We start from the raw sequence: 111,124 nt of genomic DNA, 5'->3' as shown, positions 1-111,124 counted from the left end.
GGCTGGTGAACGGCGACCTGTCCCGGGGCTGAGGGTAAACCCGCAGGTCGGAGCGCATACGATGGCGATCTGACGAGCAGGAGGACAACTCCATGGCGCCTGATGCCTTCGACCCGTGGTCGGCCGAGTTCGTGGCCCACCCGTACCCGGCGTACGCGGTGCTGCGCGAGCAGTTGCCGGTCGTCCACTACGCGCCGAGCGACCAGTGGCTGATCTCCCGGTACGCGGACGTCAACGCGCTGCTGCGGGACCGGCGGCTGGGCCGCACCTACACGCACCGGTTCAGCCACGAGGAGTTCGGGCAGCCCGCGCCGAACCCGGCGCACGAGCCGTTCCACACCCTCAACGACTACGGCCTGCTCGACCTGGAGGGACCCGACCACACCCGGATCCGGCGGCTGGTGGCCAAGGCGTTCACCCCGCGCATGGTGGAGTCGCTGCGCCCGACCGTGCGGCGGCTGGCCGGCGAACTGGTCGACGGGCTGCTCGCCGACGGCGGCGGCGACCTGATCGCGAAGGTCGCCGAGCCGCTGCCGGTCGCCGTGATCGCCGAGATGCTCGGCGTCCCCGAAGCGGACCGGCACCTGCTGCGGCCCTGGTCCGCCGACATCACCGGCATGTTCGAGCTCAACCCGGACCAGGACACCGCCCGTCGCGCGGTCACCGCCAGCCTCGAATTCTCCGCCTACCTGCGGGAGTTGATCCGCCGCCGGCGCGAGGAACCCGGCACCGATCTGATCAGCGCGCTGGCCCAGGCCGCCGAGGACGGGCAGGTGCTCAGCGAGCAGGAGATGATCTCCACCTGCGTGCTGCTGCTGAACGCCGGCCACGAGGCGACCGTCAACACCACCGGCAACGGCTGGTGGGCGCTGCTGCGCAACCCCGGCGAACTCGCCCGGCTGCGCGGCGCGGTGGACGAACTGCTGCCCACCGCGATCGAAGAGCTGATGCGCTACGACACCCCGCTGCAGATGTTCGAACGCTGGGTGCTGGAGGACATCGAGGTCGGCGGCGTCCGGATCCCGCGCGGCTCCGAGGTGGCGCTGCTGTTCGGCTCCGCCAACCGCGACCCCGAACGCTTCACCGACCCCGACCGGCTCGACCTCGGCCGCACCGACAACCCGCACATCACCTTCGGCGCCGGAATTCACTTCTGTCTCGGTGCGCCGCTTGCCAGACTCGAACTCACCGAGTCCTACGGCGCGCTGCTCCGCAAGGCCCCCGGGCTGACGCTGGTGCGCGAACCCGAGTGGAACCCCGGCTACGTGATCCGCGGACTGAAGGAACTGCTGGTCGAGGTCTGAGAGGGGCATGCCGTGGGGCGGGCGACAGGAACGATGCTGGGGCTGGCGATCGGCGACGCCCTCGGCAGGCGCACCGAATTCCTGAACCTGGACGAGATCGGGCTGCTCAGCCCCGACTGGCGGAATCTCCCGCTGCCGAAGAAGGCCCAGGTCACCGACGACACCCAGATGACACTGGCGCTCGCCCGCGCCCTGCGCACCGGCCTCGCCGAGGGCCCGCTCGTCCCGCTGCGCCTCGAACTGCCGCTGCGCGAGGAGTTCGTGGACTGGTGGCGCTCCCCGGACAACAACCGGGCCCCCGGCATGACCTGCCTGCGGTCCTGCTTCCGGCTGTCCACCGGCCGCCCCTGGCAGGACGCGTCCGACATCGGCTCCAAGGGCTGCGGCGCGAACATGCGGGTCGCCCCGCTCGGCCTGGTCCGGGAGCTGACGGACCGGCAGGTGTCCGGCGCCTCCCAGTTGCAGTCCGGCCTCACCCACGGCCACCCGACCGCGCTGGCCGCCAGTGAGCTCACCGCGTTCACCGTCCGCTGGCTGGCCCAAGGCACCGACCCTTCCGAACTCCCCGCCCGGCTGCGTGCCCACGCCCACCAACAGCGCACCCACTACGACGAGTTCTGGCTCGGCGACCTCGCCTCGCGGGACCACTTCGGCTCGCCCGGGGAGTTCATCGCACGCGGCTGGGACGAGTGCCTCCAGGCCCTCGACCGTCTCGACGCCGCGCTCGCCGCCGGTGAAGTCGACGCAGACCCGTGCGAGCGGACCGGCGAAGGCTGGGTCGCCGAGGAGGCGTTCGCCACCGCCCTGCTCTGCTTCCTGCTGCTCCCCGACGACCCGGTCGCCGCCGTCCGCCGGGCCGCCGTCTCCTCCGGCGACTCCGACTCCCTGGCCTGCCTGGCCGGCGCCTTCGCCGGTGCCCGGCACGGCGCGGGCGGATGGCCGCAGGACTGGGTGGAGCGGATCGAGTACCGCAAGGAACTGCTCGCCTTCGGCGCGCTCTGGGACTGACCCCGGCGCCGTCAGCCCAGCCCCATGGCGGCGAGCCACTCCGGGAAGCCGGTCAGCAGGTGGTCGTACAGGTCGGCGTCGGTGTGGGCGCTCGGGTCCTGGCCGGCGGGGAAGAAGCCGGCGTTGTCGACCGGGCGGCGGGCCGGGACGGGGAGTTCGTCGAGGCGGCGGAGGAAGGCGAACTCCTGGTCGGCGGGGTCGCCGAAGCCCACGAACTGCCAGTAGAGCGGGAGTTCGGCGGCCAGGCAGAGCATGTCCCGGGCCGCCGCGCGCGAGGTCGGGCCGCCGTCGGTCTGGAACACCACCAGCGCGGGGTCGGTGGCGCCGGAGAGCTGGTAGTGGCGGATCACCGCCTTCATCGCCAGGTGGTAGTTGGTCCGGCCCATGTGCCCCAACGAGGAGTGCAGGCGTCCGATCCGGCCCAGGTGGTCGTCGAGCGAGATCTCGGCGACGCCGTCCACCCCGGTGGAGAAGAAGACCACCGGCACCCGCCCGTCGTCGTCCAGGTGCGCCGAGAGCGCCAGCACCTGCTCGGCGAAGTGCTGGACGGCCCCGGAACGGTAGTGCGGACGCATCGAGCCGGAGCGGTCGAGCACCAGGTGGACGGCGGCCCGGGCGTGCTGGAGTCCGCGCTTGGTCAGGCTCACCCGCGCGGACTTGTACAGGTCGACCAGGCCGGGCGCGGTGGCCGACACCTTCTCCGGACTCAGCGCCACCCCGTCACCCGACCGGCAGCGGATAGCGGTCGGCGAGCGCCGCCCGGTCGCCGCGGGCGAGGGCCACCAGGTCGTCGGCCACCTGCAGGAGCACGTCCCGGCCCTCGACGATCGCGCACCAGTCGGCGGGCAGGCCGGACAGGCCGTACAGCGCGCCGACCAGGTTGCCGCAGACCGCGCCCGTGGAGTCGCTGTCGCCGGAGTGGTTGACCGCCAGCACCAGGGCGTCCCGGGCGTTCGTGGTGACCAGCGCCGCGTACACCGCGATCGCCAGGCACTCCTCGGCGATCCAGCCCAGGCCGACCCGCTCCACCGTCTCCGCCGAACCCGGGCCCTCCTCGGCCACCCGCACCGCCCGGTGCAGGGCCTGCGCCGTCTCGGTGTGGGACGGCACCGCCGCCAGCTGCGTCAGCGTCGCGGAGAGCGCCTCCCGCAGCGGCATCCCGGCGACGACGCGCTCGATCAGCGCGGCGAACGCGCCCGCCGCCAGGTAGCCGGTCGGGTGACCGTGGGTCAGTTGCGCGGCCAGCGCGGCCCGTCCGAACGCCTCGTCGGGGCCCATGCCGAGCAGACCGAACGGCGCCGAGCGCATCACCGTCCCGCAGCCCTTCGACTGCGGGTTGACCGGGCCCTCCTGACCGAACGGGACGGCATCCGTGTAGTCCAGCACCACGCCCGACATGCAGGCGTTGCCCGGGGCCCGGGAGGCGTACAGGAGCGGCTGCGAGGCCAGCCAGCCGTCCGGGAGGATCGGCCGGTTCTGCCGCTGGGTCTCCAGCCAACGCCGGTACGCGGCGTGCAGGTCCCGGCGGCGGCCGCCGCGCAGCAGGCCCTCCGCGGTGAACAGCGTCATCTGGGTGTCGTCGGTGAAGTGGCCGTCGCGGTCGCCGTTCGCCAGGTCGGTCAGGCCCGCCTCGCCGAACTGCCGCTGGATGTTCTCCCACCGCAGGAACTCGATCGGCCACCCCAGCGCGTCGCCCAGCGCACCGCCGACCAACGAGCCGCGGACCCGCTCCGAGAACTCCATCCCCATCCCCCCTTTGTCCGCCGACGTTCCGTCAGCGCTCGATCCGTCCCGAACCCCGGTGCAGCGTGGCCCGGTCGGCGGCGGCCCGGCCCTCGACCCAGCCCTCGCCGTCACTCACCCGCACCCGCTGCGACACGAGCTTCGGGAACATCCTGCCCACCGCATCGTCCACGGCCTCCGCCCGGGCCGCCAGTACCGGCAGCAGCCCGCCGTCCGGGGCCGGCACCGGCAGCGTCCCGCCGCCGTCCTCGACACCACCCGGCTCGGCCGGGCGCCCGGCCGCCGCGTCCTCGGTGGCCCGCTCGGTGGCCTCGGCCAGCCGCTCCCGGATCCGCGCCGCGTACGCCACCAGGAACGACTGCCGGAACGCCTTCGTCCGGGCCGCGCCGTCCTTGTGCTTGCGGCTGCCCGCCCGCTGCATCGCCGAGGTCGCCTGCACCAGCAGCGAGGTGTAGAGCAGCTCGACGCAGTCCAGGTCGGCGTCGAAGCCGATCACCGTGCAGAACCCGAACTCCTTCGCCCACACCACCCGGCACCGGTTCGCCGCCGCCACCGCGTCCAGCAGCATCGTCTTCGGGCCCTCGTACGGGTTGTCCACACCGATCCGCAGCGCCGCCGGCTCGTCCGCCGACGGGCCGCCCGCCGACGGGCCGCCCGCCGACAGCAGCGCCTCGTCGATCGAGTGCCGCGCCATCAGCTCCTGGGCCTTCGCGGTCAGCGCCTCCGCCTCGTCCGGGAAACCGGTCGACTCGGCCTTCGCCAGTAGTGCCCGGATCCGCCCCAGCATTCGCGGCTCCCCGCCGCGCGGTGCGCTCACCCGCGGCGCCGACTGCCCCGGCGCCGGGCCCACCGGCTGCACGGGCGGCAGCAGCGCCCACGTCCGCAACAGCTCCAGCACCGCCGTGGCCAGCGCGAACCGGTCCAGCCGGTGCCGGTCCGCGAACGCCTGCAGGTACGCCTCGTCGGACGGCCACCAGGGCTCCGCCTCCAGCTCCCGCAGCTGCTCCCGCCAGCGGCGGTCCAGCGCCGCGGCGGGGTGCCGGCGGCCCTCCGCCGCGATCAGGTCCACCGCCAGGGCGACCTGCACCGGGCCCAGCTCGCGCCGCGCCACCCGCACCAGGTCGGCCGGCCGCCAGCCCGCCGCCCAGCACCGGCCCACCGACCGCTCCGCGAAGCCCAGCAGCGCCCGGCTCACCAGCGGCCACCGGTCCGCGGACGCCGCCAGCACCGAGGCCGCGCCGTCCACCACGAACTCCAGCCCGTCGGCCGGCGCACCCGTCACCCGGCCCACCGCCTCCGCCAGCAGCTCGTCCACGGGCTGATCGGTGCTGGTCACGGCGGTCCTGCTTCCTGGGGTGCGGGGGAGGGGCGCTCCCCATGATGCCGGAGCGTGCTGTCGGAGCGCGCCGCCCGGCGAGTCCGTCAGCCGGCCAGGGCGTCCCAGCCGCGGGCGATCTGCCGCTGTGCCGGGGTGCCGTCCGCGGTGAGCAGCGCCAGCAGCGCGGCCCCGTCGGCGGGACGCTCGGCGAGGTCCTTGGCGAGAGCGCGCTCGACGGCGTCGGCCAGGCCGGGGTCGAGCGCGCGGACGGCGGCGATCCCGGCCGGGGACGGCGCCTCGTTGACGATCCGGTGGTAGACGGCGTACTGGTTGGCGGTGGCGAACGGGCTCTCGCCGTACGCCGCGCAGACCAGGCAGCAGGCCCACGCCCAGACGTCCGCGGCCGGTCCGACCGGGCCCTCGGCCAGCTGCTCGGGGGCCATGAAGACGGGCGTGCCGACCATGCCGCCGGTCCGGGTCAGCCGGGTGTGGTCGGCCATCAGCGAGATGCCGAAGTCCAGCAGCTTGGGGCCGTCACTGGTCATCATGATGTTGGACGGCTTCAGGTCCCGGTGCACCAGCCCGCTGCGGTGCAGGGCGTCCAGCGCGACGGCCAGCGCCACCGCGAGCGCCCGCAGCGCGGCCGGGTCGGCGAGGGTGCCGCGCTCGCGCAGCAGGGCCTGCAGGGGACGGCCGTCGAGCAGCTCCATGGCGATGAACGGGGTGCTGTCGGCGACGCCGGTGTCCAGCACCCGCGCGGTGTGCGCGGCGGGCGCCTGGGCCAGCACCTTCGCCTCGTTCTCGAACCGGCGGTGCAGCTCCTCGTCCTGCCCGGTGTCGGCGTGCAGGGTCTTCAGCGCGACCATGGTGGCGGAGCCCTGACGGCGCGCCAGGTAGACGGTGCCGAACCCGCCGGAGCCGATCAGCCCGAGCAGCCGGTACGCGCCGATCGCGGTGGGCACCCCGTTCGGCAGCGGCTTGGCATCGACGGTCGGCAGCCCGTCCTGCTCGCGCACCGTGCTGCCCAGCACCGTCGGCGTGGCCGTGGCGGCGGGGGCGCCGGTCACCGTGGGCTCGGCCGCGAACCGGGCCGCCGCCTCGGCCTGTTCGGCCTCCCGGGCGGCCCGCAGCGCCTCGGACTCGGCGACCACCGCCCGGGCGATCTCGGCATCCCGGGCGGCGACCTGCGCCTCGGTCTGCGCGGCGGCGGCGCGCGCGGCGGCCTCCCGGGCGCGGCGGGTGCGCTGCGCCTCACGGGTCTCGCGGATCGACTGCAGGCGGGCCGAGGCGGCCGCGCCGAGCGTGTCCACGGTGTCCCGGACCGCCCCCGCGGGTGCCTCGGCGGACGCGGTGACGCCCGTCAGCGGCGGGGCGACGGCGGCCGTCGGCAGCAGGTTCAGACGGCGGGTGGCGAACAGCGAGCACAGCTGCCACGCCACCAGTGCGATCAGCGCGCCGTTCGGCAGCACCAGCGGGATCAGCAGGAACTGGGCGGCGAGCACCGGCACCAGGTAGCGGCGCAGCCGGGAGTGTTCCCAGGTGCCGGACGGCATCCGGGTGCACAGCACCAGGAACCGGGTGCGGGCCCACAGCAGCTGCCACAGCGCGGTCAGCACGAAGCCGGTCAGGGCCGCTCCGAGCCCGCCGTCGCCGCCGAACAGCGCGAGCAGCGCCCGCGCCGCCAGCCACGGCGGGCTGGTGCGCACCGCCTCCTGGTCGAGGGCGTCGTTCGGGTCCTCGAAGTGGTGGTGCGTGCCGATCCACATCAGCACGGTGAGCACGCCGCCGATCAGCACGGGCAGCACCAGCTCCACCGCGGAGGCGATCCACTGCGGCGGGTACGCGGTGGACAGCGCCCGCAGTTCGGACCGGCGGCGGGAGGCGTCCCCGGCGAGCAGGGTGCGGATCTGGGCCCGCCGGGCGCGGCTCAGCAGCCGGGCCCGGTAACCGTGCTGGCTACGGCCGAGGGCGAAGGCGGTGATCAGCCGCAGCACCAGCAGCATGACGAGCACCGGCAGCACGGTTTGCGTCCAGAACGGGCTGTTTGTCCAGCCGTACTGCGTGCTGTGCATGGTGCTCCCTCCCCGTGCGCACGGGTCGGCCCCGGGCGCGCAGCATGATAGCGGCGGGCCCGGGGCCGAGAAGGGGCTGTCAGCGCTCGACCGGTCAGCGCTCGACCGGTCAGTGCTCGACCGGTCAGTGCTCGACCGGTCAGCGCTCGACCGGTCAGTGCTCGACCGGTCAGCGCTCGATCACCCGGGCGAGGATCTCCGGCAGCCGCTTGATCAGACCGCCGGATGCCACCCGGATGCCCAGCAGGACCATCCCCGCGCCGTACAGCACGCCGACCGGCAGGATCGGCCAGGCCGACTGGTGCGAGATCAGCAGGATGCCGAGTGTGATGCCGATCGGCGCGCAGCCCAGCGAGACGCCGATCATCGAACCGAAGGCGTTGAGCATCACCACGCCGTTCTGCCCGGGCGCGGCGCTGCGCATCGGGTTGCCGTCGGCGGGCACCGCGTACGGGGCGTACACGCTGATCACGCTGCCCAGGCCGACGCTGGTGCCGAGGGCGGCGAAGGACACGCCGAGCGCGGGCGCGAGGTCCGCCCAGCCACCGGTGACGGCGGCCAGCACCGGGCCGACCAGCAGCAGCACCAGGACGCCCTGGGCGAGGACGGCGTACACCCGGCCGCGCAGTTCGTCGCGGGCGTCCCGGCGGGTGACCAGGGTCGCGGCGACCATCCAGAACCCGGAGCCGTCCATGCCGAACAGGTTGGCGGACTGCAGGCCGAGCATCAGCCCGCCGATCGCGATCACGTACACCGAGCCCCAGCCCTGGACCACCGACAGCGCCGCGATCACGCAGGTCATGCCGATGCCGGTGAAGATCGCCGCCTTGGCGCGGGGCTCGCGCCAGGTGTAGCGCAGGTGCCGCTGGGCGACGGTGCCGGCCCGGCCGGCGGGCAGCAGCCGCCAGGCGCGGGAGCCCGAACCGGAGTGCACCGAGGAGGTCTCCACCAGGGTGGAGGCGTCACCGGACACCATCAGGGCCTGCAGGCTGCGCAGCCACCAGCGCAGCAGCACCGTCAGCAGGCCGCCGGCGAGCGCGAGTTGCAGCGCCGCGACCAGGTAGGAGCCCTCGCCGGCCGAGCGCACCGCGTCGATCGCGGAGACCGGCGGGATCCAGCGCAGTACCGAGGCGTACGGGTGCAGCACCGACAGGTCGAGGCCCTGCTCGGGGCTCCGGAAGGAGCTCTGCACGCCCAGGTTGCCGAGCTGGATCAGCACCGCGAACAGCAGGCCGCCGAAGATCGCGAAGTCCTTGCCGCGCCGGCTGGACAGCAGCCGGGCGTTGGCGGCGGCCACCGAGCGGCTCAGCGCGATCAGCACCAGCAGGGTGAGCGGCACCGCGAGCACCGCGACGGCGGCGGACGCGGCGCCCTGCCCGGCGGTGAGGGCGGCGCCGATCAGCAGCAGCAGGCCGACCAGCGGGCCGGGTCCGACCAGGCTGCCGATCAGGGTGCCGCGCAGCAGGGCGCGCGGGCGCAGCGGCAGCATGGTGAGCCGGGTCGGGTCGGCGCTCTCGTCGCCGGCGAAGAAGAACAGCGGCATGGCGGCCCAGCTGACGGCCAGTCCGGCGGTGAGCATCACGGCGACGTCGGCGGCGCCCGTGTGCCCGCGCAGCACCACCATTCCGGCGGCCGTGGACACGCCGAACAGCAGCCCGAGGCAGGTGCCGGCCAGGTAACCGGCGGCCCGGCCGGGGCTGCGCCGCAGCCCGTTGCGCAGCAGGCGGACCTTGAGCGAGACCAGCGTGCGGACGACGGCCCGGTCGTCGGCGGCGGGGGAGGCGGTGGGGGAGGCGGCGGGGGAGGCGGTGGGGGAGGTGGTGCTCACCGGTGGCCCCCACCGAGCCAGCCGAGCGCGTGCCCGTCGTCCTCGCGGACGCCGATCAGTCCGAGGAACGCCTGCTGCAGCGTGTTCCCGCCGCGCACCTGGTCGAGCGGCCCGGCGGCGACCACCTGCCCGGCGTTGACCACGGCGACCCAGTCGCACAGCGACTCGACGAGTTCCATGACGTGGCTGGAGAACACCACGGTGGAGCCGGAGGCGGCGTACCGGGTGAGCACGCCGCGGATGGTCTGCGCGGACACCGGGTCGACGCCCTCGAACGGCTCGTCCAGGAACAGCACGTCGGGGTTGTGCAGCAGCGCCGCGGCCAGGCCGATCTTCTTGCGCATGCCGGTGGAGTAGTCGGCGACCAGTTTGTCGGCGGAGCCGGTCAGGTCGAGGACGGCCAGCAGTTCCTCGGCGCGCCGGTCGGTCTCCGGGCCCGGCAGGCCGCGCAACCGCCCGTTGTACTGGAGCAGTTCGCGCCCGCTGAGACGCTCGAACATCCGCAGGCCCTCGGGCAGGATGCCGATCCGGGACTTGACCGCGACCGGGTCCTGCCAGACGTCGGCGCCGTGTATCAGCACGGTGCCCTGGTCGGGCCGCAGCAGGCCGGTGACCATCGACAGCGTGGTGGTCTTGCCGGCGCCGTTGGGGCCGACCAGCCCGATGAACGAGCCGGCCGGAAGGTCGAGGTTGAGTCCGGCGACGGCGGTCTGCGCACCGAAGCGCTTCCACAGGTCGCGGATCGAGACAGCGGGCGGCGTGGTGGTCGCCTCCATGGCGGGTGGTCTCCTTGTCGGGGTCGGTCCCTGGCCGGTCCGTTCGACCCTATGATCATTTCTTTACCTTTCCATCCCCCATGTGGCGGAACCGCCCCTTACGGGAGCGGCAGTTCGCCGGTCACCCGCCGCACCTCGGCAACTACCCGGACCCGCCGTTCGTCCTGCATCCTGAGAAGCGCGCGTGCAGCGCGGGGAACGGGAGGTGGCCGCGATGGCCGGTCAGTGGGGAACACCGGCGCCGTACGGGCAGCAGCCCTGGCACCCGGCGCCGACGCCGCAGTCCGCGATGCGTGCCGCGCACGCCGACCGCGAACGCACCGTGGACGTACTGAAGGCCGCCTACGCCGAGGGCCGGATCACCGCCGACGAGTACGAGCACCGGCTGACCTCCGCTCACCAGGCCGCCACCTACGGCCAGTTGTCCGTGCTGGTGGCCGACCTGCCGACCGGGCCGATGGTCGCCCCGTTCGGTGCCCCCGTCCCGGCGACCTTCATGCCTCCGCCGCTGCTCCCGCCGCCCGCCCCGCCGCGCAACGGCATGGCGACGGCCTCGGCGATCCTCGGCAGCCTGACGCTGTTCACCGGCGGCCTCACCGGCCTGCCCGCCGTGATCACCGGCCACATCGCCCGCTCGCAGATCCGCCGCACCCGCGAGGAGGGCGACGGCCTGGCGATCCTGGGGCTGGTGTTCGGCTGGCTGTCGATCGCCGGCTGGGCGCTGTTCTTCCTGCTGGTGGTCATGGTGGCCGGCAGCGGGCCGCACTGAGACCGAGGTCGTTACCCTGGTCCGGGTGGCGCCCGGTTCGGCGAGCCCCATTTGTTTTGACCGCCGCCTGTGCGCTAGGTACGCTCTGACCTTGTGCCTGGGGTGTGCCCGGGTCCTTGTGCGTGCCAGCAGACCGGTCGCCGCAGCGGAGACTCCACCCGCTCGGCCTGTGCCGTAGCCGCAGCTCAGCTCGGGATTCCGTGATTCTTCCCCCGAAGAAGGCTCAACACGCCCGACCGCGTGGGTCGGAGAGTGTGGGCCATACCGCAGGTTAGTTCCACCAAGCCTTGGCACACAGAAAACGGAGAAACGGTGCCTACGATCCAGCAGCTGGTCCGAAAGGGCCGGCAGGACAAGGTCGAGAAGAACAAGACGCCCGCACTGAAGGGTTCGCCCCAGCGTCGCGGCGTCTGCACGCGTGTGTACACGACCACCCCGAAGAAGCCGAACTCGGCTCTCCGCAAGGTCGCCCGTGTGCGCCTCACCAGCGGGATCGAGGTCACCGCTTACATTCCGGGCGAGGGCCACAACCTGCAGGAGCACTCCATCGTGCTGGTCCGCGGTGGCCGTGTGAAGGACCTTCCTGGTGTCCGCTACAAGATCATCCGCGGCTCGCTTGACACCCAGGGTGTCAAGAACCGCAAGCAGGCCCGCAGCCGCTACGGCGCCAAGAAGGAGAAGTAAGAATGCCTCGTAAGGGCCCCGCCCCGAAGCGCCCGGTCATCATCGACCCGGTCTACGGCTCCCCGCTGGTGACCTCGCTGGTCAACAAGATCCTGCTGCACGGCAAGCGCTCCACCGCCGAGCGGATCGTCTACGGCGCCCTCGAGGGTGTCCGTGAGAAGACCGGCGCCGACCCGGTTGTCGCGCTGAAGCGCGCGCTGGAGAACGTCAAGCCGACCCTCGAGGTCAAGTCCCGCCGCGTCGGTGGCGCCACCTACCAGGTGCCGGTCGAGGTCCGCCCGGGCCGCGCCAACACCCTGGCGCTGCGCTGGCTGGTCGGCTACTCCCGCGCCCGTCGCGAGAAGACCATGACCGAGCGTCTGCTCAACGAGATCCTCGACGCCAGCAACGGCCTGGGCGCTTCCGTGAAGCGTCGCGAGGACACCCACAAGATGGCCGAGTCCAACAAGGCCTTCGCGCACTACCGCTGGTAGTCCGAACCCCGTCACTAGACAGAGAGAGAACGAGCCACCATGGCTGCAACCTCCCTTGACCTCGCCAAGGTCCGCAACATCGGGATCATGGCGCACATCGACGCGGGCAAGACCACCACCACCGAGCGGATCCTGTTCTACACCGGTGTCTCGTACAAGATCGGTGAGGTCCACGATGGCGCTGCCACCATGGACTGGATGGAGCAGGAGCAGGAGCGCGGCATCACCATCACGTCGGCCGCGACGACCTGCCACTGGACCCTCGACGGTGTCGAGAACACGATCAACATCATCGACACCCCGGGCCACGTCGACTTCACCGTCGAGGTGGAGCGCTCGCTGCGCGTCCTCGACGGTGGCGTGACCGTGTTCGACGGCGTTGCCGGTGTCGAGCCCCAGTCCGAGACCGTGTGGCGGCAGGCTGACCGCTACGGTGTCCCGCGCATCTGCTTCATCAACAAGCTGGACCGCACGGGCGCCAACTTCTTCTTCTGCGTGCAGACCATCGTGGACCGCCTCGGCGCCACCCCGCTGGTCATGCAGCTGCCGATCGGTGCCGAGGCCGACTTCACCGGCGTCGTCGACCTGGTGAAGATGAAGGCCCTGGTCTACTCGGCCGACGCGCCCAAGGGCGAGATGTACGACACCGTCGACATCCCGGCCGACCTGGCGGAGCAGGCCGCGGAGTACCGCGAGGCCCTGATCGACACCGTGTCGAACATCAGCGACGAGGTGATGGAGCTCGCCCTGGAGGGCGAGGACATCCCCGAGGAGCTGCTGGTCGCCGCGATCCGCAAGGGCACCCTGGACTCGTCGTTCACCCCGATCTTCTGCGGCTCCGCGTTCAAGAACAAGGGCGTTCAGCCCCTGCTCGACGCGGTCGTGAAGTACCTGCCGTCGCCGCTCGACATCGAGGGCATCGAGGGTACGAAGCCGGGCAACGACGAGGAGAAGATCGTCCGTCAGGCCTCTGACGACGAGCCGCTCGCCGCCCTCGCGTTCAAGATCATGTCCGACCCGCACCTGGGCAAGCTCACCTTCGTCCGCGTGTACTCCGGCCGCCTGGAGTCCGGCACCTCGGTGCTGAACTCCGTCAAGGGCAAGAAGGAGCGCATCGGCAAGATCTACCGCATGCACGCGAACAAGCGTGAGGAGATCGACTCGGTGGGCGCCGGCGACATCATCGCCGTCATGGGCCTGAAGCAGACCACCACCGGTGAGACGCTGTCCGACGAGAAGCAGCCGGTCATCCTGGAGTCCATGGACTTCCCGGCCCCGGTCATCCGCGTCGCGATCGAGCCCAAGTCCAAGGGCGACCAGGAGAAGCTGGGTGTCGCCATCCAGCGTCTGGCCGAGGAGGACCCGTCCTTCCAGGTCAACACCGACGAAGAGACCGGCCAGACCATCATCGCGGGTATGGGCGAGCTGCACCTCGAGGTGCTGGTCGACCGTATGCGCCGTGAGTTCAAGGTCGAGGCCAACGTCGGCAAGCCGCAGGTCGCGTACCGCGAGACGATCCGCAAGGCCGTCGAGCGCATCGACTACACGCACAAGAAGCAGACCGGTGGTTCCGGCCAGTTCGCGAAGATCCAGATCGCGATCGAGCCGCTGGAGTCCGGCGAGGGCTACGAGTTCGTCAACAAGGTCACCGGTGGCCGCGTGCCGAAGGAGTACATCCCCTCGGTCGACGCCGGTTGCCAGGAGGCCATGGAGTTCGGCGTTCTCGCCGGCTACCCGCTCCAGGGCGTTCGCGTGAGCCTGCTCGACGGTGCGTCGCACGACGTCGACTCGTCCGAGCTCGCGTTCAAGATCGCCGGTTCCATGGCGTTCAAGGAAGGTGCCAAGAAGGCGTCGCCGGCTCTGCTCGAGCCGATGATGGCCGTCGAGGTCACCACCCCCGAGGACTACATGGGCGACGTGATCGGCGACATCAACTCCCGCCGTGGCCAGATCCGGGCCATGGAGGAGCGTCACGGTGCCCGCGTCGTCAAGGCGCTGGTGCCGCTCTCCGAGATGTTCGGCTACGTCGGTGACCTGCGCAGCAAGACCTCTGGTCGCGCAAGCTACTCGATGCAGTTCGACTCGTACGCCGAGGTTCCGCGGAACGTGGCGGACGACATCATCGCCAAGGCCAAGGGCGAGTGACGTCCCGGTAATCGGGATGAATCAGACCCTTTAGGCTAGAAGGAGGGCACCCGGACGTTCACCCGTCCGGGTTCCGCCCGGGAGCCCTCCGGCACCCCCACCCGCGGGACGGCATGGGGCGCGACCAGCGCCCCGTTCCAATAACCCGATCCAGACCAACTGACGTCGTACGGCGTACAGAACTGTCCTCAGGAGGACTGCAGTGGCGAAGGCGAAGTTCGAGCGGACGAAGCCCCACGTCAACATCGGCACCATCGGTCACATCGACCACGGTAAGACCACGCTGACCGCGGCCATCACCAAGGTGCTGCACGACGCGTACCCGGAGATCAACCCCTTCACGCCGTTCGACCAGATCGACAAGGCGCCGGAGGAGCGTCAGCGCGGTATCACCATCTCGATCGCGCACGTCGAGTACCAGACCGAGGCGCGTCACTACGCCCACGTCGACTGCCCGGGTCACGCCGACTACATCAAGAACATGATCACCGGTGCGGCCCAGATGGACGGTGCGATCCTCGTCGTCGCCGCCACCGACGGCCCGATGCCGCAGACCAAGGAGCACGTCCTCCTGGCCCGCCAGGTCGGCGTTCCCTACATCGTTGTCGCCCTGAACAAGGCCGACATGGTGGACGACGAGGAGATCCTGGAGCTCGTCGAGCTCGAGGTCCGTGAGCTCCTCTCCGAGTACGAGTTCCCGGGCGACGACCTGCCGGTCGTCCGCGTCTCCGCGCTGAAGGCGCTGGAGGGCGACAAGGAGTGGGGCGAGAAGCTCCTCGGCCTGATGCACGCGGTCGACGAGGCCATCCCGACCCCGGCTCGCCTCACCGACCAGCCGTTCCTGATGCCGATCGAGGACGTCTTCACGATCACCGGTCGTGGCACCGTCGTCACCGGTCGTATCGAGCGCGGTATCCTCAAGGTCAACGAGACCGTCGACATCATCGGCATCAAGACCACCAAGACCACCACCACGGTCACCGGTATCGAGATGTTCCGCAAGCTGCTCGACGAGGGCCAGGCCGGTGAGAACGTCGGTCTGCTGCTCCGCGGCATCAAGCGCGAGGACGTCGAGCGCGGCCAGGTCATCATCAAGCCGGGTTCGGTTACCCCGCACACCGACTTCGAGGCCCAGGCCTACATCCTGTCGAAGGACGAGGGTGGCCGTCACACCCCGTTCTTCAACAACTACCGCCCGCAGTTCTACTTCCGTACCACGGACGTGACCGGCGTTGTGACCCTCCCCGAGGGCACCGAGATGGTCATGCCGGGCGACAACACCGCCATGACCGTCGCGCTGATCCAGCCCGTCGCCATGGAGGAGGGCCTGAAGTTCGCCATCCGTGAGGGTGGCCGCACCGTCGGCGCCGGCCAGGTCACCAAGATCGTCAAGTAATTGCCGATCTGACCTCTGGTCAACTGCAGGGCCCGGTCCGCTCCCGCGAGGGAGGGGGCCGGGCCCTCGGCATGTCCGGGCACCGGGGCGGGCGCACCCGGTGTGACGTGCGCCGCTGCGCGCGGAACCGATTGGCGTATCGCCCGCATTCTGTGGCAGGATGTCTGAGTTGCTCGGTTGAGTACCGATGCTGCGCGCCTCCCGCCGGGAGGACTGGAAGCGAGTCCCATGTACTCGTCGTTCCCGTGAATGGCCGTTCATGTGCCCACGTGCTGTGTGTGGGTGCAGTGGTGTGTAAGCGACACCGCGGCAGCTGCGGGGCGAAAGTACGGGAATCTTCCGGGAAGCGTATGCGGGGTATCGGCCCGGCTCACCTCTTCTCCAGCAGTTCGAAGCCGACGAATCTGTTCGCCGGTTTTTTGCAAGCGCGAGTGCGACACGCCCGAGCGCGGGGGTCGGAGGAGAGTCGCGAGGCAACGTACGACACAAAGGACTACGAAGTAGCCATGGCGGGACAGAAGATCCGCATCCGGCTCAAGGCCTACGACCACGAGGTCATCGACTCCTCGGCGAAGAAGATCGTCGAGACGGTGATCCGCACTGGTGCGCAGGTCGCGGGCCCGGTGCCGCTGCCCACTGAGAAGAACGTTTACTGCGTCATCCGCTCGCCGCACAAGTACAAGGACTCGCGCGAGCACTTCGAGATGCGCACTCACAAGCGTCTGATCGACATCCTCGACCCCACGCCGAAGACGGTTGACTCGCTGATGCGTCTCGACCTGCCGGCGGGCGTCGACATCGAGATCAAGCTCTGAGAGGCGCACCGAAGATGGCTAAGCAGATTAAGGGCATCCTGGGCGAGAAGCTCGGCATGACCCAGGTCTGGGACGAGAACAACCGGGTTGTCCCGGTGACCGTCGTCAAGGCTGGGCCCAATGTCGTGACCCAGGTCCACACCGCCGACAGCCCGGCCGGCTACGACGCCGTGCAGATCGGCTTCGGCGAGATCGACCCCCGCAAGGTGAACAAGCCCCTCCAGGGCCACTTCGCCAAGGCCGGTGTCACCCCCCGCCGCCACCTGGTCGAGCTGCGTACCTCGGACGCGTCCGAGTACACCCTGGGCCAGGAGATCACCGCCGAGCTGTTCGAGGCGGGTGTCAAGGTCGACGTGACCGGCACCTCCAAGGGCAAGGGCTTCGCCGGTGTCATGAAGCGTCACAACTTCAAGGGCCTCGGCGCCGGTCACGGCACCCAGCGCAAGCACCGCTCGCCCGGTTCCATCGGTGGCTGCGCCACCCCGGGCCGTGTGTTCAAGGGCCTGCGCATGGCGGGTCGGATGGGCCACGAGCGCGTGACCACCCAGAACCTGACCGTGCACGCGGTCGACGCGGAGAAGGGTCTGCTGCTCATCAAGGGCGCGATCCCGGGTCCGAACGGCGGCCTCGTCCTCGTCCGCACCGCGGCGAAGGGGCTGTGAAGGATATGAGCACCATTGACATTCTGTCGCCGGCCGGCGACAAGGCCGGCAGCCTCGAGCTGCCCGCCGAGATCTTCGACGCCAAGGTCAGCGTTCCGCTGATGCACCAGGTCGTCGTGGCGCAGCTCGCTGCGGCCCGTCAGGGCACCCACAAGGCCAAGCGTCGTGGCGAGGTCCGTGGTGGCGGCAAGAAGCCGTACCGCCAGAAGGGCACCGGTCGCGCCCGTCAGGGCTCGACCCGCGCGCCGCAGTTCACCGGTGGTGGCGTTGTGCACGGTCCCGTGCCGCGCGACTACTCGCAGCGGACCCCGAAGAAGATGATCGCCGCCGCCCTGCGCAGCGCGCTCACCGACCGGGCCCGCCACGAGCGCATCCACGTCGTCACCGGCGTGACCGCGACCGAGGCTCCGTCGACCAAGGCCGCCAAGGCTCTGTTCGGCAAGATCTCCGAGCGCAAGAACCTCCTCCTGGTGGTCGAGCGCGAGGACGAGCTGGGCATCCTGTCCGCTCGCAACCTGGCGAACGTGCACATCCTGGACGCCGGCCAGCTGAACACCTACGACGTGCTCGTCTCCGACGATGTGGTCTTCACCCAGGCCGCCTTCGAGCGTTTCGTGGCCGGTCCGGCCGCGTCCGCCAAGGCCGTTGCTGCTGAGGGCGAGCTCGAAGGGACTGCCGCCTGATGAGCGAGATCACCTCCAAGACGTACACGGACCCCCGTGACGTCCTGATCAAGCCGGTCATCTCGGAGAAGAGCTACTCGCTCCTCGACGAGAACAAGTACACGTTCGTCGTGGCGCCGGCTGCCAACAAGACCCAGATCAAGCAGGCCGTCGAGGCGGTCTTCTCGGTCAAGGTCGAGGCCGTCAACACGCTGAACCGCCAGGGCAAGCGCAAGCGCTCCCGCACCGGTTTCGGCAAGCGCAAGGACACCAAGCGCGCGATCGTGACGCTGGCCGAGGGCAACCGCATCGACATCTTCGGTGGTCCGGTCTCCTGACGTTCCGTCAGAGGCTGCGATCGTCGTAAAGGACGAGGACAGAAATGGGTATCCGCAAGTACAAGCCGACTACGCCGGGCCGTCGTGGCTCCAGCGTGGCCGACTTCGTCGAAATCACGCGGTCCACGCCGGAGAAGTCGCTGGTTCGCCCGCTGCACAGCAAGGGCGGCCGTAACAACGCCGGTCGTGTCACTGCTCGCCACCAGGGTGGCGGTCACAAGCGCGCCTACCGTCTGATCGACTTCCGTCGTCACGACAAGGACGGCGTGCCGGCCAAGGTCGCGCACATCGAGTACGACCCCAACCGCACCGCGCGCATCGCGCTCCTGCACTACGCGGACGGCGAGAAGCGCTACATCATCGCCCCCCGCGGCGTCGCGCAGGGTGACCGGATCGAGAACGGCGCTGGCGCCGACATCAAGCCGGGCAACAACCTGCCGCTGCGCAACATCCCGGTCGGTACCACCATCCACGCGGTGGAGCTCCGTCCCGGCGGTGGCGCCAAGCTGGCCCGTTCCGCGGGTTCCGGCATTCAGCTGCTCGCCCGTGAGGGTCGCATGGCGCACCTGCGCATGCCCTCCGGTGAGATCCGCCTGGTGGACGCGCGCTGCCGCGCGACCGTCGGTGAGGTCGGCAACGCCGAGCAGTCGAACATCAACTGGGGCAAGGCCGGCCGTATGCGCTGGAAGGGCGTCCGCCCGACCGTGCGTGGTGTCGCCATGAACCCGATCGACCACCCGCACGGTGGTGGTGAGGGTAAGACCTCCGGTGGTCGCCACCCGGTCTCGCCGTGGGGCAAGCCCGAGGGCCGCACCCGTCGCCCGAACAAGGCGTCGGACAAGCTCATCGTGCGCCGCCGCAAGACCAACAAGAAGCGCTAGGAGCAGGTCAGATGCCGCGCAGTCTCAAGAAGGGCCCCTTCATCGACGACCACCTTCAGAAGAAGGTGGACGTGCAGAACGAGGCGGGCACGCAGAACGTCATCAAGACCTGGTCCCGTCGTTCCGTGATCTCCCCGGCCATGCTGGGCCACACGATCGCGGTTCACGATGGCCGCAAGCACGTCCCGGTGTTCGTCACCGAGTCGATGGTCGGCCACAAGCTCGGCGAGTTCGCTCCCACGCGCACCTTCAAGGGGCACGTGAAGGAAGACCGCAAGTCGAAGCGTCGCTAATCGCTTCCGCGAGCTGTAGCGCCAGAACGACAAAGTGACTTACTCCATTAAGGGGACAACCATGGAAGCCAGGGCCCAGGCGCGGTACATCCGCGTCACGCCCATGAAGGCCCGCCGCGTGGTGGACCTCATCCGTGGCCTGCCGGCCACGGAGGCCCAGGCGGTCCTGCGTTTCGCTCCGCAGGCTGCCACCGTGCCGGTCGGCAAGGTGCTGAACAGCGCCATCGCCAACGCCGCGCACAACTACAACCACTCCAACGTGGACGACCTCTACATCTCCGAGGCGTACGTTGACGAGGGTCCGACCCTGAAGCGGTTCCGTCCGCGCGCCCAGGGCCGTGCCTACCGGATCCGCAAGCGGACCAGCCACATCACCGTGGTCGTCAGCAGCAAGGAAGGGACCCGGTAATGGGCCAGAAGGTTAACCCGCACGGGTTCCGCCTCGGCATCAGCACGGACTTCAAGTCCCGCTGGTACGCCGACAAGCTGTACAAGGACTACGTCAAGGAAGACGTCGCGATCCGTCGTCTCATGACGAAGGGCATGGAGCGCGCCGGTATCTCGAAGGTTGAGATCGAGCGCACCCGTGACCGCGTCCGCGTGGACATCCACACCGCCCGTCCGGGCATCGTGATCGGCCGCCGCGGCGCGGAGGCCGACAAGATCCGGGGCAACCTGGAGAAGCTGACCGGCAAGCAGGTCCAGCTGAACATCCTCGAGGTCAAGAACCCCGAGCTGGACGCCCAGCTCGTGGCTCAGGGCGTCGCGGAGCAGCTGTCCTCCCGCGTCTCCTTCCGTCGCGCCATGCGCAAGAGCATGCAGTCGACCATGAAGGCCGGCGCCAAGGGCATCAAGGTCCAGTGCTCCGGTCGTCTCGGCGGCGCCGAGATGAGCCGTTCGGAGTTCTACCGCGAGGGCCGTGTGCCGCTGCACACCCTGCGCGCGAACGTCGACTACGGCTTCTTCGAGGCCAAGACCACCTTCGGCCGCATCGGCGTGAAGGTCTGGATCTACAAGGGCGACGTCAAGAACATCGCCGAGGTCCGCGCTGAGAACGCCGCTGCCCGCTCCGGCAACCGTCCGGCCCGTCCCGAGGGCGGTCGTCCCGCTCGCGGTGGCGAGCGCCGCGGTGGCGAGCGCGGTGGCCGTGGCCGTCGTCCCGCCGCTGCTGCTGCCGAGGCTCAGGCCCCGGCTGCCGCCGCCGAGACTCCGGCTGCTGAGAACACCGGAACGGAGGCCTGACCCTCATGCTGATCCCCCGTCGGGTCAAGCACCGCAAGCAGCACCACCCGAAGCGCTCCGGCGCCTCGAAGGGTGGCACCGAGCTGGCGTTCGGCCAGTTCGGCATCCAGGCCGTGACCCCGGCCTACGTGACGAACCGTCAGATCGAGTCCGCTCGTATCGCGATCACCCGTCACATCCGTCGTGGCGGCAAGGTCTGGATCAACATCTACCCGGACCGCCCGCTCACCAAGAAGCCGGCCGAAACCCGCATGGGTTCCGGTAAGGGTTCGCCGGAGTGGTGGATCGCGAACGTGCACCCGGGTCGGGTCATGTTCGAACTGTCGTACCCGAACGAGAAGATTGCCCGCGAGGCGCTCACGCGTGCCGCGCACAAGCTTCCGATGAAGTGCCGGATCGTTCGGCGCGAGGACGGTGAGAGCTGATGTCGGCCGCTACCAAGGCTGCTGAGCTTCGCGAACTGGACAACGAGGCTCTCGTTGCCAAGCTCCGTGAGGCCAAGGAGGAGCTGTTCAACCTCCGCTTCCAGGCGGCGACCGGGCAGCTCGACAACCACGGACGGCTCCGGCTGGTCCGTAAGGACATCGCGCGGATCTACACCCTGATGCGCGAGCGCGAGCTGGGCATCGAGACGGTGGAGAACGCCTGATGACTGAGAACACCAACGAGACGCGCGGTTTCCGCAAGACCCGTGAGGGTCTCGTCGTCAGCGACAAGATGGACAAGACCGTCGTCGTCGCCGTCGAGGACCGCGTCAAGCACGCGCTGTACGGCAAGGTCATCCGCCGTACGAACAAGCTGAAGGCGCACGACGAGCAGAACGCGTGCGGTGTCGGCGACCGTGTCCTCCTGATGGAGACCCGGCCGCTGTCCGCGACGAAGCGCTGGCGCGTCGTCGAGATCCTCGAGAAGGCCAAGTAACAAGGTTGTTCGCGGTACGGCCGTATGTGCACCAGGCCCGCAAGGGCGCGGGTGTGAGCAGCGGCCGGCCCGTCAACACTTGTTGACGATCAGGAGAAAGCTGTGATCCAGCAGGAGTCGCGACTGCGCGTCGCCGACAACACGGGTGCCAAGGAGATTCTCTGCATCCGCGTTCTCGGTGGCTCCGGTCGCCGCTACGCCGGTATCGGCGACGTCATCGTCGCCACCGTCAAGGACGCGATCCCCGGCGGCTCGGTGAAGAAGGGCGACGTCGTCAAGTGCGTCGTCGTTCGCACCGTCAAGGAGCGTCGCCGTCCGGACGGCTCGTACATCCGTTTCGACGAGAACGCCGCTGTCGTTCTCAAGAACACCGATGGCGACCCCCGCGGTACCCGCATCTTCGGCCCGGTGGGCCGCGAGCTGCGCGACAAGAAGTTCATGAAGATCATCTCGCTGGCGCCGGAGGTGCTCTGACCCATGGCGAACAGCATGAAGATCAAGAAGGGTGACCTGGTCCAGGTCATCACCGGCAAGGACAAGGGCAAGCAGGGCAAGGTCATTCAGGCCATGCCGGCTGACAACAAGGTCCTGGTCGAGGGTGTCAACCGGGTCAAGAAGCACACCAAGCCGGGCCCCGGCACCCAGGGTGGCATCGTGACCGTCGAGGCCCCGGTGCACGTCTCCAACGTCCAGCTGGTCGTGGAGAAGGACGGCAAGAAGGTCGTTACCCGCGTCGGCTACCGCTTCGACGACCAGGGCAACAAGATCCGCGTTGCCAAGCGGACGGGTGAGGACATCTGATGTCTGAGACGACTGTTGAGAAGGTGGCCCCCCGCCTCAAGGAGAAGTACCTCTCCGAGGTCAAGGGCCAGCTGAACGAGCAGTTCTCGTACGAGAACGTCATGCTGATCCCCGGCCTGGTCAAGGTCGTGGTCAACATGGGTGTCGGCGAGGCTGCCCGTGACAGCAAGCTGATCGAGGGTGCCATCAAGGACCTGACCGCGATCACCGGTCAGAAGCCGGCCGTCACCAAGGCCCGCAAGTCCATCGCGCAGTTCAAGCTGCGCGAGGGCCAGCCGATCGGTGCCCACGTCACCCTCCGCGGTGACCGCATGTGGGAGTTCGTGGACCGTCTGGTGTCGCTGGCTCTGCCGCGTATCCGTGACTTCCGCGGCCTCTCGCCGAAGCAGTTCGACGGCCGTGGCAACTACACCTTCGGTCTGACCGAGCAGGTCATGTTCCACGAGATCGACCAGGACAAGGTCGACCGTCAGCGCGGTATGGACATCACCGTCGTGACCACCGCTCAGACCGACGATGAGGGCCGGGCGCTGCTGCGCGCTCTGGGCTTCCCGTTCAAGGAGGCGTGAGCCATGGCGAAGAAGGCCCTGATCGCTAAGTCCGAGCGCAAGCCGAAGTTCGGCGTCCGGGCGTACACCCGGTGCCAGCGCTGCGGCCGTCCGCACTCGGTGTACCGCAAGTTCGGCCTGTGCCGTGTGTGCCTCCGCGAGATGGCGCACCGCGGCGAGCTGCCGGGCGTGACCAAGAGCTCCTGGTAATCCCTTACCAGTAGGTCTTAACCAGCGAAGCAGTGTGCCCGGCCCCACGATTTTTGGGATCTGGAAAGCATCCCGTAAGGTTGTGGGGTCGGGCCCCTGCCGCAGCGCCCTGTCCGGGCAGCCTGCGGCTCTCTGTCGAGGGCTCGCGAACCCAGTCTTACTACGTCGCAGGTCCCCTGCGCTTGTGCCCCTTTCGCACTCTTTCACGAGTGCGCGGAGGGGGACCTGGCGCGGAGAAACCACGGCGAGAGAGGCCTGAGGCCACCATGACCATGACCGACCCGATCGCAGACATGCTCACTCGTCTGCGTAACGCGAACTCGGCGTACCACGACTCGGTCGTGATGCCGTCGAGCAAGATCAAGGCGCACGTCGCCGAGATCCTGCAGCAGGAGGGTTACATCTCCTCCTACAAGGTTGAGGACCCCGCCGAGAACGAGGTTGGCAAGAAGCTGACCATCGAGCTCAAGTTCGGTCCGAACCGTGAGCGCTCCATCGCCGGCATCAAGCGCATCAGCAAGCCGGGTCTGCGTGTTTACGCAAAGTCCACCAACCTGCCGAAGGTGCTCGGCGGCCTGGGCGTGGCGATCATCTCCACGTCTTCCGGCCTCCTGACCGACAAGCAGGCCGCCAAGAAGGGCGTAGGCGGAGAAGTTCTCGCCTACGTCTGGTAATTCGGGAAAGGGAGGTACAGCAATGTCGCGCATTGGACGGCTGCCCATCCAGGTTCCCGCTGGTGTGGACGTCACCATCGACGGCCAGACGGTCTCGGTGAAGGGCCCCAAGGGCACCCTCACCCACGTCGTCGCCGCGCCGATCGAAATCGGCAAGGGCGAGGACGGCACTCTGGTCGTCACCCGCCCGAACGACGAGCGTCAGTCGAAGGCCCTGCACGGCCTTTCGCGCACGCTGGTGGCGAACATGATCACCGGCGTGACCGCGGGCTACCGCAAGTCGCTGGAGATCAGCGGTGTCGGTTACCGAGTCACGGCGAAGGGCTCCAACATGGAGTTCGCGCTGGGCTACAGCCACCCGATTCTGGTCGAGGCGCCGGAGGGCATCACCTTCGTCGTCGAGTCGCCCACCAAGTTCCACGTGGACGGCACCGACAAGCAGAAGGTCGGCGAGATCGCCGCGAAGATCCGCAAGCTGCGCAAGCCCGACCCGTACAAGGCCAAGGGCGTCAAGTACGCGGGCGAGGTCATCCGCCGCAAGGTCGGAAAGAGTGGTAAGTAAGCGATGAGCGTCTCTGTCAAGATCGGCAAGGGCAACGCCTACAAGAACGCCGCCCGCAAGCGCCGCGCCATTCGCGTTCGCAAGCGCGTCGTCGGCACCGAGGTGCGTCCGCGCCTCGTCGTGACGCGTTCGAACCGCCACATGGTCGCCCAGGTCATCGACGACGCCAAGGGTCACACCCTGGCGTCGGCGTCCACCCTCGACGTGTCCATCAAGGGCACCGAGGGCGACAAGACCGAGCTGGCCAAGAAGGTCGGAAGCCTGGTCGCCGAGCGCGCCAAGGCTGCCGGCGTCGAGTCGGTCGTCTTCGACCGCGCGGGCAACCGGTACGCCGGCCGCATCGCCGCTCTGGCGGACGCGGCTCGCGAGGCCGGGCTCGACTTCTAAGCCGCTCGTCGACTCTGTCGGCGGACGTAAACGAGAGAGGTAATTCCAATGGCTGGACCCCAGCGCCGCGAAGGCGGCGCCGGTCGCGGCACGGGTGGCGAGCGGCGCGACCGTAAGCGTGACGAGCGGGGCGGCGCCCCGGTCGCCGAGAAGACTGCTTACGTCGAGCGCGTCGTCGCGATCAACCGTGTCGCCAAGGTTGTCAAGGGTGGTCGTCGTTTCAGCTTCACCGCGCTGGTCGTGGTGGGCGACGGTGACGGCACCGTGGGTGTCGGCTACGGCAAGGCGAAGGAGGTTCCGGCCGCCATCGCCAAGGGCGTTGAGGAGGCCAAGAAGAACTTCTTCAAGGTCCCCCGTATCCAGGGCACCATCCCGCACCCGATCCAGGGCGAGAAGGCCGCCGGCGTCGTGCTGCTGAAGCCGGCGTCCCCCGGTACCGGTGTTATCGCCGGTGGCCCGGTGCGTGCCGTCCTGGAGTGCGCCGGCGTTCACGACATCCTGTCGAAGTCGCTCGGCTCGGACAACGCGATCAACATCGTGCACGCCACCGTGGCCGCTCTGAAGGGCCTCGTGCGCCCCGAGGAGATCGCCGCCCGCCGTGGCCTGCCCCTGGAGGACGTGGCCCCGGCCGCGCTGCTCCGGGCCCGTGCGGCTGGGGTGAGCGCCTGATGGCTCGCCTGAAGGTCACCCAGACCAAGTCGTACATCGGTAGCAAGCAGAACCACCGTGACACCCTCCGTTCGCTCGGCCTGAAGCGGCTGAACGACACCGTGGTGAAGGAGGACCGCCCGGAGATCCGCGGCATGGTCCACACCGTTCGTCACCTCGTCACGGTCGAGGAGGTGGACTGAAATGGCGGACAACTCGCCGATCAAGATCCACAACCTGCGCCCGGCGCCCGGCGCCAAGACCGACAAGATCCGCGTCGGTCGTGGTGAGGGCTCCAAGGGTAAGACCGCAGGTCGTGGTACCAAGGGCACCAAGGCCCGCTACCAGGTTCCGGAGCGCTTCGAGGGTGGCCAGATGCCGCTCCACATGCGCCTCCCGAAGCTGAAGGGCTTCAAGAACCCGGCCCACAAGCAGTTCCAGGTCGTGAACCTGGACCGCCTGGCCGAGCTCTACCCGAACGGTGGCGAGGTCACCGTTGCCGACCTGGTCGCCAAGGGCGCCGTTCGCAAGAACGAGCTCGTCAAGGTTCTCGGCCAGGGCGACATCGCGGTCGCGCTGCAGGTGACGGTCGACGCCGTCTCCGGCTCCGCCGCCGAGAAGATCACCGCTGCGGGCGGCTCGGTCACCGAGCTGCTGTGACGTCGCTGATCTGACGCACGGACAGAAACCGGGCCCCGCACTCCTCTTGAGAAAGAGGGGGCGGGGCCCGGCTTCGTTTCGGCTTGAACAGGTGTGCTGTATTTGTGTGTCAAACCCGGGCAAGCCGTACCCCATGCGTGGGGGAGCGGCAGCGCGCGCTTCTGTCGAGCGCCCGGGCACTGTTAGAGTCCGTGAAGTTCCCTTTCCCCACATCAGGACCGACCCTTCCGCCGACGACGCGCGGGAGGCGCAGGAGGCACCGTGCTCAGTGCGTTCGCGCGGGCGTTCCAGACGCCCGACCTGCGCAAGAAGCTGCTGTTCACGCTGGGCATCATGGTGCTGTTCCGGCTGGGCGCCCACATTCCGATGCCCGGGATCAACTTCGAGGCCGTGCACGCGTGCGTGGCCGGCCAGAAGGAGGGTCTGTTCGGGCTGGTCAACCTGTTCAGTGGCAACGCGCTGCTGCAGCTGACCATTTTTGCGCTCGGCATCATGCCGTACATCACGGCCAGCATCATCCTGCAGTTGCTCACCGTGGTCATTCCGCGGCTGGAGGCCCTGAAGAAGGAGGGGCAGTCCGGCCAGGCGAAGATCACCCAGTACACCCGTTACCTGACCATCGCGCTGGCGGTGCTGCAGGGCACCGGCATTCTCGCGACCGCGTCCAGCGGCGCGCTGTTCTCCGGCTGCCCGCAGGGTCAGAACATCGTGCCGGACCAGTCGATCTTCCGGATCGCCACCATGGTGATCATCATGACCGCCGGCACCACGGTGATCATGTGGCTGGGTGAGCTGATCACCGACCGCGGTATCGGCAACGGCATGTCGATCCTGATCTTCACCTCGATCGCGGCCGGCTTCCCCGGCTCGATGTGGGCCATCAAGGGCTCCGGCAAGCTGCTGGACGGCTGGGGCGAGTTCGCCGCGGTGATCCTGGTCGGCATCGTCGTGGTCTGCCTGGTCATCTTCGTCGAGCAGGCCCAGCGCCGGATCCCGGTGCAGTACGCGAAGCGGATGGTCGGTCGCCGGTCCTTCGGCGGTACTTCGACCTACATCCCGCTGAAGGTCAACCAGGCCGGTGTGATCCCGGTCATCTTCGCCTCCTCGCTGCTGTACATCCCGGCGCTGGTGGTGCAGCTGACCAACTCGCAGGCGGGCTGGGCGATTTGGATCAAGAACCACTTCATCAAGGGTGACCACCCGATCTACATGGCCACCTACTTCGTGCTGATCGTGTTCTTCGCCTTCTTCTACGTCGCCATCTCCTTCAACCCCGAAGAAGTTGCCGACAATATGAAGAAGTATGGTGGGTTCATCCCGGGCATCCGGGCCGGCCGACCGACGGCCGAGTACCTGAACTACGTGCTCACCCGTATCACGTGGCCGGGTTCGCTGTACCTGGGCCTGATCGCGTTGATCCCGATGGTCGCCCTCGTCGCCTTCGGGCAGCAGACCAACTTCCCGTTCGGTGGCACCTCCGTGCTCATCGTCGTCGGCGTCGGACTCGAAACTGTGAAGCAGATCGAGAGCCAGCTCCAGCAGCGCAATTACGAAGGGTTCCTCCGCTGATGCGTATCGTCCTCGTCGGACCCCCCGGGGCCGGGAAGGGTACTCAGGCGCACGTTCTGGCCAAGACCCTGTCCATTCCCCACATCTCCACGGGTGACCTGTTCCGTGCCAACATCAGCCAGGGCACCCCGCTGGGTGTCGAGGCGAAGGCGTACATGGATGCCGGGCGCCTGGTGCCCGACGAGGTCACCATCGGGATGGCCAAGGACCGCATGCTCCAGGAGGACGCCGCCCACGGCTTCCTGCTGGACGGCTTCCCGCGCAACCTCGGCCAGGCGGAGGCGCTGGACGCCTTCCTGACCGAGCACGGCATCGCGCTGGACGGCGTGCTGGACCTTGAGGTCCCCGAGGACGAGGTCGTCAAGCGGATCGCCGGTCGCCGGCTGTGCCGCAAGAACGGCGCCCACGTCTTCCACGTGGCGTACAACCCCCCGAAGACCGAGGGCGTCTGCGACGAGTGCGGCGGCGAGCTGTACCAGCGCTCGGACGACACCGAGGAAGCCGTGCGGGTCCGGCTGGAGGAGTACCACTCCAAGACCGAGCCGATCATCGGCTACTACCAGGAGCAGGGCCTGCTGGTCACCATCTCCGCCCTCGGCAAGGTGGACGAGGTGACCGAGCGCGCGGTCGCCGCCCTGGAGCAGAAGAAGAACGCCTGACCCACGAGGCAGTGAGACGGCCGGGTCGCCCCGAAGCGGGCGGCCCGGCCGTCTCGGCGTCGTACGGTGGAAGGCAGTCCGAAATCAGAACGTGGAAGGCGTTGACCAGATGGTGGAGATCAAGACCCCCGAGCAGATCGCCAAGATGCGGGCGGCCGGGCTGGTCGTCGCCGAGGCCCTGAAGGCGTGCCGCGAGGCGGTCGCCCCCGGGGTGACCACCGGCGAGCTGAACGAGATCGCCGACCAGGTCATCACCAAGCACGGTGCCACGTCCAACTTCCGTGCCGACCACGGCGGCCTGTGGTTCCCGGGTGTGATCTGCGCCTCGGTGAACGAGGAGGTCGTGCACGGCATCCCCGGCGACAAGGTGCTGAAGGCCGGTGACCTGATCTCGATCGACTGCGGCGCGATCCTGGACGGCTGGCACGGCGACGCGGCGATCACCGTCGCGGTGGGCGAGACCGCCTCCGAGAACGTGATGCTGTCGAAGGTCACCGAGGGCTCGATGTGGGCCGGCATCGCCCAGATGAAGAAGGGCAACCGCCTGGTCGACGTGTCCCGGGCGATCGAGGGCTTCATCCGCCGCCAGCCGCTGCCGCCGAAGGGCAAGTGGGGCATCACCGAGGGCTACGGCGGCCACGGCATCGGCACCGCCATGCACATGGAGCCGCACGTGCTGAACTACGTGGCCGGCCGGGGCAAGGGCCCGAAGCTGGTGCCCGGCACGGTGCTGGCGATCGAGCCGATGGTCTCGCTCGGCACCCCGCACACCGCGATCCTGGACGACGACTGGACGGTGGTCACCACCGACGGCACCTGGGCCTCGCACTGGGAGCACTCGGTGGCCATCACCGAGCAGGGCCCGCTGGTGCTGACCGCGTTCGACGGTGGCAAGGCGGAGCTGGCCAAGCTGGGCGTCACCGCGGCCCCGGACCCGCTGGGCTGATCCCGCTGGGCTGATCCCGCCGGGCTGATCCTGCGGCGGCGACACGCGCGGCTGCCGCGAGGTGAGGGACATGTCTCAAAGCGGCAGATCGAGGCCCGGGGGTTTTGACCCCCGGGCCTCTTGTCCTACCTTCGTCAGCTGATACCCGCAGCAGCTACCCCAGGAGAGACAGTGCTCAAGGGCTTCCGCGACTTCATGATGCGCGGCAACGTCATCGACATGGCCGTCGGTGTGGTCATCGGTGCCGCCTTCACCGGCGTCGTGACCGGCTTCGTGACCGCGTTCCTCACCCCGGTGCTGGGCGTGGTGGTGGGCGCGGCCGGCGACTTCAGCGCGTACAAGTTCACGGTGGCGGGCGTGACCTTCCCGTACGGCCAGTTCCTGAACGTGCTGATCGCGTTCTTCCTGACCGCCGCGGTGCTGTACTTCTGCGTGGTGCTGCCGGTCTCCAAGGCCACCGCCCGGTACCTGCCGAAGAAGCCCGCCACCCCCAAGCGTCCCTGCCCCGAGTGCCTGACCGAGATCCCCGAGGCGGCCCGCCGCTGCTCGGCGTGCACCGCCGTGGTGGAGCCGGTGCTGCCCATCCAGGTGACGGTCAAGGGCTGAGATTTCGCGTCGGCGCGGTGCCTGGTTTACGATGGTGCGTCGGCTCACTCGTAGCGTGTTTCGGCACGCCCTCAGCCCAGGAGAGTTCTCCCGGGTGGAGGTGAAGCCTGGTTCGCACGAGCGTTCCGCATACGGTAGCCGGACCCGAAGGGTGGATCTCGCAGTTCATGGCTAAGAAGCAAGGCGCCATTGAGATCGAGGGCACCGTGATCGAGTCTCTTCCGAACGCGATGTTCAAGGTCGAGCTGCAGAACGGTCACAAGGTCCTCGCGCACATCAGCGGCAAGATGCGCATGCACTACATCCGCATCCTCCCGGATGACCGGGTCGTGGTGGAGCTCAGCCCCTACGACCTGACCCGCGGCCGGATCGTCTACCGCTACAAGTAGGAACAACCCCTCGTCCTGCGAGGGGCTTGCCAGATCGAGACCCCGGAGAACCTGGATCATGAAGGTCAAGCCGAGCGTCAAGAAGATCTGCGACAAGTGCAAGGTGATCCGCCGCCACGGCCGGGTCATGGTGATCTGCGACAACCTGCGCCACAAGCAGCGCCAGGGCTGAATCACCCCCCAGCATTTCTCGTAGTACCTTCGCGCGACGCGCACCAACGTCATACGCGGGCCGCCCGATCCGTCCGAACAGGACGGACTGCCACCCCCGGTCAGAGGCCGGGGCTCCCTGTCGAGAGACAGCGAGTAGGCGGCACGTCAGACCTCTGAAGAACCACAGGAGCCATCAATGGCACGCCTCGCCGGCGTTGATCTCCCCCGTGAAAAGCGGATCGAGATCGCCCTCACCTACGTCTACGGCATCGGCCGTACCCGTGCCCAGCAGACGCTGGCCGAGACCGGTGTGAGCCCGGACGTCCGCGTCCGCGACATCACCGAGGAAGACCTCGTCAAGCTGCAGAAGTTCATCGACGCGAACTTCGAGGTCGAGGGTGACCTCCGCCGCGCCGTCGCCGCCGACATCCGCCGCAAGGTCGAGATCGGCTGCTACGAGGGCCTGCGTCACCGCCGTGGCCTGCCGGTCCGCGGTCAGCGCACCCACACCAACGCGCGTACCCGCAAGGGCCCGCGTCGCGCGATCGCCGGTAAGAAGAAGCCGGGCAAGAAGTAGTCCGTCCCGTCAACCGGACATCCCTCCGGCCCGCGGGATAGCGGACCGACCACCTCAGTAGGAGAACAGACTTATGCCCCCCAAGGGTCGTCAGGCTGCCGGCGCGAAGAAGATCCGCCGCAAGGAGAAGAAGAACGTCGCTCACGGGCACGCCCACATCAAGAGCACGTTCAACAACACCATCGTTTCGATCACCGACCCCTCGGGCAACGTGATCTCCTGGGCCTCCGCCGGCCACGTCGGCTTCAAGGGCTCGCGCAAGTCCACCCCGTTCGCCGCGCAGATGGCCGCCGAGGCCGCTGCCCGTCGCGCGCAGGAGCACGGCATGCGCAAGGTTGACGTCTTCGTGAAGGGTCCGGGCTCCGGCCGCGAGACCGCGATCCGTTCGCTCCAGGCCACCGGCCTGGAGGTCGGCTCGATCCAGGACGTCACCCCCACCCCGCACAACGGCTGCCGCCCGCCGAAGCGCCGCCGCGTTTGATCCGTGTCGTCCCTTCGGGGGCGATCCGGGCACGTGGGTAGTGCTTTGAACCTGGTACGGGGTCCCGTTCTCTACGGGACCCCGTACGCTTGACTCCATCGGCATCAAATAGTGGGTGCCGAAGACAACTGGAGGATCCAGAACATGCTTATCGCTCAGCGTCCTTCGCTGACCGAAGAGGTTGTCGACGAGTTCCGCTCGCGGTTCGTGATCGAGCCGCTGGAGCCGGGCTTCGGTTACACCCTCGGCAACTCGCTCCGCCGCACGCTCCTCTCCTCGATCCCGGGTGCCGCTGTCACCAGCATCCGCATCGACGGTGTCTTGCACGAGTTCACCACCGTGCCGGGCGTCAAGGAGGACGTCACCGACCTCATCCTGAACATCAAGCAGCTGGTCGTCTCCTCGGAGCACGACGAGCCGGTCGTGATGTACCTGCGCAAGCAGGGCCCGGGTGTGGTCACCGCCGCCGACATCGCGCCCCCGGCCGGTGTCGAGGTGCACAACCCCGAGCTGGTCCTCGCCACCCTGAACGGCAAGGGCAAGCTGGAGATGGAGCTGACCGTCGAGCGCGGTCGCGGCTACGTCTCCGCCGTGCAGAACAAGGCTTCCGGCCAGGAGATCGGCCGTATCCCGGTCGACTCGATCTACAGCCCCGTGCTGAAGGTCACCTACAAGGTCGAGGCCACCCGTGTCGAGCAGCGCACCGACTTCGACAAGCTGATCGTCGACGTCGAGACCAAGCCCGCCATGCGTCCGCGTGACGCGATGGCGTCGGCCGGCAAGACCCTGGTCGAGCTGTTCGGCCTGGCCCGCGAGCTGAACGTCGACGCCGAGGGCATCGACATGGGTCCGTCCCCGACGGACGCCGCCCTGGCCGCGGACCTGGCGCTGCCGATCGAGGAGCTGGAGCTCACCGTCCGCTCCTACAACTGCCTCAAGCGCGAGGGCATCCACACCGTGGGTGAGCTCGTTGCCCGCTCGGAGGCCGACCTGCTCGACATCCGCAACTTCGGTGCGAAGTCGATCGACGAGGTCAAGGCGAAGCTGGCCGGCATGGGCCTGGCCCTCAAGGACAGCCCGCCCGGATTCGACCCGACCGCTGCCGCCGACGCCTTCGGCGCCGACGACCTGGACGACCAGGGCTACGCGGAGACCGAGCAGTACTGAGTTTTGGCACCGGGGGCGGTTCCCAGTGAACCGCCCCCGGCACCATGAAAGTCGTGCGGACACCGTGTCCGTACGCCCGCTGCGGTACCTGGTACGGCCGCAGTCGGAGATACGAGGAGTCATTCCATGCCCCGTCCCACCAAGGGCGCCCGCCTCGGCGGCGGCCCGCACCACGAGCCGCTCCTGCTGGCCGGCCTGGCCCGCGAGCTGTTCCAGTACGGCCGCATCACCACCACCGAGGCCAAGGCCCGTCGCCTGCGCCCGCTGGCGGAGAAGCTGATCACCAAGGCGAAGAAGGGCGACATCCACAACCGTCGCCTGGTGCGCAAGACCATCACCGACGTGTCGGTCCTGCACACCCTCTTCACCGAGATCGCCCCGCGGTTCGAGAACCGCCCCGGCGGTTACACCCGCATCACCAAGATCGGCACCCGTCGTGGCGACAACGCCCCGATGGCCGTGATCGAGCTGGTCGAGGGCGAGATCGCCACCAAGGCGACCGTCGCCGAGGCCGAGGCCGCTGCCAAGCGCGCCGTCAAGGAGGCCGAGCAGGCCGACGAGGCCGCCGAGACCACCGAGGCCTGAGCCTCCTAGGTCCGTGACCGGGCCCGCTCTCCCGTCCGTCGGGGGAGCGGGCCCGTTCGCATCTCAGCAGCGAGACAGGGGAGTTGGAGTGGTGAACGACTGCGCGGAGCAGCCGCCGGTGAAGGACGGCCCGGCCGACGGGCACACCCGGATCAGGCTGGATCTGGCCTACCACGGCGCGGAGTTCTCCGGCTGGGCCCGGCAGCGCGGACGGCGCACCGTGCAGGGCGAGTTGGAGGACGCGCTGCGGATCGTGCTGCGCAGCGAGGAGAACTTTCCGCTGACGGTGGCCGGCCGTACCGATGCCGGGGTGCACGCGCGCGGGCAGGTGGCGCACGTCGACCTGCCGGACGAGCTGTGGGCCCAGCACGGCGAGAAGCTGCTGCGCAGGCTCGCCGGGCGGCTGCCGGCCGACGTCCGGGTGTACCGGCTGTCCGAGGCGCCGCACGGGTTCGACGCGCGGTTCGCGGCGATCTGGCGGCGGTACGCGTACCGGGTCGCCGACCACCAGGGCGGGGTCGATCCGCTGCTGCGCGGGCACGTGCTGTGGCACGACCGGCCGCTCGACCTGGAGAAGATGAACGCCGCCGCGAAACTGCTGGTCGGCGAGCACGACTTCGCCGCCTACTGCAAGAAGCGCGAGGGCGCGACCACCATCCGCACGCTGCTGGAGGTCCACTGGGACCGGGTGCCGATCGACCCGTACGCGGCCCAGGAAGGCTCGCTGGCGGTGGCGACGGTGCGGGCGGACGCGTTCTGCCACAACATGGTGCGCTCGCTGGTCGGCGCGATGCTGCTGGTCGGCGACGGGCACCGGCCGGTCGAGTTCCCGGGCGAGGTGCTGGCGGGGGGCGTGCGCAACTCGGCGGTCAACGTGATCCGGCCGCACGGGCTGACGCTGGAGGAGGTCGGGTACCCGGCGGACGAGTTGCTGGCGGAGCGGAATCGGGTTTCGCGGCGGCTGCGGACGTTGGGCGGGGTTGCCGCCGAGGGTGCGGATGCGTCTGCGCCGGGCGGATCCGACTGAGGGTGCCGTTCCCCTTCGCGCAGTTCTCCCCCAGCCCTAACGGGCCGGGAGGTACCCCCACGCGCCCCGGTCGGGGCGCGGGGTGAGGGCGGAGGTGCCGGTTCGCTGGGGGTGCTCGGGTGGGTGGGTGGGGCGGTAGGTAATCCGTTTTGTCGCCCGGCGAGGGCTTGGCACAATTCCGTGGCATGGGACACGTCGAAATCTCGCACCTGGAGTACTACCTGCCGGACGGGCGGGTGCTGTTCGACGACGCGTCCTTCCGCGTCGGCGAGGGCGCGGCCGTGGCGCTGGTCGGCGCGAACGGCGCGGGGAAGACCACGCTGCTGCGCATGATCGCGGGGGATGTGCAGCCGCACGGCGGTTCGGTGACGGTGAGCGGTGGACTGGGCGTGATGCGCCAGTTCGTCGGCACCACCGGCCGGGAGGACGCCAAGGACACCCCGGGCGCGCTGGCCGCCGACGCCTCGGTGCGGGACTTGCTGGTCTCGGTCGCGCCGAAGCGGATCGCGGACGCCGCCCGCCGGGTGGACGCCGCGGAGCTGGCGATGATCGCGCAGGACGACGAGAAGTCGCAGATGGCGTACGCGCAGGCGCTCTCCGACTGGGCGGACGCCGGCGGCTACGAGTACGAGGCCGACTGGGACGTCTGCACCATGGCCGCGCTCGGCATGCCGTTCGACCGCGCGCAGTGGCGGGGCCTGAACACGCTGTCCGGCGGTGAGCAGAAGCGGCTGGTGCTGGAGGCGCTGCTGCGCGGCCCGGACGAGGTGCTGCTGCTGGACGAGCCGGACAACTACCTGGACGTGCCGGGCAAGCGCTGGCTGGAGGAGGCCATCCGGGCCACCAACAAGACGGTGCTGTACATCTCGCACGACCGTGAGCTGCTCTCCCGTACCGCCGAGAAGATCGTCGCGGTGGAGTCCGGCGCGGCCGGTTCCAGCGTGTGGGTGCACGGCGGCGGCTTCGACACCTTCCACGAGGCCCGCAAGGCCCGGTTCGAGCGGTTCGAGGAGCTGCGCCGCCGGTGGGACGAGGAGCACGCCAAGCTGAAGAAGCTGGTGGTGACGCTGCGGCAGGCGGCGGCGGTCAGCCACGAGATGGCGTCCCGGTACGCGGCCGCGCAGACCAGGCTGAAGAAGTTCGAGGACGCGGGCCCGCCGGAGGCGCCGCCGCGCGAGCAGAGCATCACCATGCGGCTGAAGGGCGGCCGCACCGGGGTGCGGGCGTTCACCATGCAGGGCCTGGAGCTGACCGGGCTGATGAAGCCGTTCGACCTGGAGGTCTTCTACGGCGAGCGGGTCGCGGTGCTGGGCTCGAACGGCTCCGGCAAGTCGCACTTCCTGCGGCTGCTGGCCGGCGACGAGTCGGTGAAGCACGGCGGCGCCTGGAAGCTCGGTGCCCGGGTGGTGCCGGGCCACTTCCGGCAGACCCATGCGCACCCGGAGCTGCTGGGCCGCACGGTGCGGGCGATCGTCGAGGAGGAGCACGCGCTGTCCCGGGGCGCCGCGATGTCGGCGCTGCGCCGCTACGAGCTGGACCGGCAGGAGGAGCAGAAGTTCGAGTCGCTGTCCGGTGGGCAGCAGGCCCGGCTGATGATCCTCAAGCTGGAGCTGTCCGGCGTGACGGCGCTGCTGCTGGACGAGCCGACCGACAACCTGGACCTGGAGAGCGCGGAGGCGCTGCAGCAGGGCCTGGAGGCGTTCGACGGCACGGTGCTGTGCGTCACCCACGACCGCTGGTTCGCCCGTACCTTCGACCGGTTCCTGGTGTTCGGCTCGGACGGCCGGGTCTACGAGTCGCCGGAGCCGGTCTGGGACGAGGCCCGGGTGGTCCGGGACCGCTGAATCGGCGACGATGCCGGGCCGGTTTGGAGTCCGCGCCTCCGGCCCGGTATTGTTGGCTGCTGTTGTGCGTATTGGCTCGCTCTATCTCACGTGAGAGGTCGGTACGCCGGAGACACCACAGGCCGAACTCCAGCGGCCAACGCCCGAATTGCGTCCGGGACGGTCGGCTGGAGGCCCCAGGCCCTGTGTGCTCCTGTCAGGACCCACTCACTGAAAAGCGAAGGCTACGACCGTGCGTACGTACAGCCCCAAGCCCGGCGACGTCCAGCGTCAGTGGCACGTCATCGACGCGACCGACGTCGTGCTCGGCCGCCTGGCCTCCCAGGCCGCCAACCTCCTGCGGGGCAAGCACAAGGCGATCTACGCGCCGCACGTTGACACTGGTGACTTCGTCATCATCATCAACGCCGACAAGGTGCACCTCTCGGGCAACAAGAAGACCCAGAAGCTCGCCTACCGTCACAGCGGCTTCCCGGGCGGTCTCCGCTCGGTGCGCTACGACGACCTGCTGGCGAACAACCCGGAGAAGGCCGTCGAGAAGGCCATCAAGGGCATGGTTCCGAAGAACAGCCTCGGCCGTCAGATGCTCTCGAAGCTGAAGGTCTACTCGGGCGACCAGCACCCGCACGCTGCGCAGCAGCCGGTGCCGTTCGAGATCTCCCAGGTCGCGCAGTAATTCCGGCCACCACCCCCAACTGACGTAGAAGAGCTGAGGAACACCGTGGCCGAGACTGCCATCGAGAGCACCCTCGAGGTCGAGTTCGACGAGAACGTCGACGAGTACACCACCGAGTCCGAGTACACCACCGAGTCGCTGGCCGGCCGCTTCGGCGAGGCCGTCCCCGGCGCCGGCCTCGGCCGCCGCAAGGAGGCGATCGCCCGCGTGCGCATCGTCCCCGGCACCGGCGTGTGGAAGATCAACGGTCGCACCCTGGAGAACTACTTCCCCAACAAGGTGCACCAGCAGACCGTGAACGAGCCCTTCAAGCTCCTTGAGCTGGACGGCCGTTACGACGTTGTCGCCCGCATCTCGGGTGGCGGCGTCTCCGGTCAGGCCTACGCGCTGCGCCTCGGCGTGGCCCGTGCGCTGAACGAGGCGGACGTGGACAACAACCGCGGCCCGCTGAAGAAGGCCGGCTTCCTGACCCGTGACGCCCGCGCCGTCGAGCGCAAGAAGGCCGGTCTGAAGAAGGCCCGCAAGGCGCCGCAGTACAGCAAGCGCTAATCGCACCCCGCATGCGATCCTCGCCCCGGAGCACTTCGTGCTCCGGGGCGTTGTGCCTCCCGGACTCGTGCGGGGTCCGCGGGGGCTGGTACCAACCGAGCCGCAAGGCGCTGACAGGACGGGACGAACGCGAACATGGCACGACTCTTCGGTACGGACGGGGTGCGCGGGGTGGCCAATGTGGGCCTGACCGCGGAACTGGCGCTCGGCCTGTCAGTGGCCGCCGCCCATGTGCTCGGCGACGCGAACGCGTTCGAGGGGCACCGGCCGGTCGCCGTGGTCGGCCGTGACCCCCGCGCGTCCGGAGAGTTCCTGGAGGCCGCCGTGATCGCCGGCCTGGCCAGCGCCGGCGTGGACGTGCTGCGGGTCGGCGTGCTGCCCACCCCGGCGGTCGCGTACCTGACCGGCGCGCTCGGCGCGGACTTCGGCGTGATGCTCTCCGCCAGCCACAACGCGATGCCCGACAACGGCATCAAGTTCCTCGCCCGCGGCGGCCACAAGCTGGACGACGCGATCGAGGACGCGATCGAGGCGCACTACCGCCGCTACGGCGTCGGCGACGAGACCTGGGAGCGCCCGACCGGCGCCGCGGTCGGCCGGGTCCGCCAGTACAACGAGGGCTTCGACCGGTACGTGGCGCACCTGGTCGCGGTGCTGCCGAACCGGCTGGACGGCGTGAAGGTCGTCATCGACGGCGCGCACGGCGCGGCCGCCCGGGTCGCCCCCGAAGCCTTCGCCCGGGCCGGCGCCGAGGTGGTGTACACCCTGGGCACCGAGCCGACCGGCCTGAACATCAACGACGGCGTCGGCTCCACCCACCTGGACAAGCTGCGCGCCGCGATGAAGGAGCACAACGCCGACCTGGGCATCGCCCTGGACGGCGACGCGGACCGCTGCCTGGCCGCCGACGCCGAGGGCAACGAGGTCGACGGCGACCAGATCCTGGCGATCCTCGCGGTCGCCATGAAGGAATCGGGCACGCTGCGCCGCAACACCGCGGTGGCCACCGTGATGTCCAACCTGGGCTTCAAGCTGGCGATGGAACGCGAGGGCATCGAGCTGGTGCAGACCGCGGTCGGCGACCGGTACGTGCTGGAGGAGATGAAGCAGCACGGCTTCGCCCTCGGCGGCGAGCAGTCCGGCCACGTGATCCTGCTCGACCACGCCACCACCGGTGACGGCACCCTGACCGGCCTGATGCTCGGCGCCCGGCTGGCCGCCACCAAGCAGCCGCTGGCCGACCTCGCCACCGTGATGACCCGGCTGCCGCAGGTGCTGATCAACGTCAAGGGTGTCGACAAGGACCGGGTCGAGTCCTGCCTCGAACTGCAGGCCGCGGTCGCCGAGGCGGTGGCCGAGCTCGGCACCACCGGGCGGGTGCTGCTGCGCAAGTCGGGCACCGAGCCGCTGGTCCGGGTGATGGTCGAGGCCGTCGGCCACGAGCAGGCCCAGTCGGTCTGCGAGCGCCTTGCCGAATCGGTTCGCCTGCACCTGGGCTGACGGAGCGTCGGGGGCCGGTCCCGGACCGGCCCCCGACCGCTGCGCCTACTGCTGCTGCTGCGCGGCGGGGTTCTTCTTCACCGGGATCCACACCTGGTAGAAGCCGCTGCCGTAGGTGTTGTGGTACGGGATGCTGACCAGCAGGCGGTACTTGCCCTCGGAGCGCAGCTGCTTGACGAGCTTCTCGTCGAGCGCGCCGGTGACCGTCTTGTCGAACACCACGACGTCGAAGTAGCCGTCGGTGAGGGCGGCCTTGAAGCCCGCTTCACCGGTGAGGACCTTCTTGTCCTTGGTCTGGTAGCTGATGGTGTACGTCGACGTCCACTGGCCGAACTCGACCTTGTCCTGCAGGTAGTAGCGCGGCACCGAGTTCGCCTCGACCAGGTAGTGGCCGTTCGGCACCAGCTGCCGGTTCAGGGTGGTGATCAGCTGGCTGGAGTTCGGCCAGGCGTGGTACAGGCTGTTGGACTGCACCATGCCGAGTACCAGCAGGACGACCCAGGCGAGGATCCCCAGCTGAGGGTGCCGGAAGTGCGAGCCGACCACGCGGGTGATGCCCAGGGCGGCCATCGGCGCGGCGAAGAACAGGCCGTAGCCGATGTGCTTGTGCAGCGAGACGCTCTCGTGGATCCAGATCTGGTAGGCGGGTGCGAGCACCGCGGTCCCGGTCAGCAGCAGGCCCATCAGGATCCGCCACAGTCGGCGCGGCACCCGGACGGCGTGCATGGTCGGGGCCTCGTTCATACGGCCCTTGAGGGCGTACAGCACGGTGCCGAGCAGCGCCAGGGCGAACAGCAGACCGCCCCACTCGGCGCAGTCGCGGAGCATGTCCAGCCGGACGCCGTGGCCGGTGGCACGGCCGGTGGTGGTGGACTGAAGGCCCTTGAGGATGTCCGAGCCGGTCAGGCGCAGCGCGGTGTAGGCGCCGCCGACCGCGACGGCCGGGATCAGGAACGCCCGCAGCAGCGACCGCCAGGCGTGGTACGGCACGGCGGCCAGGCAGGCCAGCGCCACCACGATCGGCGCGTACATCAGCGCGGCGTACTTGACGGCGACGGCCAGCACCAGGACCGGCGGGATGGTCAGGGCGCTCAGCCACCAGCCGCGCCGGGCGGTGCGCACCGCGAGCCAGGCACCGACCGCGATCAGGAACAGCGCGGCCGCGTCGTAGGTGGCCAGCGCGCCCATGAACAGGGTGGACTGGGTGACCGCGAAGCAGGCCGCCGCGACCAGCGCGACCCGTTCGTTGAACAGCCGACGGGTCATCATGTACAGCAGGGCGGTGGTGCCCAGCATGAACGCCAGCGACAGACCGCGGGCGCCGGCCAGGCCGAACCAGCCGTCGAACGCGGCGGCCAGCGGCGGGTACAGCAGCGGAGAGCCGGAGAAGTACGCGGCGAACGAGTCCGGCAGCGGGGCGCCGCCGTTCAGGTGGTCCAGCTGCAGGTGGCCGGCGTACAGGTACAGCGCCTCGTCCTCGAAGGCGCTGTTGCTCAGACGGAGCGTCAGCAGGGCCTGGGCGAGCAGGATGCCGAGCAGGACCAGGCGGCTGACCCAGGTGCGGCGGCTGCTGGGCAGCGGGTCCCAGCCGACGTCGGGGACGTCGGGCAGGGTGTAGCCGGGTTCGGGTGCCTGTTGCTCGTGCGGCGCATGCTGCTCGTGCGGCTGCTGCGGTTCGGCCGGGTGGTCCTCGACGAACCAGCCGAAGTTCCGCTCCTCGTGGTAGCGGTTCTCCTGGTCGTCCGGGGCCTGCGGGGTGAGTGCGTCGTCGCGCTGCTGCGTCATCAGGGTTTTCTCGGATCGAAGCCGTACTGCGGGTCGGCGGCGTGCTGCTTGAAGGCGGCCAGCGAACTGGGCGTCTTCTCGAGCCGCCAGTCGGCGCGCTTGCTGATGTTGAACCAGATGAAGCCCAGGACGTCCGGGTGCTTCTCCACGCCGGTGAACAGCTCCTCGACGAAGGAGGACGCCTTCTTTCCGGGTTCGGCGGCGGTCTCGCTGATGATGAACGGCTTGCCGCTGAAGCCGCGGATCTGATCCATGGTCGGTCCGTAGACCTGATCGAAGTTCTTGTCGCAGCACTCGGTCCAGTAGCCGACCATGCCGACCCAGTCGATGTAGCCGTCGCCGGGGTAGTACGGCTGGAGGGCGATGCTCTTCACCGGGTTGACGATGTTCGGGCTCCACACCCAGATGACGTTGGACGCGCCGCGGTCCTGGAAGATGTCGTGGATCCGGCGCCACGCCCCGACGAAGTCCTCGGCGCTGTTGGTCTTGGTGCCCCAGTCGTACCAGTGGCCGTTCATCTCGTGGGCGAAGCTGATCGCCACCGGGACGTTGGTCTTCTGCACCGCGGTGGCGAAGGTCTTGATGTAGGCGTCCGAGGTGCCCTTGGCGATGTCGGCCAGCGGGGTCTTGTACGGCTCCCAGGCGATGTACGGCAGGGCGCCGTTCTGCCAGCTGAGCCGGACGCCGGTGGAGTCGAACTGGTCGCCCCAACTGGCGTAGTTCTCGATGACGTTGGGCTGCTTGCCGATCATCTCGCTGTACTTCTGCACCGGGTCCATGGACGCCGGGGCGCCGTCCAGGGCGACGCCGAGGTACTTCTTCGCGGGCTGCAGCAGCGGGGTGGTGTCGGCCGGGGCCTGGCTGGGGTCGGCGGAGGCGACCTGGGTGTCGCCGGGGCCGAACGCGTCGTGGCCGCCGGACGAGCCGGGGCGGGTGCATCCGGGCAGCAGGGTGAGCAGGCCCGCAAGCAGCAGGCAGGCGGCAGTTCTGGCTCGGTGGATCGGCTTCACGCGGCCTTCTCGCTTCGGGGCTGGAGGAGGGTGCGGCCGACCACCAGGGCGTAGAACAGCCCGGAGGCGAGCACCAGGGCGTAGTCCGGCGGGTACCCGGTGAGGATGCGCCACACGGCGATGCCCACCCAGGCGAGCGCGGTGCCGCCGCCCCAGATGGACAGGCCGAGCCACAGTCGGCGGGTGCGGTTCTTCTTCGCGGTGCTGGAGCCGGTCGGCTGCCAGGCCATCCGCTTGCGGCGCAGGATGTCCCAGATCGCGAAGAAGTGCGCCCAGCCGTACATCATCCGGCAGGACCAGGCTTCCAGGCGGTACGGGACGCGGTGCCAGAGCGGGAAGATCACTGTGGTGTAGACCAGGCTGGGCAGTACCAGCCAGAGCCGCTCGACCAGGAACATCTCCGGGTGCCAGATCAGCAGCGCGAGCGGGATCACCGGCGACAGGAAGATGAAGATCGCGGTGTGGATGTAGTAGAAGAACCCGGACATGTAGCAGAGCCGGCTGCTCCAACGGAGCTTGGTGTCCCAGAACTTGCGGCTGCCGAGCAGGCTCATCGAACCGGAGCACCAGCGGTACTGCTGGTTGTAGAACGCGCCCGCGGTGTCCGGGCAGACGCCGGTGGCCAGCGCCAGCGGCACGTACTTCAGGCCCCAGCCGAGGCGGCGCAGGTCGAAGCCGGTGTGCACGTCCTCGGAGTGCTCGATCAGCGTGGTGCCGCCGTTCTCCTCCAGCGCGGCCCGCCGGTAGATGGCGCAGCTGCCGACGCAGATCGCGCCGTCCCGGGCCTGCCGGGAGACCTGCACGGAGCGGTAGAACAGCTCCTGGACGGCGCCGGCGCCGCGCTCCACCCAGCTCTGCGAGTCCAGTACCCGGAAGAACTGCGGGGACTGCACGATGCCGAGCTTCGGGTCGGCGTCCATGTGCGGGAGGAGTTCGGCCAGCAGGTCGGAGCGCGGCGTGAAGTCGGCGTCCAGGATGAGGATGAACTCACCGTCGGAGTTGCCGAAGCCGAAGTGCAGGTTGCCGGCCTTCTTGAACCAGCCGCGGTTCGGCCGGGTGCCGTAGCGGAAGCCGAAGTCGAGGGCCATGGCTTCGAGTTCGGGGCTGCCCGAGTCGTCGAGCACGTACGGCATGCACAGGCCGGGGTAGTTGTCGGCCATCTCCCGGACGTGCTTCCAGGTGTTGTGCAGGATCTCGATCGGTTCGCCGCACACCGGCAGGAAGACGTCGACGGTCGGGTACTCCTCCGGCCGCCAGGAGCGCACCAGTTGACGGTGGCCCTTGACGTCGAAGTCGCCGTTGAGGCCGGTGACCCGGAGCGAGATCAGGTAGTAGATCAGGGTGAACAGCAGGAACGGCGAGTAGATCCACAGCCACGGGGCGCTGGCCACCAAAGTGATCTGACTGGCGGTCAGGCAGCCGAAACTGATCAGCGAACTGAGCGTCAGGATCCACAGATGGCGCTTGGCGTAGGCGAACTTCTCGCTGTCGTCCGGCGGTTTGGGAAGCAGCCCGAGTTGCGGCGGCGCCGCCGCGGGCTTCCGCCGGCGCTGAGCGGGGACGGGGCCGCGGCGCTGAGTGCGACTCGTCGACTCGGTATTGCTGGACAAGAGAGCCCCCGTGGCCGTGCTTTGGACTTGACTCGGCCTGCCTGTACGGCGATTGGCGCGAACCGGCGGCCGGACGAGTTTATCCGACGGGCTTTGCCGTCCCAGGGCCGCGTAATGACGTTTGCATCACGGTGGACGGCGGCGCCCGGTGGAAAGCGGGACATTTCGGTTGGGTGTGGAGGCGGCATCACCGAAAGCCCCCAGATGCCCTAGCATTCACGCACATGAGCGATGGGATGGGTGTACCGCAGAGTCCGAACACTCCGGGTGGGCAGCCGCAACAGCCTTTCGGCGGGCCCCAGCAGATGCCTGGTCAGCCGCCGGTCCACGGTGCGCCGCCGTTCCCGCAGCAGCCTCAACCGTGGCAGCAGCAGACACAGTACCCCTATCCGGGGCCGCCGCCGATCCAGCAGCCGGTCGAGCCGGACTGGCAGCAACTGGCCGACCAGCGCGAGGCGCAGGTGCGCCGCAAGCGCCTGATGACGGGTCTGGGCATCGGCATCGGCGTGGTGGTGCTCGGTGCGGGCGCGGCCGCCATCGCGGTGCTCAGCCAGGACGACAAGCCCAGTAACGATCCGGTGGCCTCCCCGTCGGCCTCCACCCAGGTGTCGCCCAGCGGCAGTGCCAAGCCGTCGGGGAGCGGTTCCCCGACCACCAAGCAGCTCCCGCCGGCGGTCACCGCCGAGGCCCTGTTCGCCGATCAGTCGCTCAACATCGGCGGGCACAACTACGTCCGCAAGTCCACCACCACCGACAACCCGTGCTGGAAGGCAACCGGCGCCGGCCTCGGCGACGTCCTCTCCAACGCGAACTGCAGCCAGCTGATGCGCGCCACCTACTTCACCGGCAACACGGCGGTGACGGTGGGCGTCGCGGTGTTCAAGAGCGAGTCCGACGCGGCCAAGGTCGGCGCCGGCATGAAGGGCCAGATCCAGCCGCTGTTCGGCAAGGACAACGTGGGCGAGTTCTGCCGCGACGTGGCCTGCTCGCTGAGCAACCGGGTCGAGGGCCGCTACGTGCTGTTCACGGTGGCCGGCCCGATCAGCGGCGGTGCGGGCGCCCAGGACCCGGTGGCGCAGAGTGCGAGCAAGGAACTGGACAGCTACTTCGACCAGTTGCTGACCAAGGGGTCCTGACGACCGATCGGGACTGAGGGGGGATGGACGGATGAACCGCCGGTCCTGGTGCCGTGGCGCCGCCGCGCTGATCCTGATGGCGGCCGGCGTGTCCTGTTCGGGCGCGGCGTCCGACGGCACCGGCCCGGCCGGTGCGATGTTCGGTGCGCAGCCGGACAGCGAGGTGCCGTCCCCCTCCGCCCCGGGGCAGTCCGCCCCGCCGACCAAGGCCGAGCTGCTGGCGGCCTCCGGCGTGTACTTCGGGGCGAGCACCTACCGGACGCCGTCGGCGGCCGAGACCGACGCGCTCGCCGCGGCGGCCGGGAAGCGGCCCACGATGCTGCAGTACTTCCTGGACTGGCGCAAGGAGTTCGACCCGGCGACGGTCCAGGAGATCTACCGGCAGGGTGCGGTGCCGATGCTCACCTGGGAGCCCGGCGACGCCCCGTTCGAGGCCGACCAGCCGTGGTACGCGAGCCGCCGGATAGCCGACGGCGCGTTCGACGCCTACGTCACCCGCTTCGCCCGCGCGGTGCGGGACCAGCGCTGGCCGGTGGTGCTGCGGTTCGCGCACGAGATGAACGGCGACTGGTACCCGTGGTCGGCGAACGCCAACGGCAACAAGCCGGGCGACTACGCGGCGGCCTGGCGGCACGTGCACGACATATTCGCGGCCGAGCACGTCGACAACGTCATCTGGCTGTGGAGCCCGAACGTGCTGCGCGGCGCCTCCGGCGACCTGAAGAAGCTCTACCCGGGCGACGCGTACGTCGACTGGCTGGGCATGGACGCCTACGGCCTGGGCGAGAGCACCGCCTCCGAGGTCCTCGACCCGACCTACATCCGGCTGCGGGAGATCGCCGACAAGCCGGTGTTCATCTCGGAGACCGGGGCGATGCCGGACCCGAACAAGGCCAACTGGATCACCGACATGTTCGAGTGGATCGCCGAGCACCCGAAGGTGCCCGGCTTCGTCTGGTTCGAGCACAGCGTCGAGGAAGGCGGCCGGTACGACTACCGCTTCGCCGCCGACCCGGCCACCCGCAAGGCGTTCGCGGACGGCCTGGCGACCCTGTCGCTGCGCTCCTGGCCGGTGGCGCAGCGACCGTCCTGACACCCCGTCCGGGGTGCGGCGTCAGAGCTTGCGCAGCAGCGCCCGGCGGACCTTGTGGTCCGGGCCCTTCTGCAGGATCAGGGTGGCGCGGCCCCGGGTGGGCAGGACGTTCTCCAGCAGGTTCGGCCGGTTGATGGTCCGCCAGACCTGGCGGCCGTAGTCCATCGCCTCCTCCTCGGGCACCTCGGTGAAGCGCCGGAAATAGGAGTTCGGGTCCTGGAAGGCGGTCTCGCGCAGCTTGCGGAACCGGTTCAGGTACCAGGCCTCGATGTCGTCGGTGCGGGCATCGACGTAGATCGAGAAGTCGAAGTAGTCGGCGACCGCCATCCTGGTCCGCCCGTCGGTGCCGGGCAGGGCCGGCTGGAGCACGTTCAGGCCCTCGACGATCAGGATGTCGGGGCGCTCCACCACCAGCTGCTCGTCCGGCACGATGTCGTACACCAGGTGCGAGTAGACGGGCGCGGTGACCCGCTCCTTGCCGGCCTTCACGTCCGCGACGAAGCGCATCAGCGCCCGCCGGTCGTAGGACTCCGGGAAGCCCTTGCGGGCCATCAGGCCGCGCCGGCGCAGTTCCGCGTTGGGCAGCAGGAAGCCGTCGGTGGTGACCAGCTCGACCCGCGGGTGCTCGGGCCAGCGGGCGAGCAGGGCCTTCAGCAGGCGGGCGGTGGTGGACTTGCCGACCGCCACCGACCCGGCCACGCCGATGATGAACGGGGTGCGCACCCGCTCGGTGTCGGGGGTGTCCAGGAACGTGCCCAGGGCGCCGCGCAGCTCGTGCGTGGCGTGGATGTACAGGTTCAGCAGGCGCGACAGCGGCAGGTAGACGTCGCGGACCTCGTCCAGGTCCAGCGCGGTGCCGAGGCCGCGCAGGCGCTCGACCTCCTCGGCGGTGAGCGGCAGCGGCGTGCGCTCGCGCAGCGCGCTCCACTCGGCGCGGTCCAGATCCACGTACGGGGAGGGGGTGGGTGCGGCGGGCGCGCCCCTCGTACAGAGTTCGGTCAGCACAGGGTCCATTGTGAGCCGTGTCCGGGCCGCCGGGTGTTGTGGTGTCGGTCACCCGGTGTGGTCATCCGACCCAACGGGGCTCGAACACCGCCACCTATGCTGGCGCATATGTGCGGAATTGTTGGATATACGGGCCCCCAGCAGGCCCTCGACGTAGTGATCGCCGGTCTGCGGCGGCTGGAGTACCGGGGTTACGACTCGGCCGGCGTCGCAGTGCAGACCCAAGGAGCCGACGGGCAGCGGCTCCTGGCGACCGACAAGCGGGCCGGAAAGCTCGTCAATCTGGAGAAGTCGCTGGCCGAAACCCCGCTGCCGGCCGGCACCACGGGCATCGGCCACACCCGGTGGGCCACCCACGGCGCGCCCAACGACGCCAACGCCCACCCCCACCTGGACGACCACCGCAAGGTCGCGGTCGTCCACAACGGCATCATCGAGAACTTCGCCCTGCTGCGCGCCGAACTCGCCGACCGCGGCCACACGCTGCGCTCGGAGACCGACACCGAGGTGGTCGCCCACCTGCTGTCCGAGGCCTACGAGGGCGACCTCGCCGAGGCCATGCGCCTCGTGTGCCGGCAGCTGGACGGCGCGTTCACCCTGGTCGCGGTGCACGCCGACGCCCCCGACGTGGTGGTCGGCGCCCGCCGCAACTCGCCGCTGGTGGTCGGCGTCGGCGACGGCGAGAACTTCCTCGCCTCCGACGTCGCCGCGTTCATCGCGCACACCCGCGAGGCGATCGAGCTCGGCCAGGACCAGGTCGTCGAACTGCGCCGCGAGGGCGTGACGGTGACCAACTTCGACGGGACGCCCGCCGAGGTCCGCGAGTACCACGTCGACTGGGACGCCTCGGCCGCCGAGAAGGGCGGCTACGACTACTTCATGCTCAAGGAGATCGCCGAGCAGCCCAAGGCCGTCGCCGACACCCTCCTCGGCCGGATCGGCACCGACGGCCGGCTCACCCTCGACGAACTGCGCATCCCCGACCAGGTGCTGCGCGAGGTCGACAAGGTGGTGATCGTCGCCTGCGGCACCGCGTTCCACGCCGGCATGATCGCCAAGTACGCGATCGAGCACTGGACCCGGATCCCGTGCGAGGTCGAGGTGGCCAGCGAGTTCCGCTACCGCGACCCGATCATGGACGACCGCACCCTGGTGATCGCCATCTCGCAGTCCGGCGAGACCATGGACACCCTGATGGCGCTGCGCCACGCCCGCGAGCAGGGCGCCAAGGTCCTGGCGATCTGCAACACCAACGGCTCGACCATCCCGCGCGAGTCCGACGCGGTGCTGTACACCCACGCCGGCCCCGAGGTCGCCGTCGCCTCCACCAAGGCCTTCCTGACCCAGCTGGTCGCCTGCTACCTGGTCGCCCTGTACCTGGGCCAGGTCCGGGGCACCAAGTGGGGCGACGAGATCTCCTCGGTGATCCGCGAACTCGGCGACGCCCCCCGGCAGGTCGAGCAGGTGCTCGGCACCATGGAGCCGGTCCGCGCGCTGGCCCGCTCGCTGGCCGACGCCCCCGCGGTGCTCTTCCTCGGCCGGCACGTCGGCCACCCGGTGGCCCTCGAAGGCGCGCTCAAGCTCAAGGAACTCGCCTACATGCACGCCGAGGGCTTCGCCGCCGGCGAGCTCAAGCACGGCCCGATCGCCCTCATCGAGAAGGACCTGCCGGTCGTCGTGGTGGTGCCCTCGCCGCGCGGCCGCTCGGTCCTGCACGACAAGATCGTCTCCAACATCCAGGAGATCCGGGCCCGCGGCGCCAGGACCATCGTGATCGCCGAGGAGGGCGACGAGGCCGTCGTCCCCTACGCCGACCACCTGATCCGCATCCCGGCCACCCCGACCCTGCTCCAGCCGCTGGTGTCCACCGTCCCGCTCCAGGTGTTCGCCTGCGAGCTGGCCACCGCCAAGGGCCACGAGGTCGATCAGCCGCGCAACCTCGCCAAGTCCGTCACGGTCGAGTAGCCCGCGTATCGTCCATGCCTGCGCGGCACTGCGCAGGCATGGACGGAGGAACAGGCGTGATCATCGGGGTCGGCATCGACGTGGCGGACATCGGACGGTTCGGGGAATCCCTGGAACGCACCCCCGGACTCGCCGAACGACTCTTCACCGCAGGCGAGTTGACCCTCCCGTCCGGACAGCGCCGGGGCACCGCTTCGCTGGCCGCCCGGTTCGCCGCGAAAGAGGCCCTCGCCAAGGCCCTCGGCGCACCCCCCGGCCTGCGCTGGGAGGACGCCGAAGTCCGCGTCGAGGAATCCGGCCGACCCGTCCTGCACGTCACCGGCACCGTCGAAGCCCGCGCCGCCGCGCTCGGAGTGACGGGCTGGCACGTCTCGCTCAGCCACGACGCGGGCGTCGCCTCGGCGGTGGTGATCGCCGAAGGCTGAGACGGGAAGCCAGGGGCGCGTGGAACCGCGCGAAGCGGAACAAGCACCTGGGTGAGATCACGCCGCGCACAATGACTTGCACGTGTTGGCGCCGTCGCTGTGCGTCCACCACCGGCCCCGAAGGAGTCCCACATGCGCCACGCTCATCGTGTAGACCAAGTCCGCACCGCCGAGGCCGCGTTGATGGCCACCCTCCCCGAAGGCACCCTGATGCAACGCGCCGCGGCCGGCCTCGCCGCGACCTGCACCGGACTGCTGCCCCGGGTCTACGGCAGCCGCGTCCTCGTCCTGGCCGGCTCCGGCGACAACGGCGGTGACGCGCTGTACGCCGCCGCCCGTCTCGCCCGCCGCGGAGCCCGCGCCGAAGCCCTGCTGCTCGACCCCGCCAAGGTGCACACCGCCGGCCTCGCGGAGCTGCTCGCCGCCGGAGGCCGGGTCACCGACGACCCCGGCGCGTTCGGCCGCGCCGACCTGGTGCTGGACGGCATCGTCGGCATCGGCGGCCGCGGCCCGCTGCGCCCCGCCGCGGCCCCCTTCGCCACCATGGCGCGTCGCGGCCCCGTGGTCGCCGTGGACGTGCCGTCCGGCGTCGCCCCCGACACCGGCGAGGTGACCGGCCCCGCGCTGCGTGCCGACGTCACCGTCTGCTTCGGCACCCACAAGCCGGGCCTGCTGATCGACCCCGGCGCCGGGTACGCGGGCGTCGTCCACCTGGTGAAGATCGGCCTCGCCCTGCCGCCCGCCCCCGTCGAGGCCCTCCAGCACGCCGACGTGGCCGCGCTGCTGCCCGTCCCCGGCACGGAGAGCGACAAGTACCGGCGCGGCGTGGTCGGCGTGGCCGCCGGCTCCTCCCGCTACCCGGGCGCGGCGCTGCTTGCCGTCGCGGGGGCGCTGCGCGGCGGCGCGGGCGCGGTGCGCTACGCCGGGTACGCCGCCGCGGAGGTGGTCCGCCGCCACCCGGAGACGCTGGTCAGCGAGACCGGCCCGGCGCACGCCGGACGCGTCCAGGCCTGGGTGGTCGGCCCCGGTGGCGGCGACGGCGCCGAACGCGCCCTGCGCGAGGCCCTCGACACCGACGTGCCGGTGCTCGCCGACGCCGACGCGCTCACCGAACTCGCCCGCCTCGGCCCCGGCCTGCTGGCCGGCCGGTCCGCCCCCACCCTGCTCACCCCGCACGCCGGCGAGGCCGCCCGCCTGCTGGCCGGCGTCGGTGAGCGCGCGGACGCCGACACCGTCGCCGCCCGCCGGCTGGCGGTCGCCCGGCTGCTCGCCGCCCGCTACGGCGCGACCGTGCTGCTCAAGGGCTCCACCACCGTCGTCGCCGACCCCGAGGGCACCGCCCGGGTCAACACCACCGGCACCGGCTGGCTCGGCACCGCCGGCAGCGGCGACGTCCTGTCCGGCCTGACCGGCTCCCTGCTCGCGACCGGCCTCACCCCACTCGACGCCGCCTCCGCCGCCGCCTACCTGCACGGCCTGGCAGGCCGTCACGCCACTGGAACGGGGGCCCCGATCACGGCCCTCGACCTTGCGGACGCGCTGCATCCCGTGTGGCAGTCGCTGACCGGCTGACGGCCGGTGCGGGCGCCCCGGTCACCGGTTTCGGCCCAGGTGACGCCCCGCACGGAACCGGAACGCGCCCCACCGCGTGAACACAGCGGAAGGGAAAGGGCGTACGGGTGGACGGGTGACGGCACTCCCGGTCGGCCGCGCCCCTGATGAGGGGACCGGCGGGGGTCTGGGAGACTGATACGCGATGACGACTGCGAACACCACCGGGACACCCGCACTGACCGAGGGGGTCCGCGCCGAGGCGACGATCGACCTGGCCGCCCTGCGCGACAACCTGGCCACCCTGCGCGCCCGCACCAACGGCCCCGAGCTGATGGCCGTGGTCAAGGCCGACGCCTACGGCCACGGAGCGCTTCAGTGCGCCCGCGAGGCGATCGCCGCCGGCGCCGGCTGGCTCGGCACCGCCACCCCGCAGGAGGCGCTCGCGCTGCGCGCCGCCGGCATCCGCCCCGAGCAGGCCCGCATCCTGTGCTGGCTGTGGACGCCCGGCGGCCCCTGGGAGCAGGCGCTGCGCGAGTCCGTCGACATCTCGATCAGCGGCCAGTGGGCGCTGGACGAACTCCTCGCCGCCGTCCGCGCCACCGGCATCCCGGCCCGGATCCACCTCAAGGCCGACACCGGCCTCGGCCGCAACGGCTGCCAGCCGCACGACTGGGCCGACCTGGTCGACAACGCCGCCAAGGCGCAGGCGGACGGCCTGCTGCGGGTGGCCGGCGTGTGGTCGCACTTCGCCGCCGCCGACGAGCCCGGCCACCCCTCCATCCAGGCCCAGCTGGACTCCTTCGCGCAGGCCCTGGCGTCCGCCGAGCGGGCCGGCCTCGACCCCGAGGTGCGGCACCTGGCGAACTCCCCGGCCACCCTGCTGCTCCCGCAGTCGCACTACGACCTGGTCCGCCCCGGCCTCGCCATGTACGGCCTGTCGCCGGTGCCGGAACTCGGCACGCCCGCCGATTACGGCCTGCGGCCGGTGATGTCGCTGACCGCCCGGCTCGCCCTCGTCAAACGCGTCCCCGGCGGCCACGGCGTCTCCTACGGCCACCACTACGTCACGCCCGGGGCCACCACCCTCGGCCTGATCCCGATCGGCTACGCGGACGGCATCCCGCGGCACGCGAGCAACACCGGGCCGGTGCAGATCGGCTCCGGCCGTTACCGGGTGGCCGGGCGGGTCGCGATGGACCAGTTCGTGGTGGACCTCGGCGGCGACACGCCCGAGGTCGGCGAAGAAGCCCTGCTGTTCGGCGCCGGCGACCGGGGCGAGCCCACCGCGGAGGACTGGGCACAGGCCTGCGGGACGATCGCGTACGAGATCATCACCCGGATCGGGGGGCGGGTGCCCCGGCGGTACGTCGGAGGGGTGCGGTAGTGGCTGTCGCCGGTTGGTTCACCCATGGCTGAGTCGTCCGGGGTCTCCCGCGCCGGCCTGATCGGAATATCGCTCGGGGTGCTGGCCGCCGGGGCCGCCGCCGGGGTCGCGGTGGAGCGGCTGACGGTGGGGCGGGCGATGCGCCGGCGGGCCCGGGAGGAGCTGGACGCGGCGGCGCCGTTCGGCTCGTTGCGGGGGACGCCGAGGCGGGTGCGGGCCGACGACGGCACCGAGCTGTACGTGGAGGTGGACACCGCCGACGGCCCCGGGCCGACCGTGGTGTTCTGCCACGGCTACTGCCTGAACCAGGACAGCTGGCACTTCCAGCGGGCCGCGCTGCGCGGCGCGCTGCGCACGGTGTTCTGGGACCAGCGCAGCCACGGCCGCTCCGAGCGGTCCCGCTCGTACCTGAACGGTGAGCCCGCGTCGATCGACCAGCTCGGCGGCGACCTGCGGGCGGTGCTGGACGCGGTGGTGCCGGACGGGCCGATCGTGCTGGTCGGGCATTCGATGGGCGGCATGACGGTGCTGGCGCTGGCCGCCCAGCACCCCGAACTGTTCGGGCCCGGCGGCCGGGTGGCGGGGGTGGCGCTGATCGGGACGCTGGCGGGCGGCTGGGACTCGGTGACGCTGGGCCTGCCGGCCGCCGGGGCGAGTCTGGTCAAGAAGGTCGCACCCGGGGTGGTGCGGCTGCTGGGCCGGCAGGTCGAGCTGGTGGAAGCGACCCGGCGCTGGGGCGCGGACCTGACGGCGGTGTTCTACCGGCGGTTCTCGTTCGGGGGCAAGGACGTCGACCCGGCGGTGGTGCGGTTCGCCGAACAGCTGCTGGACGCCACCCCGATCGACGTGGTCGCCGAGTTCTACCCGGCGTTCTCGGTGCACGACAAGCGGGCCGCACTGGCCGGGCTGGACGGAGTCCCCACGCTGGTGATGGCCGGTGCGAAGGACCTGATCACCCCGCCCGAGTACTCCGAGGCGATCGCGGCCGCGCTGCCCGGCTCCCGGCTGGTGCTGGTGGAGGACGCCGGCCACCTGGTGATGCTGGAACGTCCCGAGCTGGTGGACGGGGCACTGATCGCCCTGCTGGAGCGGGCCGCCGAGCGGGCCGGCACCGGCCCGTTGCCGGACGCGCTGCGCCAGCCCTGGGGCGAGCGGCCGGAGGGCTGAGCGGGCGTCCGGGCGCGGTGTGGCACCGTAGGGGTGGCCGCAACGATCGAAGAAGGACGCCATGGGTTCGCAGACCACTCTGACCGTCGCCACCTCGGAGCGGATGACCGGCCTCGGCCGGCGGCTCGCCGCCCTGCTGCGCCCGGGCGACCTGGTGCTGCTGTCGGGGGAGCTGGGCGCCGGCAAGACCACCCTGACCCGCGGCCTGGGGGAGGGCCTGGGGGTGCGCGGCGCCGTCACCTCGCCGACCTTCGTGATCGCCCGGGTGCACCCGTCGCTGACCGGCGGCCCCGCGCTGGTGCACGTGGACGCGTACCGGCTGGGCGGCGGCCTGGACGAGATGGAGGACCTCGACCTGGACGTCTCGCTGCCCGAGTCGGTGATCGTCGTCGAGTGGGGCGAGGGCAAGGTCGAGCAGCTCTCCGAGGACCGGCTGGAGGTCCGGATCGAGCGGACCCTGGGCGGTGCGGAGGCGGACGTCGCCGTGGGCCCCTCCTGCCCGGCGGCGGGCAAGGAAGGAGAGGCGGACGGGCGGCGGGTCACCGTGACGGGGCTGGGCGGTCGCTGGGACGACGTGGACCTCACCGTATTGGGTGACAGCTGAGCCGGGTTTCCGACAGCGCGTCGGGAAACTGTTGCGGCCCGGCCGGTGGGCGTGATGGGATGGCGACAGCAGGTTAGGTATACCTGACTAGGGAGGCGCCCCATGGCGAGCACCACCCCAAGGACCGACCGCCGTCCCGAACCGGCCGAGGCGGCACGAGTCAGAGCCGGGCGGCCGCGCACTGAGGCTTCGCGCACCGAGGCGCCGCAGGCGCCCGTGCCGATGTGGGCGCTGCTGGCGTCCTGCCGGGCCGCCGAGGCGGTCTCCACGCCCCCGGAGCGCCACGCCGCGTAGCGCCGCCCCGGGCGGGCGGTCAGGCGACCACGACCACCCGGGTGCCGTTCGGCGCGAAGTCCCACAGCGCCTGGCCGTCGGACCGGGACGCCCGGATGCCGCCGGTCTTGGTCTTCGGGTCCAGTGACGGCGCGGGGGCGTTCTCGTCCACCAGCGCGCTGAAACCGAACACCGTGCCCTGCTGCTGGGTGAACCGCACCACGTGCTCGATCTGCCGGCCGTCGGTGCCGGTGCCCGCCGCGGTGCGGCTGTACACCGTGTACGCGCCCGGGTTCGGCAGCGCGCTGCCCGGCGTCACCTTGAACGTGCCGACCACCTGCTCCGGCTTCTTCGGATCGACCAGCCACACCTGGCGTTCCTTCAGCGAGAACACCACCCGCAGGCCCGCCCCGGAGTCGGCCGGCAGCGGGGGAGGGGCCGGCCGCTCGCTCGGCGAGCTCGCCGAGGGCGCCGCGGCCGGGGCGCTCGCCGAGGCCGGGGCCGCCGCCACCGCCCGGGACGCGGCGCCGTTCGCCTGGAACGCCAGCAGCCCGATCACCGCCATGGCGCCCAGGGTCAGCCCGCCGACCACCACACCAGGACCCAGCTTCGCCACGGTCTGCTCCTCAACGCTCCGTCTCACGTCCGAGGCCCATCGTGCCAGGTCCGCGCTGCCGCTTCGGCCTCTTCCGATCGTGTGTTCCCGGCCGGTGCGGGCACCCTCGCCGGACCCTCTAACCTTGAACGCGTGCTCCTCCTCGCCTTCGACACCGCCACCCCCGCCGTCACGGCCGCCGTCCACGACGGCGAACGCGTGCTCGCCGAGTCCTACGAGGTCGACGCCCGCCGGCACGGCGAACTGCTGCTGCCCACCATCGACGCCGTGCTGCGCACCGCGGGCGTGGACAAGCGGCAGCTCACCGACCTCGCGGTCGGCGTCGGCCCGGGCCCGTACACCGGCCTGCGGGTCGGCCTGGTGACCGCCGCCGCGCTCGGTGACGCGCTCGGCCTGCCGGTGCACGGCGTCTGCACCCTCGACGCGATCGCCCACCAGGCCCGCACCGAGGGCCTGGCCGGGGCGTTCACGGTGGCCACCGACGCGCGCCGCAAGGAGGTCTACTGGGCCTGCTACGACGCGTCCGGCGCCCGGATCTCCGGGCCCGCGGTGGACCGCCCGGCGGAGATCGAGCCCGGCGGGCGGACGGTCGGCGCGGGCGCGCTGCTGTACGGCCTGCCGGCGGCGAGCGGCCCCGAGCACGTGTCGGCCGGCGCGCTGGCCGACTTCGCGGTCCGCGAGCTGGCGGCCGGCCGTGAGCTGCTGCCGAACGCCCCGCTGTACCTGCGGCGCCCGGACGCGCAGGTGCCGGCCGGCTACAAGGCGGTGCTTCCGGCGTGACGCACACGGGAGTCTCCGTCCGTGGCTAGGTTCTCGCTGCGTCCCATGCGCTGGTGGGACATCGAGCCCGTCATGGCCCTGGAGCACCTGCTGTTCCCCGAGGACGCCTGGTCGCGCGGGATGTACTGGTCCGAGCTGGCCGAGGCCCACCCGGGCGGCAGCCGGCACTACGTGGTGGCGGTGGACGAGGACGACGCGGTGGTCGGCTACGCCGGGCTGATGGCGGTCGGGGCGGACGGCGACGTGCAGACCATCGCGGTGGAGGCCGGGCACCAGGGGGCGGGCCTCGGGGCGATGCTGCTGACCGAGCTGATCGAGGAGTCGGTCCGGCGCGGCTGTGCCGAGCTGCTGCTGGAGGTGCGGGTGGACAACCTGCGCGCGCAGCGGCTGTACGAGCGGTTCGGGTTCGAGCCGGTCGGCATCCGGCGGGGCTACTACCAGCCCGCCAACGTGGACGCACTGGTGATGCGTCTGGACCACCTGGCAAGCGATGCAAGCGATCTGAAGGATCATCACAATGGCTGACGAACCGCTCGTCCTCGGAATCGAGACCTCCTGCGACGAGACCGGCGTCGGCATCGTCCGCGGCACCACGCTGCTCGCCGACGCGGTCGCGTCCTCGGTGAACGACCACGCCCGGTTCGGCGGCGTCGTCCCGGAGATCGCCAGCCGGGCGCACCTGGAGGCGATGGTCCCCACCATCCAGCGCGCGCTGGACACCGCCGGCGTCAAGGCGAGCGACCTGGACGGCATCGCCGTCACCGCCGGGCCCGGCCTGGCCGGCGCGCTGCTGGTCGGCGTGAGCGCCGCCAAGGCGTACGCGTGGGCGCTGGACAAGCCGCTGTACGGGGTGAACCACCTGGCCTCGCACATCTGCGTCGACCAGCTGGAGCACGGCCGGCTGCCCGAGCCGACCATGGCGCTGCTGGTCTCCGGCGGGCACTCCTCGCTGCTGCTCAGCGGCGACATCACCTCCGACGTGCGGCCGCTCGGCGCGACCATCGACGACGCGGCCGGCGAGGCGTTCGACAAGGTGGCCCGGGTGCTCGGCCTGGGCTTCCCGGGCGGGCCGGTGGTGGACCGGATGGCCCGCGAGGGCGACGGGAAGGCGATCGCCTTCCCGCGCGGCCTGAACAACGCCGGCGACCCGGCCTACGACTTCTCCTTCTCCGGCCTGAAGACCGCCGTGGCGCGCTGGGTGGAGGCCAAGCGGCGGGCCGGCGAGCCGGTGCCGGTGGCGGACGTCGCCGCGTCCTTCCAGGAGGCCGTCACCGACGTGCTCACCCGCAAGGCGATCCGGGCCTGCAAGGACAACGACGTCGACCACCTGATGATCGGCGGCGGCGTGGCCGCGAACTCCCGGCTGCGCGAGATGGCGCAGCAGCGCTGCGACCGGGCGGGCATCGTGCTGCGGGTGCCGCGACCGGGCCTGTGCACCGACAACGGCGCGATGGTGGCCGCGCTCGGCGCCGAGATGGTCTGGCGCGACCGCACTCCCTCGGCCTTCGACCTGTCGGCGGACTCCTCGCTGCCGGTCACCGAGACGCACGTCCCGCACACCGACTTCCACGCGCACGCCCACGAGGCGCTGAAGTGACCCTGGCGGCGATGTGGGAGGCCCGCGCGGCCGACGGGCGGGGGAGCGAACTGCACGCCTGGGCGCGGGAGTTCGCCCTGCCCGCGGTGCGCGGGGCAGCCGGCCTGGAGCGGGTCGAACTGTTCACCGCGCCCGGCGACCGGGTGCTGATGATCGCCCTGTGGACGGGCGAGCCGCAGCCCGTCCCGGAGCCCCCGGCCGGGCTGCTCTCCCGCCCCGTGCACCGGTGGACCTTCACCCGGACGGACGTCGGGTAGGCAACCGCGGAGCCGGTAGCGTTCGTCCAGAACAGACACGCCTGTAGAGCGGAAAGCGGGGGACACGGTGAAGAACAGGGCCCGGATCGGGTACGGGGTGGGCGCGCTCGCCGTGCTGCTGGCGGCCAGTGGGTGCGGCAGCTCCGCGCCCGCCGCCAAGTCCGCCGCCCCCGTGCAGTCCGCCGCCGCGTCCTCGGGCGGCTCGTCCGCCCCCGCGTCGGCGCCCGCGCAGGACACCGCCGGGGACGCCGCGTGGGCGAAGTGGGGCCTCAAGCCGATGGCCAAGGCGCCCGCGCCGCCCGCCGACAAGCCGATCAAGCTGACCAGGACCGGGACGGTGCCGGTGTTCAGCGAAGTCCCCACCCAGGACAAGGTCGTCTTCATCACCATCGACGACGGGGCCGAGAAGGACCCCAAGTTCGTCCAGATGCTGACCGAGCTGAAGGTGCCGATCACGATGTTCCTGACCAAGGACATCGTCAAGAACGACTACGCCTACTTCAAGCCGCTGCAGGCACTCGGCAACACCATTCAGAACCACACCGTCGACCACCCGGTGATGAGCAAGATCCCGGCCGCCAAGCAGAAGTCCGAGATCTGCGACGACCAGACCGCCCTCACCGAGCAGTACGGCACCGCCCCCTACCTGTTCCGCCCGCCGTTCGGCGACGGCGCCCACACCCCCACCCTGAACACCTCGGTGCAGGAGTGCGGGCCGCGCGCGATCGTGCTGTGGCGCGAATCCATGCAGATCCACGACATGCAGTACCAGTCCGCCGACAAGAAGCTGAAGAACGGCGACATCGTCCTCGCCCACTTCCGCGGCCCGTCCGAGCTCAAGGGCGAGAGCATGACCTCGATGTTCGGTGAGATGCTCGCCCGCATCCAGGAACAGGGCTTCGCGGTCGCCCGCCTCGACGACTACATCGCCAAGCCCACCGGCTGACCCAGCATCATCACCGGGCCGGCCCCGGTACGGGCGATGATCACCGTCACCGTGTTCGGCCCGGACGGCTTCAACTGCCGCCGCAGCTCCTCCGGCACCACCGAGGCCCCCCGCTTCTTGATCACCACGGTGCCGATCCGGCGCTCCTTCACCAGCGCCTTCAACTTCTTGACGTTGTACGGCAGTACGTCCGTCAGCTCATAGGCGTGCGCGTACGGGGTCGGGTGCAGCTCGTCCGAGGTGACGTACGCGATCATCGGGTCGAGCAGCCGGCCGTTCGTCAGCCGCACCACCTCGGCGACCATCCGGCCCCGGATCACCGCGCCGTCCGGCTCGTACAGGTACCGGCCGACCTCGCCCACCGGCGGGTCCGGCAGCGCGCCGCCCGTCAGCGAGTGCGGGCCCGGCAGCACCGTCGCCCGGTACGGTTCGGCGGCCGCGGTGCCGAACCACAGCACCGCCTCCTTCACCTCACCCCGGTCCGACACCCACTCCGCCTCGGCGCCCTCCGGCACCAGCTCGTGCGGGATCCCCGGGGCCACCTTCAACGCGCCGAACGGGGTGCGCCGGGCCGCCTCAACCGCCCAGGACAGCGGCGGCGAATACGCCTCCGGATCGAACACCCGCCCGCGCGAGGTGCGCCGCGCCGGGTCGGTGAACACCGCGTCGAAGCCGTCCGTGTCGATGTCCACGACGTCCGCGCAGCGCACCTCCACCAGCTCCGCCACGCCCAGCGCCGCCGCGTTCGCCCGCGCCACCTCGCAGGTCAGCTCGTCCCGGTCCACCGCCAGCACCACGATCCCGGCCCGGGCCAGCGCGACCGCGTCGCCGCCGATCCCGCAGCACAGGTCGGCCAGCCGCTTCACCCCGAGCGCCGCGAACCGCCCCGCCCGCCACTCGGCCACACTGCGCCGGGTCGCCTGCTCCACCCCGTTCTGGGTGAAGTACATCGACCACGCGTCCGCCCCGAACTTCGCCTCCGCCCGCTGCCGCAACCGCGCCTGCTCGAACGCGGCCCGCACCAGCTCCGCCGAGTACTCCCGCCGCAGCCGGGTCGCCAGCGCCAGCTCCTGGTCCGCCCTGAACTCCCGCAACTCCGCCAGCAGCGCCTGCCCCTGCTCGGTCAGCAGCGCCCGGAACGACTCGATCTCCACGGCTCCATTGTCCTCGCCCCGCCCACCGGCCGATCACCCGCAGCACGCGCGCCACCAGCGCCGGCGGCACCGGCTCACCCGCCGGCCACCAAGAAGACGATCGCGGCCAGCGCCGGCCCCGCCATCACCAGCGCGACGGGCGTGATCCGGTACCCGCGCCGCAAGGTCACCACCAGCCCCGTCAACGGCACCGCCACCGCCAACGCCATCACCAGCACGCACAACGCCACCGCCCCGCCCGCGCCACCCCCGCGCTCCGACGCCGCGGCCAGGGCGAACACCATCAGCACGAACGCGTACGGCACGGCGCACAGCAGCGGCACCTCCAGCGCCGTCAACCAGAGCGCATGCAACACATCCCGCCGTACGGACGGTCGAGTCTTCGTCATGCGCCCAGCCTGGCGCGGGAGCCGGCGCCGCCGCCTGAGTGCCCGCACTCAATCCGGGCCGGGCATCCACCCGGGTCGCGGCGAAACCCGACACGGCGTCATTGGCACTCTGGTTGACTGAGTGCTAACGGCGTCCTAAGGTCGTTCCTGGCACTCCCCCCAGGGGGAGTGCTAACGCGAAGATGCGTGCCTGACCCCCGCGACGGCAGTTGCGCACCCTCGCCCACCTACCTGTTAGACAACCCCGTAATCTCCGAAGGGGAGCTCGGACGTGACCACCAGCAGCAAGGTTGCCATCAAGCCGCTCGAGGACCGCATCGTGGTCCAGCCGCTCGACGCCGAGACCACCACCGCCTCCGGCCTGGTGATCCCGGACACCGCCAAGGAGAAGCCCCAGGAGGGCGTCGTCCTGGCTGTCGGCCCGGGCCGCTTCGAGGACGGCCAGCGTCTGCCGCTCGACGTCGCCGTCGGTGACATCGTCCTGTACTCGAAGTACGGCGGCACCGAGGTGAAGTACCAGGGCGAGGAGTACCTCGTCCTCTCGGCTCGCGACGTTCTCGCCATCATCGAGAAGTAAGACGTCCCCAGCCCGCCCCGGATCCGTGTCAGCACTGACAGGGGCCCGGGGCGCGGTTGTTGCTCCACGTACGCAGACCACACCCTGAGGAAACGGGATCATGGCGAAGACCCTGCAGTTCAACGAGGACGCCCGCCGCTCGCTGGAGCGCGGCGTCAACAAGCTGGCCGACACCGTCAAGGTGACCATCGGCCCCAAGGGCCGCAACGTCGTCATCGACAAGAAGTTCGGCGCCCCCACCATCACCAACGACGGTGTGACCATCGCCCGCGAGGTCGAGCTCGACGACCCGTACGAGAACCTCGGCGCGCAGCTGGTCAAGGAGGTCGCCACCAAGACCAACGACGTCGCGGGTGACGGCACCACCACCGCCACCGTGCTGGCCCAGGCCCTGGTCAACGAGGGTCTGCGCAACGTCGCCGCCGGTGCCGGCCCGGCCGCCCTGAAGAAGGGCATCGACAAGGCCGTCGCCGCCGTCTCCGAGCACCTGCTGTCGGTCGCCCGCGAGATCGAGGGCAAGGACGACATCGCCGCCGTCGCCTCCCTCTCCGCCCAGGACACCCAGGTCGGCGAGCTGATCGCCGAGGCGATCGACAAGGTCGGCAAGGACGGTGTGATCACCGTCGAGGAGTCCAACACCTTCGGCGTCGAGCTCGAGTTCACCGAGGGCATGCAGTTCGACAAGGGCTACCTGTCGCCGTACTTCGTCACCGACGCGGAGCGCCAGGAAGCCGTCCTGGAAGACCCGTACATCCTGATCAACCAGGGCAAGATCTCCTCCATCCAGGAGCTCCTGCCGCTGCTGGAGAAGGTCCTGCAGGCCGGCGGCTCCCGCCCGCTGCTGATCATCGCCGAGGACGTCGACGGCGAGGCCCTGTCCACCCTGGTGGTCAACAAGATCCGCGGCACCTTCAACGCGGTCGCGGTCAAGGCCCCCGGCTTCGGTGACCGCCGCAAGGCCATCCTCGGCGACATCGCCACCCTGACCGGCGGCCAGGTCATCTCCGAGGAGGTCGGCCTCAAGCTCGACCAGGTCGGCCTGGACGTGCTGGGCTCCGCCCGCCGCATCACCGTCACCAAGGACGAGACCATCGTCGTCGACGGCGCCGGCGCCTCCGACGCGGTCGCCGGCCGGGTCGCCCAGATCAAGGCCGAGATCGCCAACACCGACTCCGACTGGGACCGCGAGAAGCTCCAGGAGCGCCTGGCCAAGCTGGCCGGCGGCGTCTGCGTGATCAAGGTCGGCGCGGCCACCGAGGTCGAGCTCAAGGAGCGCAAGCACCGCCTGGAGGACGCCATCTCCGCGACCCGCGCCGCGGTCGAGGAGGGCATCGTCGCCGGTGGTGGCGCCTCGCTGGTGCACGCCGCGAAGGTCCTGGCGGACGGCCTCGGCCTGTCCGGTGACGAAGCGACCGGTGTCGCCGTCGTCCGCCGCGCCCTGGTCGAGCCGCTGCGCTGGATCGCCCAGAACGCCGGCCTGGAGGGCTACGTCATCACCTCCAAGGTCTCCGAGCTGGAGCCGGGCCAGGGCTACAACGCCGCCACCGGCGAGTACGGCGACCTGGTCAAGGCCGGCGTCATCGACCCGGTCAAGGTCACCCGCTCCGCCCTGGAGAACGCCGCCTCCATCGCCTCCCTGCTGCTCACCACCGAGACCCTCGTGGTGGAGAAGAAGGAAGAGGAAGAGGCCGCGGGCCACGGCCACTCGCACGGCGGGCACGGCCACAGCCACTGAAGCGCTCGGCCGCTGAGCACTAGCTACTGAAGGGGCGCGAGGAACTGCGCGACCGGCCATGCACTCCCGTAGTGCGAGGCTCGGACCGCCAGGACCTCGCGCCCTTTCGCGTGGGCAGGCGAGCGCACGAACAGGGGCGCGGGGAACTGCGCGACAAGCGGCAGGCCACGTCCGCAAGGTCGCGAGCACGTGCAAGTCATTGCCCTGCGTCGCGATCTTGCGGCTGGGGCCTTCCGCTTCGCGCAGTTCCCCGCGCCCCTGGTGGTGCTCTCCCTGTCTTCGCACCCTCCCCTAAGGTTGATGGCGTGATTGAAGCCCGCCATCTCCGTGTTCTGCATGCCGTCGCCCGGACCGGGTCCTTCTCTGCTGCGGCGCGGGAGCTGGGGTGCACGCAGCCCGCGGTGAGTCAGCAGATGAAGGCGCTGGAGAAGGCGGTGGACACCCCGCTGGTGGTGCGGTCGGGGCGGGAGATGCAGCTGAGTGAGGCCGGGCGGGTGCTGCTGAAGCATGCGAACGGGATCCTCGCGGGGCTGTCCGCCGCGGAGGAGGAGGTCGCGGCGATCGCCGGGCTGCGGGCGGGCCGGGTGCGGCTGGTCTCGTTCCCGACGGCGAGTTCGACGCTGGTGCCGCGGTCGGTGGCGCAGGTGCGGTCGGCGCACCCGGGGGTGCGGGTCTCGCTGGTGGAGGCGGAGCCGCCGCAGGCGCTGGCGATGCTGCGCGGCGGGGAGTGCGAGGTGGCGCTGGCGTTCCGGTACCCGGACTCGCAGGGCGGCCTGAGCCTGCCGTCCCCGCACGCGACGCTGCGCGAGGCCCGTGCGGAGGCGACGCTGGAGGCGGCGGCGACGGCCGCGGCGAACGACTGGTCGGAGCTGGTGGTGCGGCCGCTGCTGGACGATCCGCTGGTGGGCCTGGTGCCGGCCGGGCATCCGCTGGCGGGCCGGGGCGAGGGCGAGCCGGTGGATCTGGCGGAGCTGGCGCAGGAGCAGTGGATCGCGGGTTGTCCGCAGTGCCGGGGCCACCTGGTGGAGCTGTGCACGGACGCGGGCTTCGCTCCGGCGATCGAGTTCGCCACCGACGACTATCCGGCGGTGGTGGGCCTGGTGGGCGCGGGTCTGGGAGTGGCGGTGCTGCCGGGGCTGGCGCTGGAGTCGGTGCGGCACCCGGGTGTGGTGCCGGTGCCGGTTCGGGTGGCGTCGGGTGAGCCCGCGCGGCGCGAGGTGGTGGCGCTGACCCTGCCGGACCTCGCGGGGGTTCCGGCGGTGGAGTTGATGCTGGACCAGCTCGCGGCGGCGGCTGCGGCCCGCTGAGGCGTTCGCGGACGGTCCGGGAAGGGACGCGGCGCCGGCCTTGGGGCGGGGCGCCGCAGCGATACGAAGAAACGTTTCTCCGGCTACGCGGAGAGCCGGTTCGGCGGCAGGGAGTGCACGCGGCCGCTCACCGGGTGCTCAGTGGCGGACGGTCTGCGGCATGGCCAGCGGGACCTGGACCAGCCGGTTGCGGGAGCGGCCGAGCAGCTCCTCGCGCTCGTCCTCCGTCATGCCGCCCCAGACCCCGTAGGGCTCGCGGACGGCCAGGGCGTGGGCCGCGCACTGGGCGCGTACCGGGCAGCGCATGCAGACCTCCTTGGCGCTCGCCTCACGGGAGGTCCGGGCCGCGCCGCGTTCGCCCTCGGGGTGGAAGAACAGCGAGCTGTCGACGCCGCGGCAGGCGGCGGAGAGCTGCCAGTCCCAGAGGTCTGCGTTGGGGCCGGGGAGGCGGGAGAAATCGGCCATGGCTCATTCCCTTCGAGGGCGCGGGACCTGGCGGCTCGGGCGGGGTTGCTCCGGCGAGGCTGCGCGGGACCGATACGGACACCTGGAAATATGACTTACACCCAACTACACGGACAAGTCACCCACAGACCGACACAACAGTCAATGACCTAACGGAAGCTATAAAAACGGACAAACGGTGCAATAGGTTTTAAGTCGCACCCTTCCCCGATCGGATGTCCGACCGGGCGCGGGCCGCGGCCGGAAGGCGCGCGCGGCGCGGGCACCGCGCGCGAGCTGCACAAAAGTGCGGCGTGTGCACCGCGAGGTGGCTCTTGTGTGATGGGTTGGCCACGTACAGTGGTGGAGATGGACCTGAAGCCGTAACTCATTCGAGTGACGGTCGTTGGATGTACGGAGGCGGTCAGCAGGCGCGGGACATCGGGATCGGTCGCGGAGCGAGGCGATCGGAACGGGGTCCGTCCCAGCGGCCGTGTCGGAGAGGTTCGTACCAGCCAGGAGGCTCAACGTGACGCGGATCAGCTGCGGAGGACGGTCATGACATCCGTACTCGTCTGCGACGATTCCCCGCTCGCCCGGGAGGCGCTGCGCCGTGCGGTGGCGACCGTGCCCGGCGTGGACCGGGTGACCACTGCGACGAACGGTGAGGAGGTCCTCCGCCGCTGGGTGGCCGACCGTTCCGATCTCGTTCTGATGGACGTTCGGATGCCCGGACTCGGCGGGGTGGAGACGGTCCGCCGCCTGCTCTCGGCCGACCCGGGTGCCCGGATCATCATGCTCACCGTGGCCGAGGACCTGGACGGTGTGGCCCTCGCGGTCGCTGCCGGGGCCCGCGGCTACCTGCACAAGGACGCCTCGCGCGCCGAGCTGCGGGCCACCGTCACCCAGGCGCTGGCCGACCCGACCTGGCGCCTGGCGCCGCGTCGGCTGCGCAGCCCGGACATGGGCGCCGCACCGACCTTGACGGCCCGTGAGATCCAGGTGCTGGAAGGGATGAGCCACGGCCGCAGCAACGCGGAGATCGGCCGCGAGCTGTTCCTGTCCGAGGACACCGTGAAGACGCACGCCAGGCGGCTGTTCAAGAAGCTCGGCGCCTCGGACCGCGCGCACGCGGTGGCGCTGGGCTTCCGCTGGGGCCTGGTTCGCTGAGCGGGTGCGGCGACAACTGCGCTCGCTCGGACGTGTGACGTTGTGGTCCCGAGGCTGCACCATGGAGTAGTGGAGCACCTCGGGGACCAGCGGACAGGCAGGGGAGGCGGCACGGTGCACCCGGCGACGCATAACGTTCCGATGCACAAGTCCGGACGCGGTGCCGCGTTTTCCGGTCCGACCAGGCACCATGGACCGATGCATGACGACGAGGAGGCCGCCGGGACCGATCCGGCGCAGCTCGCCCCCGAGGGTGCGGCTGCCGGTCCGTCGTCGGCACCGGAGGGCCGGTCGGCGGGATCCGACGGTGTGTCGGGTACGGGTGGCCGTCCGCAGACGGCGGGGGTGACGTCGCCCGAGGAGGCCGAGTTGGTCGCGGCCGCGGTGCGCGGGGACGGCCCGGCGATCGAGGCACTGCTGGGCTACGTGCTGCCGCTGGCGCTGCGCTACTGCCGGGGCCGGCTGCTTCGGCTGCCCGGTGGGGCCCGGCATCATGTGGACGACGTGGCGCAGGAGGTGTGCGTCGCGGTGCTGTGCGCGCTGCCCCGCTACCGGGACACCGGCCGCCCGTTCGAGGCCTTCGTGTACGGGATCGCCGCGCACAAGATCGCCGATCTGCAGCGGGCCGCGATGCGCGGGCCCGGTTCGACGGTGATCCCGCCGGACGACCTGCCGGAGACGCCGGACGACTCGCTCGGCCCGGAGGAGCGGGCGCTGCTGTCCAGCGACGCCGCGTGGATCAAGGAGCTGCTGTCCAACCTGCCGGCCCGGCAGCGCGAGCTGGTGCTGCTGCGGGTGGCGGACGGGCTGTCGGCGGAGGAGACCGGCGAGGTGCTCGGCATGTCGCCGGGCGCGGTGCGGGTGGCTCAGCACCGGGCGCTGTCGCGGCTGCGGGCGCTGGCCGAGGAGTCCGGCTAGCCGGTTCGTCCGGGGGAATCCGGGGGGGGGAAGAAGCGTGGGGGCGCGCGCGTTGTCAAGAGGGCGCGACGACACACCCTGCGGCACCAGTACCATGGGGTATCGGCGCCTGGTCGGGTCGCCAAAGTTTCTCCGGTGTGCGCGGTCCTCGGTTGGAGGACCGTCCGAACGCCGGGCGTCCTTGGCGGCCGATAAGACCCCGGGCGCCCGTGCGCAGAACGACGGCCCGCCACGGAAGGTTCCCCATGTCTTACAACGCCGCCGGCGTACCCGAGAAGTTCGCGATGCTCGGACTCACGTACGACGACGTCCTGCTGCTGCCCGGGGCCTCCGAGGTGCTGCCCAACCAGGTCGACACCTCCTCGCGGATCTCCCGGAACGTGCGGGTCAACATCCCGCTGCTGTCGGCGGCGATGGACAAGGTCACCGAGTCCCGGATGGCGATCGCGATGGCCCGGCAGGGCGGCGTCGGCGTCCTGCACCGCAACCTGTCGATCGAGGACCAGGTCAACCAGGTCGACCTGGTGAAGCGCTCCGAGTCCGGCATGGTGACCGACCCGATCACCGTCGGCCCCGAGGCCACGCTGGCCGAGGCCGACGCGCTGTGTGCCCGGTTCCGGATCTCCGGCGTCCCGGTCGCCAGCCCGGACGGCAAGCTGCTGGGCATCGTCACCAACCGTGACATGGCCTTCGAGACCGACCGCAGCCGCAAGGTCGCCGAGATCATGACGCCGATGCCGCTGATCACCGGCAAGGTCGGCATCTCCGGCGAGGACGCGATCGCGCTGCTGCGTCGCCACAAGATCGAGAAGCTGCCGCTGGTCGACGACGAGGGCCGGATCAAGGGCCTGATCACCGTCAAGGACTTCGTCAAGGCGGAGCAGTACCCGAACGCCGCGAAGGACGCCGAGGGCCGGCTGCTGGTCGGTGCCGCGGTCGGCGCGTCCGCGGAGGCGTTCGACCGGGCCCAGGCGCTGGTCGGCGCGGGCGTGGACTTCCTGGTGGTGGACACCTCGCACGGGCACTCGCACAACGCGCTGGCCTGGATCTCGAAGATCAAGTCCGCCGTGTCGGTCGACGTGGTCGGCGGCAACGTCGCCACCCGGGACGGCGCGCAGGCGCTGATCGACGCGGGCGTGGACGGCGTGAAGGTCGGCGTCGGCCCCGGCTCGATCTGCACCACCCGCGTGGTCGCCGGCGTCGGCGTGCCGCAGGTCACCGCGATCTACGAGGCCGCGCAGGCCTGCCAGGCGGCGGGCGTCCCGATCATCGGCGACGGCGGCCTGCAGTACTCCGGTGACATCGGCAAGGCGCTGTGCGCCGGCGCCGACACCGTGATGCTGGGCTCGCTGCTGGCCGGCTGCGAGGAGTCGCCGGGCGAGCTGCTGTTCATCAACGGCAAGCAGTTCAAGTCCTACCGCGGCATGGGCTCGCTGGGCGCGATGCAGACCCGCGGCCAGGCGAAGTCCTTCTCCAAGGACCGTTACTTCCAGGCCGAGGTCTCCTCGGACGAGAAGCTGATCGCCGAGGGCATCGAGGGTCAGGTGCCCTACCGCGGCCCGCTGTCCGCGGTGCTGTTCCAGCTGATCGGCGGCCTGCGGCAGACCATGGGCTACGTCGGTGCCGGGTCGGTCGAGGAGATGCAGACCAAGGGCCGGTTCGTCCGGATCACCTCGGCGGGCCTCAAGGAGAGCCACCCGCACGACATCCAGATGACCGTCGAGGCGCCGAACTACACCTCCCGGTAAGGGTTCCGGCAGATCCGCCCGAGTCGCAGGTGACTGCGGCTCGGGCGGATCTTGCTGTCCGGGGGCACCTCCCGGCCCGCGTGCGCGCCCCTGTCGGGGCGCGGAGGGGCGGTACGGGATACTTGAGGGGCGGCCGGGGTGACCCGGTCGGGAGATGGAAAGCAGCAGAAGGGCTCGAAGTGACTGAGATCGAGATCGGGCGAGGCAAGCGCGGCCGCCGGGCGTACTCCTTCGACGACATCGCCGTCGTCCCCAGCCGCCGTACGCGTGACCCGAAGGAGGTCTCGATCGCTTGGCAGATCGACGCCTACCGGTTCGAACTGCCGTTCCTGGCGGCGCCGATGGACAGCGTGGTGTCGCCGCAGCAGGCCATCGCGATCGGTCAGCTGGGCGGCCTGGGCGTGCTGAACCTGGAAGGCCTGTGGACGCGGTACGAGGACCCGCGGCCGCTGCTGGAGGAGATCGCGTCGATCGCCGACGAGGCGGACGCGACCCGGCGCCTGCAGGAGGTGTACTCCGCGCCGATCAAGGCCGAGCTGATCAAGGAGCGGATCAAGGAGGTCCGTGACTCGGGTGTGGTCACCGCCGCGGCGCTCTCGCCGCAGCGCACCGCCGAGTTCTCCAAGGCCGTGGTGGACGCCGGCGTCGACGTGTTCGTGATCCGTGGCACCACCGTCTCCGCCGAGCACGTGTCGGGCGCGGCCGAGCCGCTGAACCTGAAGCAGTTCATCTACGAGCTGGACGTCCCGGTGATCGTCGGCGGCTGCGCCACCTACACCGCCGCGCTGCACCTGATGCGCACCGGCGCGGCCGGCGTGCTGGTCGGCTTCGGCGGCGGCGCCGCGCACACCACCCGCAACGTGCTGGGCATCCAGGTGCCGATGGCGACCGCGGTGGCCGACGTCGCGGCGGCCCGTCGCGACTACATGGACGAGTCCGGTGGCCGCTACGTGCACGTGATCGCGGACGGCGGCGTCGGCTACAGCGGCGACATCCCGAAGGCCGTCGCCTGCGGCGCGGACGCGGTGATGATCGGTGCCGCGCTGGCCCGCGCCACCGACGCGCCCGGCCAGGGCTACCACTGGGGCATGGAGGCCGTCCACGAGGAGCTGCCGCGCGGCAAGCGGGTGCACCTGGGCACCGTCGGCTCCACCGAGCAGATCCTGACCGGCCCGTCGCACACCCCCGACGGCACCATGAACCTGTTCGGTGCGCTGCGCCGGGCGATGGCCACCACCGGCTACACCGAGCTCAAGGAGTTCCAGCGGGTCGAGGTCACGGTCAACTCCGCCCGCTGACCCCGATCATCGAAAAGGGCCCCTGCCGTACCGGCGGGGGCCCTTTCCGATGGTCCGTCAGGACTCGCCGAGCTTCTTGGCGGCGCTGGCGCCGAAGAACGCGCCGAGGCCCAGGAACAGCACCGACAGGAGGTCGAAGTCGGCCTTCCAGCCCTCGAACAGCAGGTCGAAGTGCTCGGTGAAGAGCGGGACGACGTCGGCGCCGAGCTTCTCATGGACCATCAGCGCGAGACCGAACAGCTCGCCGAAGAACACGCCGAGCAGGGTGATCACCGCGGCGACCGGCGGCAGCGCCCGGTGCGCGCCGCCGACCTTGCCGACCGCGAAGCCGACCGCGGCACCGATGCCGATCGCCATGACGGAGAGCTCGCGCTCCAGGGCCTTGACGATGAAGCCATAGAGCAGGGCGGCGGCCAGTGCCGCACCGATGCCGGCCAGGACCGCCAGCGGCACGTTCTTGACCACCGGGACCTTCGGCGCCACCGGCGGGGCGACGGTGCCGCCGCCCCACTCCTGCGTGCCGGGCGCGGGCGGGGGGAGCGGCGCGCCGGGCGGGGTCTGCGGCTGGCCGGCGTACGGGTTGGGCGTGGCCGGGGTCTGCGGCTGGCCGGCGTACGGGTTGGGCGCGGGCGGGGTCTGCGGCGGGCCGGCGTAGGGGTTGTTCGGGTCGGGCGTGGTCATGTCGGTGTCCCCCGAAGTGATGATGTGAAGAGCGCGCAGAGGTTAGCAGGGCATAAGGACGGTTGGACAGCGGTATTGCGCGGGGGTCCGAACCGGTCGTTCGCGGGCGGGAGCGATCGTTTTCGGTCGGTGGGGTGGTGCGGAAGGGACACCGGGGGCGCACGGGGCGCGGGCCTGGTGGGGGTGGGTGGTCGGGAAGGGCGGAGACAGGGGATGATGGTGCCCCGGCGTGCGGCCGCCGCCCGCGGTGGTCCGACAAGCCGTCAGGTCCCGGCCGGGCGCCCGGCGAGGGCCGCAACACCATGGGGAGAGCGCACCGATGACGCAGCCGCAGGAACCGACCGGCCGACTGCTGGCGGACCGCTACCGGCTCGGCGAGGTGCTCGGCCGCGGTGGCATGGGCACCGTGTGGCGGGCCGAGGACGAGATGCTCGGCCGGATCGTCGCGGTGAAGGAGCTCCGGATGACCGGGGCCGTCGACGAGGCCGAGAAGCACCGGCTGATCGTCCGCACCCTGCGCGAGGCCAAGGCCACCGCCCGGATCCGGCACACCGCCGCCGTCACCGTCTTCGACGTGGTCGAGGAGGACGGGCGGCCGTGGATCGTGATGGAACTCGTCGACGGCCGCTCGCTGGCCGACGTGGTCCGCGAGGACGGCACGCTGACGCCGGAGCGGGCCGCCCGGATCGGGCTGGACCTGCTCGGGGTGCTCGGCGCCGCGCACAGCCAGGGCGTGCTGCACCGTGACGTGAAGCCGTCCAACGTACTGATCGGCGAGGACGGGCGGACCGTGCTCACCGACTTCGGCATCGCCAGCGTCGAGGGTGACACCTCGATCACCTCCACCGGCATGCTGGTCGGCGCGCCTTCCTACATCGCGCCCGAGCGGGCCCGCGGGCAGCGGCCCGGCCCGCCGTCCGACCTGTGGTCGCTCGGCGGCACCCTGTACGCGATGGTCGAGGGCGTCCCGCCGTACGACCGGGGCTCCGCGCTGGCCACGCTGACCGCCGTGATGACCGAGGAACTGCCGCCGCCCCCGCACGCCGGGCCGCTGCTGCCGGTCATCGAGGGGCTGCTGGAGAAGGACCCCGCGAAGCGGATGGACGCGGACACCGCCCGCGAGCTGATGGAGCGGATCGTCGCCGGGAAGGCGCTGCCCGCGCCGAAGCCCGTCGCCGCCGCGAAGCCGGCCGAGCCCGTCGCCGCCGAGACCGCGACCAGGGCACTGCCCGCCGACCCCGCCGCCGGCGCGGACACCGCGGTGGTGGCGCGCGGCGGCGGGTCCCGTCGGCGCACGCTGCTGACCGTCGCCGCGGTGGCCGCCGTGCTGGCGCTGGTCGCCGCGCTGGTGGTGCTGTGGCCCACCGAGAAGGGCGGCGGGGCGAGCGCCGAGGACGGCGGCGGGAGCACTCCGGTGGCGGCCGGGCAGCCGTCCGCGAGTGCTTCGCCGTCGGCGAGTCCGAGCGCGAGCCCGAGCTCAAGTGCGTCGGCGGAGTCGAGCGAGTCGCCCGGGCCGGCGCTGACGCCCGGTCAGGTGCCGGACGGGTACCGGGTGTACAAGGACCCGTCCGGTTTCAGCATCACGCTGCCGGAGTGGATGGCCGACAAGGGTGCGGACTACCGCTCCACCAGCCGGCAGTTCGAGGGCAACGGGCTGCGGCTGGTGGTCGACTGGCAGTCGCCCGCCGGGGACAGCGCGCTCAAGGACTGGCAGGCGTCCGACCAGTCCGCCAGGATGAAGGACTACCGCCGGATCCGGGTCGAGTCGGTCGCCTACCGGGGCTGGAGCAACGCCGCCGACTGGGAGTGGACGTACACCGGCAAGACCGGCACCCTGCTGCACTCGCTGAACCGCGGCTTCGTCACCGGCAACGGCAAGTACGGCTACGCGATCTACTGGACCATGCCGGAGTCCGTGTGGTCCGCGCCGGACGGCTCGCTGGCCCGGCGGATCTCCTTCGAGAGCTTCCAGCCCGCGCCATGACCGGACAGGGCGTCTGGGGCGTTCGGGCGCAAGGGAGTTGAAAGACCGCACCGGGAGGTGGCGGGCGCGGCCGGGGGCCGTAGGCTGGCGGCACTACGGCGTGAGGAACAGGCATGCGAACGGCCCCGGGGCAGGTGGTGGCCGGGCGGTACCGGGTGACGGACCGTCCGGACGATGAGGTCGGCGTGCCCGCGGTGGACGGGCCCAGCGGCGCCCGGGTGCGGCTGTTCGCCCTGGAACTGCCCGCGCCGGCGGTGCTCGGCGGTGCCGCGCCCGCTTACGGACCGCAGCTGACCGCCCGGGTGGCGCAGGTCGCGGCCGCCGCGCCCACCCATCCGCGGCTGCTGCGCGGACTCGCCGCCGGGCCCGAGGGCGAACTGCTGTGGGTCGCCGAGGAGTCGGTGGCCGGCGTGCCGCTGGAGCGGCTGATGGGCGACGGGCCGCTGTCGCCGTACCGGGTCGCGGAGATCGGCGCCGACCTGGCCGGGGCGCTGCGGGCCGTGCACGGCACCGGGCTCACCCACGGCAACGTCACCGCCCGCACCGTGCTGATCTGCGAGGACGGCGCGGCGATGCTCGGCGGCCTGCTGCTGGGCGCCGCCGAGGAGGAACTGTGCGCGGCGCTCGGCGGCGAGGTGCCGCGCCGGGTGTACGAGACGCGCGCGCTCATGCTCGGACCGCTCGCCGAGCGCTGGGCGATCGACGCGGGCGCACCCGCCGACACCTGGGCGCTCGGTGTGCTGCTGTACCGCCTGCTCACCGGCCACGGCCCGTACCCCGAGCACGACCTGCCGACCCTGCTGGCCGCCGTCCGCGACGGACGCCACCACCCTGCCGAAGGGTGTGGCCCGCTGCGGTCGCTGGTGGAGCGGCTGCTGCGCCCGGACGCCGCGGCCCGGCCCGACGCGGCCGCCGTCCAGCGGGAGTTGCGCGAGCTGCTGGTGTTCGCGCCCGAGCCGTACCTGGACGGCCCGCCCGCCCCGCCGCTGCCGGCGCCCCGCACCGAAACCGCGCCGCCGGCGGCCCGGCGGCCGCGCGGCGCCCGCCCGGGGAAGCGGCCGCCGACGGCCCGTCAGAGCGCCGCCCCCGCCGGGCGTCCGCCGCGGATACCCGCGCGACTGCTCGGTCCGCTGGTGGTGGTGGCGGTGCTGGTGCTGATGGTCGCGGCGCTCGCCGGGATCGTTCTGGTCGCAGGCTGAAAGCGGTCGGTCACCGTGCGATTCGCAGGCCGGGGTGTGATTCCCGCGCGGCCCCTCGCAGCCTAGGCTTGCCTTCGAACCGTCGGTGCGAGCAGGCACACGAGGTGCCACGACCTCGTCCGACCGGCGGTGGGGGGTCAGAAGGGGGGGACGGTCATGGGCGCACAGGACCAGTCGACCGGCCGTCTGCTGGCCGGGCGGTACGCGCTCGGCGAGCGCCTGGGGCGGGGCGGGATGGGGACCGTCTGGCGGGCCAGGGACGAAATGCTGGACCGGGAGATAGCCGTCAAGGAATTGACGGTCAGCCACCTCTCGGAGGAGGACCTGGAGATACTCCAGTCCCGGATGAAGCGCGAGGCCCGGGCCGCCGCCCGGATCAAGCACCCGGGCGTCATCACCATCCACGACGTGCTCGAACAGGACGGGCGGCCGTGGATCGTGATGGAACTCGTCGACGGCCGCGCGCTGTCCGAAGTGATCAGCCAGGACGGCACCCTGACCCCGCGTGAGGCCGCCGAGGTCGGCCTCCAGGTGCTCGCCGCCCTGCACCGCGGCCACCAGCTCGGGGTGCTGCACCGGGACGTCAAACCCGCCAACGTACTGATCGAACACGGCACCGGACGGGTCGTGCTGACCGACTTCGGCATCGCCAAGTTCGAGGGCGCGATGGAGATCACCCGCCCCGGCGACCTGGTCGGCTCGCCCGACTACCTGGCCCCCGAGCGGGCCCAGGGTCAGCGGCCCGGGCCGGCCTCCGACCTGTGGGCACTCGGCGCGACGCTGTTCCACGCCGTCGAGGGCCAGTCGCCGTTCCGCCGCGACAGCCCGCTCGGCACCCTCGCCGCGGTCGTCGACGAGCCGCTGCCGGAGTCCCGGCGGGCGGCCGGACTCGGGCCGGTGCTGGCCGCGCTGATGGCCAAGGACCCGGCGGAGCGGCCCGGCGCCGACGAGGCCGCGAAGATGCTCCGCGAGGTCGCCGCCGGACACACCGTCAGCATCCGCGTGCCGGCGCAGGCCGGCGAGGAACGGCAGCCCACCCAGGCGGTGCCGCTGGCGGACCGGGTCGAGCCGGCCGAGACGCCTGCCGTGGCGGAGCCGGAGAAGCCCGGGCGGGTGCCGGCGCAGGGAGGGCCGACGGAGACCGTGGCTCCGGCGGCGGCCCCGGCTGCGGCGGCCCGGGGCGGCCGGAAGCGACGGGTGCTCGCGGTGCTGGTCGCCGTTCTGGTGCTGGCCGCGGCCGGAGGTGGCGGGTACTACTACCTGGACCACCGGCACCGGGGTCCGGTCGGCGAGGTGTCGCCCTCCGGCGCCGACCCCGCGCTGTCGCCGCCTCCCACCGGCTACAGGTGGCAGGAGGACCCGGCCGGGTTCCGCTTCCTGCTGCCCACCGACGGTCAGTGGGTGCGCAGCGAGGAGGGCACCCAGATCTACTACTCGCCCGACGGCCGTGACCACTACCTGCAGTTCGCGGTGACGGTCGGTCAGCCGCTGTCGCCGCAGGAGCACCTGCTGCAGTTGGAGGCCTCGCTCAGCAAGAGCCAGAAGGACTTCCAGACCAGCAGCCTGGCCTCCGTGCGGATCAACGACCAGGAAGGCGCGGTGTGGGAGTTCAGCTTCACCTCGCCGAGCGGTGTCCGCCGGCACGCGAAGGAGGCGGAGTTCCGGCGCAGTGACGGGACGTCGTACTCGGTGTACGTGTCGGGGCCGGAGAAGGACTGGACGCAGAGCCTGCGGCGCTTCACGACGGTGCTCAACATGTTCACGCCGACGAAGTGAGACGGTGGCGAGGTCGCGGCCACGTGCGAGTCGCTGCTCGTGGCGCGATCTCGCGGAGGGGGATCTCCCGCTTCGCGCGGTTCCCCGCGTCCCCGGGGGCGCATCTCCCGGGGCGCGGCTCGCTCTCGAATGACTGTTACTGGCGGGTACACAAGTGGGCGTCGAGCGCCTAGGCTGCCCGCATGACGGAGAGCACGAGCCAGGGCCGGCGCAATCCTGCGGCCAAGGGTGCGGGGCGGACGGTTGCTTCTGCGGTGCCGGCGGCGCTGGTGGCGCGGCTGGCGAAGGGGGTCACCGCGTCCGGGGAGGGCGTCGCGCAGACCCTCGCGCCGTTGACCGGGGAGGTGCTGGCGGCGCTGCCGGTGTCGGGGACGGCGGATGTGGACCGGGCGTTCCGGGAGGCCCGGCGGGCGCAGCCCGGGTGGGCGGCGCTGTCGGTGCGGCACCGGGCGGGTGTGCTGCTGCGGTTCCACGATCTGTTGTTGCGGCGGCAGGACGAGGTGCTGGACCTCATTCAGGCGGAGACCGGCAAGGCCCGGCTGCACGCCTTCGAGGAGGTCATGGCGGTCGCGTCGGCGGCCCGGCACTACGGGCGGACGGCGTCCTCGTACCTGAAGGACCGCCGTCGTGGCGGTGCGGTGCCGGGGCTGACCAGTGCCGTGGAGGCGCGTCGGCCCAAGGGTGTGGTCGGGCAGATCTCGCCGTGGAACTACCCGCTGGAGCTGTCCGTCGGCGACGCGCTGCCGGCGCTGGTCGCGGGCAACGCGGTGGTGAACAAGCCGGACACCCAGACCGCGCTGACCGCGCTGTGGGCGCGGGAGCTGTTCGTCGAGGCGGGGCTGCCGCCGCAGGTGTGGCAGATCGTGCTGGGCGACGGCCCGGTGGTGGGGCCTGAGGTGGTGGAGCGCGCCGACTACGTGGCGTTCACCGGCTCCACCCGGACCGGCCGGGACGTGGCCCGGCGGGCCGCCGAGCGGCTGGTCGGCGCCTCGCTGGAGCTGGGCGGCAAGAACGCCATGCTGGTGCTGTCCGACGCCGACCTGGACAAGGCGGCGGCGGGCGCGGTGCGGGCCTGCTTCTCCTCCGCCGGGCAGCTGTGCATCTCGATCGAGCGGCTGTACGTGCACCGGTCGGTGGCGGACGCGTTCCTGGCGAAGTTCGCCGAGAAGACCTCGGCGCTGCGCCTGGGCGGCGGCCTGGCGTACGGCGCGGACATGGGCTCGCTGGTGTCGGGCCGTCAGCTGGAGACGGTGACCCGGCACGTCGAGGAGGCGGTGAAGGCCGGGGCGACGGTGGTGGCCGGTGGGCAGGCCAGGCCGGACCTGGGGCCGCTGTTCTTCGAGCCGACCATCCTGGACGGCGTCACCCCCGAGATGGCGGTGTGCGCGGAGGAGACCTTCGGGCCGGTGGTGTCGGTCTACCGCTTCGACACCGAGGACGAGGCGGTCGCCGCCGCCAACGCCACCCCGTACGGCCTGAACTCCAGCGTGTGGACCAGGGACACCGGCCGGGGCCGCAAGGTCGCGGCCCGGCTGCGCACCGGCACCGTCAACGTGAACGAGGCGTACGCCGCCGCGTACGGGTCGGTGGCGTCGCCGATGGGCGGCATGGGTGATTCGGGGCTCGGCCGGCGGCACGGCGCGGAAGGCATCCTGCGCTACACCGAGGCGCAGACCATCGCCGTGCAGCGGCTGCTGCCGATCGGCCCGTCGATGGGCATGGACGACCGGAAGTTCGCCGAGTTCTTCACCACCGGCCTGAAGGTCATGAAGGCGTTCCGCCTGAAGTAGCAGGGCAGTTGCCGTCGCTTGCCGAGGAGGGGCAGTGTCGTTCGACTACGACGTCGTGGTGGTCGGTTCGGGCTTCGGTGGCTCGGTCGCCGCGCTGCGGCTGACCGAGAAGGGGTACCGGGTCGCCGTCCTGGAGGCCGGGCGCAGGTTCGGCCGCGACGAGCTGCCCACCACGTCCTGGGACACCCGCGACTACCTGTGGGCACCCGCCGTCGGCCTGTACGGCATCCAGCGCATCCACCTGCTGCGCAACGTGCTGATCCTGGCCGGGGCGGGCGTCGGCGGCGGCTCGCTGAACTACGCCAACACTCTGTACGTGCCGCCGAAGCCGTTCTTCGAGGACCGGCAGTGGCGGCACATCACCGACTGGCAGGCCGAACTCGCCCCGTTCTACGACCAGGCGCAGCGGATGCTCGGGGTCCGGCTCAACCCGACCATGACGCCCTCGGACGTGCACTTGAAGGCCGCCGCCGAGGCGATGGGCTGCGGCGACACCTTCCACCTGGCCCCCGTCGGGGTGTTCTTCGGCGACGGCCGGGACGGCACCGGCGAGGCCAAGGCCGCGCCCGGCAGCGAGGTCGAGGACCCGTACTTCGGCGGAGCCGGCCCGAAGCGCAAGGCGTGCACCGAGTGCGGGGAGTGCATGACGGGCTGCCGGCACGGCGCGAAGAACATGCTCACCGAGAACTACCTGTACCTGGCGGAGCGGGCCGGCGCCGAGATCCTGCCGCTGACCACCGTGAGGCGGCTGCGCCCGTACGGCGAGGGCTACGCGGTGGACGTGCTGCCCACCGACGCCCGCACCCGGCGGGCGAAGAAGGCCGGGGCCCGCACCATCACCGCCGAGCGGGTGGTAATGGCGGCCGGCACCTACGGCACCCAGACGCTGCTGCACCGGATGCGCGAGGGCGGGCTGCTGCCCCGGATCTCCGCCAAGCTGGGCCACCTGACCCGCACCAACTCCGAGGCGCTGGTGGGCGCACAGACCTCCGACCGGCGCTACGGGGAGCGGCCCGACTTCACCCGCGGCGTGGCCATCACCTCGTCCGTGCACCCCGACGAGAACACCCACATCGAGCCGGTCCGCTACGGCCGGGGCTCGAACGCGATGGGCGCGCTGTCGATCCAGCAGGTCAGCGGGGCCGGGCGCGGGCCGCGCTGGCTGCGCTACCTCGGGTCGGTCGGCCGGCACCCGTGGATCTTCGCGCAGTCGATGAACCAGCACCGCTGGTCGGAGAAGACGATCATCGGCCTGGTGATGCAGTCGCTGGACAACTCGCTGACGGTGTCCCTGAAGAACGGGAAACTGACCTCGCGCCAGGGCCACGGCGCGCCCAACCCGAGCTGGATCCCGGCCGCGGAGGAGGGGGCGCGGGCGCTGGCCGCGTCCATCAACGGCTTCCCCGGCTCCACCGTCGGCGAGATCTTCGACATCCCGCTGACCGCGCACTTCCTCGGCGGCTGCCCGATCGGCGACAGCGCCGAGACCGGCGTGGTCGACCCGTACCACCGGCTGTACGGCTACCCGGGGATCAGCGTGGTCGACGGCTCCGCGGTCTCCGCCAACCTCGGCGTCAACCCGTCGCTGACGATCACCGCACAGGCCGAGCGGGCCATGTCGATGTGGCCCAACCGCGGCGAGGCCGACCCGCGCCCCGAACAGGGCGCCGGCTACCGGCCCGTCCAGGCGGTGACCCCCGTTCAGCCCGCGGTCCCCGAGGGGGCGTTCGGGGCGCTTCGGCTGCCGCTGCTGGCCGTGCCGAAGGTGCCGCGCAGGGCCGAATGAAGCCGATTGACATCCTCCGACAGCCGATGGGATAAACGGGCACCCGACCACGAACCACCCCGGGGGGACCGCCATGCCCATCTGCCCGTCCTGCGGAGCGGCTGTCGCCGGTGCCGTGGCGACCTGCGCGAACTGCGGACGCCCCACCGGGCCCCCGCTCGTGCCGCCGCCCGCGATCGGGGAAGTGGTGGCGGAGGACACCGCCGCGCCCGGCGCCTCCCCGTGGGGCGCCGGCCGGATACACCAGGGCCGGCAGTGGCCCGTGCCGTCCCGGGGCTGGCTGACCGCCGGCCGGGTGCTGCTCGCCCCGACCGCCCTGCTGGTGGTGCTGGCCGCGCTCGGCAGCACCCTCGCGCGCGGCGGCGCCGGCGTGGACGACGACCCGGCGGTGCGCTGGACCGTCCGCACCTTCCAGATGTGGCTCCAGCTGACGCTGACCGCGTTCGGCGCGCCCTGGCGCAGCAGCAACTCCAGCAGCTTCGGCGCCTCCACCTCCGGCGTCCACGTGCTGCCGTACGCGATCGCGCTCGGCTGGCTGGCGCTGCTCTGGCTCGGCCAGCGGCTCGCCGCCCGGGCCCGCGCCGCGGCCGGCGCCGCCGAACCGACCGGGCTCGCGGCCGGCGCGCAGGCGCTGCGCACCGGAGCGCTGTCGGCGGCCGCGGTGCTGCTGCTGGGGTGGCTCTCCACCGGCAGCTCGCACGTCGACGAGGCATCGTTCTCGCTGAGCATGCAGGTCACCACTGGTCCGGCGATGCTGCCGCTCGGGGTGTCCGGGTTCCTGGCCGCGGCCGCGGTGGTGCTGTCCGTGGACGGGCAGGGCGCGCTGCGCGCGGAGGCCGCCCGGCGCCGGTGGCTGGGCGGCTGGCTGCTGGCGTGGCAGCACGCGGCGCGGGTGGTCGGGGGGCTGCTGGTGCTGCTCACCGTGGTGTCGGTGGTGATGCAGGTGCTGGTCGACCAGCCGTTCCCGCAGTCCACGTTCCGGGCGCTGACCGTCAACGGCGGCGTGTACCTGTTCGGCGTCGGCAGCGGCGCCCGGGTCGAGGTGGGCGGTCTGCGCGGCGGGCCCGAGGATTCCTTCGCGCTGTACGACCTGGGCGCGCACGGCGGCCAGTGGTGGCTGGCGGTGGTGCCGGTGCTGCTGGCGGCGCTGGCGCTCGGCTGGTCCGCGCACCGCGGGCGGCTGACCCAGCTGGACCGGGCCCGGCTGGCCGCGCTGTACGCGGCGCTGACGGCGGCGCTGGTGCTCGGCACCTCGATCTGGATGAGCGGGAGCAGCACCATCAAGGGCCAGGTCCACGAGGCCCGGATCGAACTGCTCGGCTGGTCGGTGACCTCGGTGCTGATCGCCGCAGCGGCCTGGGCGGTGTTCGGCGCGCTGCTGGTCCCGGCCGCGCTCGACGCGGTGCGCCGCACGCCGGTGCCGGTGTCCGCCCCGCTGCCCGCACCGGCGGGCGCGCCGGAGCCCGAGGGGAGCGCCGGGCTGGTCGAACTGGTCGCCGAGGAGCGGACGCCGGCCGGAAGGGTCGACGTGCTGGACTCGCACGCCGCCTACCGGCGGCCCGACGCCGGCTGAGCCCGGACGCTGAGCCCGGACAGGGCAAAGGGCCCCGCGGGGGAACGGGGCCCTTTGTCGGCCAGCACTCGGCGTCAGGGCCGCGCCGGTGCTGGGTGACGGCGCCGGGGGAGGAGCGCCGTCGGGGGAGATGGTTCGGAGCGCCCCCGAGGCCGATGGGCCTCACGGAGCGTGAGAGTCGGGCCGTTCGCGCCAACGGTCCGAGCCTGCGGCGGGAGTGTGTGGTGGCCCCCGTCCTGCAGTCATCGTCCTGGACGAGGGCCGTGCTGTGCAAGCGATTCGACGCAAATTCGGGGGAGGCCGGAACAGGACACGGCGCCGGGGAGCGCCGGAACCGACCGGCCCGGATGGTGACTGTCCGTGATACTGGCTTGCGGGGCGTACCGGGGCGTACGCCGGAGCGGGCGGCCGATGTGCGGCGGCCGGCACCGGTACCGGCCGCCACACCCGGGTCCGCCCGGTCGCGGACGGGTTCGCTGTCCCCTGCTGACCCGACCGCGGCACCGGGGCGCGGTCCCACGGCGGGCCCGTGCCCGCCACGCGCACCGGTGGACCGGAGAAGATCCACGCGTGGTCCACCGCACGCGCCGCCCGCACCTGGAGGATGCCGGCGTCTCGTACGGTCTCCCGGTGCAACGATTCGCCACCCGGTGCGGTCACGGGCGGCTCGGCTGGCAGTCGGGTGAAACGCTCCCGGTAGACTCGGTGGCGACACCCCTTTTGTACCGCCGCCGGAAGGCCGTCCGTGTCCTCTGTACACCCCCAGTCCCCACCGGAGAACGACACCGTCCTGGTCGTCGACTTCGGCGCCCAGTACGCCCAGCTCATCGCCCGTCGGGTGCGTGAGGCGCGGGTCTACAGCGAGATCGTGCCGAGCTCCATGCCGGTCGCCGAGATGCTCGCCAAGAACCCCAGGGCGATCATCCTCTCCGGCGGTCCGTCGTCGGTGTACGAGGAGGGCGCACCGCAGCTCGACCGTGCGATCTTCGAGGCCGGGGTGCCGGTGTTCGGCATGTGCTACGGCTTCCAGCTGATGGCCACCGTCCTCGGCGGCACCGTCGACAACAGCGGCGCCCGTGAGTACGGCCGCACCCCGCTGACCGTCACCCGCTCCGGCTCCACCCTGTTCGAGGGCGTCCCGGACAAGCACGCGGTGTGGATGTCGCACGGCGACGCCTGCTCGGCCGCGCCCGAGGGCTTCACCGTCACCGCCTCCACCGACGTGGTGCCGGTCGCCGCGTTCGAGAACGACGAGCGCAGGCTGTACGGCGTGCAGTACCACCCCGAGGTGATGCACTCCGAGCACGGCCAGCAGGTGCTGGAGCACTTCCTGTACCGCGGCGCCGGCATCGCCCCGAACTGGACCACCACCAACGTGGTCGAGGAGCAGGTCGCGCTGATCCGCGAGCAGGTCGGCGACAAGCGCGCCATCTGCGGCCTGTCCGGCGGCGTGGACTCCGCGGTCGCCGCCGCCCTGGTGCAGCGCGCCATCGGCGACCGGCTGACCTGCGTCTACGTCGACCACGGTCTGATGCGCAAGGGCGAGACCGAGCAGGTCGAGAAGGACTTCGTCGCGGCCACCGGCGTCAAGCTGGTCGTGGTCGACGCCGAGGAGCGCTTCCTGACCGCGTTGAAGGGCGTCTCCGACCCCGAGACCAAGCGCAAGATCATCGGCCGCGAGTTCATCCGGGTCTTCGAGCAGGCCCAGGCCGACATCATCGCCGATGAGGGCCCTGCCGTGGAGTTCCTGGTCCAGGGCACCCTGTACCCGGACGTGGTGGAGTCCGGCGGCGGCACCGGCACCGCCAACATCAAGTCCCACCACAACGTCGGCGGCCTGCCCGAGGACCTCGAGTTCCAGCTGGTCGAGCCGCTGCGCAAGCTGTTCAAGGACGAGGTCCGGATGGTCGGCCAGGAGCTCGGCCTGCCCGCCGAGATCGTCCAGCGCCAGCCGTTCCCCGGCCCGGGCCTCGGCATCCGGATCGTCGGCGACGTCACCAAGGAGCGCCTGGACCTGCTCCGCGAGGCCGACGCCATCGCCCGCGAGGAGCTGACCCTGGCCGGCCTGGACAGCGAGATCTGGCAGTGCCCCGTGGTGCTGCTGGCCGACGTCCGCTCGGTCGGCGTGCAGGGCGACGGCCGCACCTACGGTCACCCGATCGTGCTGCGCCCGGTCTCCTCCGAGGACGCCATGACCGCCGACTGGTCGCGCCTGCCCTACGAGGTGCTGGCGAAGATCTCCACCCGGATCACCAACGAGGTCAAGGACGTCAACCGGGTCGTGCTGGACGTCACCTCCAAGCCGCCGGGCACCATCGAGTGGGAGTGATCCCACCCCCGGCAACCGTGTGACCGCGCCGCCGCTCCCCGACCGGGGGAGTGGCGGCGCCGTCATGTCCGGGCGGCACCCGGCACAATCGGACCCGGTCCTGCCGGCGGTCGGCAGACGGCGCGAGGGAGAGGGCGACAGCGATGGCGACGGGCACGGGCACAGGCCTGGACGAGGGCCGGAGCACGGAGACACGGACCGGGCAGTGGAAGGCGACCGCCTCGCGCCTCGCCCTGCTGCCGCTGCGACTGTTCCTGGGGGCGACCTTCGTCTACGCCGCCTTCGACAAGCTCTCCGACCCGCACTACCTGGCCGGCGCCGGCGACGCCGCCTCCTTCTACGCGCAGACGCAGGCCGCCAAGGCCGGCAGCCCGGTCGGCTGGGCGCTCGCCCCGGCCCTGGACGCGCCCACCTTCTTCGGCCTGCTGATCGCCTTCGGCGAGCTCGCGGTGGGCCTGGGCACCCTGTTCGGCCTGTGGGGCCGGGTCGCCGCCGCCGGCGGCGCGCTGCTCAGCGCCACCCTCTGGCTGACCGTCAGCTTCCACACCACCCCGTACTACCTGGGCAACGACCTGGCCTACCTGATGGCCTGGACGCCGCTGCTGCTGGCCGGCACCCCCTACCTGTCGGTGGACGGCTACCTCGCCGCCCGGGCCGCCCGGGACCGCGCCCGCGGCCTCGCCGAGGACGCGGTGCGCCGCCGCGCCCTGCTGGACGGCGGCATCGCGGCCGTCGCGCTCGGCGGCGCCGGCCTGCTGTCCGGCTCGCTCACCGCCGCCTTCGGCCGCGAGGAGATCGCGCCCGCCGCCACCGGTGCTGCTCCGCAGTCCACGAACCCGCAGTCCGGGGGAGCGCAGTCCGCCGCGCCGGCGGTGGGCGTCCCCGCCGCGCAGGTCCCGGTCGGCGGCTGCGCCACCGTCAAGGACCCGGCCAGCGGCGACGCCGTGTACATCGTCCAACCGACCGCCGGGAAGTACGCCGGCCTGTCCTCGGTGTGCACCCACTCCGGCTGCGCCGTCAACCCGCCCAAGGACGGCCAGCTGTACTGCCCCTGCCACGGCTCCAAGTTCGACGCCGCCACCGGCGCGGTGCTGAACGGGCCGGCCACCAAGCCGCTGCCCACCTACGCCGTCACCAGGAACGGCGAGCAGCTCGAACTCGGCCCGCAGCAGCAGGCATAGGGCCTGTCCGGCAGGATCGGCCGGACAGGCCCTGGCTAGCCCAGCGTGTGATCGTCGTCGCGGGCCCCGCCCCGGCCGCGCCTGGAGACCGCCACCAGCGCGCCGCCGAGGCCGCCCGCGCCGAGCACGATCAGCGCCAGCGGAAGGACGAACCGGCTGTTCACCTCCTGGTCGTTCACCGACGCCACCAGGTACAGCACCGCCAGCGCCGTGAACAGGCCGCCCGCGACCAGCGCGTACAGATCGAACTGATGCTTCCTCATTACCGTTCCACCCTGATGTCACCGATGCCCATGGTCACCGTCAGTTCCAGCACTCCCTTGGACGGCCGGCCCTGGGGGACCTCGATCACCACGTCCTCGTTGACGACCGGGCCGCCGTACTCCTGACCGTCCGGCAGGCTCGCCGAGCCCACCCCGTCGCGCAGCTTCAGCCGCAGCTCCACACCACTGGGCACCTGCACCACCGCGGTGCCCATGCCGACCCGCAGCTCGGTGCCGAGGGTGCCGCCCTTCGGGTCCAGCGACGACAGGTCGAGCCGGACGTCGCCGACGCCCGCCGTGTACCGCGAGTGCAGGTTGTCCGAGGTGGCCGTCCAGTGGCGGTCGCCGACGGTGTCCGCGACCGTCATCGAGCTGCCGCCCGCGAACACCAGGCCCGCCGTCAGCAGCAGCGACAGGAAGGTCAGCCCGCGGGTGCGCCCCCAGCGGGCGCTGAGGATCATCGCCAGGCCCAGCGGCAGCAGCGCCACCGCCAGCACCGCCGACCAGCGGTGGTGGCCGTGGTGGTCCACCGCCACCGCCCAGGACGCGCCCAGCGCCAGCAGCACCGCCGACGCCCCCAGGACCGAACGCCCGCGCTCCGCACGCCGAGCGGCCTTCCACTCGCGGTGGCGCGCCATGCTCTCCCGGTGCCGCTCCATCGCCTCGCGCTGCGCCTGGTGGCGCTGCTCGGCCCGCTCCCGGTACCGCGCCATGTTCTGTTCCATGCGCTCCTGGTGGCTCGGCGGCCCGGCGGGCTCCTTGCGCAGCGGGTCGCCCTCCGGGAGGTCGGTGCGCTGCCACCAGGGCTGGGCGGGCGCGCCGGGCGGCGGCGTCGCGCCGTACGGGTTGCGCTCCGGGTGCCGCGGGTCCCACAGGTAGCCGGACGGGCCGGCCGGGGGCGTGTCCGCGGGGGCGGCGCCGGCCGCCTGCTCGGCGTTCGACAGGCCCGGGCCACCGATCCGCTCGTGCAGGTCGGCGGTGCGGGCCTGCCACTCGCCGCGCAGGTCGCGGCTCATCGCCTCGCCCCAGGTCTTCCAGTCCGCGAAGGTGCCGGAGGAGTCCAGCCGGTCGTACGGGCCGCCGGTCCGCTCGGGGCCCGCGGCCTCGTCGCCGCTGAACCGGCGCCGGCGCTCCGGGTCGTAGCGCAGCGCCAGGAACACCAGCGCGGCCAGCAGCAGCAGCGGGAACAGCTGGTCGCCTTCGTTCATCGAGGAGAAGAACACCCCGGTGCCGATCACCGTCAGCAGCACCGCGCCGATCGACTGGCCGTCCACCCGGCCGGTCAGCACCCGCTGGAGTTCGGTGCGGCCGCCCTCGCCGTCGGTCGCCTCGCGCGGCACCACCAGCCAGGCCAGGCCGTACAGGAACAACCCGAGCCCGCCGGTCAGGCCGAGCACCGCGATCACCACCCGGAACACCACCGGGTCGATGTCCAGGTAGCGGCCGAGCCCGCCGCACACGCCCGCCACCACCCGGTGCCGGGAGGAGCGGGTCAGCGCCGGGCGCGGCTCGGTGGGGGCGTCCGGTGCGTCTCCCGGGATCTGGTCGTCCGTCATGCCTCCCATCCTTCCGGGCCGCGAGGCCCCGCCCAACCGTCCGGAGCCCCGGAGCGACCCTGAACTGTCCCTGAGGCGGGCTCCGGGCCGGACCCTGATGCGCCACCGACCGGGCACCTGCGACCATCGGTGCCGTGGCAGCACCCGACACCAGAACCACCGAGACCGCCCCGCCCGCGCCGACCGACACCCCGGCCGGCGCGCCGCCCTACCGGCGGCTCTACCGCAGCCCGCACGGCCGGATCCTCGGCGGTGTCTGCCAGGGCCTGTCGGTGCACCTCGGGGTGCCCGTCACCTGGGTGCGGCTGGCGTTCATCGTGCTGTTCTTCTCCGAGGGCATCGGCACCCTGCTGTACGCCGCGTTCTGGGTGGTGGTGCCGCTCGGCATCGGCGAGGCCGCCCCCGGCGCCGCCCGCACCGGCCCGCCCGCCGCGCCGGGCGGCCGGTTCGGGCGGCTGCGCGAGCTGCTGGAGCGCACCTTCCACGGCGAGGACGGCGCCCCCGGCACCTTCCCCGCCGACCCGCAGGACCGCCCGGCGACCGCCCCGGCCGGCGCCGGGCAGCGGGCCGGCAGCCTCGGCCAGCTGTTCGCGCTGATCGGCCTGGTCATCGGCGTGATGGCGCTGCTGTCCGCGCTCGGCATCCAGACCGCCAAGCCGTACGTGTGGCCGCTGCTCGCGGTCGGCGTCGGTGTCGCCCTGGTGTGGCGGCAGGCCGACGACTCGCGCTGGCAGAACTGGTTCGGCCTGGAGCCCGGCAGCCGCAAGGGCGCCTACCTGCGGGTCTCCTCCGGGGTGCTGCTGGTGGTGGCCGGCATCGTCGGCTACTTCGTGACCCAGGGCGTCGACTCGCCGATCGCCCTGGTGATCGAGTCCTCGCTGGCCGTGGTGGCCGGTGTGCTGGTGCTGGCCGGCCCCTCCATGCTGCGGATGTGGCAGGACCTCGGCGCCGAGCGCACCGCCCGCATCCGCGCCCAGGAGCGGGCCGAGATCGCCGCGCACATCCACGACTCGGTGCTGCACACCCTGACGCTGATCCAGCGCCGCGCCGAGGACCCCAAGGAGGTGCTGCGCCTGGCCCGCGCCCAGGAACGCGAACTGCGCCTGTGGCTGTACCGCCCCGAGGCCGCCGCCGAGGCCGCGCCCGACACCCTCGCCGAGCACCTGCGGGCGATCGTCGCCGAGGTCGAGGACCGGCACGGCGTCCACATCGAGCTGGTCTGCGTCGGCGACTGCCCGATGGACGAGAAGATCGCCTCGCAGATGCAGGCGGCCAGGGAAGCCATGGTGAATGCCGCCAAGTACGGTGGCGGGGGACCGGTCCAGGTCTACGCGGAGGTGGAGGGGAGGACGGTGTCGGTGTTCGTGCGCGACCACGGCCCCGGCTTCGACCCCGAGGACCTCCCCGAGGACCGGATGGGCGTACGCGAATCGATCATCGGCCGGATGCGGCGCAACGGGGGCACCGCGCGGGTGCGGCCCGCGCCGGACGGCGGGACCGAGGTCGAGCTGGAGATGGAGAGGGCGGCAGATGACTGAGGCAGCGGCACCCGAGAGGCGTGCCCGGGTGGTCCTGGTGGACGACCACCGGATGTTCCGTACCGGCGTGCGCGCCGAGATCGGGCGCACCGAGGAGACCGGCATCGACGTGGTCGGCGAGGCCGACGACGTGGAGTCCGCGGTCCGGGTGGTCGCCGAGACCCGGCCCGATGTGGTGCTGCTCGATGTCCACCTGCCCGGCGGCGGCGGCGTCGAGGTGCTGCGCCGCTCGGCGGGCGTGGAGGGGGTGCGCTTCCTCGCGCTGTCGGTCTCCGACGCCGCCGAGGACGTCATCGGCGTGATCCGCGGCGGCGCCCGCGGCTACGTCACCAAGACCATCACCGGCACCGACCTGGTCAACGCGATCTTCCGGATCTCCGACGGCGACGCGGTGTTCTCGCCGCGGCTGGCCGGCTTCGTGCTCGACGCGTTCGCCGCCACCGACACCCCGCCGGTCGACGAGGACCTCGACCGGCTCACCCAGCGCGAGCGCGAGGTGCTGCGGCTGATCGCCCGTGGCTACGCGTACAAGGAGATCGCCAAGCAGCTGTTCATCTCGGTGAAGACGGTGGAGAGCCACGTCTCCGCGGTGCTGCGCAAGCTCCAGTTGTCCAACCGGCACGAGCTGACCCGCTGGGCCACGGCCCGTCGCCTGGTCTGATCCGCGCGCCGGGGCGCATGCGAAGGGCCCGGCCCCCGCGAGGGGGCCGGGCCCAGGTGCGTACGGGGACGGGGTCAGCCGAGCGGCGCGGGCTCCCGCTCCGGCTTTGGCGCGGCCGCTGCGGCCCGGGCCGCCGAGCGGCGGTCGAGCGCCTTCGCGACCTTCTTGCCGAGCTTCTGGCCGGGCATCTCGATCAGTTTGTAGGTCAGCTGGCTGGCGATCAGGACCGCCGCGAAGAAGGTCAGTGGCAGCAGCCAGCGGCCCCATCCGGTGATCGGGTAGGTGACCAGGTTGTCCTTGAACCACCAGGTGGCCCACAGCACCGGGATGTGCACCACGTACACCGAGTAGCTGACCGCGCCGAGCCAGGTCAGCACCCGCGGCCAGCGGCGGTTGCGCAGCAGCATGCCGAGCCCGAAGACCGCCCAGGCCAGCGCGTACGGCAGCGAGAAGCCCTCCCAGCTCTTCGTCCAGGTGCGGTCCAGCGCGGCTTGGCCGTGGTTGTACATGTAGCCGGAGAGGAAGCCCGCGGCGAGCACGAACGCGCAGCAGACGGCGGCCAGGGCCCGGTCGATCTGCCCCTTCTCGGCGCGGAAGATCGCGGTGCCGGCGAACATCGTGGCCAGGATCATCATGCTCTCGAAGAACATCGACCGGGCGTTCAGGAACAGCAGCACCGCACCGAGCGCGCCGAGCGTCAGTGCGCCGATCCGGATCAGCTCGGGGCGGCCGATCAGGATCAGCAGCAGGCCGGTCGCCATGATCAGCACGGTGGCGATGATCAGGTGGTGGGTGGTGGTCGGCACCGCCGAGACCGCCTTCGGGGTCAGCAGCTGAGGCTTCCACCAGGCGCCGAGCAGCAGCGCGGCGCCGGCGAAGAACAGCGAGATCGGCGCGCTCTGCCGGTGCCAGTTCTTCACGAACAGCGCGCTGACCAGGAAGTAGAAGATCATCTCGTAGCAGAGCGTCCACATCGCGCCGAGCGCGCTCGCGATGTTGGTCATCTCGTGCAGCAGTGTCAGGTTCGCCAGGTACGACCAGAACGGCCGGTCGGTGACCACCTCCGGCACGGCCGAGTACTTCGCCGGCAGCAGCGCCAGCGAGAGCGCCACGGTCACGATTATCAGCGGGTAGATCCGGAATATCCGGCCGATCCAGAAGCCCCGGACGTCGCCGCGCCGTTCCAGGGAGGCGGGCACGATGTATCCGCTGACCAGGAAGAACAGCATGACGGCGAAGATGCCGAGGTCGAATTTCTCCTCGACGGCCGGACCCCAGGAGTACCAGCTCAGCAGTCCGAAGTGGTGCACGGCGACGAGGAGCGCGGCGATCCCGCGCAGGCCGTCGAGCCAGCCGAGACGAATGGGCGGCCTGCCGACGCCGGCCGCAGTGGTGGCGCCCCTGGCGGCCGGGGCTGGCTGATGTTCAATCGCGGTCACAGCCGATGAGGCTAGCTCACACCCGTCCCGATGCGTACTGTCCGGGCGCTCCTTCGCAGAGCCCGCCGGTGGGGCCGGACACCGGTCGGGCGCGGGCGGGCGGGCGGAGCGGCTCGACCGGTCACAATCCGTTCGCGCGTTCCCGCTAGGCTCGCTCCGATCAGCGATGAGTGAAATCGGAGAGGCATCCCCATATGAGCGTCAGCGCGACCAGTAGCTCCGCACCATCCGGTGCGGACGCGGCCGCATCGTCGGGTCCCGGGGGCGGGCGCGGACTGAGGGCGATCGCGGCGCGGACGCGCGGCTTCGTCTGGCTGTGGCCGGCCCTGCTCACCTTCGGCATCGGCACGTACGGTTCCGGGCGGCCGTTGCTGTGGGCCGACGAGCTGGCGACCTGGAACGCGGTGGACCGCTCGCCGCGGGAGATCCTCCACCTGCTGCAGAACGTGGACGCGGTGATCGGCGTCTACTACCTGCTGATCCACTTCTGGACGGAGGCCTTCGGCCACTCGCTGATGGTGATCAGGATGCCGTCCGTGCTGGCCATGGCCGGCGCAGCGGCCTTCGTCACGCTCATCGGCCGCAAGCTCTTCAACACCACCACCGGCCTGGTCGCGGGCCTGCTTTTCGCGCTCATCCCCTCGGTGTCCCGCTACGGGCAGGAGGTGCGCGGCTACGCGTTCGTGGTGATGTTCGCCGCGGCGGCGACCTTCCTGCTGCTGCGGGCGCTGGAGAAGCCGGGCGTCCTGCGCTGGGCCCTCTACGCGTTCACCGTGATCGGCGCGGGCGCGTTCCACATGATCTCGCTGGTCTTCCTGGTGCCGCACGCCCTGGTGGCCGGGTGGCGCTGGTGGAGCGACCGTTCGCGCGGCGTGCTGATCGGCTTCCCGGTGGCGGCGGTGGCCGGGGTGCTGCCGCTGGTGCCGCTGATCCTGCTCGGGCAGCGGCAGGTCGGCCGACAGCTGAACTGGCTGAGCAAGCCGAGCCTGCAGTACGTCGCCAACGGTTTCTGGCACGGCCTGTTCGCCTCGAACTGGATCAGCCTCTGCATGGTCGCGCTGGCGGTGCTGCCGCTCGCGTGGTCGCGCGGACGGCGTCCGGCGGTGGAGATCGGCATGATCGCCGTGCTGCCGATCCCGCTGCTGTGGATCATCTCGCACGGCCAGACCTCGTACTTCCTCGACCGCTACCTGCTCTTCACGCTGCCCGCCTGGGCGGTGCTCGCCGGCGCCGGGCTGGCGGCCCTGCGGCCCCGGGCGCTCACCGTGGTCGGCCTGGTCGCGGTGCTGGTGCTGGGCGCCCAGGACCAGCGCGCGGTGCGGCAGCGCTACTCGCACGCGGGCTGGGACGGCGCCGCCGCGGCGAAGGTCATCGCCGCCGGCTACCAGCCGGGCGACGCGGTGGCGCCGCTGCGCAACGGCAACGCCATCTTCAGCGGAGTGGTCAGCGCGCTGGACTTCTACCTCCCGGAAGAGGACCGGCTGAAGGACGTCTTCGTCCAGGAGAGCGCGATCGAGCGCGGCGACCTGTACCCGAAGATGTGCCCCGACCTGGCGGCCTGCATCGGCGACACCAAGCGGATCTGGGTGGTGACGATCGGCTGGCACGACCCCTTCCAGGGCTTCTCGCCGGAGGAGAAGGACGTGCTGGTCAAGACTTTCCCGAAGCAGACCGTCACCCAGGTGCCGAACACCGTGGTCACCCTGATGGAGCGCTGACAGCCGCTTCCCGCCGAGCCGGCCCGGCCCCCACCGGGCCGGCTCACGCGTCCGCGCGCTCCGTCTCCGGCCGGTCGACCGCGGCTACACTGTTGCCCGGCACCAGTCCCGGACGGGCCACGGTTTCTTGTGCGACGAGACCGGCGACGGTGAGGTCGCAGTGATCTTCGTTCCGGTGCATGACACCACAAGCGCGACGCCCGTGGGGGAGAGCAGCAGTGACCGTCAGGCTTGGAACCGGTGACCCGGTTCCGCGCGAGGACGCCGAAACGCCTGCCGGACGGCCGCATGGACGCTCGGCAGGGCTGAGTGGTCTGCTCCCGCGACTGCGTGCGGCCGTACGATACGCGACACCCGCCCTGCTCGGCTACCTGCTGGTACGAGCGCTCGGCGTCGCCGTTCTGATGCTGTGGGAGGGACAGCACGGTACCAGCGCGCTGTACCGCGTTGCCACCATGTGGGACGCCTACTGGTACCAGGACATCGCGGTGCACGGCTACGCGGGCTCCGAGCCGGTGCCCGGCCCGCACGGGCCCTACGAGGCGTACGCGTTCTTTCCCATCTACCCGATGCTGCTGCGGGCGGTCTGGTGGATCCTGCCGCTGCCGGTGCACTACGCCGCGCTGCTGGTGGCCTGGGCCGGATCGCTGGCCGCCGCGTGGGGGATCTTCGCCGTCGCGGCCCGGCTGCACGGCCGCCGGGTGGGCGTCATCGCCGCGGTGCTCTGGGGCGTGCTGCCGTACGCGGTGGTCGAGAGCATGGCCTACTCCGAGCTGGTCTTCACGGCCTTCGCCGCCTGGACGATGTACGCCGCGGTGACCCGCCGCTGGGTGTGGGCCGGGGTGCTGTGCTCACTCGCCGGCCTGACCCGGCCGACCGGCGTCGCGGTGGTGGTGGGGGTCGGCGTCGGGGCGGTGTGGGCGGCGTTCACCCAGTGGCGGCAGGCCAGGCGGGCCGGCGAGGTGCGGGAACGGCGTGCGCTGTGGCTGCGCCCGTTGATCGGCTGCGCGCTGGCCCCGCTCGGCTTCCTGTCGTTCGTCGCCTGGGTGGGTGTGCAGAAGGGCCGCTGGGACGGCTACTTCCGGGTGCAGGACGCCTGGCAGTCGCACTTCGACTTCGGCCGGTCCACCGCACACGTCATCCGCGAGATGATCACCGTGCCGGACACGATCTGGCTCACCGACGTCGTGGTGACCCTCACCCTGGTCGGCTACATCCTGATGTTCATGGTTTCCGGGCTGCAGCGTCAGCCACTGGCGCTGGTCGCGTACAGCGCGATGATGCTGCTGCTCGCCATCGGCGACGCCGCGTACTTCAACTCCCGCGCGCGGTTCCTGATCCCCGCGTTCGCGCTGCTGCTGCCGCTGGCGACCGGGCTGGTCCGGGTACGGACCAGGGGAGTGGTGCCGAGCATGCTCGCGGCCGCGGCGGTCTGCTCCGCCCTGTACGGCGGGTACGTGGTCTTCGTCTACAACAACTCCCCGTGAGCGAGAGCCCGGCCGGAATTCCGTGACCGGCCGGGGATGTCGGCGGGTAGCCATAGACTCGAAGGGCCATGACTAGCCTCTTCGATGACCTCCCGCTCCCCGGCTTCGAGCGTCCTGCCGTCGGGTCGAGCCGCCGCCCCGAAGCGGTGCAGCAGCCGCCCCTGACGCTGTGGCCGGAGGACGAGGCACCGCCCGCGGACGAGTCGTACGAGGAGCCGTACGACGAGCCGCCGTACGACCCCGGGTACGGCGCGGAGGAGAGCATCCCGGACGGGCTGTTCGAAACCGACCACGCGGCCGAGAGCGCCCGTGACGCCTGGTACCGCAACGGCGCGGAGCGCACCGTGGTCGACCCGGCGCAGCTGCTGGAGGGCATGAACGACCCGCAGCGCGAGGCGGTGCTGCACCACGGCTCGCCGCTGCTGATCGTGGCCGGCGCGGGCTCCGGCAAGACCCGGGTGCTCACCCACCGGATCGCCCACCTGCTGGCCGCGCGCGGCGTGCAGCCCGGCGAGATCCTGGCGATCACCTTCACCAACAAGGCCGCCGGCGAGATGCGCGAGCGGGTCGAGGCACTGGTCGGCCCGCGCGCCAAGGCGATGTGGGTGTCGACGTTCCACAGCGCGTGTGTCCGCATCCTGCGCCGCGAGGCGAAGCTGCTGAACATGAGCTCCAGCTTCTCGATCTACGACTCGGCGGACTCGCAGCGCCTGATGGCGCTGGTCTGCCGGGATCTGGACCTCGACCCGAAGCAGTTCCCGCCGAAGTCGTTCACCGCGAAGGTCAGCAACCTCAAGAACGAGCTGATCGACGAGGAGACGTACGCCGACCAGGCGGCGAACCCGATGGAGAAGAAGCTCGCCGAGGCGTACTTCCTGTACCAGCGGCGCCTGCGCGAGGCCAACGCGCTGGACTTCGACGACATCATCATGACCACCGTCAACCTGCTGCAGGCGTTCCCGGAGGTCGCCGAGCACTACCGGCGCAGGTTCCGGCACATCCTGGTCGACGAGTACCAGGACACCAACCACGCCCAGTACACGCTGGTGCGGGAGCTGTCCGGCGGCTCGGCCGCGCACGCCCCGCGGATGACCGCGGACGGCGACTTCGTCGACCCGACGGAGGCCAGGCTGGCGCAGATCGCGCCCGCCGAGCTGTGCGTGGTCGGTGACGCCGACCAGTCGATCTACGCCTTCCGCGGCGCGACGATCCGCAACATCCTCGCGTTCGAGGAGGACTACCCGAACGCGACCACGATCCTGCTGGAGCAGAACTACCGCTCCACGCAGACCATCCTGACCGCCGCGAACTCGGTGATCGAACGGAACACCAACCGCCGCAAGAAGAACCTGTGGACGGCCGGCGACCAGGGCGAACAGGTGGTCGGCTACGTCGCCGACGACGAACACGGCGAGGCCCAGTTCATCGCCGACGAGATCGACCGGCTCACCGACGCCGGCCACGCCCGCCCCGGCGACGTGGCGATCTTCTACCGCACCAACGCGCAGTCCCGGGTGTTCGAGGAGGTGTTCATCCGGGTCGGCCTGCCGTACAAGGTGGTCGGCGGGGTGCGCTTCTACGAGCGCAAGGAGGTCAAGGACGTCCTCGCGTACCTGCGGGTGCTGTCCAACCCGGAGGACACCGTGCCGCTGCGCCGGATCCTCAACGTGCCCAAGCGCGGCATCGGCGAACGCGCCGAGGCGATGATCGACGCGCTCGCCGCCCGCGAGCGGATCTCCTTCGCGCAGGCGCTGAACCGGGTCGACGAGGCGTACGGAATGGCCGCGCGCTCCGCCAACGCGGTGAAGAAGTTCAACGATCTGCTGGCCGGGCTGCGCCAGGTCGTCGAGTCCGGGGCCGGGCCGGCCGCTGTGCTGGAGGCCGTCCTGGAGGAGACCGGGTACCTGGCCGAACTCCAGGCGTCCACCGATCCGCAGGACGAGACCCGGGTGGAGAACCTCCAGGAGCTCGCGTCCGTGGCGCTGGAGTACGAGAAGGACCCGGGAGAGCGGCCCGAGGGCGACGAGGGCCCGCCGGTCGGCTCGCTCGCCGACTTCCTGGAGCGGGTCGCGCTGGTCGCCGACTCCGACCAGATCCCGGATGCCGACGAGGGGGGGGACGGCGCCGGGGTGATCACGATGATGACCCTGCACACCGCCAAGGGCCTGGAGTTCCCGGTGGTGTTCCTCACCGGCATGGAGGACGGGATCTTCCCGCACATGCGGGCGCTGAACCAGGTCAAGGAACTGGAGGAGGAACGGCGGCTCGCCTACGTCGGCCTCACCCGGGCCCGGCAGCGGCTCTACCTGACCAGGTCGGTGCTGCGCAGCGCCTGGGGGCAGCCGTCGTACAACCCGGCGTCCCGGTTCCTGGAGGAGATCCCGGAGAACCTGATCCAGTGGAAGCGCACCGGCGCGGCGGCCGTGCCCGCCTCGCGCTTCTCCTCGTCCTCGGGTGCGCGCAGCAGTGGCGGCGGCAGCAGCTTCTCGGCGGGTGCCTCGCCGAAGGCCGGCTGGGGCAAGTCGGCGCGCACCGTGGTGGACCGGGAGGTGGTGGCGCTCACCGTCGGCGACCGGGTCAGCCACGACAGCTTCGGTCTGGGCACCGTCGTCGCCACCCAGGGCGTCGGCGACAAGGCCCGTGCCACCGTCGACTTCGGTACCGCCGGGCGCAAGGAACTGCTGCTGCGCTACGCCCCGGTCGAGAAGCTCTGACGCGCTGACGGGAAGCTCCGACGGGGGCTCCGGCGGTCGGTCAGCGCGGGTCGAGCCCGCGTTCGAGCAGCCACGGCACCGGGTCGACGGGGACGTCGCCGTCGGGCCGCACCTCGAAGTGCAGGTGCGGCCCGGTGCTGTTGCCGGTGCTGCCCGACCAGCCGATCACCTCGCCGGCCCGGACCTGCCCGTGCACGGTCCGGTACGAGCGCAGGTGCCCGTACACGGTGCGGGTGCCGTCGGGGGCGGTGACCGTCGCCATGCGGCCGTACGCCGGGTGCCAGTGCGTGCTGACGGTGCCGTCGGTGACCGCCAGCACCGGGGTGCCGGACGGGACGGGGAAGTCGATGCCGGTGTGCCGCGTCGCCCAGTGCGCGCCGGGCTGGCCGAACACCGCGCTCAGGCCGGGCCGCGCCACCGGCAGCGAGAAGCGCCGCTCCGCCGCCTGGCGGATCGCCAACCCGGCTGCCGCGTCAGGGGTTTGACGCTCCGCGCGGTCGGCGCGCTCGGTGTGCTCCGGCCCCGGGCGGGGGGCGCCCTGCAGGGTCGGCTCGCCGGGGCGCGGGGCCGCGCCCACCGGGCGGTGCGGCGCCGGGTGCACGGTGACCACGGCGGCCGCGAACACGCCGAGCGCCGCCACCGAGGGCAGCGCGACCGCCAGCACCGCCGTCCTGGTGGCGCTGCGGGCCCGCGCCCGGCGCTCGGCACGGGCGGCGGCACGGCTGCTGGGGACCACGGCTGTCACCTCGCGGCGGCTCGGGGACGTACGGCAAGAACCGGTCGAGACTGTAGCGGGGCGGCGACAGAGCGGACAAAGCGTGCATTTCAGCGGGAGTGGCGCGGCGGCGGGCGAGGCCGACGGAGCCGGTGGGCTGTGATTTTCCTTTCTTCTTGGCCGGTGGGAAAGGACGGCGGCCCCGCCGGGCCGCTACCCTCCCCTCAGATCTGTTAAAAGTGGTTAACACGCCCCCGCGACGAGGTCGGCCGGGTGGTGGACGACGTGGTCCAGGAGGCAGTGATGGTTGTGTCAGGGCCGATCCGAGTGGTGGTCGCCAAGCCCGGTCTCGACGGGCACGACCGGGGCGCCAAGGTCATCGCGCGGGCGCTGCGCGACGCCGGCATGGAGGTCATTTACACCGGCCTCCACCAGACCCCCGAGCAGATCGTCGACACGGCGATCCAGGAGGACGCGGACGGCATCGGCCTGTCCATCCTGTCCGGCGCGCACATGACGCTCTGCGCCAAGGTGATCGAGTTGCTCAAGGAGCGCGACGCGGCCGACATCAAGGTCTTCTGCGGCGGGATCATCCCGGACGGCGACATCGCCGAGCTGAAGTCCCTCGGCGTCGCCGACATCTTCACCCCCGGCACCCCCACCCAGGACGTGGTGAGCTGGGTCGAGGCGAACCTGCGCACCGCCAGCTGAGGCCTTCCGCGGCGGCCCCGGGCGACAACTCGCCCGGGGCCACCGCGTTTTCGCGCTACCGGACCAGTTCGGCGAGCATCGCCTGACGGAAGCGCAGGGTGCCCGCGAGCCGGGTGAAGGTGTCGGACCAGGCGGTGTCGGGGGAGGTGTCGGCGGCCAGCGCCTCGACCGCCGGGGCGGTCTCCGGGGCGAGGGCGCGCTCGGTCATGCCGAGGACGCCGCTGTGGCTCCACGGGTAGGAGCCCAGCTCCGCGGCCCGCTTGAGGGCGGCGACCACGGCGGTGGACAGTGGCGGCGTCCACGGGGTGGCGCAGGCGCCGAGCAGCTGGAAGGCGTCGCCGAGGCCGTGGGTCTGCACGAACGCGGCCGTCCAGGCGGCGCGTTCGGCCGGCGACAGGACGGCCAGCAGCTTCGCGGGCGCGCCCGGAGTGCGGCCCTCGCGGCCGGGGCGGGGCGGGGCGCCGAGCAGCGCCCGCGCCCAGTCGGCGTCCTGCTGGCGGACGGCGGCGCGGGCCCAGGCCTCGCGCAGGTCCTCGGCCCACTCCGCGCCGCCGCCGTCCGCCGCGTCCACGGTGGGGACGGCGAGCAACTGCTCGGGGGTCAGGCCGGTGTCGGCGGTCCACAGCGCGAGCGGGGCGGCGGCCGCGACCTCGCCGAACCACCAGGCCCGTTCGCCGCGCCCGGTGGGCGACTTGACGGGTATGCCGTCGCGCTGCATGGCCGGGTCGCAGGCGGCGGGCGGCGTGATGTGCAGCCGCCCGCCCTCGTACCGGACGGCCTCGCGGGCGCGGGCGGCCATCCGGGCGGCGAGCGCCGAGCCGGGCAGCGTGGACAGCAGCTCGGCGGCGGTGGCGCGGACGTTCTTCGAGCGGTCGCCGAGCGCGGTCTCCAGGAATTCCTCGTCGGCGCCGGACAGTCCGTCCTGCAGCGCGTCGAGGAACAGCACCCGGTCCTCGGCCCGCTCGGTGGACCAGGTGGAGGTGAGCAGGGCCAGGCCGGCCGCCGGGTCGGTCCGGCGCAGCCGGGTCAGGTGGGTGACGCGTTCGGCGAACAGGCCTTCCTGCCACAGGCGTTCGCCGGGCTCGCCGGTGGTGTCGTGGTCGGCGGCGGTGCGGGTGACGTACCGCCAGTCGGGGTTCTGCGGGGCCAGCCAGCGGCCGAGCGGGCCGGCCAGCGTCACGGCGTCGGCACGCAGTTCGGAGCGGGCCCGGGCGGAGTCCAGCAGCGCCGGGACGAGGGCGGGCGGCAGCCGGTAGCCGTGCGCGCGGGCCGTGGCGAGCCACTGCGGGAGCAGCTCGGCCAGGTTGGCGGTGGAGCCGTGGCCGCCGCGGGTGCCGAGCAGCACGGCGAGCCGGCGGGCGGCGGGTTCGGGCAGCGCCGGGCGGGTGTCCTCCGGGGCGGGCGCGGGGGTGTCCACGGCGGGCGCGGGCAGCGCGCCGGCCCGGCGGCGGACCGCGGCGAGCGCGGCCAGGTCGAGCAGCGCGGTGGCCGGTTCGGCGCGGTCCACGGCGGCGGCGAGCGGCGTGCCCGGCTCGGGCAGCGGGCGGCGGTCGGTGCCGAGCAGGGCCGCGCCCTGCAACTCGGCCCACTGGCCGTCGGCGACGGCGGGGGCGGTCATGCGCGGCCCCCGATCGGACGGGCGGTGGTGCGGTGACGGCGGCCCCAGCCGCTGGCGGTGGCGGCGCGGCGGGCGGCGTGGTGCAGGCAGATGCGTCGGACGGCGGCGCGCTGGCGGGTGCGGATGCAGGACATGTGGTTCCTCCGGTTGACGGGCCGTCGGGAAGCGCCGGGGAGCGCCTGGGCCGGTCGGTCGGGTGTGGTGGCTTGCGTTCGGCCGGTGGGTGAGGTGCGGCCGGGCACGCCGCGGCCGTGACGTGGCGTGGCGTCAGGACGGCGTGCGGGGTCGGTTCGGGTTCGGGTTCGCGCTCGGGTTCGGGTTCGGGTCAGCCGAGGCCGACGGGGCGGTGCTCGGCGTCCCAGGCGGTGACCGGCGTGAAGCCGGCGTGGCCGCACTCGCCGAACAGCGTGACGGGATGGCCGGCGGAGACCGCGGCCAGGCGCCACAGCGCGGCGTCGGCGAGCGCGCCGCGGCGCACCGGCAGGGTGTGCCGGCCGTCGGTGAGCTGCCAGCCGTCCCCGGTGAGCACGGGCACGACGTCGGTGAGGACGGCCGGCCAGCTGTCCAGCCACGGGTCCTCGGCGACGGCGGTGCCGTACGCGGCCAGCGCCTCGGCCGGGGACAGCCCGGCGGGCACGGCGGCCGGGGCCGGTTCGGGGCTGCCGTAGCGGGTGCCGAGGACGGCGCGCAGCGGGCGGGCGCCCGGGTGGAAGGCCAGGTCGGCCTCCAGCAGGCGGCCGGTGGGCAGCGCCAGGTCCGGCGCCTGGCCGGGCCGGCCGAAGGCCAGCAGCAGGGCGTCACGGCCGGTCTTCGCGCCGCGCAGCCACACCCGGCGGGTGGTGAGCCGCTCGTCGGCGGTGTCGCGGCTGCCCAGGACCTGCCAGCGGTCGCGGACGGTCGGCCCGGCGAGCAGTTCGGCGGTGTCGGTGGTGAAGCCGACCCGGGTGCGGACGGTGGCGGCCAGCGCCTCCGGCAGGGTGTCGATCCGGCCGTACGCGCCGGCCAGCAGGTGCAGCATCGCGTACTCCTCCAGCAGGGCGTCCTGCGGGGTGTCGGCCAGCGCCCGGACCCGGCCGGCCAGGCCCGGGGCCTGGGCGTCGACCATCCGGGCCGCGACCTCGTCCCAGGCGCCGGCCGGCAGCGGGTCGGCGAGGCCCCGGCGGACCCCGTCGGCCAGCCGCAGCCGCAGGTCGAGCGCGCCCGCGGCGACCCGCGCGGAGCGCTTGGCGGCCCGCTTGCGGGCGGCCTCCGGGTCGGCGTCGGCGGCCTTCGCCTGCTGTTTGGCGACCTTGTCGGCGGCGGCCTGGCTGCGGCCGTTCAGCCACTCCGACACCCAGTCGGGCGGCTCGGCGGCCGCGGTGACGGCCTCCGGCCCGGCGGCCCACAGCAGCAGCAGGCCCAGGGCGTGCTTGCACGGGAACTTCCGGCTCGGACAACTGCACTTGTAGGCGGGGGTGCCGAGTTCCACCGCCGTCCGGTAGGGCGTGCTGCCGCTGCCTTTGCACAGGCCCCACAGCGCGCCCTGCCCGGTGCCGGTACCGCTCCACGGGGCGGGCCCGGAGAGCTTGCCCGCGGCCTTCTGGGACGCCGGGTCGGGGGCCAGGGAAAGGACGTGTTCGGTGCTCCAGCGTTCCTCCATGCCCACGACGCTAGGCGGCGCCACTGACAGTTGAGGGCGGGTCAGGGCCGAGCGTCACCCTCGGGCGGGGACGCGGCCGGCGCCGGGACGAGCTGTTCCAGGCGTTCCATCGCCACCGTCACGTCCAGCAGGGGATTCGTCAGGCCGGGGCCAGCGGGCAGTCGGAGTCGGCGCGTTCCACCAGGTCGGCGCGGAGGGCCGCGAGTTCGGCGGTGCGGGCGTCGATCAGGGCGATCTTCTGCCGCAGCAGTGCGGACAGCCGCTCGGCGGCGTCCGGCGCGCCGTCCAGCTCGGCGCCGGTGCGGGCGATCTCGGCGAGCGAGAAGCCGAGCGCCTGCGCGGTGCGGACGTACCGCAGCCAGGGCACCGCCTCCGGCGGGAAGTCACGGTAGCCGTTCGGCAGCCGGCGGGCCGTCAGCAGCCCGGTGCGCTCGTAGAAGCGCACCGTGTCCCGGCTCAGCCCGGTCTGCTCGGCGAGTTCCCCGATTCTCATGTCCCTGCCCCCGTCGGCGACTTGACCTTGGACAGTACTCCAGGGTCGAGCCTGGAGCGGTCCGCACAACGAGAGTCGAAGGAGTCCGCCCGATGACGCCCCGCCACCTCCGCGTGGTCCGCGCCGGCGCCTGGTACGACCTGCTGGTCACCGCCCCGTTCGCCACCCCCTGGACGTACGCCCTGGCCCACCGTTCACTGTCCGCCGCCGGGCGGGCCCTCGGCCTCGGCGAACTGCCGCCGCCGGAGCCGGTGCTGACGCTGTTCGCCAACCTGATGGGCTCGCTGGTGGTGGTGTGGGCGCTGCTGCGCCTACTGCGCCCGCTGCCGGTGCACGGGCTGTACGACGGCGCGGCCCGGGTGCTGTTCGCCTGCTGGCAGGCCTGGGCCCTGGCGCACGGCGCGACCGGCCTGCTGTGGGGATTCCTGGCCGTCGAGGTGGCGTTCGGCGCGGCCCAGCTGTGGCCGCCGGCCGCCGAGCGCATGGCGGTGGCGCGGAGCTGACGGTCGTCCCGGCGAGGTGGCCCGGTTGTCAGTGGCGGGCGGCAAAGTGGTGGGTGCACGGGGCGAACGGGAGTTCGTTCTCCCAGGTCAGCGCCGTGCCCATTCATTCTTCGCGCCCTTTCTGCGCAGTGTTCTGACGTCCCGTGAGATCGGAGCAGTCGATGACCACCGAGACGACCAGCGAGGTCCTGCGGCAGCACGCCGAGGACGCGTTCGCCGAGGAGCTGGCCGCCCTCGCCCGGCACGACGACCGGGCCCGGCCGGAGCGCTGGCGGCTGTCGCCGTGGGCGGTCGCCACCTATCTGCTGGGCGGCGAACTCGCCGACGGCACCGTGATCACGCCCAAGTACATCGGCCCGCGCCGGGTGATCGAGGTCGCCGTGACCACGCTGGCCACCGACCGGGCGCTGCTGCTGCTCGGCGTGCCCGGCACCGCCAAGACCTGGGTGTCCGAGCACCTGGCCGCCGCGATCTCCGGCGACTCCACGCTGCTCGTCCAGGGCACCGCCGGCACCCCCGAGGAGGCCGTCCGGTACGGCTGGAACTACGCGCAGCTGCTCGCCCACGGGCCCAGCGAGGACGCCCTGGTGCCGTCCCCGCTGATGCGCGCCATGCGGGACGGGCAGATCGCCCGGGTCGAGGAACTCACCCGCATCCCCGCCGACGTGCAGGACAGCCTGATCACCATCCTGTCCGAGAAGACCCTGCCGGTGCCCGAACTCGGCACCGAGGTGCAGGCGGTGCGCGGCTTCAACGTGATCGCCACCGCCAACGACCGCGACCGCGGCGTCAACGAGCTCTCCTCCGCGCTGCGCCGCCGCTTCAACACCGTGGTGCTGCCGCTGCCCGCCACCCTCGACGAGGAGGTGGAGATCGTCACCCGCCGGGTCGGCCAGCTCGGCCGCTCCCTCGACCTGCCCGAACTGCCGGGCGGCGCCGAGGAGATCCGCCGGGTGGTCACCGTCTTCCGCGAGCTGCGGGCCGGCCTGACCGCCGACGGCCGCACCAAGGTGAAGACCCCCAGCGGCACCCTCTCCACCGCCGAGGCGATCTCGGTGGTCACCAACGGCCTTGCGCTGGCCACCCACTTCGGTGACGGCGTGCTGCGGGCCGGCGACGTCGCGGACGGCATCGTCGGCGCGGTGGTCCGCGACCCGGTCGCCGACCGGCAGGTGTGGCGCGAGTACGTGGAAGGCGTGGTCCGCGACCGCGACGGCTGGAAGGACTTCTACCGGGCCGCCCGGGAGGTCTCCGCGTGAGTGCCCAGGTGACGCTGCTCGGGGTGCGCCACCACGGCCCCGGCTCGGCCCGCGCGGTCGCCGCCGCGCTGGCCGCCCTGCAGCCCGACGCGGTGCTGATCGAGGGCCCGCCGGAGGCCGACGAACTGACCGGGCTGGCCGCCGAGAAGGACATGGTGCCGCCGGTCGCCCTGCTCGCCCATGTCAGCGACGACCCGGCGCGGGCCGCGTTCTGGCCGCTCGCCGAGTTCTCCCCCGAGTGGGTGGCACTGCGGTACGCCGCGGACGCCGGGGTGCCGGTCCGCTTCATCGACCTGCCCGCCGGGCAGAGCCTCGCGCTCGGCCCGCGCGGATCGAATCCGGGTGCCACAGAAGAGGCCGACGGCGCGTCAGAAGAAGAGGAGGAGGGGTCGGGAGTGCCGGGGGGCACTTCCGGGCCCGCCCCCGTCGACCCGATCGCCGAACTCGCCGCCGCCGCCGGGCACCTCGACCCGGAGGCCTGGTGGGAGGACGTGATCGAGCACCGCGCCCCCGGCGACGACCCCCTCGCGCCGTTCGCCGCCCTCGCCGAGGCGATGACCGCGCTGCGCGAGCATCACCCCGTCGAGCGGCGCGACCGGATCCGCGAGGCCGCCATGCGGCAGCAGATCCGGGCCGCCCGCCGGGCCGGGCACCGCACCATCGCGGTGGTCTGCGGCGCCTGGCACGTCCCCGCGCTGGCCGTCATGCCGACCGTCGCGCACGACCGGGCGCTGCTCGCCGAACTCCCCAAGAAGCTGAAGACCGAACTCACCTGGGTGCCCTGGACCCACCGCCGGCTGTCCCAGCACACCGGCTACGGCGCCGGCATCGACTCGCCCGGCTGGTACCACCACCTGTACACCACGCCCGAGCAGCCGCTCGCCCGCTGGATGACCAAGGTCGCCGAACTGCTGCGCGCCGAGGACCACCCGGTCTCCTCCGCGCACGTCATCGAGGCGATCCGGCTCGCCGACACCCTCGCCGCGATGCGCGGCCGCCCGCTGCCCGGCCTCACCGAGACCCTGGACGCGGTGCGCGCCGTCATGTGCGACGGCTCCGACCTGGCCCTCGCGCTGATCCACGACCGGCTGGTGGTCGGCGACGCGCTCGGCGAAGTCCCCGACGGCGCGCCCGCGGTGCCGCTGCAACGCGACCTGACCCGCCTTCAGCGCACCCTGCGGCTCAAGCCCGAAGCGACGAGCCGCGAACTCGTCCTCGACCTGCGCAAGGACCTCGACGCCGAACGTTCCCGACTGCTGCACCGGCTGCGGCTGCTCGGCCTGCACTGGGGACGGATCGTCCGCGACAGCGTGCAGTCCACCGGCACCTTCCGGGAGACCTGGCAGCTCGCCTGGGAACCCGAGTTCTCCGTCCGCCTGGTCGAAGCCGGCCAGTGGGGCACCACCGTGCAGGGCGCCGCCACCGGCAAGGCCGTCGCCGACGCGGCCACCGCCGAACTCACCGCGCTCACCGAACTCGCCGAACACTGCCTGCTCGCCGCCCTGCCCGACGCCCTGCCCGAGGTGATGCGACGCCTCGCCGACCGCGCCGCGCTCGACACCGACGCCGGACACCTCGCCACCGCACTGCCCGCGCTGGTCCGCACCCTGCGCTACGGCGACGTCCGGGCCACCGACACCAGCGCCCTCACCGCCGTCGCCCTCGGCCTCGCCGAACGCCTCTGCGTCGCCCTGCCCGCCGCCTGCACCGGACTGGACGCGGACGGCGCGAGTGCCCGGCGCACCGAGATCGACGCCGTCCACCAGGCGATCGCCCTGCTCTCCTCCACCGCGGTCGGCGAACAATGGGCCGGCACCCTCACCGCGATCGCCGCCCGCGAACCGCACGGCGGCCCGGCCACCGGCGTTCCCGGACTGCTGCGCGGCCGCGCGGTTCGGCTGCTGCTGGACGACGGACGGATCGACGCGGCGGAGGCCGGGCGGCGGCTGGGTCTCGTCCTCTCGGTCGCCTCCGGCCCCCTGGACGCCGCCGGCTGGGTCGAGGGCCTGGTCTCCGGCGGCGGGGCGCTGCTGCTGCACGACCCGGCGCTGCTCGGGCTGATCGACACCTGGCTGTGCGGCGTCCCCGCCGACACCTTCACCGACCTGCTGCCGGTCCTGCGCCGCACCTTCTCCTCGCTGGAGACGGGCGTCCGGCACACCGTCGGGTCGCGGGTGGCCGCCGGACCGCTGAGCACGTCCGTGGCGGACAGCGGCCCCGACATCGAGGTGGACGCGGAGCGCGCGGACGCGACGACGCCGGTGCTGGCGCTGTTGCTGGGCGTGCAGGTGGGCATCCCGCGCCAACTGGACCGCCGCGCCGGTTGACCGGCCCACAGGATCCGTGTTCCGCGGCGCCCCGATCCTTCCCTCTTTCTTTCTTCCGCTTCGCGCAGTTCCCCGCGCCCCTGACGGGGCGTGGGGGTTAAGGAGTGATTCAAAGTGACTGTCCGTCAGGATGATGAGCGGATGCGGCGCTGGCGGCTGGTGCTCGGTGCGGACGGGGACGGGACCGGGGTGCGGCTCTCGCGGCGGGATGCGGCGATGGACGGGGCGCTGGGGGCGTTGTACCGGGAGGACGGGAAGCGCTCGGCGGGGCTCGGGGGGTCGGCGCCGCAGGTGGCACGGTGGTTGGGGGACATCCGGGAGTACTTCCCGACCAGCGTGGTGCAGCTGATGCAGCAGGACGCGATCTCCCGGCTGGGCCTGGACCGGCTGCTGCTGGAGCCGGAGATGCTGGCCGCGGTGGAGCCGGACGTGCATCTGGTCGGGACGCTGCTGTCGCTGAAGCACGCGCTGCCGGAGACCACCCGGGAGACGGCGCGGATGGTGGTCGGCAAGGTGGTCGCGGAGCTGGAGCGCCGGCTGGCCGACAAGACCCGTTCCACGCTGGGCGGGGCGCTGGACCGCAGCGCCAAGGTGAACCGGCCCAAGCACCGGGACATCGACTGGGACCGCACGATCCGGGCGAACCTGTCGAAGTACCTGCCGGAGTACCGCACGGTGGTGCCGGAGCGGCTGGTCGGCTACGCGCGGGCGCAGCGGGCGGTGAAGAAGGACGTGATCCTGTGCATCGACCAGTCCGGGTCGATGGCGCCGTCGGTGGTGCACTCGGCGGTGTTCGGCGCGGTGCTGGCGTCGATGCACAGCCTGGACACCCGGCTGGTGGTGTTCGACACCTCGGTGGTGGACCTGACCGAGCAGCTGAGCGACCCGGTGGACGTGCTGTTCGCGACGCAGCTGGGCGGCGGCACCGACATCAACCGGGCGCTGGCGTACTGCCAGTCGAAGATCACCCGCCCGTCGGAGACCGTCGTGGTGCTGATCAGCGACCTGTACGAGGGCGGCATCCGGGACGAGATGCTGAAGCGGGTGGCGTCGATGAAGGCGTCGGGGGTGCAGTTCATCGCGTTGCTGGCGCTGTCCGACGAGGGCGCGCCGGCGTACGACCACGCGCACGCGCAGGCGCTGGCCGCGCTGGGGGCCCCGGCGTTCGCCTGCACCCCGGACGCGTTTCCGGACATCATGGCGGCCGCGATCGAGAAGCGTCCGCTGCCGGTGCCGGACCGGCAGTGACGGTCAATGGCCGCGGGTACCACCCGTCGGGGTGATCCTGTGGTGCGGCCGACCGTCGCGCGCCCCGGGGCCGCCGACGGCCCGGCGACACGCCGGGTCGGGTCCGCTGTGACGGTTCTCACGAAGGTCGAGCCGGTCCCGGGCGAAACACGCCCGCCGTCCGGGGATAACCTGCCATGCGGACGTGACGCGCGTGTTGATCCACGATGCGCCCGGCAACTGGGTGGGCCGCAAGGCCGTACATCTGCGTACCCGCTCAGCGCCGACGACCCGCAGCGAAGATCCTGCCGTGGCACGCTCGTAGAGACACATTCCGCGACCACGAACAAGGACAAACACGTGGACCTGTTCGAGTACCAGGCGAGGGACCTCTTCGCCAAGCACGGTGTACCCGTGCTTGACGGCGATGTCATCGAGACCGCCGCAGACGCTGCCGCCATCGCGGAGCGCTTCGGCGGCCGAGCCGTCGTCAAGGCTCAGGTGAAGGTGGGTGGCCGAGGCAAGGCCGGTGGCGTGAAGCTCGCGTCCGACCCGCAGGACGCCGTGGCCAAGTCCGAGGCCATCCTCGGCATGGACATCAAGGGCCACACCGTCCACAAGGTGATGCTGGCGCAGACCGCGTCCATCGAGGAGGAGTACTACGTCTCCTTCCTGCTCGACCGCACCAACCGCACCTTCCTGGCCATGGCCAGCGTCGAGGGCGGCATGGACATCGAAGAGGTCGCGGCCACCAAGCCCGAGGCGCTCGCGAAGATCCCGGTGGACGCCAACGAGGGCGTGACCGCCGAGAAGGCCGCCGAGATCGTCGCCGCCGCGAAGTTCCCGGCCGAGGTCGCGGACCAGATCGCCGAGGTCCTGCAGACCCTGTGGACCGTCTTCGTCAAGGAGGACGCCCTCCTGGTCGAGGTCAACCCGCTGATCAAGTCCGGCGACGGCAAGATCATCGCCCTGGACGGCAAGGTCTCCCTGGACGCCAACGCCGAGTTCCGTCAGCCGGAGCACGAGGCGCTCGAGGACAAGGCCGCCGCCAACCCGCTGGAGGCCGCGGCCAAGGCGAAGGGCCTGAACTACGTCAAGCTCGACGGCCAGGTCGGCATCATCGGCAACGGCGCGGGCCTCGTCATGAGCACCCTGGACGTCGTCGCGTACGCCGGTGAGAACCACGGCGGCGTGAAGCCGGCCAACTTCCTCGACATCGGTGGCGGCGCGTCCGCCGAGGTGATGGCGAACGGCCTGGAGATCATCCTGGGTGACACCGACGTCAAGTCGGTCTTCGTCAACGTCTTCGGCGGCATCACCGCGTGCGACGCGGTCGCCAACGGCATCGTGCAGGCCCTCGCGCTCCTGGAGAGCAAGGGCGAGGCCGTCACCAAGCCGCTCGTCGTCCGCCTGGACGGCAACAACGCGGAGCTGGGTCGCCAGATCCTGACCGACGCCAACCACCCGCTGGTGCAGCAGGTGGACACCATGGACGGCGCCGCTGACCGCGCCGCCGAGCTGGCCAACAAGTAAGGAAGGGGACTTAACACCATGGCTATCTTCCTTACCAAGGACAGCAAGGTCATCGTCCAGGGCATGACCGGCTCCGAGGGCATGAAGCACACCCGCCGCATGCTCGCCTCCGGCACCCAGATCGTCGGCGGCGTGAACCCGCGCAAGGCCGGCACCACCGTTGACGTGGACGGCACCGAGGTCCCGGTGTTCGGCACCGTGGTCGAGGCGATGGAGAAGACCGGTGCCGACGTCACCGTCATCTTCGTCCCGCCGGCGTTCACCAAGTCCGCCGTGGTCGAGGCCATCGACGCCGAGATCGGCCTGGCCGTGGTCATCACCGAGGGCGTGCCGGTGCACGACACCGCCGCGTTCTGGGCCCACGCCGGCGCCAAGGGCAACAAGACCCGCATCATCGGCCCGAACTGCCCCGGCCTGATCAGCCCCGGACAGTCCAACGCGGGCATCATCCCGGCCAACATCACCGGCCCGGGCAAGATCGGTCTGGTGTCGAAGTCCGGCACCCTGACCTACCAGCTCATGTACGAACTGCGCGACCTCGGCTTCTCCTCCGCGGTGGGCATCGGCGGTGACCCGGTCATCGGCACCACCCACATCGACGCCCTCAAGGCGTTCCAGGAGGACCCGGAGACCGAGCTGATCGTGATGATCGGCGAGATCGGCGGCGACGCCGAGGAGCGTGCCGCGGCCTACATCGCCGAGCACGTCACCAAGCCGGTCGTCGGCTACGTCGCGGGCTTCACCGCGCCCGAGGGCAAGACCATGGGCCACGCCGGCGCCATCGTCTCCGGCTCCTCCGGCACCGCCCAGGCGAAGAAGGAGGCCCTCGAGGCCGCCGGTGTCAAGGTCGGCAAGACGCCGTCCGAGACCGCCCGCCTGGCCCGCGAGCTGATCGCCGCCGCCAAGTAAGGCAGCGCCGCTTCCGCTTCGGCTTTCGGCACGAAGGCGCCGTCCACCGCGAGGTGGGCGGCGCCTTCGGCGTTCGGCGGGGCGGTCGGGTCGCGCGGTGTGCGGAGGGGGCGTGCGCGCGGGTCGTCGGGGTGGTGGCGGGACGACGACGGCGGTGGGGTGGTGGGGCGGTGCGAGCGGCGGGCGCAGCGGGCGGTCGGGTTGGTGGTGTTTCGACGGGTCGGGCAGGTCGTGCGGTGGGGTGGTGCGAGCGGCGGGCGCGTGGGGCGTTGGGGTGGTGGTGCTCGGCGGGTCGGTCGGGTCGTGGGGGGCGTGCGGGTCGTGCGGGGACGGGCGGGGTCCTGACCAGGCCCCGAAGGGCGACGGGGGGCCGGTCAGGACTCGCGCGGTCGGCAGTGCGCCAGTGGTACGCACGCGTCGGCCAGTGGGGGCGGAAGCCGGCGGTGTGCTGCCGGTGGGAGCAGCGGTCGGCGGGGCGCCCCGAACGGCCCGGGCGGCAGGGCGTCCACGCTGTTCGCGGTGTCCCCGTCGTCGCCGTCGGACGGCTGCACCGACGGCAGCACCCGGGCCGGTGGGCCGACCAGTCGGGCCGGTACCCCCGGCGTCGGGCCGCACCACGGCGTCCGAATGCCCGGCGCGCCGGCCCCCGCCGCCGGCCCCGCGCTGCCCGAGCCCGCCGCCGTGCAGGCCGTCGCCGCCGGCAGGCCCGCCCGCAGCAGGTCGGCCGGGCCCACGCCCAGCAGGGTGGCCGCCACGGCCGCGCCCACCGCCACCGTCAGCGTGGCGGCCGCGCCGGTCAGCAGGCCGGTGTGCAGGCGACTGTCCGCCACCAGCAGGGCCGGCGAGGGCAGCCGGGGGCCCGGGCAGCCGTGCACTGCGGCCTTGTGCAGCAGTTCCCCCAGCCGCTCCACGAACTCCGGGTCGGCCGGGTCGCCGACCAGCGCCGGAACCTCCCGGGCCAGCGACGCGCGCGCCGAACGCACCCGGGCCTCGGCCGCCGCCGTGCTCGACTCCACCTCCACCGCCAGCTGCTCCACCGACAGCCCCAGGGTGTCGTGCAGCACCAGCGCCCGGCGGCGCGGCCGGGACAGCCGCTGCAACGCCTTCAACAGCGCCCGGTCCCGGGGCGTCAGCCGGGTCGGAGGCTCCGGGACGACCGGCTCGGCGACCTTGATCCGGCGCCGCGCCGCCCGCCGCAGCACCCGGGTCCGGCGCGGGCCGCCCCGGTGCCACGGCGACAGCGCCAGGTCGAACGCCGCCGACCGCACCCACCCCTCCGGGTCCGCCGCCGACACCTCCGCCCAGCGCCGCCCCGCCGCCCCCAGTGCGAGGTGCACACAGTGCACGGCGCGGTGCCGGTGGCCGGTCAGCAGGAAGGTCTGCTGCACCAGACGGGTGTGCACCAGGGCGACGAAGTCCTCGAACCCGGCGGGGGTTTCGTCCTCGGCGGACGGGCGGGCCCCGGCGGGCTGCTGCGGGAATCCACCGGACGGGGCGTGGGGGGCTTCGGGGTCGGCGGGCCTGGGCTTCGGGCGGCGGGCGGGGTCGGGTGTCGGTGAGGTCTTGGTCGCCGGGGAGTCAGGGGCCGGTTCCGTGCCCGGTGTTGTCGCTCGGGGAGCCTTGGCGGGCTTGCGCTTCTGGCGGCGGGCGGGGCCGGACGCCGGTGAGGCCTTGGCGGGTGGCGCGGCAGGGCCGGCCTTTGCCGGTCTGCGTTTCGGGGCGGTGGTGGCGGGCGGCGGGGCGGTGGTGGCGGGCCGTGGGGTGGCGTTCGGAGCGTCAGGGGCCGTTTTTGCGTCGGACGTTGCCCCCGGTGGGGCCAGGGCGGTGGCGAGGGCGGCGGCTTCCTCGGGGGTGCGGGCGCCGAGTTTGCGCACGGCGCGGTTGAGGTGGGCGCGGGCGGTGCCGGGGGAGACGCCGAGGTTGCGGGCCATGATGCGCAGGTCGTCGTCGCCGGCGGCGACGCGCGCCAGCGCATGAGCCTCGCGCGGGGTGAGGCTGCGCAGCAGGTCGCGGGTGCGGGAGGGGTCTCCGGTGGTGCGCGCAGGTCCGGCGGTCAAAGGTGAAGTCACCGCAATCCTCCGCTGTGAATCCGTCCCGGCAATAGGCACATGTACTGATAATCCGGGACACGGCGAAGGTTTGCGCGTTGACACCCCGTAACGCGCGGCCTTGGCAGCATGTGGCTCATGACGCAGCTGATGGGCCGTCCGATCCTCGGCCTGCCGAGCGAACTCGACAGTCGTTCCTCCCTCGCCGATCTGCTCGCCGGAGTACGTACCGCGCTGCTCACCCTGTCCGTGGTCGCCGTCCCGGTGTTCGGCCTGTGGGTGCTGGCCCCGTACGGAGACGACTCGGCGGAGGGTGCGGCCAGGACGGCGTTCGGGCTGTGGCTGCTCGGCCACGGCGCGCCCCTCGCCCGGGGGCCCGAGGCCGCGCCGGTGACGGTCACGCCGCTGCTGCTCACGGTGGTCTTCGCGGTGCTGGTGGCGCGGGCCGGACGCCGGGTGGCCCGGCGCGCCCGGGGGCGCGGGTTCGTCCGCTGGCGCTCCCCCTTGGCGATGTACGCCGGGTACCAGTTGGTCTCGGCCGGAGCCGTCGCGCAGTGCGCCGATCCGGAGGCCGCGCTGTGCTCCCGGGGGGTCCTGGACCTGCTGGCGGTCGCCGGGTTGACGGCCGGTGCGCTCGGCTACGGGCTGTGGGGCGGGCTCGGCCGGCCCGGGCAGCTGCGGCGGCTGCCGCTGCCTGCCGCGCTGTGGCCGCCGGACGGCGCCGAGCCGGCGGTCCTGCGGGCGCTGGCCGGGTGGGCGGGCGCGCTGCTGGCCGGCGGCGGGGCAGTGTTCGGGGCGGCGGTGCTGCTCGGCTCGGCCGGACAGAGCGCCCAGCGCCTCGGCGGCGGCGCCGCCGGATGGCTCGGCATGCTGCTGGCCAGCGCGGCGCTGGTGCCCAACGCGCTGCTCTGGGCGGTGGGTTACGCGCTCGGCCCAGGCTTCACGGTCGGCGCGGGCAGCCACGCCGGGCCGCTGGGCACCGGGCTCGGTGCCGTCCCCGACTTCCCGCTGCTCGCCGTGCTGCCCGACCGGCGCGGTGCGGACTGGCACCTGCTGGCCTGCGCGATGCCCGCCGCCGCCGCGGTCGTCGCCGCGCTGTTGCTGGGCCGCGCCGCCACTCGTTGGAGTGTTTCGCAGACCGCCGGGGTCGCCGTCGTCGCCGCGCTGGCCGCCGCCCCGCTCGGCGTGCTGGCCGGCTGGTCCTGCGGGGGCGCGCTCGGCACCCGGCGGATGGCCGAACTCGGGTCGGTGCCATGGCAGTTCGGCCTCGCTCAGAGCGCCTGGCTGCTGGCCGTGGCGGTGCCGGGCGCGCTGCTCGCCCGCTGGTGGCACACCCGCAAGGGGGCGGGCCCGGTGGTACGCGCCCGGGTCGGCGCGTACCGCCTGGTGTGCCGCCTTGCCGCGTAGCGCCCACGCCCTGCCCACCCACCCACCCGTGACCCCGCCGCCGAGGTGAACCCGGGGTGGTCCGCTGCGCGGGGCTGGGGGGAGTGGGGTGAGTGGAGGGGGTGGTCCGCTGCGCGGGGCTGGGGGGAGGGGTGAGTGGAGGGGGCACAGTCCGCTGCGCGGGGCCGGGGGAGGGGTGAGTGGAGGGGGCACAGTCCGCTGCGCGGGGCTGAGGTCGGGAGAGGGGTGAGTGGAGGGGGCGGTCCGCTGCGCGGGGCCGGGGGGAGAGGGGTGAGTGAACGGGGGGCAGTCTGCTGTGCGGGGCTGAGGTCGGGAGCTGGGTGAGTTGATGGGGAGCGGACGCTGCGCGGGCCGACCCGGGGCAGTCCGCTGCGCGGGGCGGGGCTGGGAGAGGGATGAGTGGACCGGGGCATCCGCTGCGCGGGTCCGACCCGGGGTGGTCCGCTGTGCGGGGCTGGGGTCGGGAGATAGGTGAGTGAACGGGGGGCAGTCTGCTGTGCGGGGCTGAGGTCGGGAGCTGGGTGAGTTGATGGGGAGCGGACGCTGCGCGGGCCGACCCGGGGCA

General features: G+C 71.8%; 110 protein-coding genes and 1 pseudogene (1 of these 111 only partly in view). 87 read left to right on the top strand and 24 right to left on the bottom strand.

What is annotated here, in order from left to right:
• The 3 genes in view from ACZ6R9_RS01115 to ACZ6R9_RS01105 are tightly spaced (at most 60 nt apart) and all read left to right on the top strand, a layout consistent with a single transcriptional unit that may run on beyond the window.
• On the top strand, positions 1-32 hold the 3' portion of the coding sequence (locus ACZ6R9_RS01115) for an SIR2 family NAD-dependent protein deacylase (RefSeq protein WP_380486781.1). The gene continues 718 nt to the left of window position 1, outside the view; 32 of the gene's 750 nt are visible here — the last part of the coding sequence; the start codon falls outside the window, past its left edge; the stop codon is at positions 30-32.
• Positions 33-92: 60 nt separating this feature from the next.
• Positions 93-1,304: a cytochrome P450 gene (locus tag ACZ6R9_RS01110; RefSeq protein ID WP_465535685.1), complete on the top strand. Its 1,212-nt coding sequence runs from the start codon at positions 93-95 to the stop codon at positions 1,302-1,304.
• Between the two features lie 33 nt (positions 1,305-1,337).
• On the top strand, positions 1,338-2,312 hold the full coding sequence (locus ACZ6R9_RS01105; RefSeq protein WP_380486777.1) for an ADP-ribosylglycohydrolase family protein: 975 nt from the start codon (positions 1,338-1,340) through the stop codon (positions 2,310-2,312).
• A gap of 11 nt (positions 2,313-2,323) precedes the next feature.
• On the opposite strand, the gene ACZ6R9_RS01100 is transcribed toward ACZ6R9_RS01105, so the two are convergent.
• From ACZ6R9_RS01100 to ACZ6R9_RS01075, 6 genes are all read right to left on the bottom strand, one after another.
• A complete protein-coding gene (locus ACZ6R9_RS01100; protein WP_465535683.1) occupies positions 2,324-3,028 on the bottom strand; it encodes a VWA domain-containing protein in 705 nt (234 codons plus the stop codon).
• A 4-nt stretch (positions 3,029-3,032) separates the two neighbouring features.
• Positions 3,033-4,055, bottom strand: coding sequence for an ADP-ribosylglycohydrolase family protein (locus ACZ6R9_RS01095; protein WP_380486774.1), 1,023 nt, complete (start codon positions 4,053-4,055; stop codon positions 3,033-3,035).
• A gap of 31 nt (positions 4,056-4,086) precedes the next feature.
• Positions 4,087-5,391, bottom strand: a complete 1,305-nt coding sequence (locus ACZ6R9_RS01090; RefSeq protein ID WP_465535681.1) for a DUF2786 domain-containing protein — start codon at positions 5,389-5,391, stop codon at positions 4,087-4,089.
• Positions 5,392-5,477: 86 nt separating this feature from the next.
• Positions 5,478-7,445, bottom strand: coding sequence for a serine/threonine-protein kinase (locus ACZ6R9_RS01085; protein ID WP_465535679.1), 1,968 nt, complete (start codon positions 7,443-7,445; stop codon positions 5,478-5,480).
• A gap of 169 nt (positions 7,446-7,614) precedes the next feature.
• The gene (locus tag ACZ6R9_RS01080) at positions 7,615-9,273 is read right to left on the bottom strand and encodes a transporter (protein WP_465535677.1); all 1,659 of its coding nucleotides are present in this window, start codon (positions 9,271-9,273) and stop codon (positions 7,615-7,617) included.
• Complete coding sequence (locus ACZ6R9_RS01075) at positions 9,270-10,049, bottom strand: ABC transporter ATP-binding protein (protein WP_465535675.1); 780 nt, start codon at positions 10,047-10,049, stop codon at positions 9,270-9,272. The genes ACZ6R9_RS01080 and ACZ6R9_RS01075 overlap by 4 nt, the downstream gene beginning before the upstream one ends.
• 184 nt (positions 10,050-10,233) lie before the next feature.
• Between ACZ6R9_RS01075 and ACZ6R9_RS01070 the strand changes: the two genes are divergently transcribed.
• The 41 genes from ACZ6R9_RS01070 (at position 10,234) to glmM (ending at position 38,548) form a co-directional block, all read left to right on the top strand.
• Complete coding sequence (locus ACZ6R9_RS01070; RefSeq protein WP_380486765.1) at positions 10,234-10,818, top strand: DUF1707 and DUF4190 domain-containing protein; 585 nt, start codon at positions 10,234-10,236, stop codon at positions 10,816-10,818.
• A 312-nt stretch (positions 10,819-11,130) separates the two neighbouring features.
• A complete protein-coding gene (gene rpsL / locus ACZ6R9_RS01065) occupies positions 11,131-11,502 on the top strand; it encodes a 30S ribosomal protein S12 (RefSeq protein WP_014144289.1) in 372 nt (123 codons plus the stop codon).
• Positions 11,503-11,504: 2 nt separating this feature from the next.
• Positions 11,505-11,975 (top strand): 30S ribosomal protein S7, encoded by a 471-nt coding sequence (rpsG, locus tag ACZ6R9_RS01060; RefSeq protein WP_030457432.1) that lies wholly within the window; start codon positions 11,505-11,507, stop codon positions 11,973-11,975.
• Positions 11,976-12,014: 39 nt separating this feature from the next.
• On the top strand, positions 12,015-14,120 hold the full coding sequence (gene fusA / locus ACZ6R9_RS01055; RefSeq protein ID WP_380486764.1) for an elongation factor G: 2,106 nt from the start codon (positions 12,015-12,017) through the stop codon (positions 14,118-14,120).
• Positions 14,121-14,322: 202 nt separating this feature from the next.
• Positions 14,323-15,516, top strand: coding sequence for an elongation factor Tu (gene tuf / locus ACZ6R9_RS01050; RefSeq protein WP_380486762.1), 1,194 nt, complete (start codon positions 14,323-14,325; stop codon positions 15,514-15,516).
• A gap of 506 nt (positions 15,517-16,022) precedes the next feature.
• Complete coding sequence (rpsJ, locus tag ACZ6R9_RS01045; protein ID WP_012785157.1) at positions 16,023-16,331, top strand: 30S ribosomal protein S10; 309 nt, start codon at positions 16,023-16,025, stop codon at positions 16,329-16,331.
• Between the two features lie 14 nt (positions 16,332-16,345).
• Positions 16,346-16,993: a 50S ribosomal protein L3 gene (rplC, locus tag ACZ6R9_RS01040; RefSeq protein ID WP_380486760.1), complete on the top strand. Its 648-nt coding sequence runs from the start codon at positions 16,346-16,348 to the stop codon at positions 16,991-16,993.
• Between the two features lie 5 nt (positions 16,994-16,998).
• Complete coding sequence (gene rplD / locus ACZ6R9_RS01035) at positions 16,999-17,676, top strand: 50S ribosomal protein L4 (RefSeq protein ID WP_380486758.1); 678 nt, start codon at positions 16,999-17,001, stop codon at positions 17,674-17,676.
• The gene (rplW, locus tag ACZ6R9_RS01030) at positions 17,676-17,993 is read left to right on the top strand and encodes a 50S ribosomal protein L23 (RefSeq protein ID WP_380486756.1); all 318 of its coding nucleotides are present in this window, start codon (positions 17,676-17,678) and stop codon (positions 17,991-17,993) included. Before rplD ends, rplW begins: the two co-directional genes overlap by 1 nt.
• Positions 17,994-18,037: 44 nt before the next feature.
• A complete protein-coding gene (rplB, locus tag ACZ6R9_RS01025) occupies positions 18,038-18,874 on the top strand; it encodes a 50S ribosomal protein L2 (protein ID WP_043914588.1) in 837 nt (278 codons plus the stop codon).
• An 11-nt stretch (positions 18,875-18,885) separates the two neighbouring features.
• The gene (gene rpsS / locus ACZ6R9_RS01020; RefSeq protein ID WP_014136283.1) at positions 18,886-19,167 is read left to right on the top strand and encodes a 30S ribosomal protein S19; all 282 of its coding nucleotides are present in this window, start codon (positions 18,886-18,888) and stop codon (positions 19,165-19,167) included.
• Between the two features lie 61 nt (positions 19,168-19,228).
• Positions 19,229-19,576 carry a 50S ribosomal protein L22 gene (rplV, locus tag ACZ6R9_RS01015; RefSeq protein WP_014136282.1) on the top strand — a complete coding sequence of 116 codons (348 nt, stop codon included), beginning with the start codon at positions 19,229-19,231 and terminating at the stop codon, positions 19,574-19,576.
• Positions 19,576-20,409: a 30S ribosomal protein S3 gene (gene rpsC, locus ACZ6R9_RS01010; RefSeq protein WP_380486755.1), complete on the top strand. Its 834-nt coding sequence runs from the start codon at positions 19,576-19,578 to the stop codon at positions 20,407-20,409. The genes rplV and rpsC overlap by 1 nt, the downstream gene beginning before the upstream one ends.
• A 5-nt stretch (positions 20,410-20,414) precedes the next feature.
• A complete protein-coding gene (gene rplP, locus ACZ6R9_RS01005; protein ID WP_035863520.1) occupies positions 20,415-20,834 on the top strand; it encodes a 50S ribosomal protein L16 in 420 nt (139 codons plus the stop codon).
• Positions 20,834-21,058, top strand: a complete 225-nt coding sequence (gene rpmC / locus ACZ6R9_RS01000; RefSeq protein WP_030457414.1) for a 50S ribosomal protein L29 — start codon at positions 20,834-20,836, stop codon at positions 21,056-21,058. The genes rplP and rpmC overlap by 1 nt, the downstream gene beginning before the upstream one ends.
• Positions 21,058-21,330 (top strand): 30S ribosomal protein S17, encoded by a 273-nt coding sequence (rpsQ, locus tag ACZ6R9_RS00995; RefSeq protein WP_014136278.1) that lies wholly within the window; start codon positions 21,058-21,060, stop codon positions 21,328-21,330. Before rpmC ends, rpsQ begins: the two co-directional genes overlap by 1 nt.
• A 102-nt stretch (positions 21,331-21,432) precedes the next feature.
• Positions 21,433-21,804 carry a 50S ribosomal protein L14 gene (gene rplN / locus ACZ6R9_RS00990; protein ID WP_030300391.1) on the top strand — a complete coding sequence of 124 codons (372 nt, stop codon included), beginning with the start codon at positions 21,433-21,435 and terminating at the stop codon, positions 21,802-21,804.
• A 15-nt stretch (positions 21,805-21,819) separates the two neighbouring features.
• On the top strand, positions 21,820-22,131 hold the full coding sequence (gene rplX, locus ACZ6R9_RS00985; RefSeq protein ID WP_035872243.1) for a 50S ribosomal protein L24: 312 nt from the start codon (positions 21,820-21,822) through the stop codon (positions 22,129-22,131).
• The gene (gene rplE, locus ACZ6R9_RS00980) at positions 22,131-22,700 is read left to right on the top strand and encodes a 50S ribosomal protein L5 (RefSeq protein ID WP_035863517.1); all 570 of its coding nucleotides are present in this window, start codon (positions 22,131-22,133) and stop codon (positions 22,698-22,700) included. Before rplX ends, rplE begins: the two co-directional genes overlap by 1 nt.
• Before the next feature lie 3 nt (positions 22,701-22,703).
• Positions 22,704-22,889 carry a type Z 30S ribosomal protein S14 gene (locus ACZ6R9_RS00975; RefSeq protein WP_008747480.1) on the top strand — a complete coding sequence of 62 codons (186 nt, stop codon included), beginning with the start codon at positions 22,704-22,706 and terminating at the stop codon, positions 22,887-22,889.
• Positions 22,890-23,155: 266 nt separating this feature from the next.
• On the top strand, positions 23,156-23,563 hold the full coding sequence (gene rpsH / locus ACZ6R9_RS00970) for a 30S ribosomal protein S8 (protein ID WP_035863516.1): 408 nt from the start codon (positions 23,156-23,158) through the stop codon (positions 23,561-23,563).
• Positions 23,564-23,585: 22 nt separating this feature from the next.
• On the top strand, positions 23,586-24,125 hold the full coding sequence (rplF, locus tag ACZ6R9_RS00965) for a 50S ribosomal protein L6 (protein WP_380486752.1): 540 nt from the start codon (positions 23,586-23,588) through the stop codon (positions 24,123-24,125).
• A 3-nt stretch (positions 24,126-24,128) separates the two neighbouring features.
• Complete coding sequence (gene rplR / locus ACZ6R9_RS00960; RefSeq protein WP_035863513.1) at positions 24,129-24,512, top strand: 50S ribosomal protein L18; 384 nt, start codon at positions 24,129-24,131, stop codon at positions 24,510-24,512.
• 48 nt (positions 24,513-24,560) lie between these two features.
• Positions 24,561-25,181: a 30S ribosomal protein S5 gene (gene rpsE / locus ACZ6R9_RS00955; protein WP_043914567.1), complete on the top strand. Its 621-nt coding sequence runs from the start codon at positions 24,561-24,563 to the stop codon at positions 25,179-25,181.
• The gene (gene rpmD, locus ACZ6R9_RS00950) at positions 25,181-25,363 is read left to right on the top strand and encodes a 50S ribosomal protein L30 (RefSeq protein ID WP_014136270.1); all 183 of its coding nucleotides are present in this window, start codon (positions 25,181-25,183) and stop codon (positions 25,361-25,363) included. Before rpsE ends, rpmD begins: the two co-directional genes overlap by 1 nt.
• Position 25,364: 1 nt before the next feature.
• On the top strand, positions 25,365-25,820 hold the full coding sequence (gene rplO, locus ACZ6R9_RS00945) for a 50S ribosomal protein L15 (protein ID WP_380486750.1): 456 nt from the start codon (positions 25,365-25,367) through the stop codon (positions 25,818-25,820).
• 261 nt (positions 25,821-26,081) lie between these two features.
• Positions 26,082-27,389, top strand: a complete 1,308-nt coding sequence (secY, locus tag ACZ6R9_RS00940; RefSeq protein WP_380486747.1) for a preprotein translocase subunit SecY — start codon at positions 26,082-26,084, stop codon at positions 27,387-27,389.
• Entirely contained in the window at positions 27,389-28,048 is a 660-nt protein-coding gene (locus ACZ6R9_RS00935) for an adenylate kinase (RefSeq protein WP_380486744.1), read from the top strand. The genes secY and ACZ6R9_RS00935 overlap by 1 nt, the downstream gene beginning before the upstream one ends.
• A 109-nt stretch (positions 28,049-28,157) precedes the next feature.
• Positions 28,158-28,994 carry a type I methionyl aminopeptidase gene (map, locus tag ACZ6R9_RS00930; protein WP_465535660.1) on the top strand — a complete coding sequence of 279 codons (837 nt, stop codon included), beginning with the start codon at positions 28,158-28,160 and terminating at the stop codon, positions 28,992-28,994.
• A gap of 171 nt (positions 28,995-29,165) precedes the next feature.
• The gene (gene mscL / locus ACZ6R9_RS00925) at positions 29,166-29,600 is read left to right on the top strand and encodes a large conductance mechanosensitive channel protein MscL (protein WP_380486738.1); all 435 of its coding nucleotides are present in this window, start codon (positions 29,166-29,168) and stop codon (positions 29,598-29,600) included.
• Between the two features lie 167 nt (positions 29,601-29,767).
• Positions 29,768-29,989, top strand: coding sequence for a translation initiation factor IF-1 (infA, locus tag ACZ6R9_RS00920; RefSeq protein ID WP_003956442.1), 222 nt, complete (start codon positions 29,768-29,770; stop codon positions 29,987-29,989).
• Positions 29,990-30,047: 58 nt separating this feature from the next.
• On the top strand, positions 30,048-30,161 hold the full coding sequence (gene rpmJ / locus ACZ6R9_RS00915; RefSeq protein WP_003956441.1) for a 50S ribosomal protein L36: 114 nt from the start codon (positions 30,048-30,050) through the stop codon (positions 30,159-30,161).
• Between the two features lie 177 nt (positions 30,162-30,338).
• Entirely contained in the window at positions 30,339-30,719 is a 381-nt protein-coding gene (rpsM, locus tag ACZ6R9_RS00910; protein WP_380486736.1) for a 30S ribosomal protein S13, read from the top strand.
• A gap of 73 nt (positions 30,720-30,792) precedes the next feature.
• Positions 30,793-31,200 carry a 30S ribosomal protein S11 gene (gene rpsK, locus ACZ6R9_RS00905; RefSeq protein WP_014136257.1) on the top strand — a complete coding sequence of 136 codons (408 nt, stop codon included), beginning with the start codon at positions 30,793-30,795 and terminating at the stop codon, positions 31,198-31,200.
• Positions 31,201-31,344: 144 nt separating this feature from the next.
• Positions 31,345-32,367, top strand: coding sequence for a DNA-directed RNA polymerase subunit alpha (locus tag ACZ6R9_RS00900; protein ID WP_030457404.1), 1,023 nt, complete (start codon positions 31,345-31,347; stop codon positions 32,365-32,367).
• Between the two features lie 126 nt (positions 32,368-32,493).
• Complete coding sequence (gene rplQ, locus ACZ6R9_RS00895) at positions 32,494-32,952, top strand: 50S ribosomal protein L17 (protein WP_465535656.1); 459 nt, start codon at positions 32,494-32,496, stop codon at positions 32,950-32,952.
• A gap of 91 nt (positions 32,953-33,043) precedes the next feature.
• The gene (truA, locus tag ACZ6R9_RS00890) at positions 33,044-33,979 is read left to right on the top strand and encodes a tRNA pseudouridine(38-40) synthase TruA (protein ID WP_465535654.1); all 936 of its coding nucleotides are present in this window, start codon (positions 33,044-33,046) and stop codon (positions 33,977-33,979) included.
• Between the two features lie 185 nt (positions 33,980-34,164).
• Positions 34,165-35,823, top strand: a complete 1,659-nt coding sequence (locus ACZ6R9_RS00885; protein ID WP_380486727.1) for an ABC-F family ATP-binding cassette domain-containing protein — start codon at positions 34,165-34,167, stop codon at positions 35,821-35,823.
• 232 nt (positions 35,824-36,055) lie between these two features.
• The gene (rplM, locus tag ACZ6R9_RS00880; protein ID WP_035863497.1) at positions 36,056-36,499 is read left to right on the top strand and encodes a 50S ribosomal protein L13; all 444 of its coding nucleotides are present in this window, start codon (positions 36,056-36,058) and stop codon (positions 36,497-36,499) included.
• Positions 36,500-36,544: 45 nt separating this feature from the next.
• Complete coding sequence (gene rpsI / locus ACZ6R9_RS00875) at positions 36,545-37,048, top strand: 30S ribosomal protein S9 (protein ID WP_380486724.1); 504 nt, start codon at positions 36,545-36,547, stop codon at positions 37,046-37,048.
• A 135-nt stretch (positions 37,049-37,183) separates the two neighbouring features.
• Positions 37,184-38,548, top strand: a complete 1,365-nt coding sequence (glmM, locus tag ACZ6R9_RS00870) for a phosphoglucosamine mutase (protein WP_465535651.1) — start codon at positions 37,184-37,186, stop codon at positions 38,546-38,548.
• A gap of 45 nt (positions 38,549-38,593) precedes the next feature.
• On the opposite strand, the gene ACZ6R9_RS00865 is transcribed toward glmM, so the two are convergent.
• Genes ACZ6R9_RS00865 through ACZ6R9_RS00855 form a run of 3 tightly spaced genes read right to left on the bottom strand, consistent with a single transcriptional unit; the run spans position 38,594 to position 42,800 of the window.
• Positions 38,594-40,333 (bottom strand): ArnT family glycosyltransferase, encoded by a 1,740-nt coding sequence (locus ACZ6R9_RS00865; protein WP_465535649.1) that lies wholly within the window; start codon positions 40,331-40,333, stop codon positions 38,594-38,596.
• Positions 40,333-41,343 carry a glycoside hydrolase family 26 protein gene (locus tag ACZ6R9_RS00860; protein ID WP_380486716.1) on the bottom strand — a complete coding sequence of 337 codons (1,011 nt, stop codon included), beginning with the start codon at positions 41,341-41,343 and terminating at the stop codon, positions 40,333-40,335. The genes ACZ6R9_RS00865 and ACZ6R9_RS00860 overlap by 1 nt, the downstream gene beginning before the upstream one ends.
• On the bottom strand, positions 41,340-42,800 hold the full coding sequence (locus tag ACZ6R9_RS00855) for a glycosyltransferase family 2 protein (protein WP_380486820.1): 1,461 nt from the start codon (positions 42,798-42,800) through the stop codon (positions 41,340-41,342). The genes ACZ6R9_RS00860 and ACZ6R9_RS00855 overlap by 4 nt, the downstream gene beginning before the upstream one ends.
• Positions 42,801-43,258: 458 nt before the next feature.
• On the opposite strand from ACZ6R9_RS00855, the gene ACZ6R9_RS00850 reads away from it, so the two are divergent.
• Together ACZ6R9_RS00850 and ACZ6R9_RS00845 are read left to right on the top strand one after the other, a co-directional pair.
• Positions 43,259-44,089: a hypothetical protein gene (locus ACZ6R9_RS00850; protein WP_465535646.1), complete on the top strand. Its 831-nt coding sequence runs from the start codon at positions 43,259-43,261 to the stop codon at positions 44,087-44,089.
• A gap of 31 nt (positions 44,090-44,120) precedes the next feature.
• A complete protein-coding gene (locus tag ACZ6R9_RS00845; protein WP_465535644.1) occupies positions 44,121-45,182 on the top strand; it encodes a glycoside hydrolase family 26 protein in 1,062 nt (353 codons plus the stop codon).
• Between the two features lie 21 nt (positions 45,183-45,203).
• Here ACZ6R9_RS00845 and coaA read toward each other — a convergent pair whose 3' ends face one another.
• Entirely contained in the window at positions 45,204-46,196 is a 993-nt protein-coding gene (gene coaA, locus ACZ6R9_RS00840) for a type I pantothenate kinase (protein ID WP_380486710.1), read from the bottom strand.
• 99 nt (positions 46,197-46,295) lie between these two features.
• Here coaA and glmS point away from each other — a divergent pair, with 99 nt between their 5' ends.
• From glmS to ACZ6R9_RS00805, 7 genes are all read left to right on the top strand, one after another.
• Positions 46,296-48,152 carry a glutamine--fructose-6-phosphate transaminase (isomerizing) gene (glmS, locus tag ACZ6R9_RS00835; protein ID WP_380486708.1) on the top strand — a complete coding sequence of 619 codons (1,857 nt, stop codon included), beginning with the start codon at positions 46,296-46,298 and terminating at the stop codon, positions 48,150-48,152.
• 56 nt (positions 48,153-48,208) lie between these two features.
• Positions 48,209-48,577, top strand: coding sequence for a holo-ACP synthase (locus ACZ6R9_RS00830; RefSeq protein ID WP_380486706.1), 369 nt, complete (start codon positions 48,209-48,211; stop codon positions 48,575-48,577).
• A 132-nt stretch (positions 48,578-48,709) separates the two neighbouring features.
• Positions 48,710-50,149, top strand: a complete 1,440-nt coding sequence (locus tag ACZ6R9_RS00825) for an NAD(P)H-hydrate dehydratase (RefSeq protein ID WP_465535641.1) — start codon at positions 48,710-48,712, stop codon at positions 50,147-50,149.
• 184 nt (positions 50,150-50,333) lie between these two features.
• Positions 50,334-51,515 carry an alanine racemase gene (gene alr, locus ACZ6R9_RS00820; RefSeq protein ID WP_465535639.1) on the top strand — a complete coding sequence of 394 codons (1,182 nt, stop codon included), beginning with the start codon at positions 50,334-50,336 and terminating at the stop codon, positions 51,513-51,515.
• Between the two features lie 24 nt (positions 51,516-51,539).
• Positions 51,540-52,682 (top strand): alpha/beta fold hydrolase, encoded by a 1,143-nt coding sequence (locus ACZ6R9_RS00815; RefSeq protein ID WP_465535637.1) that lies wholly within the window; start codon positions 51,540-51,542, stop codon positions 52,680-52,682.
• Positions 52,683-52,743: 61 nt separating this feature from the next.
• A complete protein-coding gene (tsaE, locus tag ACZ6R9_RS00810) occupies positions 52,744-53,286 on the top strand; it encodes a tRNA (adenosine(37)-N6)-threonylcarbamoyltransferase complex ATPase subunit type 1 TsaE (RefSeq protein WP_380486698.1) in 543 nt (180 codons plus the stop codon).
• A 102-nt stretch (positions 53,287-53,388) separates the two neighbouring features.
• Entirely contained in the window at positions 53,389-53,580 is a 192-nt protein-coding gene (locus tag ACZ6R9_RS00805) for a hypothetical protein (RefSeq protein ID WP_465535635.1), read from the top strand.
• 19 nt (positions 53,581-53,599) lie between these two features.
• Here ACZ6R9_RS00805 and ACZ6R9_RS00800 read toward each other — a convergent pair whose 3' ends face one another.
• Entirely contained in the window at positions 53,600-54,175 is a 576-nt protein-coding gene (locus ACZ6R9_RS00800; protein ID WP_380486693.1) for a L,D-transpeptidase, read from the bottom strand.
• A gap of 132 nt (positions 54,176-54,307) precedes the next feature.
• Here ACZ6R9_RS00800 and tsaB point away from each other — a divergent pair, with 132 nt between their 5' ends.
• The 5 genes from tsaB (at position 54,308) to ACZ6R9_RS00775 (ending at position 57,755) form a co-directional block, all read left to right on the top strand.
• Positions 54,308-54,955 (top strand): tRNA (adenosine(37)-N6)-threonylcarbamoyltransferase complex dimerization subunit type 1 TsaB, encoded by a 648-nt coding sequence (gene tsaB / locus ACZ6R9_RS00795; RefSeq protein ID WP_380486692.1) that lies wholly within the window; start codon positions 54,308-54,310, stop codon positions 54,953-54,955.
• A gap of 21 nt (positions 54,956-54,976) precedes the next feature.
• On the top strand, positions 54,977-55,480 hold the full coding sequence (gene rimI / locus ACZ6R9_RS00790; RefSeq protein WP_380486690.1) for a ribosomal protein S18-alanine N-acetyltransferase: 504 nt from the start codon (positions 54,977-54,979) through the stop codon (positions 55,478-55,480).
• Positions 55,473-56,552, top strand: a complete 1,080-nt coding sequence (tsaD, locus tag ACZ6R9_RS00785) for a tRNA (adenosine(37)-N6)-threonylcarbamoyltransferase complex transferase subunit TsaD (RefSeq protein WP_380486688.1) — start codon at positions 55,473-55,475, stop codon at positions 56,550-56,552. Before rimI ends, tsaD begins: the two co-directional genes overlap by 8 nt.
• A gap of 11 nt (positions 56,553-56,563) precedes the next feature.
• Positions 56,564-56,809, top strand: coding sequence for a hypothetical protein (locus ACZ6R9_RS00780; protein WP_380486686.1), 246 nt, complete (start codon positions 56,564-56,566; stop codon positions 56,807-56,809).
• 67 nt (positions 56,810-56,876) lie between these two features.
• Complete coding sequence (locus tag ACZ6R9_RS00775; protein WP_465535631.1) at positions 56,877-57,755, top strand: polysaccharide deacetylase family protein; 879 nt, start codon at positions 56,877-56,879, stop codon at positions 57,753-57,755.
• Here ACZ6R9_RS00775 and ACZ6R9_RS00770 read toward each other — a convergent pair.
• Positions 57,731-58,909 carry a class I SAM-dependent methyltransferase gene (locus tag ACZ6R9_RS00770; RefSeq protein WP_465535629.1) on the bottom strand — a complete coding sequence of 393 codons (1,179 nt, stop codon included), beginning with the start codon at positions 58,907-58,909 and terminating at the stop codon, positions 57,731-57,733. The two genes, ACZ6R9_RS00775 and ACZ6R9_RS00770, sit on opposite strands and share 25 nt — an antisense overlap.
• Before the next feature lie 74 nt (positions 58,910-58,983).
• Positions 58,984-59,298: a hypothetical protein gene (locus ACZ6R9_RS00765; protein ID WP_465535627.1), complete on the bottom strand. Its 315-nt coding sequence runs from the start codon at positions 59,296-59,298 to the stop codon at positions 58,984-58,986.
• Positions 59,299-59,569: 271 nt separating this feature from the next.
• Between ACZ6R9_RS00765 and groES the strand changes: the two genes are divergently transcribed.
• The 3 genes from groES to ACZ6R9_RS00750 all read left to right on the top strand — a co-directional run bounded on the left by groES (position 59,570) and on the right by ACZ6R9_RS00750 (position 62,917).
• Positions 59,570-59,875, top strand: a complete 306-nt coding sequence (gene groES / locus ACZ6R9_RS00760) for a co-chaperone GroES (RefSeq protein WP_014136232.1) — start codon at positions 59,570-59,572, stop codon at positions 59,873-59,875.
• Positions 59,876-59,975: 100 nt separating this feature from the next.
• Positions 59,976-61,610 carry a chaperonin GroEL gene (gene groL, locus ACZ6R9_RS00755; RefSeq protein WP_465535625.1) on the top strand — a complete coding sequence of 545 codons (1,635 nt, stop codon included), beginning with the start codon at positions 59,976-59,978 and terminating at the stop codon, positions 61,608-61,610.
• A gap of 305 nt (positions 61,611-61,915) precedes the next feature.
• Complete coding sequence (locus ACZ6R9_RS00750) at positions 61,916-62,917, top strand: LysR family transcriptional regulator (protein WP_380486675.1); 1,002 nt, start codon at positions 61,916-61,918, stop codon at positions 62,915-62,917.
• A 138-nt stretch (positions 62,918-63,055) separates the two neighbouring features.
• On the opposite strand, the gene ACZ6R9_RS00745 is transcribed toward ACZ6R9_RS00750, so the two are convergent.
• Positions 63,056-63,382, bottom strand: coding sequence for a WhiB family transcriptional regulator (locus ACZ6R9_RS00745; RefSeq protein ID WP_100587200.1), 327 nt, complete (start codon positions 63,380-63,382; stop codon positions 63,056-63,058).
• Positions 63,383-63,919: 537 nt separating this feature from the next.
• Here ACZ6R9_RS00745 and ACZ6R9_RS00740 point away from each other — a divergent pair.
• From ACZ6R9_RS00740 to ACZ6R9_RS00725, 4 genes are all read left to right on the top strand, one after another.
• Positions 63,920-64,531 (top strand): response regulator transcription factor, encoded by a 612-nt coding sequence (locus ACZ6R9_RS00740; RefSeq protein ID WP_014136228.1) that lies wholly within the window; start codon positions 63,920-63,922, stop codon positions 64,529-64,531.
• Between the two features lie 198 nt (positions 64,532-64,729).
• Positions 64,730-65,449, top strand: coding sequence for an RNA polymerase sigma factor ShbA (shbA, locus tag ACZ6R9_RS00735; RefSeq protein ID WP_465535622.1), 720 nt, complete (start codon positions 64,730-64,732; stop codon positions 65,447-65,449).
• A gap of 245 nt (positions 65,450-65,694) precedes the next feature.
• Positions 65,695-67,197 carry an IMP dehydrogenase gene (gene guaB / locus ACZ6R9_RS00730; RefSeq protein WP_380486671.1) on the top strand — a complete coding sequence of 501 codons (1,503 nt, stop codon included), beginning with the start codon at positions 65,695-65,697 and terminating at the stop codon, positions 67,195-67,197.
• Between the two features lie 179 nt (positions 67,198-67,376).
• Positions 67,377-68,495, top strand: a complete 1,119-nt coding sequence (locus ACZ6R9_RS00725) for a GuaB3 family IMP dehydrogenase-related protein (RefSeq protein WP_380486669.1) — start codon at positions 67,377-67,379, stop codon at positions 68,493-68,495.
• Positions 68,496-68,552: 57 nt separating this feature from the next.
• Here the strand turns inward: ACZ6R9_RS00725 and ACZ6R9_RS00720 are convergent, their stop codons facing one another.
• Positions 68,553-69,176 (bottom strand): hypothetical protein, encoded by a 624-nt coding sequence (locus ACZ6R9_RS00720; RefSeq protein WP_380486667.1) that lies wholly within the window; start codon positions 69,174-69,176, stop codon positions 68,553-68,555.
• A 319-nt stretch (positions 69,177-69,495) separates the two neighbouring features.
• On the opposite strand from ACZ6R9_RS00720, the gene ACZ6R9_RS00715 reads away from it, so the two are divergent.
• From ACZ6R9_RS00715 to ACZ6R9_RS00675, 9 genes and pseudogenes are all read left to right on the top strand, one after another.
• Entirely contained in the window at positions 69,496-71,160 is a 1,665-nt protein-coding gene (locus ACZ6R9_RS00715) for a serine/threonine-protein kinase (RefSeq protein ID WP_465535618.1), read from the top strand.
• A gap of 113 nt (positions 71,161-71,273) precedes the next feature.
• Positions 71,274-72,359, top strand: coding sequence for a protein kinase (locus ACZ6R9_RS00710; protein ID WP_380486663.1), 1,086 nt, complete (start codon positions 71,274-71,276; stop codon positions 72,357-72,359).
• 156 nt (positions 72,360-72,515) lie between these two features.
• Positions 72,516-74,135 carry a serine/threonine-protein kinase gene (locus ACZ6R9_RS00705; RefSeq protein ID WP_380486661.1) on the top strand — a complete coding sequence of 540 codons (1,620 nt, stop codon included), beginning with the start codon at positions 72,516-72,518 and terminating at the stop codon, positions 74,133-74,135.
• A 182-nt stretch (positions 74,136-74,317) separates the two neighbouring features.
• Positions 74,318-75,925: a succinic semialdehyde dehydrogenase gene (locus ACZ6R9_RS00700; RefSeq protein ID WP_380486658.1), complete on the top strand. Its 1,608-nt coding sequence runs from the start codon at positions 74,318-74,320 to the stop codon at positions 75,923-75,925.
• Positions 75,926-75,959: 34 nt separating this feature from the next.
• A complete protein-coding gene (locus ACZ6R9_RS00695; protein ID WP_465535615.1) occupies positions 75,960-77,711 on the top strand; it encodes a GMC oxidoreductase in 1,752 nt (583 codons plus the stop codon).
• 187 nt (positions 77,712-77,898) lie between these two features.
• A complete protein-coding gene (locus ACZ6R9_RS00690; RefSeq protein WP_465535613.1) occupies positions 77,899-79,284 on the top strand; it encodes a hypothetical protein in 1,386 nt (461 codons plus the stop codon).
• Between the two features lie 745 nt (positions 79,285-80,029).
• Positions 80,030-81,613 carry a glutamine-hydrolyzing GMP synthase gene (gene guaA / locus ACZ6R9_RS00685; RefSeq protein WP_380486652.1) on the top strand — a complete coding sequence of 528 codons (1,584 nt, stop codon included), beginning with the start codon at positions 80,030-80,032 and terminating at the stop codon, positions 81,611-81,613.
• A gap of 143 nt (positions 81,614-81,756) precedes the next feature.
• Positions 81,757-82,266 (top strand): annotated as a pseudogene (locus ACZ6R9_RS00680) (DoxX family membrane protein); the annotation flags it as partial.
• Positions 82,243-82,794: a QcrA and Rieske domain-containing protein gene (locus tag ACZ6R9_RS00675; RefSeq protein ID WP_380486818.1), complete on the top strand. Its 552-nt coding sequence runs from the start codon at positions 82,243-82,245 to the stop codon at positions 82,792-82,794. The pseudogene ACZ6R9_RS00680 and the gene ACZ6R9_RS00675, both read left to right, overlap by 24 nt.
• Positions 82,795-82,829: 35 nt before the next feature.
• Here ACZ6R9_RS00675 and ACZ6R9_RS00670 read toward each other — a convergent pair whose 3' ends face one another.
• Positions 82,830-83,057, bottom strand: coding sequence for a hypothetical protein (locus ACZ6R9_RS00670; protein WP_380486650.1), 228 nt, complete (start codon positions 83,055-83,057; stop codon positions 82,830-82,832).
• Positions 83,057-84,613 carry a PspC domain-containing protein gene (locus tag ACZ6R9_RS00665; RefSeq protein WP_380486649.1) on the bottom strand — a complete coding sequence of 519 codons (1,557 nt, stop codon included), beginning with the start codon at positions 84,611-84,613 and terminating at the stop codon, positions 83,057-83,059. The genes ACZ6R9_RS00670 and ACZ6R9_RS00665 overlap by 1 nt, the downstream gene beginning before the upstream one ends.
• Positions 84,614-84,747: 134 nt before the next feature.
• On the opposite strand from ACZ6R9_RS00665, the gene ACZ6R9_RS00660 reads away from it, so the two are divergent.
• Positions 84,748-86,151, top strand: a complete 1,404-nt coding sequence (locus tag ACZ6R9_RS00660) for a PspC domain-containing protein (RefSeq protein WP_380486647.1) — start codon at positions 84,748-84,750, stop codon at positions 86,149-86,151.
• Positions 86,144-86,812, top strand: a complete 669-nt coding sequence (locus tag ACZ6R9_RS00655) for a LuxR C-terminal-related transcriptional regulator (protein ID WP_465535609.1) — start codon at positions 86,144-86,146, stop codon at positions 86,810-86,812. Before ACZ6R9_RS00660 ends, ACZ6R9_RS00655 begins: the two co-directional genes overlap by 8 nt.
• 74 nt (positions 86,813-86,886) lie before the next feature.
• On the opposite strand, the gene ACZ6R9_RS00650 is transcribed toward ACZ6R9_RS00655, so the two are convergent.
• Positions 86,887-88,251 carry an acyltransferase family protein gene (locus ACZ6R9_RS00650; protein ID WP_465535607.1) on the bottom strand — a complete coding sequence of 455 codons (1,365 nt, stop codon included), beginning with the start codon at positions 88,249-88,251 and terminating at the stop codon, positions 86,887-86,889.
• A 194-nt stretch (positions 88,252-88,445) separates the two neighbouring features.
• Between ACZ6R9_RS00650 and ACZ6R9_RS00645 the strand changes: the two genes are divergently transcribed.
• From ACZ6R9_RS00645 to pcrA, 3 genes are all read left to right on the top strand, one after another.
• Positions 88,446-89,969, top strand: a complete 1,524-nt coding sequence (locus tag ACZ6R9_RS00645) for a glycosyltransferase family 39 protein (protein ID WP_380486641.1) — start codon at positions 88,446-88,448, stop codon at positions 89,967-89,969.
• Positions 89,970-90,373: 404 nt separating this feature from the next.
• Complete coding sequence (locus tag ACZ6R9_RS00640; protein WP_465535605.1) at positions 90,374-91,456, top strand: glycosyltransferase family 39 protein; 1,083 nt, start codon at positions 90,374-90,376, stop codon at positions 91,454-91,456.
• A 68-nt stretch (positions 91,457-91,524) separates the two neighbouring features.
• Positions 91,525-94,170 (top strand): DNA helicase PcrA, encoded by a 2,646-nt coding sequence (gene pcrA, locus ACZ6R9_RS00635; RefSeq protein ID WP_465535603.1) that lies wholly within the window; start codon positions 91,525-91,527, stop codon positions 94,168-94,170.
• A 40-nt stretch (positions 94,171-94,210) separates the two neighbouring features.
• Here pcrA and ACZ6R9_RS00630 read toward each other — a convergent pair whose 3' ends face one another.
• The gene (locus ACZ6R9_RS00630) at positions 94,211-94,906 is read right to left on the bottom strand and encodes a M23 family metallopeptidase (RefSeq protein WP_465535601.1); all 696 of its coding nucleotides are present in this window, start codon (positions 94,904-94,906) and stop codon (positions 94,211-94,213) included.
• 282 nt (positions 94,907-95,188) lie between these two features.
• On the opposite strand from ACZ6R9_RS00630, the gene ACZ6R9_RS00625 reads away from it, so the two are divergent.
• Positions 95,189-95,596, top strand: coding sequence for a cobalamin B12-binding domain-containing protein (locus ACZ6R9_RS00625; RefSeq protein WP_380486634.1), 408 nt, complete (start codon positions 95,189-95,191; stop codon positions 95,594-95,596).
• Positions 95,597-95,651: 55 nt separating this feature from the next.
• Here the strand turns inward: ACZ6R9_RS00625 and ACZ6R9_RS00620 are convergent, their stop codons facing one another.
• The 4 genes from ACZ6R9_RS00620 to ACZ6R9_RS00605 all read right to left on the bottom strand — a co-directional run bounded on the left by ACZ6R9_RS00620 (position 95,652) and on the right by ACZ6R9_RS00605 (position 99,346).
• Positions 95,652-97,214 carry a DUF5691 domain-containing protein gene (locus tag ACZ6R9_RS00620; RefSeq protein WP_380488586.1) on the bottom strand — a complete coding sequence of 521 codons (1,563 nt, stop codon included), beginning with the start codon at positions 97,212-97,214 and terminating at the stop codon, positions 95,652-95,654.
• The gene (locus tag ACZ6R9_RS00615; RefSeq protein WP_158071864.1) at positions 97,211-97,348 is read right to left on the bottom strand and encodes a hypothetical protein; all 138 of its coding nucleotides are present in this window, start codon (positions 97,346-97,348) and stop codon (positions 97,211-97,213) included. The genes ACZ6R9_RS00620 and ACZ6R9_RS00615 overlap by 4 nt, the downstream gene beginning before the upstream one ends.
• 191 nt (positions 97,349-97,539) lie before the next feature.
• Positions 97,540-98,853 (bottom strand): SWIM zinc finger family protein, encoded by a 1,314-nt coding sequence (locus ACZ6R9_RS00610; protein WP_465535597.1) that lies wholly within the window; start codon positions 98,851-98,853, stop codon positions 97,540-97,542.
• Positions 98,854-98,992: 139 nt separating this feature from the next.
• Positions 98,993-99,346 (bottom strand): MerR family transcriptional regulator, encoded by a 354-nt coding sequence (locus ACZ6R9_RS00605; protein ID WP_380488588.1) that lies wholly within the window; start codon positions 99,344-99,346, stop codon positions 98,993-98,995.
• Positions 99,347-99,438: 92 nt separating this feature from the next.
• Here ACZ6R9_RS00605 and ACZ6R9_RS00600 point away from each other — a divergent pair, with 92 nt between their 5' ends.
• From ACZ6R9_RS00600 to sucD, 6 genes are all read left to right on the top strand, one after another.
• Positions 99,439-99,849: a hypothetical protein gene (locus tag ACZ6R9_RS00600; RefSeq protein WP_465535594.1), complete on the top strand. Its 411-nt coding sequence runs from the start codon at positions 99,439-99,441 to the stop codon at positions 99,847-99,849.
• A 161-nt stretch (positions 99,850-100,010) separates the two neighbouring features.
• Entirely contained in the window at positions 100,011-101,108 is a 1,098-nt protein-coding gene (locus ACZ6R9_RS00595) for an ATP-binding protein (RefSeq protein ID WP_380488590.1), read from the top strand.
• Positions 101,105-103,435 (top strand): DUF5682 family protein, encoded by a 2,331-nt coding sequence (locus ACZ6R9_RS00590; protein ID WP_465535592.1) that lies wholly within the window; start codon positions 101,105-101,107, stop codon positions 103,433-103,435. Before ACZ6R9_RS00595 ends, ACZ6R9_RS00590 begins: the two co-directional genes overlap by 4 nt.
• Positions 103,436-103,576: 141 nt before the next feature.
• On the top strand, positions 103,577-104,683 hold the full coding sequence (locus tag ACZ6R9_RS00585; protein ID WP_380488617.1) for a VWA domain-containing protein: 1,107 nt from the start codon (positions 103,577-103,579) through the stop codon (positions 104,681-104,683).
• A 339-nt stretch (positions 104,684-105,022) separates the two neighbouring features.
• A complete protein-coding gene (gene sucC, locus ACZ6R9_RS00580) occupies positions 105,023-106,195 on the top strand; it encodes an ADP-forming succinate--CoA ligase subunit beta (protein WP_380488592.1) in 1,173 nt (390 codons plus the stop codon).
• 18 nt (positions 106,196-106,213) lie between these two features.
• Positions 106,214-107,104, top strand: coding sequence for a succinate--CoA ligase subunit alpha (gene sucD / locus ACZ6R9_RS00575; RefSeq protein ID WP_043914454.1), 891 nt, complete (start codon positions 106,214-106,216; stop codon positions 107,102-107,104).
• A 374-nt stretch (positions 107,105-107,478) separates the two neighbouring features.
• Here sucD and ACZ6R9_RS00570 read toward each other — a convergent pair whose 3' ends face one another.
• On the bottom strand, positions 107,479-109,173 hold the full coding sequence (locus ACZ6R9_RS00570) for a sigma factor-like helix-turn-helix DNA-binding protein (protein WP_465535589.1): 1,695 nt from the start codon (positions 109,171-109,173) through the stop codon (positions 107,479-107,481).
• 117 nt (positions 109,174-109,290) lie between these two features.
• Between ACZ6R9_RS00570 and ACZ6R9_RS00565 the strand changes: the two genes are divergently transcribed.
• Positions 109,291-110,559, top strand: a complete 1,269-nt coding sequence (locus ACZ6R9_RS00565; protein ID WP_465535587.1) for a cell division protein PerM — start codon at positions 109,291-109,293, stop codon at positions 110,557-110,559.
• Positions 110,560-111,124 lie beyond the last annotated feature (565 nt).

This window comes from Kitasatospora sp. NPDC048662 (assembly GCF_055587065.1).
The sequence above is the reverse complement of the archived record's forward strand: the minus strand, read 5'-3'. Positions and strand labels throughout refer to the sequence as shown.

Excerpts from the sequence above, each read along its gene's own strand:
- ACZ6R9_RS01110 (WP_465535685.1), top strand. The coding sequence starts at position 93 with ATGGCGCCTGATGCCTTCGACCCGTGGTCGGCCGAGTTCGTGGCCCAC.
- ACZ6R9_RS01105 (WP_380486777.1), top strand. The coding sequence starts at position 1,338 with ATGCTGGGGCTGGCGATCGGCGACGCCCTCGGCAGGCGCACCGAATTC.
- ACZ6R9_RS01095 (WP_380486774.1), bottom strand. The coding sequence starts at position 4,055 with ATGGAGTTCTCGGAGCGGGTCCGCGGCTCGTTGGTCGGCGGTGCGCTG.
- ACZ6R9_RS01085 (WP_465535679.1), bottom strand. The coding sequence starts at position 7,445 with ATGCACAGCACGCAGTACGGCTGGACAAACAGCCCGTTCTGGACGCAA.
- ACZ6R9_RS01075 (WP_465535675.1), bottom strand. The coding sequence starts at position 10,049 with ATGGAGGCGACCACCACGCCGCCCGCTGTCTCGATCCGCGACCTGTGG.
- rpsG (WP_030457432.1), top strand. The coding sequence starts at position 11,505 with ATGCCTCGTAAGGGCCCCGCCCCGAAGCGCCCGGTCATCATCGACCCG.
- fusA (WP_380486764.1), top strand. The coding sequence starts at position 12,015 with ATGGCTGCAACCTCCCTTGACCTCGCCAAGGTCCGCAACATCGGGATC.
- rpsJ (WP_012785157.1), top strand. The coding sequence starts at position 16,023 with ATGGCGGGACAGAAGATCCGCATCCGGCTCAAGGCCTACGACCACGAG.
- rplC (WP_380486760.1), top strand. The coding sequence starts at position 16,346 with ATGGCTAAGCAGATTAAGGGCATCCTGGGCGAGAAGCTCGGCATGACC.
- rplD (WP_380486758.1), top strand. The coding sequence starts at position 16,999 with ATGAGCACCATTGACATTCTGTCGCCGGCCGGCGACAAGGCCGGCAGC.
- rplW (WP_380486756.1), top strand. The coding sequence starts at position 17,676 with ATGAGCGAGATCACCTCCAAGACGTACACGGACCCCCGTGACGTCCTG.
- rplB (WP_043914588.1), top strand. The coding sequence starts at position 18,038 with ATGGGTATCCGCAAGTACAAGCCGACTACGCCGGGCCGTCGTGGCTCC.
- rpsS (WP_014136283.1), top strand. The coding sequence starts at position 18,886 with ATGCCGCGCAGTCTCAAGAAGGGCCCCTTCATCGACGACCACCTTCAG.
- rplV (WP_014136282.1), top strand. The coding sequence starts at position 19,229 with ATGGAAGCCAGGGCCCAGGCGCGGTACATCCGCGTCACGCCCATGAAG.
- rpsC (WP_380486755.1), top strand. The coding sequence starts at position 19,576 with ATGGGCCAGAAGGTTAACCCGCACGGGTTCCGCCTCGGCATCAGCACG.
- rplP (WP_035863520.1), top strand. The coding sequence starts at position 20,415 with ATGCTGATCCCCCGTCGGGTCAAGCACCGCAAGCAGCACCACCCGAAG.
- rpmC (WP_030457414.1), top strand. The coding sequence starts at position 20,834 with ATGTCGGCCGCTACCAAGGCTGCTGAGCTTCGCGAACTGGACAACGAG.
- rpsQ (WP_014136278.1), top strand. The coding sequence starts at position 21,058 with ATGACTGAGAACACCAACGAGACGCGCGGTTTCCGCAAGACCCGTGAG.
- rplX (WP_035872243.1), top strand. The coding sequence starts at position 21,820 with ATGAAGATCAAGAAGGGTGACCTGGTCCAGGTCATCACCGGCAAGGAC.
- rplE (WP_035863517.1), top strand. The coding sequence starts at position 22,131 with ATGTCTGAGACGACTGTTGAGAAGGTGGCCCCCCGCCTCAAGGAGAAG.
- ACZ6R9_RS00975 (WP_008747480.1), top strand. The coding sequence starts at position 22,704 with ATGGCGAAGAAGGCCCTGATCGCTAAGTCCGAGCGCAAGCCGAAGTTC.
- rpsH (WP_035863516.1), top strand. The coding sequence starts at position 23,156 with ATGACCATGACCGACCCGATCGCAGACATGCTCACTCGTCTGCGTAAC.
- rplF (WP_380486752.1), top strand. The coding sequence starts at position 23,586 with ATGTCGCGCATTGGACGGCTGCCCATCCAGGTTCCCGCTGGTGTGGAC.
- rplR (WP_035863513.1), top strand. The coding sequence starts at position 24,129 with ATGAGCGTCTCTGTCAAGATCGGCAAGGGCAACGCCTACAAGAACGCC.
- rpsE (WP_043914567.1), top strand. The coding sequence starts at position 24,561 with ATGGCTGGACCCCAGCGCCGCGAAGGCGGCGCCGGTCGCGGCACGGGT.
- rpmD (WP_014136270.1), top strand. The coding sequence starts at position 25,181 with ATGGCTCGCCTGAAGGTCACCCAGACCAAGTCGTACATCGGTAGCAAG.
- rplO (WP_380486750.1), top strand. The coding sequence starts at position 25,365 with ATGGCGGACAACTCGCCGATCAAGATCCACAACCTGCGCCCGGCGCCC.
- ACZ6R9_RS00935 (WP_380486744.1), top strand. The coding sequence starts at position 27,389 with ATGCGTATCGTCCTCGTCGGACCCCCCGGGGCCGGGAAGGGTACTCAG.
- map (WP_465535660.1), top strand. The coding sequence starts at position 28,158 with ATGGTGGAGATCAAGACCCCCGAGCAGATCGCCAAGATGCGGGCGGCC.
- infA (WP_003956442.1), top strand. The coding sequence starts at position 29,768 with ATGGCTAAGAAGCAAGGCGCCATTGAGATCGAGGGCACCGTGATCGAG.
- rpmJ (WP_003956441.1), top strand. The coding sequence starts at position 30,048 with ATGAAGGTCAAGCCGAGCGTCAAGAAGATCTGCGACAAGTGCAAGGTG.
- rpsM (WP_380486736.1), top strand. The coding sequence starts at position 30,339 with ATGGCACGCCTCGCCGGCGTTGATCTCCCCCGTGAAAAGCGGATCGAG.
- rpsK (WP_014136257.1), top strand. The coding sequence starts at position 30,793 with ATGCCCCCCAAGGGTCGTCAGGCTGCCGGCGCGAAGAAGATCCGCCGC.
- ACZ6R9_RS00900 (WP_030457404.1), top strand. The coding sequence starts at position 31,345 with ATGCTTATCGCTCAGCGTCCTTCGCTGACCGAAGAGGTTGTCGACGAG.
- rplQ (WP_465535656.1), top strand. The coding sequence starts at position 32,494 with ATGCCCCGTCCCACCAAGGGCGCCCGCCTCGGCGGCGGCCCGCACCAC.
- ACZ6R9_RS00885 (WP_380486727.1), top strand. The coding sequence starts at position 34,165 with ATGGGACACGTCGAAATCTCGCACCTGGAGTACTACCTGCCGGACGGG.
- glmM (WP_465535651.1), top strand. The coding sequence starts at position 37,184 with ATGGCACGACTCTTCGGTACGGACGGGGTGCGCGGGGTGGCCAATGTG.
- ACZ6R9_RS00865 (WP_465535649.1), bottom strand. The coding sequence starts at position 40,333 with ATGACGCAGCAGCGCGACGACGCACTCACCCCGCAGGCCCCGGACGAC.
- ACZ6R9_RS00850 (WP_465535646.1), top strand. The coding sequence starts at position 43,259 with ATGCCTGGTCAGCCGCCGGTCCACGGTGCGCCGCCGTTCCCGCAGCAG.
- ACZ6R9_RS00845 (WP_465535644.1), top strand. The coding sequence starts at position 44,121 with ATGAACCGCCGGTCCTGGTGCCGTGGCGCCGCCGCGCTGATCCTGATG.
- coaA (WP_380486710.1), bottom strand. The coding sequence starts at position 46,196 with ATGGACCCTGTGCTGACCGAACTCTGTACGAGGGGCGCGCCCGCCGCA.
- glmS (WP_380486708.1), top strand. The coding sequence starts at position 46,296 with ATGTGCGGAATTGTTGGATATACGGGCCCCCAGCAGGCCCTCGACGTA.
- ACZ6R9_RS00825 (WP_465535641.1), top strand. The coding sequence starts at position 48,710 with ATGCGCCACGCTCATCGTGTAGACCAAGTCCGCACCGCCGAGGCCGCG.
- alr (WP_465535639.1), top strand. The coding sequence starts at position 50,334 with ATGACGACTGCGAACACCACCGGGACACCCGCACTGACCGAGGGGGTC.
- ACZ6R9_RS00815 (WP_465535637.1), top strand. The coding sequence starts at position 51,540 with ATGGCTGAGTCGTCCGGGGTCTCCCGCGCCGGCCTGATCGGAATATCG.
- tsaE (WP_380486698.1), top strand. The coding sequence starts at position 52,744 with ATGGGTTCGCAGACCACTCTGACCGTCGCCACCTCGGAGCGGATGACC.
- ACZ6R9_RS00805 (WP_465535635.1), top strand. The coding sequence starts at position 53,389 with ATGGCGAGCACCACCCCAAGGACCGACCGCCGTCCCGAACCGGCCGAG.
- tsaD (WP_380486688.1), top strand. The coding sequence starts at position 55,473 with ATGGCTGACGAACCGCTCGTCCTCGGAATCGAGACCTCCTGCGACGAG.
- ACZ6R9_RS00780 (WP_380486686.1), top strand. The coding sequence starts at position 56,564 with ATGTGGGAGGCCCGCGCGGCCGACGGGCGGGGGAGCGAACTGCACGCC.
- ACZ6R9_RS00765 (WP_465535627.1), bottom strand. The coding sequence starts at position 59,298 with ATGACGAAGACTCGACCGTCCGTACGGCGGGATGTGTTGCATGCGCTC.
- groL (WP_465535625.1), top strand. The coding sequence starts at position 59,976 with ATGGCGAAGACCCTGCAGTTCAACGAGGACGCCCGCCGCTCGCTGGAG.
- ACZ6R9_RS00745 (WP_100587200.1), bottom strand. The coding sequence starts at position 63,382 with ATGGCCGATTTCTCCCGCCTCCCCGGCCCCAACGCAGACCTCTGGGAC.
- ACZ6R9_RS00740 (WP_014136228.1), top strand. The coding sequence starts at position 63,920 with ATGACATCCGTACTCGTCTGCGACGATTCCCCGCTCGCCCGGGAGGCG.
- shbA (WP_465535622.1), top strand. The coding sequence starts at position 64,730 with ATGCATGACGACGAGGAGGCCGCCGGGACCGATCCGGCGCAGCTCGCC.
- guaB (WP_380486671.1), top strand. The coding sequence starts at position 65,695 with ATGTCTTACAACGCCGCCGGCGTACCCGAGAAGTTCGCGATGCTCGGA.
- ACZ6R9_RS00720 (WP_380486667.1), bottom strand. The coding sequence starts at position 69,176 with ATGACCACGCCCGACCCGAACAACCCCTACGCCGGCCCGCCGCAGACC.
- ACZ6R9_RS00715 (WP_465535618.1), top strand. The coding sequence starts at position 69,496 with ATGACGCAGCCGCAGGAACCGACCGGCCGACTGCTGGCGGACCGCTAC.
- ACZ6R9_RS00710 (WP_380486663.1), top strand. The coding sequence starts at position 71,274 with ATGCGAACGGCCCCGGGGCAGGTGGTGGCCGGGCGGTACCGGGTGACG.
- ACZ6R9_RS00705 (WP_380486661.1), top strand. The coding sequence starts at position 72,516 with ATGGGCGCACAGGACCAGTCGACCGGCCGTCTGCTGGCCGGGCGGTAC.
- ACZ6R9_RS00700 (WP_380486658.1), top strand. The coding sequence starts at position 74,318 with ATGACGGAGAGCACGAGCCAGGGCCGGCGCAATCCTGCGGCCAAGGGT.
- ACZ6R9_RS00670 (WP_380486650.1), bottom strand. The coding sequence starts at position 83,057 with ATGAGGAAGCATCAGTTCGATCTGTACGCGCTGGTCGCGGGCGGCCTG.
- ACZ6R9_RS00665 (WP_380486649.1), bottom strand. The coding sequence starts at position 84,613 with ATGACGGACGACCAGATCCCGGGAGACGCACCGGACGCCCCCACCGAG.
- ACZ6R9_RS00655 (WP_465535609.1), top strand. The coding sequence starts at position 86,144 with ATGACTGAGGCAGCGGCACCCGAGAGGCGTGCCCGGGTGGTCCTGGTG.
- ACZ6R9_RS00645 (WP_380486641.1), top strand. The coding sequence starts at position 88,446 with ATGAGCGTCAGCGCGACCAGTAGCTCCGCACCATCCGGTGCGGACGCG.
- ACZ6R9_RS00640 (WP_465535605.1), top strand. The coding sequence starts at position 90,374 with ATGCTGTGGGAGGGACAGCACGGTACCAGCGCGCTGTACCGCGTTGCC.
- pcrA (WP_465535603.1), top strand. The coding sequence starts at position 91,525 with ATGACTAGCCTCTTCGATGACCTCCCGCTCCCCGGCTTCGAGCGTCCT.
- ACZ6R9_RS00625 (WP_380486634.1), top strand. The coding sequence starts at position 95,189 with ATGGTTGTGTCAGGGCCGATCCGAGTGGTGGTCGCCAAGCCCGGTCTC.
- ACZ6R9_RS00620 (WP_380488586.1), bottom strand. The coding sequence starts at position 97,214 with ATGACCGCCCCCGCCGTCGCCGACGGCCAGTGGGCCGAGTTGCAGGGC.
- ACZ6R9_RS00615 (WP_158071864.1), bottom strand. The coding sequence starts at position 97,348 with ATGTCCTGCATCCGCACCCGCCAGCGCGCCGCCGTCCGACGCATCTGC.
- ACZ6R9_RS00610 (WP_465535597.1), bottom strand. The coding sequence starts at position 98,853 with ATGGAGGAACGCTGGAGCACCGAACACGTCCTTTCCCTGGCCCCCGAC.
- ACZ6R9_RS00605 (WP_380488588.1), bottom strand. The coding sequence starts at position 99,346 with ATGAGAATCGGGGAACTCGCCGAGCAGACCGGGCTGAGCCGGGACACG.
- ACZ6R9_RS00600 (WP_465535594.1), top strand. The coding sequence starts at position 99,439 with ATGACGCCCCGCCACCTCCGCGTGGTCCGCGCCGGCGCCTGGTACGAC.
- ACZ6R9_RS00595 (WP_380488590.1), top strand. The coding sequence starts at position 100,011 with ATGACCACCGAGACGACCAGCGAGGTCCTGCGGCAGCACGCCGAGGAC.
- ACZ6R9_RS00585 (WP_380488617.1), top strand. The coding sequence starts at position 103,577 with ATGCGGCGCTGGCGGCTGGTGCTCGGTGCGGACGGGGACGGGACCGGG.
- sucD (WP_043914454.1), top strand. The coding sequence starts at position 106,214 with ATGGCTATCTTCCTTACCAAGGACAGCAAGGTCATCGTCCAGGGCATG.
- ACZ6R9_RS00565 (WP_465535587.1), top strand. The coding sequence starts at position 109,291 with ATGACGCAGCTGATGGGCCGTCCGATCCTCGGCCTGCCGAGCGAACTC.